The 110,644-nt window shown below is 76.1% G+C and carries 114 protein-coding genes (2 of these 114 cut by a window edge); 57 read left to right on the plus strand and 57 right to left on the minus strand.

The window, feature by feature from the left end:
- Window positions 1-2,067 carry the 5' portion of a cation-translocating P-type ATPase gene (locus PH190_RS12110; RefSeq protein WP_274231764.1) on the minus strand. 696 nt of this gene lie to the left of the window's left edge, so only the first 2,067 of its 2,763 coding nucleotides appear in the window; it begins with the start codon at window positions 2,065-2,067; the stop codon falls past the left edge of the window.
- A gap of 209 nt (window positions 2,068-2,276) precedes the next feature.
- Here PH190_RS12110 and PH190_RS12115 point away from each other — a divergent pair, with 209 nt between their 5' ends.
- Complete coding sequence (locus tag PH190_RS12115; protein WP_274231765.1) at window positions 2,277-2,453, plus strand: hypothetical protein; 177 nt, start codon at window positions 2,277-2,279, stop codon at window positions 2,451-2,453.
- A 22-nt stretch (window positions 2,454-2,475) separates the two neighbouring features.
- On the opposite strand, the gene PH190_RS12120 is transcribed toward PH190_RS12115, so the two are convergent.
- The gene (locus tag PH190_RS12120) at window positions 2,476-3,381 is read right to left on the minus strand and encodes a universal stress protein (protein WP_274231766.1); all 906 of its coding nucleotides are present in this window, start codon (window positions 3,379-3,381) and stop codon (window positions 2,476-2,478) included.
- A gap of 231 nt (window positions 3,382-3,612) precedes the next feature.
- Between PH190_RS12120 and PH190_RS12125 the strand changes: the two genes are divergently transcribed.
- Both PH190_RS12125 and PH190_RS12130 read left to right on the plus strand, forming a co-directional pair.
- Entirely contained in the window at window positions 3,613-3,840 is a 228-nt protein-coding gene (locus PH190_RS12125; protein ID WP_274231767.1) for a hypothetical protein, read from the plus strand.
- An 11-nt stretch (window positions 3,841-3,851) separates the two neighbouring features.
- Entirely contained in the window at window positions 3,852-4,349 is a 498-nt protein-coding gene (locus PH190_RS12130; RefSeq protein ID WP_274231768.1) for a universal stress protein, read from the plus strand.
- 1 nt (window position 4,350) lies between these two features.
- Here the strand turns inward: PH190_RS12130 and PH190_RS12135 are convergent, their stop codons facing one another.
- The 6 genes from PH190_RS12135 to PH190_RS12160 form a co-directional block, all read right to left on the minus strand.
- Entirely contained in the window at window positions 4,351-4,623 is a 273-nt protein-coding gene (locus PH190_RS12135; RefSeq protein WP_274231769.1) for a hypothetical protein, read from the minus strand.
- Between the two features lie 203 nt (window positions 4,624-4,826).
- The gene (gene narI, locus PH190_RS12140; RefSeq protein ID WP_274231770.1) at window positions 4,827-5,573 is read right to left on the minus strand and encodes a respiratory nitrate reductase subunit gamma; all 747 of its coding nucleotides are present in this window, start codon (window positions 5,571-5,573) and stop codon (window positions 4,827-4,829) included.
- Window positions 5,570-6,235 (minus strand): nitrate reductase molybdenum cofactor assembly chaperone, encoded by a 666-nt coding sequence (gene narJ, locus PH190_RS12145; RefSeq protein WP_274231771.1) that lies wholly within the window; start codon window positions 6,233-6,235, stop codon window positions 5,570-5,572. Before narJ ends, narI begins: the two co-directional genes overlap by 4 nt.
- A complete protein-coding gene (gene narH, locus PH190_RS12150) occupies window positions 6,232-7,902 on the minus strand; it encodes a nitrate reductase subunit beta (RefSeq protein WP_274231772.1) in 1,671 nt (556 codons plus the stop codon). Before narH ends, narJ begins: the two co-directional genes overlap by 4 nt.
- Window position 7,903: 1 nt before the next feature.
- The gene (locus PH190_RS12155; protein ID WP_420791635.1) at window positions 7,904-11,617 is read right to left on the minus strand and encodes a nitrate reductase subunit alpha; all 3,714 of its coding nucleotides are present in this window, start codon (window positions 11,615-11,617) and stop codon (window positions 7,904-7,906) included.
- A 146-nt stretch (window positions 11,618-11,763) separates the two neighbouring features.
- Window positions 11,764-12,987 (minus strand): MFS transporter, encoded by a 1,224-nt coding sequence (locus tag PH190_RS12160; protein ID WP_420791636.1) that lies wholly within the window; start codon window positions 12,985-12,987, stop codon window positions 11,764-11,766.
- 270 nt (window positions 12,988-13,257) lie between these two features.
- On the opposite strand from PH190_RS12160, the gene fdxA reads away from it, so the two are divergent.
- Window positions 13,258-13,605, plus strand: coding sequence for a ferredoxin (gene fdxA / locus PH190_RS12165; protein ID WP_274231773.1), 348 nt, complete (start codon window positions 13,258-13,260; stop codon window positions 13,603-13,605).
- Window positions 13,606-13,648: 43 nt separating this feature from the next.
- Window positions 13,649-14,026: a hypothetical protein gene (locus PH190_RS12170; protein WP_274231774.1), complete on the plus strand. Its 378-nt coding sequence runs from the start codon at window positions 13,649-13,651 to the stop codon at window positions 14,024-14,026.
- Window positions 14,027-14,057: 31 nt separating this feature from the next.
- Here PH190_RS12170 and PH190_RS12175 read toward each other — a convergent pair whose 3' ends face one another.
- The gene (locus PH190_RS12175; protein WP_274231775.1) at window positions 14,058-16,514 is read right to left on the minus strand and encodes a glycoside hydrolase family 65 protein; all 2,457 of its coding nucleotides are present in this window, start codon (window positions 16,512-16,514) and stop codon (window positions 14,058-14,060) included.
- Complete coding sequence (locus PH190_RS12180; RefSeq protein ID WP_274231776.1) at window positions 16,511-17,554, minus strand: Acg family FMN-binding oxidoreductase; 1,044 nt, start codon at window positions 17,552-17,554, stop codon at window positions 16,511-16,513. The genes PH190_RS12175 and PH190_RS12180 overlap by 4 nt, the downstream gene beginning before the upstream one ends.
- Before the next feature lie 249 nt (window positions 17,555-17,803).
- On the opposite strand from PH190_RS12180, the gene PH190_RS12185 reads away from it, so the two are divergent.
- Complete coding sequence (locus tag PH190_RS12185; RefSeq protein WP_274231777.1) at window positions 17,804-18,244, plus strand: pyridoxamine 5'-phosphate oxidase family protein; 441 nt, start codon at window positions 17,804-17,806, stop codon at window positions 18,242-18,244.
- A gap of 3 nt (window positions 18,245-18,247) precedes the next feature.
- Here the strand turns inward: PH190_RS12185 and PH190_RS12190 are convergent, their stop codons facing one another.
- Window positions 18,248-19,576: a GAF domain-containing protein gene (locus tag PH190_RS12190; protein WP_274231778.1), complete on the minus strand. Its 1,329-nt coding sequence runs from the start codon at window positions 19,574-19,576 to the stop codon at window positions 18,248-18,250.
- A 96-nt stretch (window positions 19,577-19,672) separates the two neighbouring features.
- A complete protein-coding gene (locus PH190_RS12195; RefSeq protein WP_274231779.1) occupies window positions 19,673-22,351 on the minus strand; it encodes a GNAT family N-acetyltransferase in 2,679 nt (892 codons plus the stop codon).
- A 189-nt stretch (window positions 22,352-22,540) separates the two neighbouring features.
- On the opposite strand from PH190_RS12195, the gene PH190_RS12200 reads away from it, so the two are divergent.
- The gene (locus tag PH190_RS12200) at window positions 22,541-24,250 is read left to right on the plus strand and encodes a GAF domain-containing sensor histidine kinase (RefSeq protein WP_274231780.1); all 1,710 of its coding nucleotides are present in this window, start codon (window positions 22,541-22,543) and stop codon (window positions 24,248-24,250) included.
- Here the strand turns inward: PH190_RS12200 and PH190_RS12205 are convergent, their stop codons facing one another.
- On the minus strand, window positions 24,251-25,252 hold the full coding sequence (locus PH190_RS12205; protein WP_274231781.1) for an Acg family FMN-binding oxidoreductase: 1,002 nt from the start codon (window positions 25,250-25,252) through the stop codon (window positions 24,251-24,253).
- 163 nt (window positions 25,253-25,415) lie between these two features.
- Between PH190_RS12205 and PH190_RS12210 the strand changes: the two genes are divergently transcribed.
- From PH190_RS12210 to PH190_RS12260, 11 genes are all read left to right on the plus strand, one after another.
- On the plus strand, window positions 25,416-25,952 hold the full coding sequence (locus tag PH190_RS12210; protein WP_274231782.1) for a universal stress protein: 537 nt from the start codon (window positions 25,416-25,418) through the stop codon (window positions 25,950-25,952).
- Between the two features lie 61 nt (window positions 25,953-26,013).
- Window positions 26,014-26,901 (plus strand): universal stress protein, encoded by an 888-nt coding sequence (locus PH190_RS12215; protein WP_274231783.1) that lies wholly within the window; start codon window positions 26,014-26,016, stop codon window positions 26,899-26,901.
- Window positions 26,901-27,776: a universal stress protein gene (locus PH190_RS12220; RefSeq protein ID WP_274231784.1), complete on the plus strand. Its 876-nt coding sequence runs from the start codon at window positions 26,901-26,903 to the stop codon at window positions 27,774-27,776. The genes PH190_RS12215 and PH190_RS12220 overlap by 1 nt, the downstream gene beginning before the upstream one ends.
- A complete protein-coding gene (locus tag PH190_RS12225; RefSeq protein WP_274231785.1) occupies window positions 27,773-29,257 on the plus strand; it encodes a bifunctional aminoglycoside phosphotransferase/ATP-binding protein in 1,485 nt (494 codons plus the stop codon). Before PH190_RS12220 ends, PH190_RS12225 begins: the two co-directional genes overlap by 4 nt.
- A gap of 29 nt (window positions 29,258-29,286) precedes the next feature.
- Window positions 29,287-29,814: a flavodoxin family protein gene (locus PH190_RS12230; protein WP_337993810.1), complete on the plus strand. Its 528-nt coding sequence runs from the start codon at window positions 29,287-29,289 to the stop codon at window positions 29,812-29,814.
- A 43-nt stretch (window positions 29,815-29,857) separates the two neighbouring features.
- Window positions 29,858-30,529, plus strand: a complete 672-nt coding sequence (locus tag PH190_RS12235) for a phosphoribosyltransferase family protein (protein WP_274231786.1) — start codon at window positions 29,858-29,860, stop codon at window positions 30,527-30,529.
- 16 nt (window positions 30,530-30,545) lie between these two features.
- On the plus strand, window positions 30,546-30,986 hold the full coding sequence (locus PH190_RS12240) for a universal stress protein (protein WP_274231787.1): 441 nt from the start codon (window positions 30,546-30,548) through the stop codon (window positions 30,984-30,986).
- Between the two features lie 110 nt (window positions 30,987-31,096).
- On the plus strand, window positions 31,097-32,005 hold the full coding sequence (locus tag PH190_RS12245; RefSeq protein ID WP_274231788.1) for a universal stress protein: 909 nt from the start codon (window positions 31,097-31,099) through the stop codon (window positions 32,003-32,005).
- Window positions 32,002-32,391 carry a hypothetical protein gene (locus PH190_RS12250; RefSeq protein WP_274231789.1) on the plus strand — a complete coding sequence of 130 codons (390 nt, stop codon included), beginning with the start codon at window positions 32,002-32,004 and terminating at the stop codon, window positions 32,389-32,391. The genes PH190_RS12245 and PH190_RS12250 overlap by 4 nt, the downstream gene beginning before the upstream one ends.
- A gap of 127 nt (window positions 32,392-32,518) precedes the next feature.
- A complete protein-coding gene (locus PH190_RS12255) occupies window positions 32,519-33,487 on the plus strand; it encodes a universal stress protein (protein WP_274231790.1) in 969 nt (322 codons plus the stop codon).
- Window positions 33,488-33,540: 53 nt separating this feature from the next.
- The gene (locus tag PH190_RS12260; protein WP_274231791.1) at window positions 33,541-34,365 is read left to right on the plus strand and encodes a universal stress protein; all 825 of its coding nucleotides are present in this window, start codon (window positions 33,541-33,543) and stop codon (window positions 34,363-34,365) included.
- Window positions 34,366-34,379: 14 nt separating this feature from the next.
- Here the strand turns inward: PH190_RS12260 and PH190_RS12265 are convergent, their stop codons facing one another.
- The 3 genes from PH190_RS12265 to PH190_RS12275 all read right to left on the minus strand — a co-directional run bounded on the left by PH190_RS12265 (window position 34,380) and on the right by PH190_RS12275 (window position 36,419).
- On the minus strand, window positions 34,380-34,661 hold the full coding sequence (locus tag PH190_RS12265) for a hypothetical protein (RefSeq protein WP_274231792.1): 282 nt from the start codon (window positions 34,659-34,661) through the stop codon (window positions 34,380-34,382).
- Window positions 34,662-34,843: 182 nt separating this feature from the next.
- Window positions 34,844-35,911 carry a TerC family protein gene (locus PH190_RS12270; protein ID WP_274231793.1) on the minus strand — a complete coding sequence of 356 codons (1,068 nt, stop codon included), beginning with the start codon at window positions 35,909-35,911 and terminating at the stop codon, window positions 34,844-34,846.
- A gap of 181 nt (window positions 35,912-36,092) precedes the next feature.
- Window positions 36,093-36,419, minus strand: a complete 327-nt coding sequence (locus PH190_RS12275; RefSeq protein ID WP_274231794.1) for a MarR family transcriptional regulator — start codon at window positions 36,417-36,419, stop codon at window positions 36,093-36,095.
- Between the two features lie 205 nt (window positions 36,420-36,624).
- Between PH190_RS12275 and PH190_RS12280 the strand changes: the two genes are divergently transcribed.
- Genes PH190_RS12280 through PH190_RS12290 form a run of 3 tightly spaced genes read left to right on the plus strand, consistent with a single transcriptional unit; the run spans window position 36,625 to window position 40,524 of the window.
- Window positions 36,625-36,858 (plus strand): hypothetical protein, encoded by a 234-nt coding sequence (locus PH190_RS12280; RefSeq protein WP_274231795.1) that lies wholly within the window; start codon window positions 36,625-36,627, stop codon window positions 36,856-36,858.
- 25 nt (window positions 36,859-36,883) lie between these two features.
- On the plus strand, window positions 36,884-39,397 hold the full coding sequence (locus tag PH190_RS12285; protein WP_274231796.1) for a phosphoketolase family protein: 2,514 nt from the start codon (window positions 36,884-36,886) through the stop codon (window positions 39,395-39,397).
- On the plus strand, window positions 39,397-40,524 hold the full coding sequence (locus PH190_RS12290) for an acetate/propionate family kinase (RefSeq protein ID WP_274231797.1): 1,128 nt from the start codon (window positions 39,397-39,399) through the stop codon (window positions 40,522-40,524). The genes PH190_RS12285 and PH190_RS12290 overlap by 1 nt, the downstream gene beginning before the upstream one ends.
- On the opposite strand, the gene cydD is transcribed toward PH190_RS12290, so the two are convergent.
- Genes cydD through PH190_RS12305 form a run of 3 tightly spaced genes read right to left on the minus strand, consistent with a single transcriptional unit; the run spans window position 40,482 to window position 46,390 of the window.
- The gene (gene cydD / locus PH190_RS12295) at window positions 40,482-43,913 is read right to left on the minus strand and encodes a thiol reductant ABC exporter subunit CydD (protein ID WP_274231798.1); all 3,432 of its coding nucleotides are present in this window, start codon (window positions 43,911-43,913) and stop codon (window positions 40,482-40,484) included. The two genes, PH190_RS12290 and cydD, sit on opposite strands and share 43 nt — an antisense overlap.
- Window positions 43,910-44,959: a cytochrome d ubiquinol oxidase subunit II gene (gene cydB, locus PH190_RS12300; protein ID WP_274231799.1), complete on the minus strand. Its 1,050-nt coding sequence runs from the start codon at window positions 44,957-44,959 to the stop codon at window positions 43,910-43,912. Before cydB ends, cydD begins: the two co-directional genes overlap by 4 nt.
- A gap of 30 nt (window positions 44,960-44,989) precedes the next feature.
- Window positions 44,990-46,390 (minus strand): cytochrome ubiquinol oxidase subunit I, encoded by a 1,401-nt coding sequence (locus tag PH190_RS12305; RefSeq protein WP_274231800.1) that lies wholly within the window; start codon window positions 46,388-46,390, stop codon window positions 44,990-44,992.
- A 217-nt stretch (window positions 46,391-46,607) separates the two neighbouring features.
- Between PH190_RS12305 and PH190_RS12310 the strand changes: the two genes are divergently transcribed.
- Window positions 46,608-47,210, plus strand: a complete 603-nt coding sequence (locus PH190_RS12310; protein ID WP_274231801.1) for an Rv1733c family protein — start codon at window positions 46,608-46,610, stop codon at window positions 47,208-47,210.
- A gap of 50 nt (window positions 47,211-47,260) precedes the next feature.
- Here PH190_RS12310 and PH190_RS12315 read toward each other — a convergent pair whose 3' ends face one another.
- Window positions 47,261-48,130 carry a CBS domain-containing protein gene (locus tag PH190_RS12315; protein WP_274231802.1) on the minus strand — a complete coding sequence of 290 codons (870 nt, stop codon included), beginning with the start codon at window positions 48,128-48,130 and terminating at the stop codon, window positions 47,261-47,263.
- A 128-nt stretch (window positions 48,131-48,258) separates the two neighbouring features.
- On the opposite strand from PH190_RS12315, the gene PH190_RS12320 reads away from it, so the two are divergent.
- The gene (locus PH190_RS12320) at window positions 48,259-49,026 is read left to right on the plus strand and encodes a hypothetical protein (protein ID WP_274231803.1); all 768 of its coding nucleotides are present in this window, start codon (window positions 48,259-48,261) and stop codon (window positions 49,024-49,026) included.
- 13 nt (window positions 49,027-49,039) lie between these two features.
- Here the strand turns inward: PH190_RS12320 and PH190_RS12325 are convergent, their stop codons facing one another.
- Window positions 49,040-49,492 carry a CBS domain-containing protein gene (locus tag PH190_RS12325; protein ID WP_274231804.1) on the minus strand — a complete coding sequence of 151 codons (453 nt, stop codon included), beginning with the start codon at window positions 49,490-49,492 and terminating at the stop codon, window positions 49,040-49,042.
- Window positions 49,493-49,650: 158 nt separating this feature from the next.
- On the opposite strand from PH190_RS12325, the gene PH190_RS12330 reads away from it, so the two are divergent.
- The gene (locus PH190_RS12330) at window positions 49,651-50,451 is read left to right on the plus strand and encodes a DUF6544 family protein (protein ID WP_274231805.1); all 801 of its coding nucleotides are present in this window, start codon (window positions 49,651-49,653) and stop codon (window positions 50,449-50,451) included.
- A gap of 79 nt (window positions 50,452-50,530) precedes the next feature.
- Here the strand turns inward: PH190_RS12330 and PH190_RS12335 are convergent, their stop codons facing one another.
- Together PH190_RS12335 and PH190_RS12340 are read right to left on the minus strand one after the other, a co-directional pair.
- Complete coding sequence (locus PH190_RS12335; protein ID WP_274231806.1) at window positions 50,531-52,003, minus strand: DUF4389 domain-containing protein; 1,473 nt, start codon at window positions 52,001-52,003, stop codon at window positions 50,531-50,533.
- A 93-nt stretch (window positions 52,004-52,096) separates the two neighbouring features.
- Window positions 52,097-52,498, minus strand: a complete 402-nt coding sequence (locus PH190_RS12340) for a CBS domain-containing protein (protein ID WP_274231807.1) — start codon at window positions 52,496-52,498, stop codon at window positions 52,097-52,099.
- 268 nt (window positions 52,499-52,766) lie between these two features.
- On the opposite strand from PH190_RS12340, the gene PH190_RS12345 reads away from it, so the two are divergent.
- The 4 genes from PH190_RS12345 (at window position 52,767) to PH190_RS12360 (ending at window position 54,858) form a co-directional block, all read left to right on the plus strand.
- The gene (locus PH190_RS12345) at window positions 52,767-53,171 is read left to right on the plus strand and encodes a DUF7144 family membrane protein (protein WP_274231808.1); all 405 of its coding nucleotides are present in this window, start codon (window positions 52,767-52,769) and stop codon (window positions 53,169-53,171) included.
- Window positions 53,172-53,257: 86 nt separating this feature from the next.
- Window positions 53,258-53,809 carry a MarR family winged helix-turn-helix transcriptional regulator gene (locus tag PH190_RS12350; RefSeq protein ID WP_274231809.1) on the plus strand — a complete coding sequence of 184 codons (552 nt, stop codon included), beginning with the start codon at window positions 53,258-53,260 and terminating at the stop codon, window positions 53,807-53,809.
- A gap of 129 nt (window positions 53,810-53,938) precedes the next feature.
- Entirely contained in the window at window positions 53,939-54,139 is a 201-nt protein-coding gene (locus PH190_RS12355) for a hypothetical protein (RefSeq protein ID WP_274231810.1), read from the plus strand.
- A 44-nt stretch (window positions 54,140-54,183) separates the two neighbouring features.
- Window positions 54,184-54,858, plus strand: coding sequence for a DUF6544 family protein (locus PH190_RS12360; RefSeq protein WP_274231811.1), 675 nt, complete (start codon window positions 54,184-54,186; stop codon window positions 54,856-54,858).
- Between the two features lie 25 nt (window positions 54,859-54,883).
- Here PH190_RS12360 and PH190_RS12365 read toward each other — a convergent pair whose 3' ends face one another.
- The 9 genes from PH190_RS12365 to PH190_RS12405 all read right to left on the minus strand — a co-directional run bounded on the left by PH190_RS12365 (window position 54,884) and on the right by PH190_RS12405 (window position 59,024).
- Window positions 54,884-55,018, minus strand: a complete 135-nt coding sequence (locus PH190_RS12365; RefSeq protein WP_274231812.1) for a DUF2188 domain-containing protein — start codon at window positions 55,016-55,018, stop codon at window positions 54,884-54,886.
- Between the two features lie 44 nt (window positions 55,019-55,062).
- A complete protein-coding gene (locus PH190_RS12370) occupies window positions 55,063-55,650 on the minus strand; it encodes an alkaline shock response membrane anchor protein AmaP (RefSeq protein ID WP_274231813.1) in 588 nt (195 codons plus the stop codon).
- A 3-nt stretch (window positions 55,651-55,653) separates the two neighbouring features.
- Complete coding sequence (locus PH190_RS12375) at window positions 55,654-56,196, minus strand: DUF6286 domain-containing protein (RefSeq protein WP_274231814.1); 543 nt, start codon at window positions 56,194-56,196, stop codon at window positions 55,654-55,656.
- The gene (locus PH190_RS12380; protein WP_274231815.1) at window positions 56,193-56,327 is read right to left on the minus strand and encodes a hypothetical protein; all 135 of its coding nucleotides are present in this window, start codon (window positions 56,325-56,327) and stop codon (window positions 56,193-56,195) included. The genes PH190_RS12375 and PH190_RS12380 overlap by 4 nt, the downstream gene beginning before the upstream one ends.
- A gap of 234 nt (window positions 56,328-56,561) precedes the next feature.
- Complete coding sequence (locus PH190_RS12385) at window positions 56,562-56,774, minus strand: DUF2273 domain-containing protein (RefSeq protein WP_274231816.1); 213 nt, start codon at window positions 56,772-56,774, stop codon at window positions 56,562-56,564.
- Window positions 56,775-56,806: 32 nt separating this feature from the next.
- Window positions 56,807-57,142, minus strand: a complete 336-nt coding sequence (locus PH190_RS12390; protein ID WP_274231817.1) for a hypothetical protein — start codon at window positions 57,140-57,142, stop codon at window positions 56,807-56,809.
- Window positions 57,139-57,666: an Asp23/Gls24 family envelope stress response protein gene (locus PH190_RS12395; RefSeq protein WP_274231818.1), complete on the minus strand. Its 528-nt coding sequence runs from the start codon at window positions 57,664-57,666 to the stop codon at window positions 57,139-57,141. Before PH190_RS12395 ends, PH190_RS12390 begins: the two co-directional genes overlap by 4 nt.
- Window positions 57,667-57,858: 192 nt before the next feature.
- The gene (locus PH190_RS12400; protein ID WP_274231819.1) at window positions 57,859-58,254 is read right to left on the minus strand and encodes a VOC family protein; all 396 of its coding nucleotides are present in this window, start codon (window positions 58,252-58,254) and stop codon (window positions 57,859-57,861) included.
- Entirely contained in the window at window positions 58,251-59,024 is a 774-nt protein-coding gene (locus tag PH190_RS12405) for an arsenate reductase/protein-tyrosine-phosphatase family protein (RefSeq protein WP_274231820.1), read from the minus strand. Before PH190_RS12405 ends, PH190_RS12400 begins: the two co-directional genes overlap by 4 nt.
- Window positions 59,025-59,160: 136 nt before the next feature.
- On the opposite strand from PH190_RS12405, the gene PH190_RS12410 reads away from it, so the two are divergent.
- On the plus strand, window positions 59,161-60,201 hold the full coding sequence (locus PH190_RS12410) for a class I SAM-dependent methyltransferase (RefSeq protein WP_274231821.1): 1,041 nt from the start codon (window positions 59,161-59,163) through the stop codon (window positions 60,199-60,201).
- Here the strand turns inward: PH190_RS12410 and PH190_RS12415 are convergent.
- Entirely contained in the window at window positions 60,182-61,180 is a 999-nt protein-coding gene (locus PH190_RS12415) for a CPBP family intramembrane glutamic endopeptidase (RefSeq protein ID WP_274231822.1), read from the minus strand. The genes PH190_RS12410 and PH190_RS12415 overlap by 20 nt on opposite strands.
- Before the next feature lie 258 nt (window positions 61,181-61,438).
- On the opposite strand from PH190_RS12415, the gene PH190_RS12420 reads away from it, so the two are divergent.
- The 3 genes from PH190_RS12420 to PH190_RS12430 all read left to right on the plus strand — a co-directional run bounded on the left by PH190_RS12420 (window position 61,439) and on the right by PH190_RS12430 (window position 63,935).
- The gene (locus tag PH190_RS12420; RefSeq protein WP_274231823.1) at window positions 61,439-61,678 is read left to right on the plus strand and encodes a hypothetical protein; all 240 of its coding nucleotides are present in this window, start codon (window positions 61,439-61,441) and stop codon (window positions 61,676-61,678) included.
- Window positions 61,679-61,929: 251 nt separating this feature from the next.
- Window positions 61,930-62,370 carry a hypothetical protein gene (locus PH190_RS12425; RefSeq protein ID WP_274231824.1) on the plus strand — a complete coding sequence of 147 codons (441 nt, stop codon included), beginning with the start codon at window positions 61,930-61,932 and terminating at the stop codon, window positions 62,368-62,370.
- A 143-nt stretch (window positions 62,371-62,513) separates the two neighbouring features.
- The gene (locus PH190_RS12430; protein WP_274231825.1) at window positions 62,514-63,935 is read left to right on the plus strand and encodes an alkaline phosphatase PhoX; all 1,422 of its coding nucleotides are present in this window, start codon (window positions 62,514-62,516) and stop codon (window positions 63,933-63,935) included.
- 9 nt (window positions 63,936-63,944) lie between these two features.
- Here the strand turns inward: PH190_RS12430 and PH190_RS12435 are convergent, their stop codons facing one another.
- Both PH190_RS12435 and PH190_RS12440 read right to left on the minus strand, forming a co-directional pair.
- Window positions 63,945-64,604: an NAD(P)-dependent oxidoreductase gene (locus PH190_RS12435; RefSeq protein WP_274231826.1), complete on the minus strand. Its 660-nt coding sequence runs from the start codon at window positions 64,602-64,604 to the stop codon at window positions 63,945-63,947.
- On the minus strand, window positions 64,601-65,899 hold the full coding sequence (locus PH190_RS12440) for an FAD-dependent oxidoreductase (protein ID WP_274231827.1): 1,299 nt from the start codon (window positions 65,897-65,899) through the stop codon (window positions 64,601-64,603). Before PH190_RS12440 ends, PH190_RS12435 begins: the two co-directional genes overlap by 4 nt.
- A gap of 43 nt (window positions 65,900-65,942) precedes the next feature.
- On the opposite strand from PH190_RS12440, the gene PH190_RS12445 reads away from it, so the two are divergent.
- Window positions 65,943-66,383, plus strand: a complete 441-nt coding sequence (locus PH190_RS12445) for a MarR family winged helix-turn-helix transcriptional regulator (protein ID WP_274231828.1) — start codon at window positions 65,943-65,945, stop codon at window positions 66,381-66,383.
- 59 nt (window positions 66,384-66,442) lie between these two features.
- Here the strand turns inward: PH190_RS12445 and PH190_RS12450 are convergent, their stop codons facing one another.
- Complete coding sequence (locus PH190_RS12450) at window positions 66,443-66,907, minus strand: protein-tyrosine phosphatase family protein (RefSeq protein ID WP_274231829.1); 465 nt, start codon at window positions 66,905-66,907, stop codon at window positions 66,443-66,445.
- Window positions 66,908-67,042: 135 nt separating this feature from the next.
- Between PH190_RS12450 and PH190_RS12455 the strand changes: the two genes are divergently transcribed.
- Window positions 67,043-67,306: a hypothetical protein gene (locus tag PH190_RS12455; RefSeq protein WP_274231830.1), complete on the plus strand. Its 264-nt coding sequence runs from the start codon at window positions 67,043-67,045 to the stop codon at window positions 67,304-67,306.
- 144 nt (window positions 67,307-67,450) lie between these two features.
- Window positions 67,451-67,987: a 2'-5' RNA ligase family protein gene (locus tag PH190_RS12460; RefSeq protein WP_274231831.1), complete on the plus strand. Its 537-nt coding sequence runs from the start codon at window positions 67,451-67,453 to the stop codon at window positions 67,985-67,987.
- Between the two features lie 10 nt (window positions 67,988-67,997).
- Here PH190_RS12460 and PH190_RS12465 read toward each other — a convergent pair whose 3' ends face one another.
- Window positions 67,998-69,107 (minus strand): winged helix DNA-binding domain-containing protein, encoded by a 1,110-nt coding sequence (locus tag PH190_RS12465; RefSeq protein ID WP_274231832.1) that lies wholly within the window; start codon window positions 69,105-69,107, stop codon window positions 67,998-68,000.
- Complete coding sequence (locus PH190_RS12470) at window positions 69,104-69,853, minus strand: molybdopterin-dependent oxidoreductase (protein WP_274231833.1); 750 nt, start codon at window positions 69,851-69,853, stop codon at window positions 69,104-69,106. Before PH190_RS12470 ends, PH190_RS12465 begins: the two co-directional genes overlap by 4 nt.
- Window positions 69,854-69,947: 94 nt before the next feature.
- Between PH190_RS12470 and PH190_RS12475 the strand changes: the two genes are divergently transcribed.
- From PH190_RS12475 to PH190_RS12490, 4 genes are all read left to right on the plus strand, one after another.
- Window positions 69,948-70,544 carry a TetR/AcrR family transcriptional regulator gene (locus PH190_RS12475; protein ID WP_274231834.1) on the plus strand — a complete coding sequence of 199 codons (597 nt, stop codon included), beginning with the start codon at window positions 69,948-69,950 and terminating at the stop codon, window positions 70,542-70,544.
- On the plus strand, window positions 70,541-71,176 hold the full coding sequence (locus PH190_RS12480; RefSeq protein WP_274231835.1) for a pyridoxamine 5'-phosphate oxidase family protein: 636 nt from the start codon (window positions 70,541-70,543) through the stop codon (window positions 71,174-71,176). Before PH190_RS12475 ends, PH190_RS12480 begins: the two co-directional genes overlap by 4 nt.
- 32 nt (window positions 71,177-71,208) lie before the next feature.
- Complete coding sequence (locus PH190_RS12485) at window positions 71,209-71,799, plus strand: TetR family transcriptional regulator (RefSeq protein ID WP_274231836.1); 591 nt, start codon at window positions 71,209-71,211, stop codon at window positions 71,797-71,799.
- Window positions 71,800-71,954: 155 nt separating this feature from the next.
- Entirely contained in the window at window positions 71,955-72,662 is a 708-nt protein-coding gene (locus tag PH190_RS12490) for a hypothetical protein (RefSeq protein ID WP_274231837.1), read from the plus strand.
- On the opposite strand, the gene PH190_RS12495 is transcribed toward PH190_RS12490, so the two are convergent.
- Window positions 72,638-73,249, minus strand: a complete 612-nt coding sequence (locus PH190_RS12495) for a dihydrofolate reductase family protein (protein ID WP_274231838.1) — start codon at window positions 73,247-73,249, stop codon at window positions 72,638-72,640. The genes PH190_RS12490 and PH190_RS12495 overlap by 25 nt on opposite strands.
- A gap of 98 nt (window positions 73,250-73,347) precedes the next feature.
- On the opposite strand from PH190_RS12495, the gene PH190_RS12500 reads away from it, so the two are divergent.
- Together PH190_RS12500 and PH190_RS12505 are read left to right on the plus strand one after the other, a co-directional pair.
- Window positions 73,348-73,911 carry a hypothetical protein gene (locus PH190_RS12500; RefSeq protein WP_274231839.1) on the plus strand — a complete coding sequence of 188 codons (564 nt, stop codon included), beginning with the start codon at window positions 73,348-73,350 and terminating at the stop codon, window positions 73,909-73,911.
- 138 nt (window positions 73,912-74,049) lie between these two features.
- The gene (locus tag PH190_RS12505; protein WP_274231840.1) at window positions 74,050-75,276 is read left to right on the plus strand and encodes a pyridoxal-phosphate-dependent aminotransferase family protein; all 1,227 of its coding nucleotides are present in this window, start codon (window positions 74,050-74,052) and stop codon (window positions 75,274-75,276) included.
- A gap of 195 nt (window positions 75,277-75,471) precedes the next feature.
- Here PH190_RS12505 and PH190_RS12510 read toward each other — a convergent pair whose 3' ends face one another.
- Complete coding sequence (locus tag PH190_RS12510; protein WP_274231841.1) at window positions 75,472-76,875, minus strand: chloride channel protein; 1,404 nt, start codon at window positions 76,873-76,875, stop codon at window positions 75,472-75,474.
- Entirely contained in the window at window positions 76,872-77,372 is a 501-nt protein-coding gene (locus PH190_RS12515; RefSeq protein WP_274231842.1) for a MarR family winged helix-turn-helix transcriptional regulator, read from the minus strand. Before PH190_RS12515 ends, PH190_RS12510 begins: the two co-directional genes overlap by 4 nt.
- A 62-nt stretch (window positions 77,373-77,434) precedes the next feature.
- On the opposite strand from PH190_RS12515, the gene PH190_RS12520 reads away from it, so the two are divergent.
- The 4 genes from PH190_RS12520 (at window position 77,435) to PH190_RS12535 (ending at window position 82,460) form a co-directional block, all read left to right on the plus strand.
- Window positions 77,435-78,784, plus strand: coding sequence for a TrkH family potassium uptake protein (locus PH190_RS12520; protein ID WP_274231843.1), 1,350 nt, complete (start codon window positions 77,435-77,437; stop codon window positions 78,782-78,784).
- Window positions 78,777-79,439 (plus strand): potassium channel family protein, encoded by a 663-nt coding sequence (locus PH190_RS12525; RefSeq protein ID WP_274231844.1) that lies wholly within the window; start codon window positions 78,777-78,779, stop codon window positions 79,437-79,439. The genes PH190_RS12520 and PH190_RS12525 overlap by 8 nt, the downstream gene beginning before the upstream one ends.
- A 5-nt stretch (window positions 79,440-79,444) precedes the next feature.
- Window positions 79,445-80,653, plus strand: a complete 1,209-nt coding sequence (locus PH190_RS12530; protein WP_274231845.1) for an FAD-dependent monooxygenase — start codon at window positions 79,445-79,447, stop codon at window positions 80,651-80,653.
- A 211-nt stretch (window positions 80,654-80,864) separates the two neighbouring features.
- Entirely contained in the window at window positions 80,865-82,460 is a 1,596-nt protein-coding gene (locus PH190_RS12535) for a hypothetical protein (RefSeq protein WP_274231846.1), read from the plus strand.
- Window positions 82,461-82,477: 17 nt separating this feature from the next.
- Here PH190_RS12535 and PH190_RS12540 read toward each other — a convergent pair whose 3' ends face one another.
- The 5 genes from PH190_RS12540 to PH190_RS12560 all read right to left on the minus strand — a co-directional run bounded on the left by PH190_RS12540 (window position 82,478) and on the right by PH190_RS12560 (window position 87,076).
- Window positions 82,478-83,446, minus strand: a complete 969-nt coding sequence (locus tag PH190_RS12540; protein ID WP_274231847.1) for a PDR/VanB family oxidoreductase — start codon at window positions 83,444-83,446, stop codon at window positions 82,478-82,480.
- 9 nt (window positions 83,447-83,455) lie between these two features.
- Window positions 83,456-83,698, minus strand: coding sequence for a hypothetical protein (locus tag PH190_RS12545; RefSeq protein ID WP_274231848.1), 243 nt, complete (start codon window positions 83,696-83,698; stop codon window positions 83,456-83,458).
- Window positions 83,695-84,759, minus strand: coding sequence for an aromatic ring-hydroxylating oxygenase subunit alpha (locus PH190_RS12550; RefSeq protein WP_274231849.1), 1,065 nt, complete (start codon window positions 84,757-84,759; stop codon window positions 83,695-83,697). The genes PH190_RS12545 and PH190_RS12550 overlap by 4 nt, the downstream gene beginning before the upstream one ends.
- Window positions 84,756-86,123 (minus strand): MFS transporter, encoded by a 1,368-nt coding sequence (locus tag PH190_RS12555; RefSeq protein ID WP_274231850.1) that lies wholly within the window; start codon window positions 86,121-86,123, stop codon window positions 84,756-84,758. Before PH190_RS12555 ends, PH190_RS12550 begins: the two co-directional genes overlap by 4 nt.
- Before the next feature lie 188 nt (window positions 86,124-86,311).
- Window positions 86,312-87,076, minus strand: coding sequence for an IclR family transcriptional regulator (locus PH190_RS12560; protein WP_274231851.1), 765 nt, complete (start codon window positions 87,074-87,076; stop codon window positions 86,312-86,314).
- Between the two features lie 144 nt (window positions 87,077-87,220).
- Between PH190_RS12560 and PH190_RS12565 the strand changes: the two genes are divergently transcribed.
- Window positions 87,221-88,108, plus strand: a complete 888-nt coding sequence (locus tag PH190_RS12565; protein ID WP_274231852.1) for a M48 family metallopeptidase — start codon at window positions 87,221-87,223, stop codon at window positions 88,106-88,108.
- 81 nt (window positions 88,109-88,189) lie between these two features.
- Here the strand turns inward: PH190_RS12565 and PH190_RS12570 are convergent, their stop codons facing one another.
- Both PH190_RS12570 and PH190_RS12575 read right to left on the minus strand, forming a co-directional pair.
- Window positions 88,190-88,651 carry a DUF7144 family membrane protein gene (locus PH190_RS12570; protein WP_274231853.1) on the minus strand — a complete coding sequence of 154 codons (462 nt, stop codon included), beginning with the start codon at window positions 88,649-88,651 and terminating at the stop codon, window positions 88,190-88,192.
- A 94-nt stretch (window positions 88,652-88,745) separates the two neighbouring features.
- The gene (locus tag PH190_RS12575; protein WP_274231854.1) at window positions 88,746-89,834 is read right to left on the minus strand and encodes an LLM class flavin-dependent oxidoreductase; all 1,089 of its coding nucleotides are present in this window, start codon (window positions 89,832-89,834) and stop codon (window positions 88,746-88,748) included.
- Window positions 89,835-89,941: 107 nt separating this feature from the next.
- On the opposite strand from PH190_RS12575, the gene PH190_RS12580 reads away from it, so the two are divergent.
- Genes PH190_RS12580 through PH190_RS12590 form a run of 3 tightly spaced genes read left to right on the plus strand, consistent with a single transcriptional unit; the run spans window position 89,942 to window position 93,952 of the window.
- Window positions 89,942-90,715 (plus strand): cyclase family protein, encoded by a 774-nt coding sequence (locus tag PH190_RS12580; RefSeq protein WP_274231855.1) that lies wholly within the window; start codon window positions 89,942-89,944, stop codon window positions 90,713-90,715.
- Window positions 90,712-92,367, plus strand: coding sequence for a thiamine pyrophosphate-binding protein (locus PH190_RS12585; RefSeq protein ID WP_274231856.1), 1,656 nt, complete (start codon window positions 90,712-90,714; stop codon window positions 92,365-92,367). Before PH190_RS12580 ends, PH190_RS12585 begins: the two co-directional genes overlap by 4 nt.
- Before the next feature lies 1 nt (window position 92,368).
- Window positions 92,369-93,952, plus strand: coding sequence for a phytoene desaturase family protein (locus PH190_RS12590; RefSeq protein WP_274231857.1), 1,584 nt, complete (start codon window positions 92,369-92,371; stop codon window positions 93,950-93,952).
- Between the two features lie 2 nt (window positions 93,953-93,954).
- Here PH190_RS12590 and PH190_RS12595 read toward each other — a convergent pair whose 3' ends face one another.
- Genes PH190_RS12595 through PH190_RS12610 form a run of 4 tightly spaced genes read right to left on the minus strand, consistent with a single transcriptional unit; the run spans window position 93,955 to window position 98,590 of the window.
- Window positions 93,955-94,680, minus strand: coding sequence for an alpha/beta fold hydrolase (locus tag PH190_RS12595; RefSeq protein WP_274231858.1), 726 nt, complete (start codon window positions 94,678-94,680; stop codon window positions 93,955-93,957).
- A 31-nt stretch (window positions 94,681-94,711) separates the two neighbouring features.
- On the minus strand, window positions 94,712-97,027 hold the full coding sequence (locus PH190_RS12600; protein WP_274231859.1) for a bifunctional salicylyl-CoA 5-hydroxylase/oxidoreductase: 2,316 nt from the start codon (window positions 97,025-97,027) through the stop codon (window positions 94,712-94,714).
- A gap of 1 nt (window position 97,028) precedes the next feature.
- Window positions 97,029-97,232, minus strand: a complete 204-nt coding sequence (locus PH190_RS12605; RefSeq protein ID WP_274231860.1) for a hypothetical protein — start codon at window positions 97,230-97,232, stop codon at window positions 97,029-97,031.
- On the minus strand, window positions 97,229-98,590 hold the full coding sequence (locus PH190_RS12610) for a phenylacetate--CoA ligase family protein (RefSeq protein WP_274231861.1): 1,362 nt from the start codon (window positions 98,588-98,590) through the stop codon (window positions 97,229-97,231). The genes PH190_RS12605 and PH190_RS12610 overlap by 4 nt, the downstream gene beginning before the upstream one ends.
- A gap of 96 nt (window positions 98,591-98,686) precedes the next feature.
- Here PH190_RS12610 and PH190_RS12615 point away from each other — a divergent pair, with 96 nt between their 5' ends.
- Entirely contained in the window at window positions 98,687-99,076 is a 390-nt protein-coding gene (locus PH190_RS12615; protein WP_420791637.1) for a RidA family protein, read from the plus strand.
- 17 nt (window positions 99,077-99,093) lie between these two features.
- Here PH190_RS12615 and PH190_RS12620 read toward each other — a convergent pair whose 3' ends face one another.
- Both PH190_RS12620 and PH190_RS12625 read right to left on the minus strand, forming a co-directional pair.
- Window positions 99,094-99,930 carry a PaaX family transcriptional regulator gene (locus tag PH190_RS12620; RefSeq protein ID WP_274231862.1) on the minus strand — a complete coding sequence of 279 codons (837 nt, stop codon included), beginning with the start codon at window positions 99,928-99,930 and terminating at the stop codon, window positions 99,094-99,096.
- Between the two features lie 66 nt (window positions 99,931-99,996).
- Window positions 99,997-100,413 carry an acyl-CoA thioesterase gene (locus tag PH190_RS12625; RefSeq protein WP_274231863.1) on the minus strand — a complete coding sequence of 139 codons (417 nt, stop codon included), beginning with the start codon at window positions 100,411-100,413 and terminating at the stop codon, window positions 99,997-99,999.
- 82 nt (window positions 100,414-100,495) lie between these two features.
- Here PH190_RS12625 and PH190_RS12630 point away from each other — a divergent pair, with 82 nt between their 5' ends.
- A complete protein-coding gene (locus PH190_RS12630; RefSeq protein ID WP_274231864.1) occupies window positions 100,496-101,419 on the plus strand; it encodes an AraC-like ligand-binding domain-containing protein in 924 nt (307 codons plus the stop codon).
- 119 nt (window positions 101,420-101,538) lie between these two features.
- Window positions 101,539-102,561, plus strand: coding sequence for a carbon-nitrogen hydrolase family protein (locus PH190_RS12635; RefSeq protein WP_274231865.1), 1,023 nt, complete (start codon window positions 101,539-101,541; stop codon window positions 102,559-102,561).
- Window positions 102,562-102,564: 3 nt separating this feature from the next.
- Here PH190_RS12635 and PH190_RS12640 read toward each other — a convergent pair whose 3' ends face one another.
- Window positions 102,565-102,978: an SRPBCC family protein gene (locus PH190_RS12640; protein WP_274231866.1), complete on the minus strand. Its 414-nt coding sequence runs from the start codon at window positions 102,976-102,978 to the stop codon at window positions 102,565-102,567.
- Between the two features lie 147 nt (window positions 102,979-103,125).
- Between PH190_RS12640 and PH190_RS12645 the strand changes: the two genes are divergently transcribed.
- From PH190_RS12645 to PH190_RS12660, 4 genes are read left to right on the plus strand one after another with little or no spacing between them, the layout of a single operon-like run.
- The gene (locus tag PH190_RS12645; protein WP_274231867.1) at window positions 103,126-103,872 is read left to right on the plus strand and encodes an LLM class flavin-dependent oxidoreductase; all 747 of its coding nucleotides are present in this window, start codon (window positions 103,126-103,128) and stop codon (window positions 103,870-103,872) included.
- A gap of 34 nt (window positions 103,873-103,906) precedes the next feature.
- Entirely contained in the window at window positions 103,907-104,728 is an 822-nt protein-coding gene (locus PH190_RS12650; RefSeq protein ID WP_274231868.1) for an LLM class F420-dependent oxidoreductase, read from the plus strand.
- A 52-nt stretch (window positions 104,729-104,780) separates the two neighbouring features.
- Entirely contained in the window at window positions 104,781-106,742 is a 1,962-nt protein-coding gene (locus PH190_RS12655) for an acetoacetate--CoA ligase (protein WP_274231869.1), read from the plus strand.
- Window positions 106,739-107,398 carry a trimeric intracellular cation channel family protein gene (locus PH190_RS12660; protein WP_274231891.1) on the plus strand — a complete coding sequence of 220 codons (660 nt, stop codon included), beginning with the start codon at window positions 106,739-106,741 and terminating at the stop codon, window positions 107,396-107,398. The genes PH190_RS12655 and PH190_RS12660 overlap by 4 nt, the downstream gene beginning before the upstream one ends.
- A 26-nt stretch (window positions 107,399-107,424) precedes the next feature.
- Here PH190_RS12660 and PH190_RS12665 read toward each other — a convergent pair whose 3' ends face one another.
- A complete protein-coding gene (locus tag PH190_RS12665) occupies window positions 107,425-108,351 on the minus strand; it encodes a LysR family transcriptional regulator (protein WP_274231870.1) in 927 nt (308 codons plus the stop codon).
- Window positions 108,352-108,476: 125 nt separating this feature from the next.
- Between PH190_RS12665 and PH190_RS12670 the strand changes: the two genes are divergently transcribed.
- Window positions 108,477-109,292, plus strand: a complete 816-nt coding sequence (locus tag PH190_RS12670) for a formylglycine-generating enzyme family protein (RefSeq protein ID WP_420791641.1) — start codon at window positions 108,477-108,479, stop codon at window positions 109,290-109,292.
- On the opposite strand, the gene PH190_RS12675 is transcribed toward PH190_RS12670, so the two are convergent.
- Window positions 109,284-110,644: the 3' portion of a sulfatase family protein gene (locus PH190_RS12675; RefSeq protein ID WP_274231872.1), read on the minus strand. Its footprint extends 1,000 nt past the window's final position; only the last 1,361 of its 2,361 coding nucleotides appear in the window; its start codon lies off the right edge, out of view; its stop codon occupies window positions 109,284-109,286. The two genes, PH190_RS12670 and PH190_RS12675, sit on opposite strands and share 9 nt — an antisense overlap.

The raw sequence follows: 110,644 nt of genomic DNA on the forward strand, positions 1-110,644 counted from the left end.
GAACTTGCGCACGTCGTCGTACACGCGCCGCCCGGCCGCCACGGCCCGCTCGATGCTCGCGAAGTCGTCGTCGGTCAGCACCATCGTCGCGGCCTCGCGGGCGACGTCGGTGCCGGACGCGCCCATGGCCACGCCGATGTCGGCACGGCGCAGCGCCGGCGCGTCGTTGACGCCGTCGCCGGTGACGGCCACGACCTCGCCGAGGTGCTCGAGGGCCTCGACGACCCGCAGCTTCTGCTCGGGGGCGACCCGGGCGAAGACGATCTCGTCGCCGGTGGCGAGCAGCGCGTCGAGCTCGCTCTCGCGCAGGCGGGCCAGCTCGTCGCCGCCCACCACCCGCAGCCCGTGCACGCCGATGCCGACCGACCGCGCGACGGCCTCGGCGGTGACCGGGTGGTCGCCGGTCACCACGTGCACCCGGATGCCGGCGGCGTGGCAGCGGGCGACGGCGGGCGGGACCGAGGCCCGCGGCCGGTCCAGGAGGCCGACGAGCCCCTCGAGCACGAGCCCGGTCTCCACCTCCTCGCGCGGCGCCACGAGGTCGGCCGCGGTCGCGGGCCGGCCGGCGAGCGCCAGCACCCGCAGCCCCTCCGCCGCGAGGCCGTCGGTGGCGCGGAGGACCTCCTCGCGGGCGGCCTCGTCCAGCGCCGCGACGTCGCGGCCGCGACGGATCGCCGTGCAGCGGGCCAGCACGGCCTCCACCGCGCCCTTGGTGTGCACGGCGAGCCCGTCGGGGGTGTCGTCCACCGTGGTCATGCGCTGGTGCACGGGGTCGAACGCGTGGTCGGCCCGGCGGTCGCGGGCGCGCCCGGCGGCGCGGGTGTCGAGGCCGGCGGCCGCGGCGACGGCGAGCAGCGCGAGCTCGGTGGGATCGCCGGACCCGGTCCCGCGCGCGGGATCGGGCAGGTCGGCGTCGCTGCACCGCTGGGCGACGCGGGCCAGCACCGGGGCCGCGGCGGCGTCGCGCTCGGGGTCACCGCGCCCGCCCCCCGCGCTCCAGAAGGCGTGGGGCCGCATGCGGTTCTCGGTCAGCGTGCCGGTCTTGTCCGTGCAGATGACCGTGGTGGAGCCCAGGGTCTCGACCGCCGAGAGCCGGCGCACGACCGCGCCGTGGCGCGCGAGCGAGCGCACGCCCGCCGCGAGCGCCAGGGTGATGGTGGGCAGGAGCCCTTCGGGGACGTTCGCGACCAGCAGCCCGATCGCGAACACCAGCGCGGCGGTGAACGACAGCCCGGCGAGCAGCCCGATCGGCAGGAAGGCGGCGCCGGTCCCGACGGCGACCGCGGCGATCAGCCACGCGACCCGCCGGACCTGCTGCTCGAGCGGGCTCTCGCGGTGCTCGACGTGCCCGGTCAGCGCGGCGATGCGGCCGATCTCGGTGTGCGCGCCGGTGCCGGTGACGACCGCCCGTGCCGTGCCGACCGTGCAGGTGGTGCCGCGGAAGACGAGGTCCGGGGCCTCCAGCAGAGGCCCGGGCGGGTGGGCACCGGCCCGCCGGGCCACCGGCACCGACTCCCCGGTCAGCGCGCTCATGTCGACCTCGACGGCGCCCGCCACGAGGCGCCCGTCGGCCGGGACCGCGGCACCCTCGGTGAGCAGGACGACGTCGCCGACGACGACCTCCGCGGCCGGGATCTCCCGGGCCACCCCGCCGCGGAGCACCCGGGTGCGCGCCGGCAGGTACGCCTCGAGCGCGGCGACGGCGTGCTCGGCGTGCTGCTCCTGCCAGAACGCGAGGACGGCGTTGAGCACCACCACGACCACGATCGCGACGGCGAGCACCGGGGTCCCGGCCAGGAACGCGAGCCCGGCCGCCGCCCAGAGGAGCAGCGCCAGGGGGTGGACGACCTGGCGGCCGAGAGCCCGCGGCCACGACGCCGCGCGCCGGGTGGGCAGGGTGTTGGGTCCCTGCACCCGGAGGCGACGGGCGGCGTCGCGCTCGTCGAGCCCCTCGGGCCCGGAGCGCAGCTCGTGCCAGAGCCGCTCGAGGGGGGCGTCGAGGTCGGCCGTCCCGACGTGGTGCCCGTCCGCGACGGCTGGCGGCGGTCCCCCCGCGGTCCTCGGCACGCCCCGAGCCTCCGGTGGCCCGGACCCTCCACCCAGGGCCGAGGGTCGTGGGTGGCGGGACCGACGGACCCGCGACGACGGCGTGCGGCTCGCGCCGGTGGGGGAGCGGTCGAGGGTGTCCGGCTCGGGACCTTCGGCCCTGCACGGCGGGTCCCCGGCCGGTCACCCTGGGCCAGCGCCGAGGTCGACGACGTACCCGAGGAGGTTCCGTGGACGAGGACGCGTCGTCATCGGAGGCCACAGGACCCGCCGCGGGCCTGCCGGGTGCCGCGCCCGACCCGGCGGCCGGGCCCCCCGCGCCCCCGGCCCCGGCGGTCCGCGCGCGCTACCGCCCGTTGCGCCCCATCGAGGAGCTCATCGACGACGTCCTCGGTCGCACGGGCTGACCCGTCGAGCGGGATCCACCTCTCAGCCCTGGGACGCGTGCCTCGGCACCACCAGGACCGGTCGGTGGACGTGGTGGAGCACCGCCATCGCCGTGCTGCCCAGCACCATCTCGCGCAGTGCCGAGCGTCCGCGCGAGCCGATCACGACCACACCCGCGTCGCGCTCCGCGGCGGCCGCGTCCAGCGCGTTCGCCACCGCGCGTGCTCCCCGTCCGTGCGCGTGCAGGTCGACGGCGACCGAGGGGATGTCCCCGTCCCGTTCCGTCGTGCCGCCGTGGTGGACGTGGGCCAGGACCTGGTCGCGGTGGGGGAGCAGGGCGGCGGCCGCGTCGCGCGCGTGCTCGGCGCCCGGGGAGCCGTCGTGGCCGACCAGCACCGGGCCCGTCGCCGCGGCGGCACGCTCGTGGCTGAGCAGCGGGGGAACGACGAGCACCGGAACCGGACTGTGGTGCGCGGCGAGGTCGGAGACGCTGCCCATCACCGCCGCCGTCCCGCCCAGACCGCGCGCCCCGACGACGACGGCGCGGGGGTGGAGGTCCCCGGCGATCCCGGCGAGCACGGCACCCGGGTCGGCGTAGGCACGGTGGGTCACCGGCTCGGCCGACCACCCCGCCGCCCGCGCGAGGGCCGCTCCCTCGGCGGCCGTCTGCTCCGCGTCGGCCGCGGACTCCTGCTCCATCAGGGCGCCCAGACGGTCGAGGGTGCGGGCGAGCCGGGTCACCCGGTGCCTGAGGACCGGGTCCGGGGACGCGGGCGTCCACACGGTCACCACGCGCGCGGCCGCCCGCGGCAGCAGCAGCGCAGCCGTCGCGATCGCGCGGGCCGCGCCCCGCGAGCCGTCGAAGCCCACGAGCACGAGGTCGGCGGCGCGGTCGGTCGTCCCGCCGCTGGTGTCCGTCGCCGGGACACCCGGCATCTCGGTGGTCACGCCGTCGAGCCTGCCGCAACCCCGCCCTCACGGGTACCGGCTCCGGGACGGCACGCACGGGTCGTCCGCCCCGTCCGCCCCGTCCGCAGGTGCGCGGTGATGTCCGCTGAGCGAAGGGACTGGCCGGCCGGTCGGGCGGCGACGTGAGATTCCCCCGGCGGGGACTTGAACCGGTGCCGTCGCGCGAGCCCAATGGTGGAGATCCCATGACGGGCTCGGAGGTGACTGGTCGTGGGCAAGCTGCGGGAGCACCGCATCGACCGCGTGCTCGGGCTGCACCAGGGAGAACCACGGCGCTGCGAGCTCTGCGGGGCGTTCGTGGCCCCGGCCACCGTCCGGCTCACCGACGGCCACGAGGTGCGGGTCCTCTGGGAGCCGGCCGGGGGCCACCACGACGCGGACCGGTGCCGACTCATCCGCGGGGTGGCCGCTCCCCGAGGCCGGGACAGCGGCGTGTGAGGGGGACGGACATGACCGAGGACGCGGTGCACGGGGTGGTCGTCTGTGGCGTCGACGGCTCGACGGGGTCGCGGTACGCCTTGCGCGAGGCGATCCGCTCGGCGGTGCGCCGTGGCGACCGCCTGCACGTGGTTGCGGTCTACGAGCCGCCGGAGATGTGGGCGGCCCTGAGCTGGGGCGCCGCCGGGGACCTCCCGATGCCGGACGGGGAGACGCTGCACCGGCACGGGCACCAGGTCGCCCAGGGCGTGGTCGACGAGGTGACCCCGGCGATGGGTGCCGAGCTCACGCTGCCCGAGATCACGGTCGAGGCCCGGCCGGGGCGGGCGGCGGAGGAACTGGTGGACGTCGCCCGTGACGCCGACGAGCTCGTCGTCGGTCACCGCGGGCGCGGAGCGTTCGGCAGCGTCGTGCTCGGGTCGGTGGGTCTCGCCTGCGTGCTGCACGCGACGTGCCCGGTCACGGTCGTCCCGATCCCGGCCACCGGCGGTGCGGAGGAGTCACCCTGACTCACCGCCGGTCCTCGGCCGACCGCTGCAGGTCACGGGCCGCGACGCGCAGGGCCGCGTCGATGCACGCCGAGGCCTGCTCGTCCTGCTCGACGGCACCGACCACCCAGGTCAGGGTGCGCCGGACGTCGCGGTCGGGCTCGCGGCGCAGTGAGGTCCGCGCCTGGTCGAGGGCGGCGAGCAGGGTCGCGCGCGGCACCCCGCGGCGGCTCAGGGCCACGACCTGGGCGGCGAGGTCGTAGGCCTCGGTACGGCGACGCTCGGGCATGTCCATCGCGGCTCCTCTCGGGGAGTCCAGCGCACTCCCGCCGGCGCTCCGGGTCGAGGTGCTCCCGGTCGCTCCGTCGCCGCCGCAGGTCCCCTGCGGAGCGGGTCCTGGGTCCCTGTCCGCCCTCGTCACCGCTGCTCGTCCGATACAGCAGCCCGAGCAGGGCGAGCCGACCGTCCTCGGCCCCGCCAGGTCGGTGGCGCGAACGGTCATCGCCGCCCCGGCGGCGGGGCGTCCACACCCCACCCACGTCGCGGCGCGCGGGTGGCGGGGCCTCCCGCACGCGACCGGTAGACGACGTAGGGACGGAACAGGTAACCCAGCGGAGCGGTGAACGCGTGCACGAGACGTGTGAAGGGCCAGAGAGCGAACAGCGCGAACGCGATGAGGACGTGGACGTGGTACGCGAGACCGGCCTCGCTCATCGCCGCGACGTCGGGTTGCAGCACGAACAGCGAGCGGAACCAGGGCGAGACGGTGAGCCGGTAGTCGTGCTCCTCGCCGCCCGTCGCTCCGAGCAGGGTGGTGGCCAGGCCGGCGACGATCGCGGCGACCAGCACCAGGTACATCATCTTGTCGTTGCGGGTGGTGGCCGCGAAGACCGGTCCTGTGGTGCGCCGGCGGTAGATCAGGATCGCGATGCCGGCGAGGGTGCACACGCCGGCGAGGGCGCCCAGCACCAGGGCCTGGAGGTGGTAGGCCTCCTGGGAGAGGCCGACGGCGTCGGTCCAGCTCTGGGGGACGAGCAGCCCGATGACGTGCCCGATGACGACGACGAGCAGGCCGAAGTGGAACAGTGGGCTGCCGATGCGCAGGAGCCGGGACTCGTACAGCTCGGAGGAGCGCGTGGTCCAGCCGAAGCGGTCGTAGCGGTAGCGCCAGAGCGTCCCGGTGACCACGACGGCGACGACGACGTAGGGCAGGACACCCCAGAGCAGGATGTCCAGGACGGTCATCGCCGATCTCCGACTCCGAAGGGGGCGAGGTCGAGGCCGACCTGTTCGTGGGGCGGGCCGGAGCGGGCCAGGGCCTTGGCGGCGGCGACGTCGGTGGGGGAGGGGCCGGGGAGCAGGGCGCAGACGGCCTGGAGCACCGCGGCCCACGGGGCGTCGGCGTCGTGCAGCGCGAGCCGGAGCAGCTCGAGACCGGCGCGGTGCTCCTGGAGCAGCGCCAGGCCGTCGGCGAGGTGGCCGAGGGCGGCGTACTCGAGCACCGCGGGCAGGTGGTCGGGCAGCTCGGTGCCGGAGAACTCGACGCCGGCGGCGCGGTAACGCTCCTTGAGCGCGGCGAGCGACGCCCCCCGGCGGCGGGTCTCGCCGTCGGTCCACCACGTGAGGTCGAGGCAGCAGCGTCGTCGTCGGTCGAAGACGGCGACGTAGAGCTCGGCGAGCTCGTCGGGGGTGCGTGGGGCGAGCGCGTCGAGGAAGACCAGCAGGTGAGCTCGGGCCGGGCTCTCGGGTACGGCGCGCACGGAGGTGCGGATCAGGGGCAGGAGGTCCAGCACGTCGCGGTCGGGGTAGCGCAGGCAGACCGAGGCGGCCTGGAGCAGGGTGGCGTGGGCCTGCTCGTCGAGCGCGAGGGTGGGGGCCGTGGGGCGGCCGCGGGTGAGTGCGCTCATCGGTTGCTCTCCTTGCGGGGCGGGAACAGGCCGTCGGGTCGACCGCGGCCGTCCCAGTTGAGGAGGTCGATGCGCGCGCCTGGCCGCTCCGGGTCGGCGATCCCCTCGGTGGTCTGGCGGTCGCGCAGGGCGTGGAAGGTCTCGACCGAGACCGGCGCCGGGCGACCGGACGCCTCGCCGAAGGGGCCGCTGCCGGCGACCATCCCGGGTCCGCCGTCGACGTCGAGGCTGCAGCCGAGCTCCTCGAGCTCGTGGGCCCTGCCTTCGTGGGCGGTGGGGATGACGTAGCGCTCGTCGTACTTGGCGATGGCCAGGAGCCGGTACATCTCCATGATCTGCTCGACGTCCATGCCGACGGCCGCGGGAACGGCGTCGTCGAGCTCGCGGCCGAGGGTGACGTCGCGCATGAAGGACCGCATGGCGGCGAGCTTGCGCAGCACGGCGTCCACCGGTGCGGGGTCGCCGGCGGTGAACAGCTCGGCGAGGTACTCGATCGGGATGCGCAACGCGTCGATGGCGCCGAACAGGTTGCCGGAGTCCTCGCCGTCGTGACCGGTCTCGGACAGCCGGTCGACGACCGGGGAGAGCGGCGGGACGTACCAGACCATCGGCATGGTGCGGAACTCCGGGTGCAGCGGCAGCGCGACGCGGTACTCCTTGGCGAGCTTGTACACCGGCGAGCGCCGGGCGGCGTCGAGCCAGTCCTCGGGGATGCCCTCCCGGCGCGCCGCAGCGAGCACCTCGGGGTCGTGCGGGTCGAGCAGCAGGTCGAGCTGCGCGGCGTAGAGGTCCTTCTCGTCCGCGACGGAGGCCGCGGCCGCGACACGGTCGGCGTCGTAGAGGAACAGTCCGATGTAGCGCAGGCGCCCGACACAGGTCTCCGAGCACACCGTCGGCAGCCCGACCTCGACCCGCGGGTAGCAGAACGTGCACTTCTCGGCCTTGCCGGTGCGGTGGTTGAAGTAGACCTTCTTGTACGGGCAGCCGGTGACGCACATCCGCCACCCGCGGCACTGGTCCTGGTCGACCAGCACGATCCCGTCCTCGGCGCGCTTGTACATCGCCCCCGACGGGCAGGACGCCACGCACGACGGGTTGAGGCAGTGCTCGCAGATGCGCGGCAGGTAGAACATGAAGGCCTGTTCGAAGGAGAACTTGACCTTCTCCTCGGACTCCCGGCGCAGCCGCTCGACGATCGGGTCGCGCGGGCCGTGCTCGGGGGCGCCGCCGAGGTCGTCGTCCCAGTTGGCGCTCCACTCGACGTCCATCGGCTGCCCCGACAGCAGGGACTTGGGCCGGGCGGCCGGGAAGTCGTCGCCGAGCGGGGCGTCGGTGAGGACCTCGTAGTCGTAGGTCCACGGCTCGTAGTAGTCGCGGATGTTCGGCAGCACCGGGTTGGCGAAGATCGTCAGGAGCTTGCGGAACCGGCCGCCGGCCTTGAGCGACAGCCGGCCGCGCCGGTTGCGCACCCAGCCGCCCTTCCAGCGCTCCTGGTCCTGGTACCGACGCGGGTAGCCCTGACCCGGGCGGGTCTCCACGTTGTTGAACCAGACGTACTCGACGCCTCCACGGTTGGTCCACGCCTGCTTGCAGGTGACCGAGCACGTGTGGCAGCCGATGCACTTGTCCAGGTTCATCACCATGCCCATCTGGGCCATGACCTTCATGTCAGAACTCCACCTCCTGGCCGCGACGCCGGATCACGGTGATCTCGTCGCGCTGGTTGCCGGTCGGACCGAGGTAGTTGAAGGCGAACGAGAGCTGGGCGTAGCCGCCGATCACGTGGGTCGGCTTGACCAGGATCCGGGTCGCGGAGTTGTGGATGCCGCCGCGCCGACCCGTGGCCTCCGACTTCGGCACGTTCACCACTCGTTCCTGAGCGTGGTAGACGAAGACGGTGCCGGGCGGCATCCGGTGGCTGACGACCGCGCGGACGACGAGGACGCCGTTGCGGTTCACGGCCTCGACCCAGTCGTTGTCCTCCACCCCGATCGCGTCCGCGTCGGCCTGGCTCATCCAGACGACCGGCCCACCGCGCGAGAGCGAGAGCATGAACAGGTTGTCCTGGTACTCGGAGTGGATCGACCACTTCGAGTGCGGCGTCAGGTAGCGCACCGTCACCGACGTACCGTCCGCGCCGCGATCGCCCGGACGGGTCTCGCCGAACATCCGCTGCATGTCCAGCGGGGCCCGGAAGACCGGGAGGGTCTCGCCGAACTCGTGCATCCAGTCGTGGTCGAGCAGGAAGTGCATCCGGCCGGTGAGCGTGTGCCAGGGCTTGGAGCGCTCGACGTTGACGGTGAACGACGCGTAGCGCCGCCCGCCGGTCTCGCTGCCCGACCACTCCGGGCTGGTGACCACGGGCACCGGACGGGCCTGGGTGTCGGCGAAGGAGATGCGCTTCTCCTCGTTGCCCTCGGCGAGGTCCACGAGGTGCGTACCGGTGCGTCGCTCGAGCTGCCGGAAGCCCTGCACCGCCAGGCGGCCGTTCGTGGTGGCGGACAGGGCGAGGATGGCCTCGGCCATCTTCGCGTCCGTGTCGACGGCCGGACGTCCGTCGCCGGCACCGCCGAGCATCACGCCGTTCTGCGCGGCGAGGGCGGAGACCTCCTGATCGGGGTGGTAGGTGACGGCCTTCGTGGAGACGCCCAGCCGGTCGACCAGCGGCCCGAGGGCGGCCATCTTGTCGGCGACGGCACCGAAGTCCCGCTCGACGACCACGAAGTTCGGCATCGTGCGCCCGGGCACCGGCTCGACCCCGCCTGCCCGCCAGTCGAGCACCCGGCCGCCGGGCTGCGCGGTCTCGCCCGGGGTGTCGTGCTGCAGGGGGACGGCCACCAGGTCCTTGCGGACCCCCAGGTGGGGCCCGGCGAGCTCGGAGAACCGGCGGCCGATCGCGTGGAAGGCGTCGAAGTCGGTGCGCGTCTCGAACGGCGGGTCGATCGCCGGGGTGAAGGCGTGCACGAAGGGGTGCATGTCGGTGGTGTTGAGGTCGTGCTTCTCGTACCAGGTGGCGGCGGGGAGCACGACGTCGGCGAGCAGCGTGGAGCTGGTCATGCGGAAGTCCAGCGCGAGCAGCATGTCCAGCTTGCCCTTGGGCGGCTCCTCGTCCCGCCACGCGACGTCGCGCGGTCGACGGTCCGGCGGGGTCTGCTCGGCGAGCAGGTTGTTGTGGGTGCCGAGCAGGTGCTTGAGGAAGTACTCGTCGCCCTTCGCCGAGGACCCCAGCAGGTTCGCCCGCCAGAGCGTGAGACAACGAGGCCAGTTCTCCGGGGCGTCCGGGTCGTCGATGGCGAACCGCAGCTCGCCGTCGCGCAGCCTGCCCGCGACGTACTCGCCGATGTCGGTGCCCGCGGCCACCGCCTCGTCGGCCACGTCGAGGGGGTTGCGGTCGAACTGCGGGTAGGACGGCATCCAGCCCAGCCGCGCCGAGAGCGCGAGGGTGTCGATGGTGTGCATCCCCGCGAGGTGGCCCTCGGCGAGCGGCGAGGTCAGCGCGTCGGCGCGGTAGCCGTCGTAGCGCCACTGATCGGTGTGGGTGTACCAGTACGCCGTCCCGATCATCTGGCGCGGCGGGCGCTGCCAATCGGTGGCCATCGCCATCGTGGCCCAGCCGGTCACCGGCCGGCACTTCTCCTGGCCGACGTAGTGCGCCCAGCCGCCGCCGTTGCGGCCCATCGCCCCGGTGAGCAGCAGCAGGGAGAGCACCGCGCGGTAGGTGGCGTCGCCGTGGAACCACTGGCAGATGCCGGCGCCCATGAGGATCATGGTCTTGCCGCCGGACTCCTCGGAGTTGGTCGCGAGCTCTCGCGCGATGCGCACGACCTGCTCGGCGGGCACGGAGGTGATGGCCTGCTGCCACGCGGGCGTGCAGGGTTCGGCGGCGTCGTCGTACCCGCTCGGCCACGTGCCCGGCAGTCCGCCGCGGTGCACGCCGTACTGGGCGAGCATCAGGTCGAAGACGGTCGTGACGAGCCGGCCGCCGACGCGGCGGGTGGGGACCCCCCGGCGGAGCACCCCGCCGCTGCCGTCGAGCGCGTCGAAGCGGGGCAGCAGGACCTCGGCCGACTCGCCGTCCATCAGGGTGAGCTGCGGGGCGACGTCGCCGAGCTCCAGGTTCCACCGGCCGGCGCCGGAGTCGGTGTAGCGGAAACCGAGGGATCCGTTGGGCACGACAGGGGTCCCGGTACGCCCGTCGATGAGCACGGTCTTCCACGCCGCGCCCTCCGAGTCGTCGCCGAGGTCGGCGGCGGTGAGGAACTTCCCGGGCACGTACGCGCCGTCGCGCTCGGAGAGGGTCACCAGGAAGGGCAGGTCGGTGTAGCGCTGGACGTAGTCGACGAAGAACGGGACGCGGCGCCGCACGAAGAACTCGGTGAGGATGACGTGGCCCATCGCCATGGCCAGCGCACCGTCGGTACCCGGCTGGGCGGGCAGCCAGGTGTCGGCGAACTTCGTGTTGTCGGCGTAGTCCGGGGAGATCACGACGACCTTCTGGCCCTTGTAGCGGGCCTCGGCCATCCAGTGGGCGTCCGGTGTCCGTGTCACGGGAACGTTCGATCCCCACATGAGCAGGTACGAGGCGTTCCACCAGTCCCCGGACTCGGGGACGTCGGTCTGGTCGCCGAAGACCTGGGGCGAGGCCACCGGGAGGTCGGCGTACCAGTCGTAGAACGAGGTCATCGCGCCGCCGACGAGCTCGATGAACCGCGAGCCCGCGGCGTGGCTGACCATCGACATCGCCGGGATCGGCGAGAAGCCGGCGATGCGGTCGGGCCCGTGGGCGCGGATCGTGTGCACGTGCGCGGCGGCGACCATCTCCACCGCCTCGGCCCACGTGACCCGCACGTGACCGCCCTTGCCGCGCGCGAGCTGGTAGCGGCGGCGCCGCTCCGGGTCGCCGACGACGTCGGCCCAGGCGAGCACGGGGTCGCCCAGGCGCTGCTTGGCCTCCCGGTACATCTCGACGAGGACGCCGCGCGCGTAGGGGTGGCGGATGCGGGTGGGGGAGTACGTGTACCAGGAGAACGCCGCGCCGCGGGGGCACCCGCGGGGCTCGTACTCGGGGGAGTCGGGGCCCACCGACGGGTAGTCGGTCTGCTGGGTCTCCCAGGTGATGATCCCGTCCTTGACGTAGACCTTCCACGAGCACGACCCGGTGCAGTTGACCCCGTGGGTCGAGCGCACGACCTTGTCGTGGCTCCAGCGGTCACGGTAGAAGACGTCGCCCTCGCGGCCCCCGGTGCGGAAGTCCGCCCGCAGGTCGGCCGAGGTCTCGCGGCGGGTGAAGAACCGCCCGGTCCTGACCAGGAGGTCGGCCAGGGGCCCGTCGGTCGCCCCGGCGTCCTCGCGCGCACCTCGTCCAGCGTGCTGATCGGTCACCGACGAACTCCTCTCTCGGGTTCCGCGAGGCCGGGCGCTGTGACTCGGCGGCACGCCGCCGGACAGGCCGGTGCGCGGAGGGACGGCCGGTCCCTCGGCGGGCGCCGTCGGCGCGGATCGATCTGTGCTGGGACGCCACCGACGCCTCAGGCCGGGACCGCGACGCGACGACGCACGACGGTGCCGGCGAGCGCCGCGGCCGCCGCTGCCGTGGCGGCGAGCAGCAGGAAGCCGATGGTGTAGCTGCCGGTCAGGCCGTAGATCGACCCCATCACCAGCGGCGGGAAGAACCCGCCGAGCCCGCCGGCGGCGCCCACGACGCCGGTCACCGCGCCGACCCGTTCCGGCGGCACCAGGCGCGCCACCAGGGCGAAGACCGCGCCGGTGCCCAGCCCGAGCGCGAGGGCCAGGCCGAGGAAGGCCACCGTCCCGACGGGGACGAGCGGAAGGCGCAGCGCCGCGACCACCGCGAGCACGACCGCCAGGCCGTAGGCCGCGAGCAGGACCTTCACCGCGTCGAAGCGGTCGGAGAGCCACCCACCCACCGGGCGCATGGCGACCGCGAGCACGACGAAGCCCGCCGTGCGCATCGCGGCGTCGGCCTTCTCCAGGTCGAAGTCGCTGGTGAGGTAGGTCGGCAGGTAGACGCTGAACGCGACGAACCCGCCGAAGGCGACCGCGTAGAGGAACGAGAGCTGCCACGTCGCGGGCAGACGCAGCACCGCGCCCAGCCGCGTCCAGACGCTGCCCGGTGCGATGGTCCGGTCCGGGCGGTCGCGCAGGACGAGCCACGCGACGACGGCGTAGGCCAGCAGCACGCCGGCGACGAGATCGAAGGGGAACGCGGGTCCGAACGCGGTGGCCAGCTGGACGGTGCTGAACGCGGCGATCGCGGTGCCGCCCATGCCGGCGCCGAACACGCCCAGCGCCGACCCACGCCGCTCCGGCGGGAACCAGGCGTTGACGAAGGGCACGCCGATCGCGAACGTCGTGCCCCCCAGGCCGAGGAAGAAGCCGCCGATGAGGTAGGCGGTCAGGGAATCCGCCAGGTGGCCCAGGAACAGGACCGGGAGGACGGTCAGCGCGGCGGCGGCCGGGAACATCGTGCGGGCGCCGAGCCGGTCGGTGAGGGCCCCCACGGGGATGCGTCCGAGCGAACCGACCAGCACCGGCACGGCCACGAGGAGGGCCTGCTCGAAGGCGGTCAGGTCGAGCCGCTCCCGCAGGGTCGAGCCGAGCGGACCGAGCAGCGCCCACGCCCAGAAGGTGACGGCGAACCCGAGGGTGGCCATGGCCAGCATGAGGCCCGGGCGCCCGGGCACGGTGGCGTTGCCCGGGGATCCCGCACCGGGCTGGCTGGTGGTCGACACGATGCTCCCCCACACCGGCTCGCGCCGGCCCGCCCGTCGGCCCGGTCGTCGTCGACCCTCCGACGTGTGCCGCCCGCCTCGGGAGAGCCGGAGAGCACCGGAGATCCGGACCGAACGTCACGTCGTGTGACCGGCGAGGTCCCGCCCCGTCCGGGACCTTCGGTCACGAGGCGGGGCCGGTGGTGCCCTTGTCCGCTCGAGCAGCGGGACGCATATCGAGGACGGACCATCCGGTCGACCGGTGATCCGGTGGGTCCGGGAGGAGGCCTCGTGACGTACGTGATCGCCGAGCCGTGCATCGACGTCCTGGATCGTTCCTGCGTGGAGGAGTGCCCGGTGGACTGCATCTACGAGGGCGACCGCGCGCTCTACATCCATCCCGACGAGTGCGTCGACTGTGGTGCGTGCGAGCCGGTGTGCCCCGTCGAGGCGATCTACTACGAGGACGACGTGCCCGAGGCGTGGTCGGTGTTCACCGCCGACAACGCCCGGTTCTTCACCGAGACGCTGCCCGGCGCGTCGGCCCCGCTGTCGTCCCCGGGCGGCGCGGCCAAGGTCGGCCGGCTGGGGGCCGACACCTCGTTGGTGGCCGAACATCCTCGGAGGGACGATCGATGATCCGGGTGGGACCATGACCTCGACCGGGCGGCGCAGGGGCGCCGTGACGAGGAACGACGTCGTCGCCGGGTTCCTCGTGCTCGCGGCCGTCGCGGCGTTCGCCATGGCGTCGGTCCCGGACACGACCTGGCCGCTGGCCGACACCCGGCTCACCGCGGTCGTCGTGCTCGTCCTCGGGCTGACGGCGGCGGTGGTGGGAGGGTCCTGGCGGACGGCCGCGAGCGAGCTGGCGGTCATGCGCCCGCTCGCCGCGCTGGGCGGGCTCGCCGCGCTCGCGGCGGTGATCACCCTGATCACCGGCAGCCGGGTGGTGCTCGCGGTCCTCGTCGTGCTCACCGTGGTGCTCTGGTTGCTCGCGACCGTCCACCACCTCACGACGCGGCGAGAGCCCCCGGCCGGCGGTGACGGCGGTCGGGGTTGACGAGAGCCGATCGCCGCGCGCCGCCGCCGGGTCACCCGGTCCCGCGCCCCGCGGGCACCGGGCTCGGGGCGCGGGGGAGCCGCAGCCGCACCGTCTGCCCGGGCCACAGGTCGTGGACCTCGTCCCCGACCGCGACGCGGACGGGCCGTCCGGGACCGTCATCGGCGGCGACGCAGACCTCGCGGTCGGTGACCCGTGCGGTCAGCGGCCGGCCCCGGTACTGCAGGGTCAGCTCGAGCACCCCGGAGCGACCGGGCCAGTGGGGGTTGAACCGGAGCACGTCGCCGCGGGTCTCGACGCCGGCGAAGCAGCGCTGCACGAGGTCCACGGCCCCCGCCATCGCCCCGAGGTGCACGCCCTCGGCGGTGGTGCCGCCCTGCAGGTCGGCGACGTCGCTGCGCACGACCCGGTCGAAGTGGTCGAGGGCCTCCTCCCGGTGCGCCCGGGCCAGCACCCAGGCGTGCACCAGCGCGCTGAGGGTGGAGCCGTGCGCGGTGCGGGCCAGGTAGTGGTCGATCGTGCGGGGGATCGCCTCGGGCGGCAGGGCGTAGCCGAGCCCGCCGAGCAGGTCGCGGAGCTCGTCGGCGGAGAAGAGGTAGAAGAGCATGAGGACGTCGGCCTGCTTGGAGGCCTGGTAGTCGTCCACCGAGCGGCCCTCGGCCTCGAGGATCCGGTCCAGGCGCTGCAGGTCGCCGTAGCGGCGCCGGTAGGCGTCCCAGTCGAGGTCCGGCAGGTCGCGGTAGCCGGCGAACTGGCTGATCACGCCGTCGCCGTGGATCGGGACGGCCATGCGCTCGCCGACCTCCCGCCAGTGCCGCAGCTCGGTCGGTCCCAGGTCGAGGGCCGCGGTGAGCGCCTCGCGCCGGGAGGGCGGCAGGAGGTCGAGCAGCTCCCGCGCCCGGCGGAGGACCCAGACGGTGAGGACGTTGGTGTAGGCGTTGTCGTCGATGCCGGGACGGTCCGACCCGGGATAGCGGGTCGTGTACTCGTCGGGGCCCATCACCCCGCGGATGTGGAAGCGGTCGTCGGCCGGGTCGTGCTCGGCCAGGTCGGCGAAGAACCGGGCGACCTCGAGGAGCACCTCGGCGCCGCCCTCGTCGGTGAGGAAGGCCAGGTCGCCGGTGGCCTGGACGTACTGCCACAGGTCGTAGGCGATCGCGAGGCCGACGTGGCGCTGCCGGTCACTGGTGTCGGGCAGCCACCGGCCCGAGAGCGGGTTGAGGTGCAGCCGCTGGCTCTCCTCGCGGCCGTCGCTGCCCGACTGCCACGGGTACATCGCCCCGCGGTGACCCGCCGCCCGCGCGGCCCGGCGGGCGGCGTCGAGGCGTCGTACCCGGTAGAGCAGTAGGGCGCGGGCCAGGGCGGGGAACCGCAGCACGAGGACGGGGAGGACGAACAGCTCGTCCCAGAACACGTGGCCCCGGTAGGCCTCGCCGTGCAGGCCCCGTGCGGGGAGGCCGGCGTCCAGGTCGAGGGCGTGGCGGGTGACGGTCTGGAGCACGTGGAACCCGGCCAGCCGCAGGTCGCGCACGGTCGTCGGGGACGCCGGCTGCTCGCCGTCGACCAGCTCGATCCGGCACCGGTGCCACAGCCGCGCCCAGCTCCGGGTGTGCTCGGCGAGCAGCTCCTCGAAGCCCGGGGCCTCCGCGAGCAGGCCGGCCGCGGCCAGGGCGGGCTCGGCGATCGCCACGTCCCGGGACGTGACGACCGCGGCGATCTTCTCGATCTCCACCGTCTCCCCGGCGCGGACCCCGACGGTCAGACGGTGACCGATGCGCCCCGGCGCGAGGTCCGGTGCGCGGACGACGGGCGCGTCGGCGGGGGCGGTCACCCGGGTGCGGGCACCGACGGCGACGCGGTGGCGGGACTGCGTGGTGGCGGCGGTCAGGAGCACGGTGTCGTCGGCGGTCTCCTCGGTCGCGAGGACCTCGAGGTGGCGCCCGGAGAGGTGGCGGTAGCGGGCCACCCCGCTGTTGGTGACGGTGCCGTCCACGCCGGAGGCCACGGTCAGCCGGCCGCTCCAGTCCTCGGCGACGACCGAGGTGTGCAGGCCCGCCAGGTGCCGGCGCTCCCGGTGCACGAACCGGCGCTGGTGCAGCCGGGTGTGCCGACCCGCGCCGTCGACGAACCGGGTGGTGCGGTGCAGGACCCCGCGGGCCGTGTCCAGCTGCGTGCGGTGCTCCAGCACCCGCCCGGCCGACACGTCGAGCCACGCCTCGTCCTCCACCGCGACGCGCAGGTCGAGCCAGTTCGGGAGGTTGACCATGCTCTCGTTCTCGACCGCCACCCCGTCGCCCACGTCGGAGAGCCGGTTGAAGACGCCGGCCGCGTAGGTGCCGGGGTAGTGCACGCCGTCCGCGCTGCTCTCCGGCAGCGCCCCGCGGGTGCCGAGGTAGCCGTTGGCGAGGGTGCAGAGCGCCTCCCGGCGCCCCTCGTCGGCGGGGTCCCAGCCGTCGAGCACGAGGGTCCAGGTGTCCGGTCGGGTCACCGGGGGTCCTGCTCGGCGCCGTGGTCGACCAGGACCGCGGCGAGGTCGCGACGCGGGGTGCGCGGGGGCGGCGGCGCCTCGGCGACGGGTCGGCCCACCCGGAGGACGACGACCGGGTGGCTGCCGACCATCCGGCGGACGCGTTCGCGGGTCTCGTCCACCTCGAGGACCTGGGTGATCGGGGTCGCGGCGAGGTCGTGGACCGTCGCCTCGAGGAGGACCGCGCTGAGCGCCTCGCCGGCCCGCACGACCGAGGCCGGGTCGTCGCCGCCGGCGGTCAGGACGAGCAGGGTGGAGGCGTCGGCGTGGTCGGCGCCGCCGTGGGGCTGGTCGAGGCCCCCGCCGGGGAACCACCGCAGCACGAGGTCGTCGTAGAGGTGCGGCTCGGTGAGCCGGGCGCCGTGGGGGATCCCGTCGGCCGCGCCCGCGTAGCGGTGCGTCCAGCGCTGCAGCTCGGCGGGGTAGCCGGGCCGGTCGAGCTGGAGGCGGGCGGCGTCGCGCATCGCGTGGACGAGGCAGCGGCGGGCGTGGCCGGTGACGGCGTGCAGGACGCCGTCGAAGGCCCGGGCGGCGTCGGCGAGCTCGTCGAGGACGCCGGGGTCGACGGGCTCGGGGGCGAAGCGACGGCGGTCGGTCCGGCGACGCCCGATCGCGGCGGCCTGCCGGCGTGCGTCGTCGGGGACCACGTCGGCCGCCGCCCAGCGGACCTCCGCCACCCGGTGCTGCGGCGGTCCCTCCCGGTCGAGCCGCACGAGCGGGGCGAAGCCGCGGACGGCGAGACCGAGGCGCAGGTGGTGCAGCGCGGCACCGCACGCGAGCAGCGCGCCGTGGCCGCGCTCGTCGGTGAACGGCAGCCGCCGGTGCGGGTCGACGGCGAGCTCCAGGCGGTCGGGGTGGAGCGTCCACCGCCAGGGCTGGGTGTTGTGCTCCGAGGGGGCCCGGAGCGAGCCCTCGAGCGCGGCGAGCACCGCCTCCCGGGGGTCGGTCGGCGTCCCGGACCCCGCCGGGGCCGTCACCCCGGTCTCGCGGCGCGTCTCCATGCCGGTCTCCCCGTCTCTCGTCGCCGCCTCGACGGTGGACGCCGGAGGGCCCCCGGCACCAGGCACGAAGTGCCCCGCGGAGCGGGACGATCGACCCGCGTCCAGCCCCGTGGCACGTGACCCGGTCGTCGGCACGACCGGTCGCCGGGAGCCCAACGTCCTCCGCGATCCGGGCCGTGCGTCCCTGATCGGGCGCGGTCGCCGCCCCCACGGTCGGGGCGGGACCGGGCACGAGAGCGGAGACACGGGATGACGACGAGCCGCGAGACCGACGAGATGACGGTGGCCGAGTGCCATCGCCTGCTCGACAGCGTCCCCGTCGGGCGCATGGTCTTCACCGACGCGACGGGGCCCGCCGCGCACCCGGTGAACTTCCTCCGTCACGGCCCCTCGATCATCGTGCGCACCGGGCCGGGGCCGAAGCTGGACGCCGCCCGGCGTGGCGATCTGGTCGCCTTCGAGGTGGACCAGGTCGACGCCGACGCCCACACCGGCTGGAGCGTGCTGGTGGTCGGGCGCGCCGAGGTGGTCACCGACGTCGACGAGCTGATCGCCGTCCTCGACGTGGCGCACCGGCCCTGGGTCCGCCGGCGAGGGGCGCACGTCGTCCGCATCACCGCGCACCGGATCACCGGCCGGCGTCTCGCGCTCGACCCGGCCGAGGGCGGCGCAGCACCCGGGGGCGGCTGACGATCAGCGCGGGAACACCGTGTCGCGGACGGCACGGGTGACGTCGTCGAGCTCGGCCACCTGGGCGAGCAGCTGGTCGCGCAGCGTCGGCTCGGCGCCCGAGGCGGCGGCGGTCAGGGCGAGGCCGACCCGCTGGATGCGGTGGAGCACCTGCTCGGACAGGGACAGGACGAGCTGCTCGCGGTCCTCGAGGGCGCGGACGGCCTCACGGTCGCGGCGACCGCGGCCCAGCTCGATGGCGGTCGTGGCGTGCGCGGCGAAGGCGAGCAGCATCTCCGCCTCGACCGGCCCGAACACCTCGTCGTCCGCGGTCCGGGTCAGGACGAGCACGGACCGGGAGCCGGGCGGTGACGCGTCGAGGGGCACGGCCAGCATCGAGCGCACCTCCGGGGCGCGCGCGACCACGCCGGTGGTGCGGGGATCGGTGGTGGCGTCGGGGACGAGCACCGGCCCGTCGGCGTCGAGGGCGGCCTGGGTGATCGATCCGGCGACCCCGGCGGTGCGTCCGGCCCAGTGCGCGAGGTCGCCGGCCACGACCACGACGCGGGCCGTGGTCGGGTCGGCGTCGGCGACCTCCGTGACCGCCGCTCCGTGGGCGCGGGCGATGTCGACGGCGACGTCGAGCAGGTGCTGGAGCTCCTCCTCCGGCGGCAGCTCCCCGGCGAGCAGGCTGCTGGCCATCTCGGCGGAGGCGGCCTGCCACCGTGCACGGCGGCGCTCCCCGTCGAGGAGCAGGGCGTTCTCGACGGCGATCCCGGCCGCCCCGGCCAGCGCGGTGAGCAGCTGCTCGTCGTCGGCGCCGAAGCCGCCCTCGTGCTCGCTCTCGGTGACGTAGAGGTTCCCGTAGACGGTGCCGCCGGCGAGCAGCGGGACCCCGAGGAACGACCGCATCGGTGGGTGCTCGGCGGGGAAGCCGACGGCGGACGGATGGGCGGAGAGGTCGTCGAGGCGCAGGGCCCGCGGGTGGTCGATGAGCTCGCCGAGGACGCCCTTGCCCTGGGGCAACGCGCCGATCCGGGCCACGGTGCCGGCGTCCATGCCGATGTGCACGAAGCGGATGAGCCGCCCGTCGCGCACGATGCCGAGCGCGGCGTAGCGCGCCTGGACGAGGCTCCGGGCGTTCTCGGCGATGCGCGCCACGAGGTCGTCGAGCTCGAGGCCGGCGGTGATGTGGTGCACGGCGTCGAGCAGGCCCCGCAGCCGGCCCTGGGTCAGCTTGACCTCGGTGGCCCGGTCGATGAGCTGGTCGAGCAGGTCGTCGAGCTCGAGCCGAGCCACCGTCGGGAAGGCGAGGCCCTCGGACGGGCTCGGGGGCTCGGGGCGATCGGACACAGCACCTCTCAGGGCACGCCACGGGCTGGACGCGGGACGAGACCACATCGTCCGACGAACGAGGACACTGTCAAGCGCTGCGGTCAAGCGCTGCGGTCAGGCGCCGCGATCGAGCCCGACGGGCGCGACGCGGACGCGGGCGTCCACGAGCCGGCACGCGTCCGGGGTGCAGACGACGGGGTTGAGGTCCATCTCGGCGATCTGGGGGAGGAGCTCGGCGAGCCGGGCGACGCGCGCGACGACCGTCCCGAGCCGCTCGCGTTCCACCAGCCGCGCGGCGATGCCGCGGCGCAGCGGGAGCTCGTCGAGGAGCTCGGCGAGATCGGTCGTCGTCATCGGGACGAGGCGGTGCCAGCGCCGGTCGGCCACGTCGGTGCCCGTCCCGCCGACGCCGGCGGTGACGAGTGCGCCGAAGTCCGGGTCGCCGGCCACGCCCACGAGCATCTCGACGCCCGGGGGCGCCATGGGCTGCACGACGAACCCGCGCCACGCCTCGCCGAAGGCCGCCACGAAGCCGGTCGCCGCGGCCCGGACGGCGACGTCGCCCCGCAGCGCGAGGGCGACCCCGCCCTGCTCGGACTTGTGCAGTACGCCCTCGGCGACGACCTTGAGCGCGACCGGTCCGTCGATCGCCCGGGCGACGGCGACCGCCTCGTCGACGGTGCGCACGACCCGGGCGGGCACGAGGTCGAGCCCAGCGGCCTGCAGGAGGGCGGCGCACTCGTCGGGCTCCAACCACCGGCCGCCGGGGTGGGCGTCCAGCACGCCCGCCACCACCGTCCGCGCGGTGGCGAGGTCGACGGGGTGCTCGTCGGCCGGCAGTGGGCGGCCGGGGTCGCGGGCGACGTCGGCGCCGCGGCGGACGAGGTGCGCGAGCGCCCGCGCGGCGTCGGCCGGGTCGGCGAACACCGCGGCGCGGGGGGTGCCGTCCGCGTCGAGCAGGGGGGCGACGCGGGCCCGCTGGTCGAGGGCGACGGCGACGACGGGGACGTCGCGCCCGGGCGGGCGGGCCAGGGCGGCGCCGAGCCCGGTGCCCGGGTCGCCGAGGGCCGTCGGGCAGGCGACGGTGAGCACGGCGTCGACCTCCGGGGCCTCGCGCAGCACGTCGAGGCACGCGGCGAAGGTCGCTGCGTCGGCGGTGGCGGTGGTGTCGACGGGCCCGCCGGTGGCCGCGGTGGAGGGAAGCAGGGCGTCGAGCCGGGACCGGGTGGCCGGGGCCAGGGCCGGGACCCGCAGGCCGGCGGCCGCGCACGCGTCGGCGGCGAGCACGTTGGTGCCGCCGGCGTTGCCGAGCACCGCGACGCGGTCGCCGGCGGCGGGCGCGCTCCAGGACAGCACGGCGAGGGCGCCGGCGAGCTCGCCGAGGTCGTCGACGGGCTGGACCCCCGCCTGCCGGTAGAGGGCGTCGCGGCGGACCGCCGGGGTGGCCGACGCCGCGGTGTGCGACGCCGCCGCCCGCGCCCCGACCTCGCTGCTCGCCGCCCGCACCGCGAGCACCGGGATCCGCGCGGAGACCCGTCGCGCCAGGCGGGAGAAGGCGCGCGGGTTGCCGAACGACTCGACGTGCAGGACGGCGACCCGCGTGTCGGCGTCCTCGGACCACCAGGCGAGCAGGTCGTTGCTGCTGACGTCGTAGCGGTCGCCGACCGAGACGAGGGTGGAGACGCCGAGCCCGAGCCCGCGCAGGGCCTCGAGCACCGCGATCGCCACCCCGCCGGACTGGGTGACGACGCCGACCGACCCCGCCGGCGCCGCGCCGGGAGCGAACGTGGCGTCGAGCCGCACGTCCGGCGCGGTGTCGACCAGCCCCAGGCAGTTCGGCCCGACCAGGCGCATCCCGTGCCGGTGCACGGCCTCCAGGACGGCGCCGTCGACCCCGGCGGCCGCGAGCCCCGACGTGATCACCAGCACGGCCCGCACGCCGCGCTCCCCGCACGCCGCCACCAGCGCCGGCAGCGCGGCCGGTGGCGTCGCGAGGATCGCGAGGTCCGGTGCGTCGGGCAGCAGGTCGACCGAGGCGACGGTCGGGACGCCCGCCACGCGGGCCGCGTGCGGGTGGACGACGTGGACGCGACCGGTGAACCCGCCGGCGAGCACGGCGTCGAGGACCGCCCGGCCCACCGAGCCCGGCCGCCGACCCGCCCCGACCACCGCGATCGAGCGTGGGCGCAGGACGGGGCCGAGGCCGGCGCGGGCCGCGTGGGCGGCCCGGGCCAGCGTCGCGCGGGCGAAGGCCGCCGCCGCGGCCGGGTCCTCGGGGTCGGGCAGGGTGATGACGACGTGCAGCGACGGGCCGTCCGCCTCGCGCGCGACGGGCAGCCCGAGGTCGGTGAACACCCGGCGCATGGCGGTGTTCTCGGTCAGCACCTCGGCGGTCCAGCGCCGCACGCCGCGCCGGACGGACTCGTGGACGGCCCGCTCGAGCAGGGCGGTCCCCACGCCGTGGGCCTGGACCCGGTGCCCGACCGTCACGGCGACCTCCGCGTCCTCCGGGCACGCCGCGTCCGGCGCGACCTGCACCGCCCCGACCAGCTCGGCGCCCAGGAACGCGCCCCACACGGTGCCCGAGGCCGCCGCGTCCAGGGCGTAGGTGTCGAGCGCGTGCGGCGAGAGCGTCGCGAACCGCAGCCACCGGTCGTGCTCCGGGAGGTCCCGGTGCAGGCGCAGGAGGGCGGGCCCGTCCCGGCGGTCCAGGGACCGGATGTCCACCGGGCTGCCGTCCGCGAGCAGGACGCGGTGCTCGACGGCGGGATCGGCCGGGTCGAGGACGCTCATGGGCCGATCCCAGCCGGAGCCGCGGGCGCCCGGCAGGGCCGTCGGCCCGGCGATCACGGGACCTCCGGGCCGGGGGCGGGGAACGGCACGGGGTCCGGCGGTGGTGGGACCTCCGGCCCTGGCCGCGCCGCGCCGTCGGGGCCAGGATGGTCGGACGGGGCGGGACTCGCGGAGGGGGAGACGGCCGTCGTGGTGGACACGCAGGGCACGGCACGACGTCCCGTCGAGGGAGCGGGCCCGCCCGGTCCGCGGCTGAGCGGGGCCGGCACGGAGCAGGTGGCGGCCCTCTTCTCCTCGATGGTGGCGGTGGCCGAGGGCCTCGACCTCGACACCACGCTGCGCCGCCTCGTCGAGGTGGCCACCGACCTGGTCGGCGCCCGCTACGGCGCGCTCGGCGTGCTCGACGAGGCCGGGGCCGGCCTCGCCCGCTTCGTCCACACCGGCATCGACGACGCCACGCGGGCGCGGATTGGCGACCTGCCCCGCGGCCGGGGCCTGCTCGGCGAGCTCATCCGGCACCCGACGCCCCTGCGCCTCGACGACCTGCACGACCACCCCGCCTCGGTCGGCTTCCCGCCCCACCACCCGCCCATGGGGTCCTTCCTCGGCGTCCCGGTCCGCGTCCGGGGCGAGGTCTTCGGCAACCTCTACCTCACCGACAAGCGCGGCGGCTTCACCGCCGCCGACGAGGAGCTCATCGTCGCGCTGGCGGCCGCCGCGGCGGTGGCCGTCGAGAACGCGCGCCTGCACCAGGACACCGAGCGGCTCGTCGCCGAGGGGCAGCGTCGTCAGCGGTGGCTCGAGGCGTCCGGGGAGATCACGACCCAGGTCCTGGCCGGCGCGGACCCGACGGAGGCCCTCGTGCTGGCGGCCGAACGCGCCGCCGAGCTCGCCGACGGTGTCGGCGCGATCATCACCACCCCGCCGGCCCTGGCGTGCGAGCGCGACGAGGCGCCGCCGGTGCGCGTGACCGTGAGCGTCGGTCTCGAGGCCCGGCTGCCGATCGACGCGCGGCTCGCGGGCGCCGCGCTGGACGAGGTGGCGCGCCTGCGCCTGCCGCGCCTCGAGGACGACCTGGTCCTCGCCGTCGACGGCCGGGAGGAGCACCTCGGGCCGGCGCTGCTCGTGCCGCTCGACGGCACCGAGGTGATCACCGGTGTCCTCGTGGTGGTGCGGCGTCCCGGGTCGGCCCCGATCGGCACCGAGGGCCTCTCGACCGCGGCCTCGTTCGCCGACCAGGCCGCGCTGGTGCTGCGGCTCGCCGAGTCCCAGCGCGCCCGCCGCCAGCTCGACGTCGCCGCCGACCGGGAGCGCATCGCCGCCGACCTGCACGACCACGTGCTCCAGCGCCTGTTCGCGCTCGGCCTCGGCCTGCAGGCCACCCAGGCCCGGCTGCGCAGCCAGCCGGAGGCCGCGGGGCGGGTCAACGAGGCGGTCGACACGATCGACGGCATCGTCCGCGACATCCGCACGAGCATCTTCGACCTCCACGCCATCGGCACCACCCCGGGCCTCGGGGGGCGTCTGCGGGCCGCCGTCGCCGAGATGAGCGCCCACGTCGAGACCGAGCCCGTGGTGCGGCTGTCCGGGCCGGTCGACACCGTGCCCGAGGAGCTCGCCGTGCAGGTCGAGGCCGTGGTGCGCGAGGGCGTCTCGAACGCCGTGCGCCACGGCGGCGCGGACACGGTGGTGGTGACCGTGTCCGTGGACGACGTCCTCGCGGTGGACGTGACCGACGACGGGTTCGGCATCCCCGACACCGTGGCGCGCAGCGGCCTGGCGAACCTGACCGCCCGCGCCCGGGCGCTCGGCGGCGAGGCCAGCGTCGGACGGCGCACGACCGGGACCCGGAGCGGGACCCGCCTGTCGTGGTGGGTCCCGTTCGACGCCGCGACCTGATCAGGCGCCGGTGTCGCGGCGGCGGGGCGTCGGGTGCACCGGGCGCCCCCAGCCCAGGCGCAGGACGACCTGCGGCCAGAGCACCCCGCCGAGCAGGGCCCGCACCTCGTCGCGCACGGCGGCGACCTCGAGCGGGGGCGCGACGAACGACGACCCCACCCCGTGGGCCGTGGCCGTCAGCAGCACCTGCTGCATCGCCGCGCCGGCCCGCAGGTGGGCGAGGGGACCGTCGTCGTAGGACAGGACGACGGCGACGGTCGGGTCGTCCCCGCTGCCGGTGGGCGGCGCGGTGCGGTCGGTGTCGGCGACCGCGTCACCGAAGTCGCGGGGCCGCCAGGCGGAGTCGGCCCGCGGCGCCCGCTGCGCGTGCTCGCGGGGCAGGCCGTCGTCCTCGCGCGCCGGGTGGCCGATCCATCGCTCCCACTCGGCGACGAACGCGGGGTCCGCGCGCTGCTGACGGTGCGCCCGGGCGGTGAGCTCGCGCAGCTCGCGCCGCTGGCGGGCGTCGGTGAGGAACACCAGACGGCAGCTCTCCCGCCCGGCCGCGCGGGCCAGCTGGTCGCGCAGCGCGGCCGGGAGCGGTCGCCCGTCGAAGGGGTGGCGGTCGGTGTGCCGGCGCGGGATCGCCGTCGCCAGCTCGCTCTCCCACAGCGACGCCGGCAGGACCGAGCCCGGGCGGACCCGTCCGAGGAACCAGCGGTCGGCCGGGTCGGGCAGCAGCTGCGTGTGGGCCCGCCGGCCCTGGGCGCGCACCGCGAGCCGCACGTTGAGCAGGGCAGCGCCACACGCGAGCCGCAGCTCGCGGGCGTCGGGGTCGGCCACCTCGAGCCGCCGGTCCGGGTCGCCGTGGACCTCGACCGCGTCGTGGTGCCACTGCAGTCGCCACGGCTGGCTGTTGTGGCTCGAGGGCGCGCTCGCCCCGGCGCGCAGGAGCTCGATCACCGCCGTCGTCCCGGATGCCCGGTCCTCTCGCATCGTCACGATGCCTCCCGCTGCAGCCACGACGTCCTCCTCGTCCTCGGCGGGAAGCGTCCGTCCCCGGCCGGGCCGCTCACCAGGGACCGACGGCCCGGTGCGGAGGGACCGTCCGGCTCCGGTGTCGGGAGGCCTCGCCGGGCGAGGGTGGACCCCGATCAGCGGCACCGAGGACCGAGGGGTGGACGGGATGGACACGATCGGGGACGACGGCGGGACGGTCGTCGTGGGCTTCGACGGCTCGCGACACGCGGAGGCCGCGGTGCGCTGGGCGATCGCCGAGGGTGGCCGGCGGGGGGCAGCGGTCCGGGTGGTCGTCGCCCACGAGCCCCCGGACGCCTGGATGACCACGTACGGCTACCCCCTGATCGCCGACAGCGGGGAGCTCCGGGCGGCCGTCGAGGAGACGGCCCGCGAGCGCGTCGAGGAGGTGCGCGCCGCCCTGGGCGACGCGGACCGCGCGGTGCCGGTCACGGTCGTCGCGATCACCGGCCCCGCGGCCCACGTCCTGACGCAGGAGGCGCAGGGCGCCGCGGTGCTCGTCGTGGGTCACCGCGGTCGCGGCGGGCTGCGCAGCGCCCTGCTCGGATCGGTCGGGCTGTCGGCGGTGCTGCACGCCCCGTGCCCGGTCACGGTCGTGCCCGCGGCGCCGGTGCCGCACGAGGAGGCCACGGAGGACGACCTGGCGTTCCTCGCCGGACCGCTCCCGGCCGGCCCGCTCGCCTGACGCCCGCTGCGCACCCACACAGGACGACCATGGCGGCGAGGCCGCCGGAGGAGGCTGGACAATGATCGATCGCTCGGTGCCCCCAGCCGGGGTGGTCGTCGGGGTGGACGGCGACCCCGGGACGCTGCGGGCGGTCGGATGGGCGGCCCGCGAGGCCGACCGCCGGCGCCTGCCGCTCGACCTCGTCCAGGTGCTGCCGCCGTCCGACCGGGACCCCGACGAGCTGCGCGCCCCGACCGGGCGGGCGATGTCCCTGCTGGGCCAGGCGCGCCGCATCGCGGAGGCGGCGGCCCCCGGGCTCGCGCCGCGGCTGTCGGTGGTCGACGGCGTGGCCGGGCCGGCGCTGGTCGCGGTGTCCCGCCGGGCGCACCTGCTCGTCGTCGGGACGCGGCACCTCGACGGCGCCCTCGACCTCACGCTCGGCCGCACGCTGGTCCACACCATGGGCCGGTCCGCCTGCCCGGTCGTCGTGGTCGGGCCGCGCTGGGACCCCGACGAGCGCCACGAGGGCCCCGTCCTCGTCGGCGTCGACGGCTCGCCGGAGTCGCACGGGGCCGTCGCGTTCGCCACCGACGTCGCCGACCGCTGGCACGCGCGCCTCACCGCCGTCGGTGTCGCTCCCCGTCACGACGCGGACGCCGACGCCGACGAGCGCCGCCGCGTCCTCGCCGAGGCGCGCGCCGGGTTGGCGACCCGGTACCCGGGTGTCCGCCTCCACGAGGTCCTCGACCGCGGCGACCCGGGCGAGGAGCTCCTGCGCGAGGCGCGTGACGGCGCCGCGCTGGTCGTGCTCGGCTGCCGCGGGCGCGGCGCGCTGGCGGGGACCCTGGTCGGTTCCACCAGCCAGCGGGTCGTCCGCGCGGCGCCGTGCCCGGTCGCCGTGCTGCCCGCCGGGGCGGCCGAGCGCTGGGTGGCGACGGACCGTGTCTGGGCCGAGGAGGGTGTGTGATGCGCGACCCCGCACCCGCCCCGGTGGTGGTCGGGGTCGACGACGGGTTGCTGCGCGTGCGCGTGCTCGACCGGGCCGTCCGTGAGGCCCGGGGCCGCGGCGGACCGCTGGTCCTCGTGCACACCCACGGCCCCGAGACGCCCCTGGCGCCCTGGTACGACGACGCCGGCCGGCGCGCCGAGGCCTACCTCACCCGCACCGCCCCCGACCTCGCGGTGGAGCTCCTCTGCCGGGCCGGCGACATCACCGACACCCTCGTCGGCGCCTGTGCGGCGGGCTCGGTGCTCGTCCTCGGCGACCGCCACCGGCGTCTCGGCACGGAGGCGGGGCACACCACCGAGCGCGTGATCGTCGCGGCACCGTGCCCCGTCCTCGTGATCCCCGAGTACCGCGGACCGACCCCGCGCGGCGCCGTCGAGCGCCGGGCCGTGGTGGTCGGCGTGGACGACGGCGGCTCGGCGCCCGCGGTGCTCGCCTACGCCGTGCGCACCGCGGCCGACCTCGGGGTCCCGCTCGAGGTCGTCCGTGCCGTCCCGCCCCCGGAGGACGCCGAGGGCGCCGGCGAGGTCGCCGACGCCGACCTCGCCGCGGCCCGCCGCGCGCTGGATCGGCTCGTCGCGGCCCTCCGGCCCGGCCCCGTGCCGGTGCGCACCGAGGTGGTCGTCGACCGCCCGGCCCGCGCGCTGCTGGGACGCGCCGCGGGCGCCGACGAGGTCGTCGTCGGCCACCGCCGCGACGGCGCCGCCTCGCTGCGCGGGCCGGGCTCCACGGCGCGCTCGGTGCTCGCGGGGGCCCCGTGCGCGGTCGCCGTCCTCGGACCCCGCGGCCTGGACCAGGCCGCCACCGCGGTGACCGCGACGGAGGGCACCCGGTGACCGGTCCCGGGCCCGCCCCCGCGGTCGTCGAGACCCACACGGCGGTCCTGTGGTTCGCCGGGGACCGGGTGCACAAGATGAAGAAGCCGGTCGACCTGGGGTTCTGCGACTTCACCACCCTCGAGCGGCGGCGGGAGGCGTGCCTGCGGGAGATCGCCCTCAACCGGCGGCTCAGCCCCGAGGCCTACCTCGGGCTCGAGAGCCTGCTCGGGCCGGACGGGATGGCGTGCGAGTACTTCGTGGCGATGCGGCGGATGCCGGCCGACCGGCGCCTGGCCGCGCTCGTGCGGGCCGGCGAGCCGGTGGAGGACGAGGTCCGCACCCTCGCCCGGCGCCTCGCCGCGTTCCACAGCACCGCCGCGCGCGGCCCGGCGGTGGACCGGGAGGGGACGGTCGACGCCGCCCGCGCCCGGTGGACCGGCGTCCTCGACGGGCTGCGCCGCCACGCCGGCACGATCCTGCCCGCCGACGTCGTCGACCACGTCGCGGCCGCCGCCGGCGCGTTCCTCGACGGCCGGCGTGCCCTGTTCGACCGGCGCCGGCGGCAGGGCCGGGTGGTCGACGGGCACGGCGACCTGCTCGCCGACGACGTCTTCTGCCTGCCCGACGGGCCGGTGGTGCTCGACTGCCTGGAGTTCGACGACCACCTGCGCTACGTCGACGGGCTCGACGACGCCGCGTTCCTCGCGATGGACCTCGAGCGCCTCGGTGACGCCGCCCTCGCCGGGCGCTTCCTCGGCTGGTACGCCGAGTTCGCCGACGACCCCGCACCGCCCGCGCTGCGCCACCACCTCACGGCCTACCGCGCGGCCGTGCGCGCCTCGGTGACCTGCGTGCGGGTCGACCAGGGCGGCGGGGACGCGGACCTCGCCCGCGACCTGCTCGAGCTCGCGGCCGCCCACCTCGACGCGGGCCGGGTCCGGCTGGTGCTGGTCGGCGGCCTGCCGGGCACGGGCAAGTCGACGGTCGCCGGCGGGCTGGCCGACCGGCTCGGGGCGACGCTGCTGTCCAGCGACCGCGTCCGCAAGGAGATCGCCGGCATCGACCCGTCGACCGGCGCCGCGGCCGACTACGCCACGGGCCTCTACCGCGCCGAGCACACCGCCGCGACCTACGGCGAGCTCCTGCACCGGGCCGAGGAGCTCCTCGGCCTGGGGGAGTCGGTGGTGCTCGACGCCTCGTGGACCGCGGCAGCGCCGCGCGAGGGCGCGACGGCGCTCGCGGCGCGGGCCTCGGCGGCGCTGACGTCGCTGCGCTGCGAGGCGCCGCGCGCGGTCGCGGACGAGCGCATCCGTCGCCGGCGCGGGTCGGCGTCCGACGCCACCCCGCTGGTGGCCGCGGTCATGGCCGCCGACACCGACCCGTGGCTCGAGGCCACGGTGATCGACACCGCCGGCTCCGTCGACGCCGCCGTGGACGCGGCGCTCGCCGCCGTGCGCGCCCCCCGCCCGCACGCCACCTGGACGGTCGTCGAGGTCTGAGACGGAGCGCCCGAGGAAGGAGGTGGACCGTGCCCCGGTCCCTGGTGGTGTTCGAGTCGATGTACGGCAACACCGAGGCGGTGGCCCGCGCGATCGCGGACGGCGTCGCGGCGCACCTCCCCGTGGAGGTGGTGGAGGTCGGCGCGGCGCCGACGGATCCCGGGGAGGACCTCGCCCTGCTCGTCGTGGGCGGGCCGACGCACGCCTTCGGCATGAGCCGGCCCAAGACGCGACGGGACGCGGCCGCCCGGGCCGGGCGTCCGACCGTGTCCCCGGGCCCCGGGGTGCGCGAGTGGCTCGAGGCGCTGCGCGGGCGGGCCGGTGTCACCGCAGCCGCGTTCGACACCCGCGTCGTGCGTCCCCGCGTCCCCGGCTCCGCGGCGCGCGCGATCGCCCGGCGCCTGCGCCGCCACGGGCTCACCACCCGCGAAGGGCCCCACACCTTCTGGGTCACGGGCTCGGAGGGCCCGCTGCTCGACGGTGAGCTCGAGCGCGCGCGGGCCTGGGGCGCGGCGCTCGCGGAGGACGTGGCCGTCCCGGCCGGGGGCGCGCCGTGAGGCCCACCGCGGCGTCGCACCGGGCGGCGGCGGGGTGACCGCGATGACGTTCATCGATCGCCGCGACGCGGGGATGCGCCTGGCCCGGCGGCTCGGCCACCTCGCGGGCGAGGACGTCGTGGTCCTCGGTGCGCCATGCGGGGGTGTGCTCGTCGCCGCGCCCGTCGCCGCGGCGCTCGCGGCGCCGCTGGACGTGGCCGTGACGCGGGAGGTCCGCGTCCCCGCGCGGTCCCCGCTGGTCCTGGGCGCGGTCGGCGAGGAGGGGGTGCTGGCGCTCGACGACGGTCTCGTCCGCGCGCTGCGCGTCGGCGAGGCCGAGCTGGCCGCGGCGGTGGTCCGCGAGCGGGCCGCCGTGGACCGCTTCGTCCGGCGGTACCGGGGCGGACGACCCGGCGTCCCGATCGGCGGGCGCACCGTCGTGCTGGTCGCCGACGGCGTCGCCGTGGCCACCCCCGTGCGGACCGCCGTCGCCGTGCTCCGGGCCCGTGGTGCCCGACGGGTGGTCCTCGCCGTGCCGGTGGGCGCCCCGGTCGCCGTGGACGTCCTCGCGCAGGACGTGGACGAGCTCGTCGTGCTCGCGCGCCCGGCCGCGTTCCGCGAGGTGGCCGCGAGCTACGTCGAGTTCCACCGGGTCGACGAGACCGAGGTCGTCGCGGCCCTGCGGGAGCAGGCGGCCGGCGGGGCGCACGGTGGCGCGCGTGTTCCCGGTGGGTGAGGACCACCGTCCGACCGTGGTCGTGGGGGTCGACGGCTCGCCCGGCTCCCGGGCCGCCCTCGTCGACGCGATGCGCTCCGCCGCGCTCCGCGGGGCGTGCCTGCGGGTGGTCGCGGTGTACGAGCCGCCCGAGTGGCGCCTGCCGGCGGCACCGACACCGCTGCCCGACCGGGCCGAGATCGAGGAGTCGCTGGCGGGCGCGGTGCGGGCCATGGTCACCGACGTCGCCTACGAGCTGGGCGGCGAGCACCTGGTCCGCCCGCCGGTCACGGTCGAGGTCGCGCGGGGCGACGCCGCCGACGTCCTGGTCCGTGCGGCCGCCGGCGCCGACGAGCTCGTCGTCGGGCACCGCGGGCGCGGGGCGGTCGCGAGCGCCCTGCTCGGCTCGGTCGGGTGGGGCTGCGTCCGGCACGCGCCCTGCCCCGTCCGGGTGGTGCCCGACGGGCACCGGGCCTGATCACCGGTCGCCCCCGTCGTCTCGGCCTCCGGTCCCGGTCGCGCGGGCCCTCCGGCCCTGCCGCCGCGGGGGTCGCGGTGCGCAGGCTGGGGCGACGAGGAGGTGGGCCGATGTCCGAGGCGGGATCGGGGACGAGGAACGACGATCGGGGCGGCGGGCGCGGTGGCGCCGTCGTCGTCGGGGTGTCCATCGAGGGCCACGGGGAGACCGCCGTCCGGTGGGCGGCCGCCGAGGCGCGCGACCGCGGTGTGCCGTTGCGTCTGGTGCTCGGCCTGGTGATCCCGCGCGGCGGGCACGGCGGCCTGGTCGGGGTGGACGTCGCGACCGGGCTGCGGTCGCTGGCGCGCCGCGAGCTCCGGGAGATGCGGGAGGCGGCACAGGCCGTCGCGCCGGGCATCGCGGTGAGCGAGGACGTCGTGGAGAGCGACCCCGTCGGCGTGCTGCGCGCGCAGGCGCGGTCGGCGTCGCTGCTGGTCGTCGGCAACGACGGCCTGCCCCGTCTCCTGGACCTCGCGCTCCGGGGCATCGCTCGCGGCCTCGTCGGCCACGTCGACGTGCCGGTCGTCGTCGTCCCCCAGGGCTGCGACCCCCGGGTGCGCGACCGTGCGGACGGCGCCGCCGCGGTGGTCGTCGGCGACGACGGCTCCCCGGGCTCGCGGGCGGCCGTGCGGTTCGCGGCCGCCCGGGCCTCGACGCGGGGGGCGCCGCTGGTGCTGGTGCGCGCCGGCCGTGACGCCCGGCTGCTGTCCGAGGACGTCCCCGCGCTCGGCCCCGACCGCCCACCCTCGGTGCGCGTGGTGCTGGCCGAGGAGCGCGCGGACCGGGTCCTCGCCGACCAGGCGCGCGACGCCGAGCTCGTCGTCCTCGGGAGCGGCGAGCACGGCTGGCGCCATCACCACCACCCGACGCGCCCGGGTCTCGTCCTGCACGCGTCGTGCCCGGTGGTCGTGGTGCCGCCGCCCCCGCCCGACGCCGCCACGCCGGCCGCGTCCCGCGTGTCGCAGGAGGTGACCTCGTGACCGCGGTGCTGCGGACGCCGCGTGCCCTGCTCGTCGACCTGCTGGTCGCGGTGCTCGTGGTCCAGTACGTCGTGTTCGTCGCCACGGGGTCGGCGTGGCTCGTCGACGACCCGCGGGGCATGGCGGGGTTCGGGCTCGCCGTCGTGGCGGTGGCCGCGATCGCGAGCGTCTCGCTCGTCCCGCTCGGCACGCCGACCCTGGTGATCGCCGGCGCCGCCACCTTCGCGGCGGGTGTCGCCGCGCTGGTGTGGGGCCTGGTGCCGGGTCTCGGGCCGGTGCTGGTGGGGGTCTTCGTCGCGGGCGTCCTCGTCACCTGGGCGCTGACCGTCGTCGCCCTGCGCGCGGCGGCGCGGCGAGGCGCGCGCCGGGGACGGGTCCGGGCCTGACGCCCCGGCGCCCTCCCGGCGACCGACGACCAAGGGCCCGCCCGCGGGGCCCGGACGGCCCGGGCGGCCGCGGGCCACACCGGGCGAGGCTCGCCCGGGGGAACGACGCGCGACGGAGGAGAGCAGCATGGACGAGGAACACGACCGCGGCCCGACGACCCTCCCGAACGGCGAGGGTGCCGGCCCGGGCCGGCCGGTGGTGGTCGGGACCGACGGCTCGGAGTCGTCCCTGGCCGCCGTGCGCTGGGCCGCCGGTGCGGCGGCCTCGACGGGGCGGGGGCTGCACGTCGTGCTCGCCTACGGCGCGGTCGATCCCACCCTGCTGGCCGACGCCTCGCTCTGGCGTCGCTACCAGCACGAGATCGAGGCGCAGGCCCGCCACGAGCTGTCCCGGGCCGCCGAGGCCGCGCGCGCGGAGGCGCCGTCGGTGGCGGTGACCGAGGAGCTGGTCGACGGTCCCGCCGCCGAGGCGCTGATGGAGCGCGCGGGGTCGGGGATGCTCGTGGTCGGGGAGCAGGGCGCCGACGGGCTCGGCGGCGCGCTGCTGGGCTCGGTGGCGTCCACGGTGGCCTCCCACGCGGAGGGCCCGGTCGTCGTCGTCCGCGGGACGGCCGGCCCGGGTCCCGACGCGCCGGTCGTCGTCGGCGTCGACGGGTCGCCCGCCAGCGACGCGGCCATCGACGTCGCGGTGGCGTTCGCCGACGCGGAGGACCGTCCCCTGGTCGCGGTGCACACCTGGTCGGACCCCCTCATCGAGACCGTGCCCGAGGCGTTCACCGACCTCGACGCGATCACCGAGCAGGAGCGACGGGTGCTTGCCGAGCAGCTCGCCGGCCGTTCCGCCGCCCACCCCGACCTGCGGGTCACCACCGTCGTCACGCGCTCACGCCCGGCGCGCGCCCTGCTGGAGACGGCCCGCGGCGCGCGCCTGCTGGTGGTCGGGACGCGGGGCCGCGGGGGCTTCGCCGGCCTGCTGCTCGGCTCCGTGAGCCGCGCCGTGGTGCACCGCGCGCCCTGTCCGGTCGCCGTCGTGCCCCCGCCCGGCGTGCGGCACCGGCCCCGGTCCGCCGAGCGCGTGCGCGCCGCGGCGCCGTGAGGAGCCGCGCCGCGACCGGCGCCGCCGGTCCCCGGCCCGCGGCGGAGCCGGCGGTGGCGGAGGTGCACCCGGGTCGGCGACCGGCCGCGGTCGTGCGTGCCTTCGCACCGGCGGGCCCGGGCCGGCACGCGGTGGTCGCCTGGGCCTGCCGGCAGGCCCGGCGCACCGGCGCCCGCCTCGAGCTCCTCGTCGAGCCCGCGGCCGGCGAGCCCGACGAGCCGCGCGGCGGGCCGGTCGGGGTCCTCGCCCGGCTGGTCCGCCCGGTGCTGGGCCCCGTCCTCGGCGAGTCGTCGCTGGCCGACCGGCTCGCCCGCGCCTCGGCGGGCAGCGGGCTGCTCGTCGTGCCCCAGCGCCTCGCCGGCGTCGACGAGCTCGTCGACACCGCCTACGAACCGGTCGCGGTGGTCCCCGACGAGCCGCCGCACACCCACGGTCCGGTCGTCCTGGCGCTCGCGCCCCGCAGCACCGGCGACGAGGCCGTCGACGCCGCCTTTGCGGCCGCCGCGCGCCGCCGCGCGCCGCTGCTCGCGGTGTGCGTGCGGGCGTCGACCCCGTGGACGCTGGACACCGCGGTCGCCGGGGACGAGACGCTCGACGACGAGGCCGAGGCCTGGGGGGACCGCCTCGCGGCCTGGCGGTTGACCCACCCCGACGTCCCGGTCGAGGTGCGGGTCGCCGAGGGCGACCCCGCCCTCGCGCTGGTCGACCTGTCCGCGCAGGCACGCCTCCTCGTCCTCGGACGGTCCGGGCGGGGCCGGGTGCTGGCGCGCGTGGCCGCCTCGCCCGTCGGGGCGGTGACGCTGCGCGCGCGCTGCCCCGTCCTCGTCGTCCCGCCGCCCGGCCCGCCGCGCCGGTCGTGGTGGCCGCGGTCGTCCTGAGGCCGTCCCGGTCGTCAGGTCACGGTCCCCGCCGACGGACCGCGACGCACGTCGCGGTCCGCGAGCCGCAGGGCGGCGTCCAGGCGGGGACCCTCGTCGAGGCCGCTCTCGAGGGCCCGCAGGATGCCCGTCAGGGTGGTGCGCACGGCCTGGTGGGTCTCGTGGTCCAGGGAGCGCCGGGCCTGGTCCGTCGCCGCGAGCACCGTCACCCGCGGCGCGCCGCGGCGCCGGAGGACGACGACGTGCGACACGAGGTCGACGGCCTCGGAGGGGCGGCGGACGGGCGCGGTGTCCATGGCGGGCTCCTCTCTCGGGCCCAGCTCACCGCGTCGGTGTCGCGGGATCGAGGGCCGGAGGTCACCCGACGCCGGCCGGACGTCCCGCCGGTCCGGGGCGCGGGCTCCCGCCGGTCCGCGGACCGGGCGGTGAGGGTCGGTCGAGGTCGCACCGGACGCGCGGGGCGCCGGGTGACCGGGCCTCAGCGATCGGACGCCGCCCCGCTCCTCGGGGCGCCGGACGACCTCCTCCGCCACGCGACCACCGGCTCGAGCGCCGCCAGCTCGTCCGCCGTCGCGTGCCGGAAGGGACCTGCGGCCGCCGGGGCCGCCGGGTCGTCGACGCCGCCGGGTGCGGGCAGCCCCCGCGTCGTCCACCAGCTCGCGCCCACCGCCACGGCCAGGATCGTGGTGATGACCGCGAGCGAGATCGGGGTGGGGATGTACGTGACGTCCACCTTGAGGGCCATCTTGACGCCCACCCAGACGAGGACCAGGGCGAGCCCCAGCTTGAGGTAGACGAAGCGGTGGATGAGGTCGGCGAGCAGGAAGTACATGGCCCGCAGGCCGAGCAGCGCGAAGGCGTTGGCCGTGAACACCAGGAACGGCTCGTCGGTGACGGCGAAGATGGCCGGGATCGAGTCGACCGCGAAGACGACGTCGGTGGCCTCCACGAGCATCAGGACGGCGAGCAGGGGAGTGGCCAGCAGGACCCCGGCCCGCCGGACGAGGAAGCGCTGGCCGTGGAAGGCGTCGGTCGTCGGCACCACGCGACGGAACCAGCGCAGGGTGCGGGAGCGTGCGGGGTCGATGTGGCTGTCGCGCTGGACCGCCATCCGGATGCCGGTGACGACGAGGAACGCCGCGAACAGGTAGAGCACCCAGGAGAAGTTCGCGATCAGCACCGCCCCCGCGGCGATGAACAGGCCCCGCAGCACGAGGGCGCCGACCACGCCCAGGAACAGCACGCGGTGCTGGTACTCGCGGGGGACGCCGAAGAAGCTGAAGATCACCGCCCAGACGAAGACGTTGTCGACGGCGAGGGACTTCTCGATCAGGTAGCCGGCGAAGTACTGCTGGCCGAGCTCGGCGCCCCAGATCCACCACACGGCCACGCCGAAGCCGACCCCGATGGCCACCCACACCGCCGACCAGGCGGCGGCCTCGCGGACCCCGATCACGTGGGCCCGGCGGTGGGCGACCAGGTCCACCGCGAGCATGGCGACGATGCCCGCGACGACCGCGAGCCAGATCCCGAGCGAGACGTCCATGTGCTCTCCTCCGAGGTGCGCGTTCGACACTCGGAGGTCTCACCCGGCCCGGGACGCGGGCCCGCCCGGCCGGGGCGGCGTCCGTGACCGGACGCGGCCCGTGGTGACGACCAGGGGCGCGGGGGTTACTCCCCTCCTGCACAACGAGTGAAGCAGAATTCGTGTATTCCGGCAACACTTGTCAGGGCGGCGGCTCGCCGTCCTCGTCGGCGGCGCCGGTGAACAGACCGAGCAGCTCGCCGACCTGGTGGTCCCGTTCGGCGGGGTGGCGGAGGGGCCGGGAGGTCTCGACCTCGTAGCGGTTGCGCCGCCCCACCCGCACGCGCCGCAGGTACCCGGCGGCCTCAAGGTCGGCCACGATCGACTGGGCGGAGCGCTCGGTGATGCCGACCTCGAGGGCGACGTCGCGGAGCCGGCGGTGCGGGTCGCGGGCGAGCGCGACGAGGACGTGCCCGTGGTTGGTGAGGAACGTCCACGAGGGCACCTCACCCCGCGACGACGAGGTCATGGTGGTCTTCCGTCCGGCGTCTCCGGCCCGGTGATCATAGGCCGTCGGCGCCGGGCCGGGGCACGGCACGCCCCGGCGGGTCGGGACCTTCGGCGGTCGGGCTGGGCCCTTCCGCCTCCTGATCCGGGACGGCGGACGCGGGTGGACTGGTCGGCAGCCGTCGTCACCACCGCGACCTCGGGGTCGCGACCCCTCGGGAGGACCGTTGACCGTCACCCACCCGCCCCGCCCGCACGTCACGGTCGCCGCGCCGGTGCCCGACCCGGCACCGCCGGAGCTCGCGAGCTGGCGGGACGCGCTGGTGGAGCTCCTGGTCCTGGCCGAGCACGGGGACCTCGCCGCGGCCCGGAGCCTGCAGGGGTGGCTGTCGGTCGACCCGAGCGCGGCGTCCGCGTGCAGCACCATCCGCCGGGCCGTCGCCGCGGTCCGTGGCCGCTGACGCGCGGACCGGGGACACGGTGGCGATGATCGACGACGGGGACGACCTCACCCTGATCGACGCGTGGTGGCGAGCGGCGAACTACCTGGCCGTGGGCCAGATCTACCTGCGCGACAACCCGTTGCTGCGCGAGCCGCTGGCCGCGGACCACGTGAAGCCCCGCCTCCTCGGCCACTGGGGCACCACGCCGGGCCAGACCTTCCTGTGGGCCCACCTCAACCGCGTCGCCCGGCGCGGTGACTTCGCCCCGCTGTTCGTGTCGGGGCCGGGGCACGGCGGTCCGGCGGTGGTCGCCGCCGCCTACCTGGAGGGGACCTACTCCGAGCGCTACTCCCACGTCACCGGCGACGAGGAGGGGATGCGGGCGCTGTTCCGCCAGTTCTCCTACCCCGGCGGCATCCCCAGCCACGTCGCGCCCGAGACCCCCGGCTCGATCCACGAGGGCGGTGAGCTGGGCTACTCGCTGGCGCACGCCTACGGCGCCGTGTTCGACAACCCCGACCTGCTCGTCGCGTGCGTCGTCGGCGACGGCGAGGCCGAGACCGGGCCGCTGGCGACCGCGTGGCACGCGAACAAGTTCTGCCACCCCGTCCACGACGGCACCGTCCTGCCGGTCCTGCACCTCAACGGCTACAAGATCGCCAACCCGACGGTGCTCGCGCGGATCCCCGACGACGAGCTGCTCGCGCTGTTCACCGGCTACGGCCACCGGCCCCACGTCGTCGAGGCGGGCCTGGACGAGGACCACGCCGCGGTGCACCGGCGCATGGCCGACACCATGGACGAGATCGTCGACGAGATCGCCGCGCTGCGCCGCGAGGCCGCCGAGGCCGAGGCCGCGGGACGCGCGGTGCCGCGCCCCCGGTGGCCGATGCTGATCCTGCGCACGCCGAAGGGCTGGACCGGGCCCCGGCAGGTCGACGGGGCGCCCGTCGAGGGCACCTACCGGGCGCACCAGGTGCCGCTCGCCGGGACCCGGGAGAACGCGGAGCACCGCGCCGAGCTCGAGCGCTGGATGCGCTCCTACCGGCCCGAGGAGCTGTTCGACGACGCGGGCCGGCTGCGGCCGGAGCTGGCGGCGCTGCACCCCGGCGGTGACCGACGGATGAGCGCCACCCCGCACGCCAACGGCGGCGAGCTGCTCCGCGACCTGCGGCTGCCCGACTTCCGCGACCACGCGGTGACCGTCGACCGGCCCGGGGCCCCGGTGGCGGAGGCGACCCGCGTGCTGGGCGGCTGGGTGCGGGAGGTGGTGCGGCGGAACCCGGAGAACTTCCGGCTCTTCGGTCCCGACGAGATCGCCTCCAACCGGCTGCAGGACGTCTTCGCGGTCACCGACCGGCAGTTCGACGGGGAGATCCGCGACGGCGACGACCACCTGGCGCCGACCGGCCGGGCGGTGGAGATGCTCTCGGAGCACATGTGCCAGGGCTGGCTCGAGGGCTACCTGCTCACCGGCCGGCACGGGCTGTTCACCTGCTACGAGGCGTTCATCCACATCGTCGACTCGATGCTCAACCAGCACGCCAAGTGGCTGAAGGTCACCCGGGACATCCCGTGGCGGCGCCCGATCGCCTCGCTGACCTACCTGCTGACCTCGCACGTGTGGCGCCAGGACCACAACGGCTTCTCCCACCAGGACCCCGGCTTCATCGACCACGTGGTCAACAAGAAGGCCGAGATCGTGCGGGTGTACCTGCCCCCGGACGCCAACACGCTGCTCTCCACCGCCGACCACTGCCTGCGCAGCCGCGACTACGTCAACGTCGTCGTCGCCGGCAAGCAGCCCGCGCCGCAGTGGCTGGACACGGAGTCCGCGGTGGCGCACTGCACCCGCGGGCTCGGGGTCTGGGAGTGGGCCAGCAACGACGACGACGCCGAGCCCGACGTCGTGCTCGCGTGCGCCGGTGACGTGCCGACGCTGGAGACCCTCGCCGCGGTCGACCTCCTGCGCCGCCACCTGCCCGACCTGAGGGTCCGGGTGGTCAACGTCGTCGACCTCATGCGCCTGCAGACCCCGTCCGAGCACCCGCACGGGCTGCCCGACCGCGAGTACGACGCGCTCTTCACCCCGGACAAGCCGGTGATCTTCGCCTACCACGGCTACCCGTGGCTGATCCACCGGCTGACCTACCGGCGCACCGGCCACGGCAACCTGCACGTGCGCGGCTACAAGGAGGAGGGCACCACCACCACGCCGTTCGACATGGTCATGCTCAACGACCTCGACCGGTTCCACCTGGTCATGGACGTGATCGACCGGGTCCCCGGCCTCGGGGTGCGCCACGCGGCGCTGCGCCAGCGCATGGCCGACGAGCGGCTCGCCTGCCGGGAGTACACGCGGCGGCACGGGGAGGACCGGCCGGACGTGCGGGACTGGGTGTGGACCGGCTCCGGCGACCCGGACGGCGGGGCGGGTCGGCCCGACGTGGGCGCGGACACCGCGTCCGACGTCCCCGACGACGTCCACACCGGTCCCGACCGGCACGACCCGCTGGCCGACGTCCGGCCGGGCGCGGGGGCGGGGCGACCCGGCTGATGCGGGTCCTCGTCGTCAACGCGGGGTCGAGCAGCGTCAAGCTGCGCGTGGTCGAGCCCGAGGGCGCCGTGACGCACCGGATCGACCTCGACGCCCCGCGCGGGCGACCGGCCGGGGGCGCGCTCGAGGACGCCGTCGACCGGCTCGCCCGGGCGGCCGGTGGCGTGGACGCCGTGGGCCACCGCGTGGTGCACGGCGGCGCCGACTTCACCGCGCCGGTGGTCGTCGCCGGGGACGTGCTCGAGCGGATCGCGCGCCTCACCGTGCTCGCCCCGCTGCACCAGCCGCCCGCCGTCGCGGGCCTGCGCGCGGTGGCCGGGGCGCTGCCCGACGTGCCGTCCGTGGCCTGCTTCGACACGGCCTTCCACGCCACGATGCCCGCCGCCGCGAGCACCTACGCGGTGCCCGCCACCTGGCGCGCGCGGCACGGGATGCGGAAGTACGGGTTCCACGGGCTCGCGCACGCGTGGGGCTCGGCGCGGGCGGCGGAGATCGTCGGCCGGCCGCTCGACGAGCTCCGTGTCGTCGTGGCGCACCTCGGCTCCGGCGCCTCGGCCTGCGCGGTCCGCGGCGGCCGCTCGGTGGACACGACGATGGGGTTCACGCCCACGGCCGGGCTGGTGATGGCGACGCGGTGCGGGGACCTCGACCCGTCGGCGGTGGCCTGGCTGACGCTCCACGCCGACGTGCCGACCGCCGAGGTCGACCACGCCCTCGACCACGCGTCGGGCCTGGTGGGCCTCGCCGGGGAGGCCGACATGCGGCGCGTGCTCGCCGCCGCCGACGCGGGGGAGCACGACGCGCGGCTCGCCGTCGAGGTCTGGGTGCACCGGGCCCGCGCCCAGCTCGCCGCGATGGCGGCGGCGTGCGGCGGGGTCGACGTGCTGGTGTTCAGCGGCGGGGTCGGGGAGAACGCCCCGGTGCTGCGACGCCGCGTCGTCGAGGGGCTCGGCTTCCTGGGTCTCGCCGTCGACCCGGGCGCCGACGCGGCCGCGGTCGACGGCGCCGAGGGCGACGTCTCGGCGCCCGGGGCGGCGGCGCGCACGGTGGTGGTGCACGCCCGGGAGGACCTCGTCATCGCCGGTCAGGTCAGCGACGTCCTCGCGGGCACGGCGCCCGCCGGGTGACGCCGGACGCGGGCCGTCCCGACGGTGACCACGGGCAGGCCCGCGAACTCCGCCGGTCGGTGGGAGACCACGATCGCGGTGCGCCCGCGGCTGAGCTCGGTGATCTCCCCGGCCAGCGCCGTGGCCGTGGGCGCGTCGAGGTGGGCGGTCGGTTCGTCCAGGGCGAGGACCGGCCGGTCGGCCAGCAGCACCCGGGCCACCGCGAGCCGCTGGCGCTCCCCGCCGGACACCGGGCCGCCGTGCTCGCCCAGCGGCGTGTCGAGCCCCTCGGGCAGGGACGCGGACCACCCGCCGAGACGCGCTCGCCGCAGGGCGTCGAGGATCTCCTCGTCGGTCGCGGTGGGGCGGGCGAGGCGCAGGTTCTCCCGCAGGGTGCTGTCGAACAGGTGCGCGGCCGGCCCGCACCACGCGATGTGCGCGCGCACGTCCTCGGCGCCCATCGTCGCGGTGTCGCGGCCGTCGAGCGTGACGGCGCCGCGGGCCGCGGCCAGGGTGCGCAGGACCGCGGCGAGCACCGTGCTCTTGCCCGCCCCCGACGGCCCGGCGAGCACCATCCGCTCGCCGGGCGGGAGCGCGAACGACACCCCGCTGACCGCCTCCCGCGTCGCGTCCGGCCAGCGGACGGCCAGCGCCTCGGCGGCGACGAGCGGGTCGGCCGGCACGGGCGCGGGGCGGGCGGGGTCGGTGACCGGGGCGGGCGCCGCCTCGAGCCCGGCCAGCCGGCGGGTGGCCGGCACCGCCTCGGCGAGACGCGCCGCGGCGTCGGGCAGCCCGGCGAAGAGCTCGGCGGCCGCCAGCGGCGTGAGCGCGAGGACCGCCAGGGCCGTCGGCGCCAGCCGTCCGTCAGACAGCGCCAGCACCCCGAGGACCGTCGCGGCCACCGTCGCGAGACCGAGTCCGAGGACCCCGAGGCCCGCGCCGACCCCGGCCCCGCCGGCCTGGGCGACGAGGCGGCGCGCGAGCTCGGCGTCGTGGTCGGCGAGCCGGCGGCGGCGACGCTCCGCGGCACCGAGGACGAGGAGGTCGGCGGCCCCGTCGAGCAGCTCGAGGGTGCCGGTGGCCACCGCGGCCCGGGCCGTGGCGGTCGTCCGCGCGGCCCGCCGGCCGGCGAGGACGCCGAGCAGCGGCGCGACGACGCCGGCGAGGAGCAGGCCCAGCGCGAGGGCGAGGCCCGCCTCGGGGAGCAGGACCGTGAACAGGCCGACCAGCGCGGCGCCGACGAGCAGCGCGGACGCGGCGGGCACGACGGCCCGGACCAGCACGTCCTGCTGGGCGTCGACGTCGCCGGTGAGCCGGGACAGGAGGTCGCCGCGGCGCTGCCGGGCGGTCGCGGCCGGGCCGCGGCGGACGAGGGCCCGCCACACCCGCACGCGCAGGTCGGCGCCGAGGCGCAGGGCGGCGTCGTGGGACGCCAGGCGCTCGAGGTAGCGCAGCACGCCCTTGGCCAGCCCGAACGTCCGCACCGCGACGATCGCGACCATCAGGGTCAGCAGCGGCGGCTGCAGCGCGGCCGCGGAGATGAGCCACGCCGACGTGGCGGTCAGCGCCACCGCGCTGCCCAGCGCCCCGGCGCCGAGCACGACCGCGACGGCGAGCCGGCCCGCGCGGGGCCGGGCGGCCGCGGCGAACCACCGCAGCGCGCCCCCCGCGCGACCCTCGGCCGGCGACGCGTCCTCGGTCCCGTCGGGTGCGGGGACCGGCGCGGGGGCGGTCGCGGTCCGCGGCGCCGGCGGTGCCGCCGGTGCCGGCGGGACAGCGGTGGCGACCGCCGTCCGCGCGGGCAGGTCCACGACCCGGTCGCACGCGGCGAGCACGTCGGGGCGGTGGCTGACGACGATCGCGCTGCCGCCGGCGAGGGCGTGGGGCAGGGACGCCAGCAGGGCGGCCTCGGTCTGCGCGTCGACGCCCTCGGTGGGTTCGTCGAGCAGCACCAGGGGACGGTCGGCGAGCAGCGCGCGGGCCAGGGCGACCCGGCGCTGCTGACCGGTGGAGAGCCCCGCGCCCCGCTCGCCGACCGGGGTGTCGAGCGGCAGGTCGACCCGGGCGACCCGGACGGCGCGGGCGACCGCCGCGTCGGGCGCGTCGGGCGCGCCGAGGCGGACGTTGTCGGCCACCGTGCCCGCGACGAGCACGGGACGTTGCGGCACCCACGCGACCCGGGCGCGCCAGGCCGCCGGGTCGAGCTCGTCGAGCGGGACACCGCCGACGAGCACCCGGCCGCGGTCGGGGCGGCGCAGGCCCGTGACCAGGTCGAGCAGCGTCGACTTGCCGGCGCCGCTCGGGCCGCGCAGCCCGACGACCTCGCCGGGGGCCACGGTCAGGGAGAGGTCGTCGAGCACCGGGCCACCGCGCCCGTCGACACCGACCCGGTCGAGGCGCACCGGCACCCGCGAGGGGTCGGGCGCCGGCCGCCGGGCGCCCGGGCCCGCCGGCGCGGCGGTGTCCAGCACCGCGAACACCTCGTCGGCCGCGGCGAGGCCCTCGGCGCTGTCGTGGAACCGGGCGCCGACCGCGCGCAGCGGCAGGTAGATCTCGGGCGCGAGCATGATCACGAGCAGCCCGGTGGCGAGGTCGAGGCGGCCCTCGGCCAGGCGCAGGCCCACCGACACCGCGACGAGGGCCACCGAGAGCGTCGCGAGCACCTCGAGCACGAGCGCGGACAGGAAGGCCACCCGCAGGGTCCGCATGGTGGCCCGCCGGTACTCGGCGGCGACGGCGCGCAGCCGCCCGGCCTGGGCGCCGGCGCGTCCGAAGGCGACCAGCACGTCGAGGCCGGCGACGAGGTCGAGGAAGTGGTGGCCGAGCACCGCCAGGGCCCGCCAGCGCCGCGCGGTGTCGTCGCGGGTGCGCAGCCCGACCAGGACCATGAACAGGGGGATCAGGGGCACGGTGACTGCCACGATCACCGCGGCGAGCCAGTCGGCGGTCAGCAGCCGCACCCCGACCAGCAGCGGCACCGTCGTGGCCAGCAGCAGGGTCGGCAGGTAGCGGCGCAGGTAGCCGTCGAGGGCGTCGATGCCGCGGGTGGCGAGCGTGCCGAGCTCGCCGGTCGGGGGCAGGCGTGGGTCGCGCGGGCCGAGGCGCAGGACCTGGTCGACGAGGTCGGCCCGCAGCTGCCCGATGACGCGGGCGCTCGCCCGCACGGCGGCGGCCTCGGTGCCCCAGGCCAGCAGGGCCCGCCCGGCGACCACCACCACGAGCCCCGCGAGCAGGGTCGTCAGGGCCGCGAGCGGGGCGCCGTCGAGGAACGCCCGCGCCACCACCCGCGAGAGCAGGTCCGCCTGGGCGACGACCAGCCCGGCCGTGGCCACGCCCGCCGCGGCCGTGAGCAGCACGAAGGTGCGGGCCGGGCGGACGTGGCGCAGCAGGCGGGGATCCAGCGGCTTCACCGCGGCACCCGGGTGCGCCGCTCGCGCGGGGGCAGGCCGGTGGCCGGCGGGATGTCGTCGCGGGTCAGGCGCCGCCGGAACACCCAGTAGGTCCACGCCTGGTAGGCCAGGACGACCGGGGTCACCGCGAGCGCGACCCAGGTCATGATCTGCAGCGTGTACGGCGTCGACGCGGCGTTGGTCGTGGTGAGCGTGCCGGCCGGGTCGGTGGACGACGGCAGGACCGCGGGGTAGAGCGAGCCGAACAGCGTCACGGTGGTGGCGACGATCGTCACCGCGGTCAGCGTGAACGCCCATCCCTCGCGGCCCCGCCCCACGAGCAGGACGGCCCCGACGAGCGCGAGGGCCGCCGCGGCGACGCTGAGGACCGTCCAGCCCTTGCCGTGCGCGAGCTGGGTCCAGACGAGAAAGGCCGCCGCCACCGGCACCGCGCCCAGCCCGAGGCGCAGGGCCGTCCGGTGGGCGCGCCGGCGCAGGTCGCCGTCGGTCTTCAGGGAGACGAACACCGCGCCGTGGAGCAGGAACACCAGCAGCGTGGTCAGGCCGCCGAGCAGCGCGTAGGGGGTGAGCAGCGTGAGCGGCGTGCCGGTGTACTCGTGCCGGGCGTCGAGCGGCACCCCGGCGACGATGTTCGCGAACGCCACGCCCCACAGCAGCGCGGGGATCGCCGACGTCGTGACGATGACCGTGTCCCAGCGCCGGCGCCAGGCGTCGTCGTCGACCTTTCCGCGGTACTCGAAGGCGACCCCGCGTCCGATGAGGGCGACGAGCAGCACCAGCAGCGCCAGGTAGAACCCGGAGAACAGGCTCGCGTACCACTCGGGGAACGCCGCGAAGGTCGCGCCTCCGGCCACGAGCAGCCACACCTCGTTGCCGTCCCAGAGCGGGCCGATGGTGTTGACGACCCGCCGGCGGTCGACCTCGTCGCGGCCCAGCACGGTCAGCAGGGCGCCGACGCCGAAGTCGAAGCCCTCGAGGACGAAGTAGCCCGTCCAGAGCAGGGCGATGAGCAGGAACCAGATGTCGGTCAGGGCGAGGCCGAGCACGGCGTCCTCTTCTCCTCGTGTCGGCGGGGGTCAGTACGCGACGGCGAGCGGACGCGGCGCCGGTGTGCTCGGTGCGTCCTCGTCGGGCGGGGGCAGGGGGTCGGGCCCCTTGCGGGCGTAGCGGACGAGCAGGGTCACCTCGACGACGGCGAGCACGCCGTAGAGCACGGTGAACACGATCAGCGAGGTGGCGACGGTGGCGGGGCCGACCGAGGGGCTCACGCCGTCGGCGGTCCGCAACGTCCCGTACACGACCCAGGGCTGGCGGCCCATCTCGGTGAAGATCCAGCCGACGGAGTTGGCGACGACCGGGAAGCCGATGCCGGCCAGCGCCGCCCAGCTGAACCACCGTGACGTCGGCACCCGGCCCCCGCGCTGCAGCCACAGTCCGGCCAGCGCGAGGAGCACGGCGAGGGCGCCGAAGCCGATCATGACGCGGAAGGTCCAGTAGGCGACGGGCACGTTGGGCCGGTAGTCGCCGGGACCGAACCGTTCCTCGGAGTCCCGCTGGACGTCGTTGATGCCCTCGACGGTGCCGTCCGGGTCGCCGGTGGCCATGAAGGAGAGCACCTTCGGCACCCGGATGCTCCAGACCTCCTGCGAGCCGTCGAGGCTGCCGATGGTGAACAGCGAGAACGAGGCCGGCGTGCTCGTGTCCCACAGGGCCTCGGCGGCGGCCATCTTCATCGGCTGCTGCTCGGTCATGAGGCGGGCCTGGACGTCGCCGGTGACCACCGTGCCGACGCCGGCGACGAGCACCGTGACCAGCGCCAGGCGCAGCGAGGAGCGGAAGACCCGCGTCTCGTTGCGCCGCGCGAGGTGCCAGGCGGAGATGCCCAGCACGAACATGCCGGCGGTCAGGAACGCCGCGGTGATGGTGTGGGTGAAGGCGCCCACCGCGGTGGAGTTGGTCAGCACCGCGCCGAAGTCGGTGAGCTCCGCGCGCCCGGAGACCGGGTTGACCCGGGACCCGACCGGGTGCTGCATCCACGAGTTCGCGGCGAGGATGAAGTAGGCGGACAGCAGGGTCCCGATCGCCGCGGCCCAGATCGTGGCGAGGTGGACCTTCTTCGGGAGCCGGTCCCACCCGAAGATCCACAGGCCGAGGAACGTCGACTCGAGGAAGAAGGCGAGCAGGCCCTCGATCGCGAGCGGCGCCCCGAAGACGTCGCCGACGAAGCGGCTGTAGTCGCTCCAGTTCATGCCGAACTGGAACTCCTGGACGATCCCCGTCACCACGCCCATGGCGAAGTTGATCAGGAAGAGCTTGCCCCAGAACTTGGTCATGCGCAGCCAGCGCTCGTCGCCGGTGCGCACCCAGGCGGTCTGCATGCCCGCCACGAGCAGCGACAGGCCGATCGTCAGCGGGACGAACAGGAAGTGGTAGACGGTGATCACGCCGAACTGCCAGCGCGCCAGGTCCAGCGCCATCTCCGGGGCCTCCCGCCTCGTGCCCCGCCCGGACGCGGGGATCGGCGAGGACGGTGCCGGGGCGGGCCGGTCGATGATCAGGGTCGAAGGTCCCGCCGGTGGTCCTCGCCGGAGGGGCGGACGGCCCGTCGAGGACGGGTCCGCCGCCCGTGCCGGGCCACCTCGGCGCCCGCCCACGCTGGTCGCTGACCCGCAGCGACCGAGGAGGCGGCCCACGATGAGCACGACGGGCACGGGGACGGTGCAGCGCGCGATCGGGCTGTTCGTCCCGCCGCGGTCGACGTTGCGGCGGCCCAGCGACCGCCTCGAGGTGGGGGCCCGGTGGGTGCTGCTGCTCGTCGGTCTGTTCGTCGTCCCCGTGGCGCTGGCCGTGGCGAGCCAGGTGACGGCGGACCTGGCCCCGCAGGTCGCCGCGCAGCGGGCCGAGCGCCACCAGGTCGTCGGCGAGGTCGTGGCGGACCCGCGTCAGGCGCCGCCCCGGGCCGACGTGGCCGTGAGCGAGGAGCGCGCGCCGGTCCGGTGGACCGCCGCGGACGGCACCCCGCGCGAGGCGGTCGTGCGGGTGCCTCCCGACACCCGGCCCGGCGACACCCGGGTGCTGTGGGTGGACGCCGCCGACCGGCCGACGGGGGCGCCGCTGAGCCCGAGCTTCCCCGCCACGCAGGGCGCGCTCACCGCGGCCGTCATCCTGCTCGGCGACCTCCTGGTGTCGGTGGGCCTCCTCGCCGGGCTGCGCTGGGTGCTCGACCGGGCCCGCCTGCGGGCCTGGGACGCGGCCTGGCGCCGCTTCACCGGCCCCGACCACCCGAGCCGACGCTGAGCGGACCGAGGCGGCCCGATCCCCACGACATCCCCACGACACCGGGTGCGTCAGCGGGTGGGCACCGCCCGCGCGTGGTCGTCGACCCGGTAGGCCGGGCCCTCCTCGGGCACCGGCACGACGGCGACGACCGGGCACCAGGCGCGGCTGACCAGCCGCGCCGTCACCGAGCCGCCGGGCGGGTCGCCCAGGCCCTCGACGTGGCGGGTCCCGAGCACGAGCATGCGGGCCTCCTCGCTCGCGCGCAGCAGCACGCGGGCGGGCCGGCCCTCGCGGACCTCCAGGGTCAGCCGGACCCGCTCGGCGGCGTCGTCGCCGAGCGCGCGACGCACCGCGCTCTCGAGCTCGCGGCGGGCGGTCGCGGTGAGGTCGCCGGCGTCGCCGTAGAGGTCGGGCGGGCCGGAGGCGATGAGGGCCACGAGCGGCGCGCCCTCCGCCCGGGCGACGCCGGCCGCCCAGCGCAGGGCCTGCACGGACTCGTCGGACCCGTCCACACCCACGACCACGGGGGCGTCGGCCGCCGCGTGGGTGCCGCGCACGTCCAGCTCGCCGCGGGCCACGCGCCGCAGCACGTCGCGACGGCTGACCACACCGACCGGGATCTCCTCCCGCAGGATCGGCAGCGCCCGGCAGCCGGTGTCGAGGAGGCGGTCGACGAGCTCCTCGACCGGGGTGTCGGGGTCGGCGGTGGGCACGTGGGTCATCAGCTCGGCGGCGGGGGCGTCGTCGTCGGCCCCGACGAGTCGACGCTCGTCCACCACGCCGAGCAGGCGGCCGCGGGCGTCGACGACGGGGGCCGAGGCGATGCCGTGGGACACGAGCAGGGCGGCGACGGCCGCCCGGGGCGCGTCGGGCGGCACCGTGAGCACGGGGCTGGTCATGAGGTCGCGGGCCCTGCGCGGGCCGGGGGCGGTGTCCATGGCGCGATCGTCGGAGCATCCCCGCGCGCGCGGCAGGGCCACCGGACCGGGTGCCGGGGGCACGGAGGGCCCGACGGGGGTGACGTCCGGCCCTGGGACGCGCCCGCCCGCGCGCGCACAGTCCCGACATGAGCGTGACCCGCACCCGGTCGTCCGAGCGGTGGAGCCCCACGGAGGTCGCCGCCCTGCTGCACGCCCTCGAGCCGCTCGCCGAGCCGGGGGCGCCGGCGTGCGCGGTCTCGGTGCGCGACCGCCGCGTCGAGCTCACCCTCGACCCCGCGACAGGCGCCCCGGCGCACCACGTCCTGGTGCACGCGGGCCGCCTCGTCGGGGCCGTCGAGAACGCCCTGCGCTCCTTCGGGTGGGCGCCCCGCACCGTCGTCGCCACCGACGCCGACGCCCGGCCCCTCGCCGCGGTGTCCGCGACGCGGCGACGTCCCGCCACCCCGATGGACCTGGTCCGCCGCCGGGTCGACCGCCGGCCGGGCGGTGCGGCCTCGCCGCGCTACGCCGCCCCCGCCGACGCGTCGCGCGTCGTGGACGTCGCCCACGCCGCGGCCTCCCGCGGTGCGTGGCTGCACCTGCTCAACGGCTCGACCCGCGACGGGGTCCCCGCCTGGCGCACCCCGGCGCCCGTCCCGGCCGACACCCTCACCCTCGAGCTGCCGTGGCGCCGCGATCCCGTGCTGGCGGTGTGCACCCACGACGACGGCGTGCGCGAGGCCGTCCTGGCCGGCGTCGTGCTCGAGCGGGCCGTCGTCGAGGCCGCCCTGCGCGGCCTGCAGGTCGAGGGGCACGTCGACGCCTTCGACGACCCCGCCGTCCGGGCCGCGACGCTCGCCGCCGCGGAGCACGAGACCGGCGTCGGGCACGCGGCGATCCGCCTCTACCCCTGACGGGACGGGTCCGTTACCGACGACGGAAGCGCTCCGCCACGCTGTGCAGCAGCGTCCGGGCGTCGAGGACCCCGCACGGCTCGCCGTCGGCGACGACCAGCAGCAGCCCCTGGCCCTCGGCGAGCATCAGCTCGGCGGCACGGGACCGGCGCACCGAGGGCGCGACCGTCGGCACGCGCGTCGCCAGGACGCCGACCGTGTCGAGCATCCGGGCGGGCCGGGACCCGCCGTCGAGCAGGTGGCGCAGGAGGTCGACCTCGCTCACGGCCCGCACCGGCCCGTGCCCGCGGACCACCAGGTGCTCGGCGCCGAGCTCGCGCAGCCGCTGCAGGGCGGTGCTCACCCGCATGGCGTCCGGCACCGCGACCGGCGCGATCGGACCCATGAGGAAGCGCACGGGCTGGTCGTCGTCGAGGGCCTCCGGCGGGGCGGCACGGGGCGCGGTGGTCACGAGGGGCGTGGTCATGACCCGACGGTCGCCGGGGCCCACCGGCGCGAGCAGGGCCGGAGGGCCCGGAGAGGACGGGCCGCCCGGGGTCGCCCCGCGACGCGGCCGGCCCTGCCGACACGTCGTCCCGCACCCGACGCTGGGCACCGGACAACGCGCGATCTGAGGAGGACACCATGGTGGCGACGGACGAGCGGCGGGTCCAGGGCACGGCGCCCGTGCCCGAGGAGGGCCCTGACACCCACCCCGCGATCGCGGCGCGGTACCGGGACCACTCGATCGCGCCGTCGGCCCGCGACGTCGTCGGGGCGCGCCTGCGCACCCGGGGTCTCGTGCGCGTCGGGCGCACCTGGTGGCCCTACCGCGGGCACGAGGTGACGCTGCCGACCCACGGCTACTTCCGGGAGATGCGGGTGACCGGCGGGCTGCGCGTCGTCGACTCCTGGGTCGCCGGCCGCGCGCGGCGCGCCACGACCGTGCTCGGACGGTGCGTGCACCCGGCGCTCGTGGGCCCCGACCTCGCCCGCGCCGATCTCGCGCACGCCGCGCTGAGCGCGATGTGGGTGCCCCCGGTCCTGCTCCCCGCGGAGCACACCCGCTGGAGCGTCGAGGACCGCGACACGGCCTCCGTGGCCTTCGCGGTCGCGGGCGCCCCGGTCGAGGTGCGCCTGGGCCTGCACCACGGCGGCCTGCCCCGCCGGATCACCACCGCGTGCTGGGGCGACCCGGACCACACCGGCTTCTTCCGCGACGTGCCGTTCGGCGCGGAGATCCTCGAGCACCGCACCTTCCACGGCCTCACCGTCCCGAGCACCGGCATCCTCGGGTGGCGTCCCGACGGTCCGGGGCCCACGCGCGAGGTCCTGCGCTTCCAGATCGTCGGTCTGGAACCCGTCCGCACCGCCGAGCCCGTGCTCGACGAGCTGCGCGACCCGGAGGGCGTGCCGGACGACGCCGCCGAGGGGGAGCTCGGGTAGGCGTTCCGCCAGCAGACGACGCCCGAGCAGACGACGGCCCCGCCCTCCCGGCACGGGGAGGGCGGGGCCGTCGTTCGTCTCAGGCCGCCGGGTCGCTCGTCGGCCGGCCGCGGCGGTGTGCCGTCGCGACGGCCGCGGTCACCGCGGTCGCGCCGAGCGCGACCAGCACCGCGCCCGCCGCCAGCAGCGCCAGCGAGAGGGCCCGCAGCCCGGGCACCGTGGCCCCGGCGTCGGCGGCCACGTCGATCCCGGCCCGGCCGTCGGGCTGGAGCACGACGAGCACCCAGTCGCCCGAGGTGGGGCGCCACGTCAGGGTCTGCGTCCCCGGGCCCGAGGTCTGCGCGATCCAGATGCCGGCGTCGGCGGGCGGCCCGGGGAGGGGTCCGCCGGGCTGCTCCACCACCCGCGGCCGCGTGTCGCCGTCCCGGCTCTCGGCCACGGTGCCCGTGGCGACGCCGGCGAGCCAGCGGTCGGCCGCGTCGCGCGGGGCGATCCCGAGGAACACCGGGCGCCCCGGCTCCAGCGCGGCGGCCCGCACCCGCACGTCGCCCAGCGCCGCGCCGGGCGAGAACAGGGTGGGGTCGCTCGGCTCGAGCAGCAGCTCGGGGGACCGCACCGCGTAGCCCGTCCCCGTCACGACCGTCGGCGGGGTGGTGAGGAAGCCGGTGGCGTCGCGGCCCGCCGCGTCGGTCGCCAGCCCGGTCGCGCCGCCGACCACCGGGGCCACGGCGCCGAGGCACAGGACCGCGCCCAGCGCGAGCCCCAGGACCGGGCCCACCGTCCAGCCCGGACGCGGCGACGGGGCCGGCGACGGGGCCGTCGTCGCGGGCGCGCCCGGCTCGCGCGGACCCGGCTCGAGCACGAACGGGGGGTAGCGGTCCGTCGTCAGCAGCACGTAGGCCGCGACGCGGAGGACCCACCGGTCGAAGCCCACGACCAGGTCGAACAGCGGGCGCGGGTAGGACCCGCGCACGGCGTGCACGACGATCCCGACGAGGGCCAGCAGGCCGACCAGGCCGCCCGCGCCCGCGGACCACTGGTAGCCCTGGTCCTCCCAGATCCACCACGGGCTCGCGGTCAGCAGGCCGACCACCAGGTACTGGGGGAGCGCCAGCAGCCACCACTTCACCAGGACCAGTCCCCGCGAGAGCCGCTCCGGGTACTCGACCTCCAGGTCGGCGGGATAGCTCGGGTCGGGCCGCAGGCTGAAGGGCGGGTAGCGGTCGGTCCCGAACGCCGCGTTGGTGTAGAAGGCCACGCGCCACGTCCACCGCAGCACCCCGACCGTGAACTCGAACAGCACGCGCGGGTAGCGCCCGGTCACGAGGATCGCGACGAAGGCCACCACGGTGACGAGGCCGAGCGCGATCCAGAGGAACGCCAGGACGATCCAGTGCGGGATCGCCAGGACCCACTTGACCAGCCACAGCCACCGGGAGAGCCCGGGGTCCAGGTCGCCACGGACCCTGGCCGGGTAGCGCGGCGGAGGTGGTGGGGGCGGGGACGGCGGTGGTGGTGGGGGCGGCGACTGGGGGACGGGCGTGGTGGTCATGGCGGCTCTCCGGGCGTCGACGGGTTCGTCCGCCGACGCTGGCGGCGACGGCCGGCGTCGAGCAGGGCCGACCGGACCGGACCGGGCGGGCGTTCAGTCCTCGTCGAGGTGGGCCAGGGCGACCAGGGCGTCGGTCGTGGTGACGATGCCGACCACGGCGCCCTCCTCGACGACCACCGCGGCGTCCAGACCGCCGGCGAGCACCGCCCGCGCGACGCGGGACGGGGTGGCGCCGGCCTCCACGGTCGGCACGTGGCCCCGGGCCAGGCGCCCGACCGGCAGGGTGACGCCGTCGACGGCCGCCGCGATGAGGTCGCGGTCGACGAGGAGCCCGGTGCAGCGGTCGCCGGCGATCACCGGCAGGTGCCGCACCCCGTCCACGCGCATGATCCGCAGCGCCTCGGCCACCGACGTCTGCTCGGTGACCACCCGCACGGGCCGTCGGGGGCGCAAGCGCGGTCGGGGGTCCTGGGCGTCGGAGCGCGTGGTCGTCATGGCCCCATCCCGCCCGTGTTCGTCGCCGGCCGCCAGGGCCGTCGGTCCCGCCCGCGCGGACCCGCCGGACGGAGGACGGGACCGCAGTCCGTCCGCAGTCGGGCCGTTGGTCCCTGACCCCGCGACCCGATCGGCGCGACCGTCCACGTCGGGCTCGCCGTCCGGTGGGTCCGAGGCGGTGGCAGTGGGAGGAGGAGCCATGAGCGACCAGACCGCCGGCGCACGTCCGGAGTCCCGAGCGCGAGCGGCCGGGAGGACGGACGCGCCGGTGACGGCTCCGGACGCGCGTGCCTGGACCGGTTGGGTGCGCTTCGGCGCCGTCGTCATGGTGGTCGTCGGGGTCTTCGGCGTGATCGAGGGGTTGGCGGCGATCGTCAGCCCGACGTACTTCGTGAGCGACACCGGCACGGTGCTCGTCCTGTCCTGGGCGGCGTGGGGCTGGGTCCACCTCGTGCTCGGGGCGCTGGTCGCGATCGTCGGGGCCGGCCTGCTCGGTGAGGCGGCGGGCTGGGCGCGGGGGGCGGGGATCGCGGTCGTCGGGCTGAGCGCCATCGTCCACCTGATCATGATCCCGGTGGCGCCCGTGTGGTCGATCGTCGTGATCGCGCTGGACGTGGTGATCCTCTACGCGCTGGTCACGACCTGGAACGAGCCGTTGGGAGCCCGTCACTGAGGACGCTCCGCCCCCGGGACGGCGCCGCGCCGACCCGGGGGCGGACGTCTGTCCGGCGGGGGAGTGGTGGTGCGGAGGTGGTCGACGTGACCGAGGGGTCGGGCCCGGCCGACGTGCCGGACCGGATGCGGGACCTCGTCCTGGCCGTGGACGCCTACCGCCGGGCCTACGCCGACGTGCTGGGCCTGGGCGTCGGCGAGGTGCTGACCATCGCCGATCTGGGACGTGAGGGCGCGCGCCCGGTCGCGATCCTGGCCACGCGCCTGGGCGTCACGGCGCCCGCGGGCACCGCGCTCGTCGACCGGTTGCAGACGAAGGGACTCGTCGTGCGCCGCCCGCACCCGTCCGACCGGCGCAGCGTCCTGGTCGACCTGACGCCCCGCGGTCGGCGCGTCGCGGACCTCATGGGGCGGCTCTTCCGCGAGGACGTGCAGGCGGCGCTCGACGGCGCCCCGGTGGAGCACCTGCGCGAGCTCGCCGACCTGCTCGACGGCCTCGCCGCCGTGCTGCGCCACCGCGCCGGCGACGTGAACCGACTGCGCCGGCGGCTCCTGCGCGCGGACACCGCCATCGACGACGTCCCCGGGGACGCGTCGGGCGTGCCGGACGATGCCGGGCCGGGGGTGGGCACCTCGTGACCGGCACCGGGCCGGCGGAGGACGACCACCGACCCGGCCCGTCGGGCCGGAGTACCCGGGCGCCGACCGGTCCCGCGGACGAACGTTCCCTCGAGCGGGCGAGGGCCCGCACGAGGAGAGGAGACCCCCATGGGCAGCACCACCGACACGCGGCGCCGGGTCGTCGACCACGCCGGGGTGGGCATCGGTCGGGCCGGCGACGACGGCTGGGTCACCGACTTCGCCGGCGTGCGCCTCGGACGGGTGCTCGACGACGGGACCGTCGAGGACTTCTCCCACGTCCACGTCGGGACGCTCGAGACCGCCGCCCCGCACCACCCGGTCGCGTGAGAGCTGGCTCCGCGGTCTTCTGGCCCTGCGACTTACGGGACCGGGTGCCCCCGCCGGTCCTGCGCTACTTCGCGCAGTCCCTGCTCCCTGGGGCGCCCGTGGTCCCCGCCGTGCGCCTGCGGATGCGGGGGTGGTTGCGGCTCGGCCGGGTGTGGCTCCCGTTCCGCGCCGACGAGGTCCTCGCGCCGCGACGCGGTTTCCGGTGGTCGGCGACGGTCGGCGGGGTCATCCGCGGCACCGATCGCGGAGGTGCGGGACCCGGACGGATGCGCTGGACCCTGGCGCGGCTGCTGACCCTGGTGGACGCCGACGGCCCCGACATCAGCCGCAGCGCCGCCGGGCGCGCGGGCGCCGAGGCGATCTGGGCGCCCGCGGCCGTCCTGCCGGGACCCGGCGTCTCGTGGACCGCGCTCGACGACCGCCACCTGCGCGTCCTCGTCGACGTCGGTGACACGCCGGTCGACCTGCACCTCCACGTCGACGACACCGGACGCCTGCGCGCGTTCCGCACGATGCGCTGGGGCGACCCCGACGGGACCGGCCACTGGGACCGGCACCCCTTCGGGGGGCGGGTCACGAGCACCCGGCGGTTCGGCACCTCCGTGGTCCCCGCGACCGGCGCGGTGGGCTGGTACCCCGACGGCCCCGGCGCCCGGCGTCGTGAGTTCTTCCGCTTCCGCCTCACCGCGCTGGTGCCGACCGACCGAACCCCGTGGTGACGTCGGGCCGGTCCGTCGGGCGGGGTCAGCGCGGGGCGACCTCGCGGACGCCGCGGCGGGCGGCCTCGGCCCGGGTCGGGGTCTTCGCGCTCGGACGGCGGGCGTCGGTCTTCGCGACGGCCCAGCCGTCGTCGGTGGGGGTGACGTGACGGTCGGACACGACTCCTCCTCCTGGGTGGGGTGTGGTGTCGGTCGGGGTCCGCGTCAGGCGACGCGGTCGGTGGGGCGGGCGCGGCCGGTGCGGACGAGCAGCCGGGTCGGCACCCGCGGCGCGTCCAGGGCACGGCGCAGTCGCGGCAGCGCGTGCTGCTCGAGGTGCGCGACGGCCGGACCGGGCGCGGCCTCGGCGTCGAGGTCGAGCTCGACGTAGAGCGCCGGCTGCGGGGCGCCGGACGTGAGCCGGACGCGTGCGTCGACCACGCCGGGGTGCGCGGTCAGGTCCGCGCGCACGGCGTCGGCGGTGACCCCGCCCGGGATCGTCGTGCGGCCCGGGGTGGCCCCGGCGGCCTCGAGCGACCAGGTCTCGCCGGCCGGTCGGCGGCGGGCCTGGGCGAGCAGCCAGCGCAGGCCGAGCAGCCCGACGACGACCCCGGCGGCGGCCGCGACCCAGGTCCACCAGGCCGGCGGCGCGGCCGGGGCGGTGAGCAGCGGGGCGCCGGGGGCGACGAGGGGCAGGCGTCCGGTCGCGATGCCGGCGACCACGCCGCCGGCGGCGAGCAGCACGATCCCCGCGAGGGCGAGCAGCCCCCGGTTCAGCCGCGCGGGTGGGTTGGTGGCACGGGACGAGCTCACGGCTCAGCGCTCCTTGCGGGTCGAGGCGACCCCGACACGGAGGCGAGGTCGACGGGCGAGGCCCAGCGCGTCGAGGTCGGCGCCGAGCGCCGCCGCGAGGGACGTGCGCAGCTCGGCCGTGCTGGCCCGGTGGGTGCGCGCGCGGACCCGCACGCGGCGGCGGCGCACGTGGACCGCGGCGCGGTCGACGCCCTCGACGGCGAGGGCGCGGCGGCGCAGCCGGGTGGCGAGGTCGGTGCGGTGCCAGCCACCGACGAGGTCGGTGCCGGCGGGCGGGGTGGCCAGGGGCAGCACGTGGCTGCACCCCGGCCACTGGGCCGCGACGAGCAGGACCACGCCGACGGCGGCGGCCACGCCCGCCCCGACGAGGACGGGCGCGGCCTGCCACGAGGTGCGGCCCAGCGTCCCGACCACCGTGTCGAGGGCGACGAGCGGCGTGCGCTCGAGCAGGGTCTGGATCGCGCTCGTGGCCACCAGCGCGCCGAGGGCCAGCAGCACGAGGGCCGTCAGCGCGGCCGGCAGGGTGCGGCGGGAGCGGCGGGTCACGCGACCACCCGCCCCGTGTCGGACGTGGCGGCGGTGTCGGAGGTGCTGACGAGGGCCGACACCGCGACGTCGACGCGCGCGACGGTGAGGCCGGAGAGCTCGCGGGTCCGGGTGGTGACGTGGTGGCGCACCGCCTCGGCGGCGGCCGCGACCGGGCTCAGGTACGGGACGGCGAGGGTGAGCTCGACGTCGAGCCGGTCGCCGGTGGGCCGGACGCGGGCCCGCGCCGGGCGGGAGCCGGTGAGGCCGGCGGGCGGACGGGACGGCGACGCCGTCGACCTCGCCGGCGGCCGCGGTGACGAGCGTCGTCACCGCGTCGTCGGCGATGGTCAGGGCGCCGCGCTCGTCGGGCGGCACGGGCGGGGTCATCGGCGCACCCGATCTCGGTCGGAGCCGGCGCCGCGCAGCTGCTCGGCCAGCTCCGTCAGGTCCAGCCGGCCGTCGGCCCAGCGGCCGGCGAGCAGGCCGACACCGCCGAGGACGAGCACGACCAGGAAGGCGCCGAGGCCGCCGAAGGCGCCGGCGAACCCGAGGGCCACGCCGGCGGCGAGGCCGAGGATGGTGTTGGTGGTGACCATGGATGACCTCCGGGAGAGGGTGCGGGGAAGGGTCAAGTGACGTCGGTGACGGCGACGTCGACGGGGTGGCCGGGCGCGCGGACCGCGACCGCCTCGCGGACCTGCTCGACGAGGCGTGTCAGCGGGGCGCCGTAGCGGGCGGCGACGGTGACCGCGATGCGGGCGGGCCCGCCGTCGCGGTCGTCGACGCGGACCCCGACCACCCGGCGGCCGGGGAGCAGGGTGGCCGCCGTGCCGTGGTCGCCGGCGACGAGGCCGGCGACCAGCGGGCACGCGACCACCGCCGCGGCGACCCGGTCGACGTCGATCCCGGCCACGACGGCCTGGTCGGCGTCGGTGCGCCGACCGGGCCCGCCGGGGCGGGTCACCGGACCCGGGCCGGGGCGGAGGCCGCCTCGTCGCCGCCCTCGTGGTCGTCGCCGGGCAGGTGCAGGTCGACGACGTCGACGTTGACCTCGACGACCTCGAGGCCCGTCATCTGCGAGACCGAGGTGATGACGTTGCGGCGGATGGCGCGCGCGAGCTCGGCGATGGCGACGCCGTGGTCGACGACGACGGTCAGGTCCACCGCGGCCTGGCGCTCGCCGACCTCGACCGACACGCCCTGGGTCGTGGAGGAGCGCCCGCCGGGGATGCGCTCGGTGATGGCGCCGAAGGCGCGGGCGGCGCTGGTGCCGAAGCCGTGCACGCCGTCGACCTGCCGCGCGGCCAGCCCGGCGATCTTCGCGACGACGCCGTCGGCGATCGTCGTGCGGCCCGCGGTGCTCTCCAACGGCGAGGTGCCGGCGGCGCGGGCCGGGGCCGTGGGGGCCGTGGGGGCCGTGGGGGCCGTGGCGGCCGTGGGGGCCGGCGAGGCGGTGGACGGGCGGGGGGCGGGGCTCGGGGCGGTCATGGTTGTCCTCCTGCTCGACGGGGATCACGGCGCCGCCCGGGGCTGGACGGCGCTGTCCGTCGAACTCATTCGGTTGGACACGAGCGAACGCGGATCCTCACGCGACCACCGACGTGACGGCGGATACAGGTGGGTGGCCCCGGAGCAGGTCCCGGTGCGGGACCCCGCGCGCTCCCGCCCGGCCCCGAGGAGCTACACGGAGCCGGCGCGCGCGGCGGGCTGGAACAGCTCGACCAGGTTGCCGTCCGGGTCGGCCACGAGGACCTGGCGCCCGCCGGGTCCGGCGACGAGGTCGCTGCGGAAGGACAGTCCCGCGCCGTGCAGTCGGGCGATCTCGGCGTCGAGGTCCTCGACGACCAGGTGGATGCGGTTGCGACCCGGCGTCGCGGCGTCCTCCGGCGTCGCCCGCGCGCCGGAGCTGGCCGGGCCGGACAGCAGGAGCCGGAGCGGCCCGCGGACGACGTCGGCGAACGCCGGCGCGAACGTCGTGTTCACGGTGAACCCGAGGTGGGTCGTGTAGAAGGCGATGGCGGCGTCGACGTCCTCGACGAGGTAGCGGACGCTGGCGTGCTCGGGATGCTCGGTCACGGCGGACCCTCCGTTCTTCCGGTCGTGGTGAGGACGGGGAGCAGGTGCCGGACGCGGGTGTCGATCTCCGCGGCGGCGCCGTCGAAGGGGTCGTCGCCGGTCCCGGTGGGGCCGGCCGCGGGGTCGCGGACGCTCCAGTGGATCGTCCGCTGCTGGCCCGGGAACGGCGGGCACACCTCGCGCGCCCTGTCGCACAGGGTGACGACGACGTCGAAGTGCCGGTCGGCGAGCGTGTCCACGCCGCGTGGCCGCTGGCCGGACACGTCGATCCCGAAGCCCCGCCGCAGGGCGCGGACCGCGCCGGGGTGCAGCTCGTCCTTGGGTCGGGTGCCGGCGCTGGTGGCCGACACCCCGGCGAGGGCGTGCCGGTCGAGCAGCGCCGCGGCGATCGGGGAGCGCGCGCTGTTGCCCGTGCACACGAACAGGACCTCGATGCGCCGGTCGGGCGCGAACGGCCGGTCGTCGTGGGGCCGCGCCAGCGCCGGGTGGAGGGCGACGCCGGTGTCGTGCAGGCCGTGCCCGCAGCGGTCGAGGTCGAGGTGGTAGTAGGTGTCGCGCCCGTCGAGGCTGCTGCGGGAGCTCGTCACCAGTCCGCCGTCGCGCAGCAGCCGCAGGTGGTACGAGACCAGGTTCTGGGGTTCCCCGACACGGGCCGCCAGCTCGCGCACGCGGTGGTCACCGGCGGACAGCTCGGTCATCAGCCGCCACCGCAGGGGATGGGCGGCCAGCCGCACGAAGGCCGGGGGCGCGGCGCGACCTGCTGAGGGCATGCCCGGCAGTGTCGCGCGTCCGCCTCCGATCCATCAAGCGTATTTGATGGATCGTGTCCGAGCCGGGACACGGGCGCGCGACCGGCCCCGTCGTGGGGACGCGGCCGGTGGGCCGTCCGCGCTAGCGTCCGGCGCCATGTCCACCGCGATGGAGGGCGGCGGGCGCTACAACGCCAACGCCTCGGCCCAGGCCGCCTCGTCCGCGTTCGGTCTCGACCTCCTCCGGGATGCCGCCGCCCGCGCGCCGCTCGGCCCGGCCGGGATCGTCACCGTCGTCGACTACGGGTCGTCCGAGGGGCAGAACTCCCTGGCGCCGATGGCGGCCGCCGTCGACGCGGTCCGGCAGGTCCGGGGTGAGGACCAGCCGGTGTGGGTGTGCCACACCGACCTGCCGGGCAACGACTTCGGGTCGCTCTTCCGCACCGTCGCGGACAGCCCGGACACCTACCGGCGACCGGGCGTGCACACCGCGGCCGTCGGCCGGTCCTTCTACGAGCAGCTGCTGCCCGCGGGCTGGGTGAGCGTCGGGTGGAGCTCCATCGCCGTGCACTGGCTCGGCGAGGTCCCGGGGCCGCTGGACGGCTTCTGGTTCAGCAGCGCGAGCCCGGAGCAGGACGCGGCCTGGGCGCGGGCCGGCGCCGCCGACTGGTCGGCGTTCCTCGGGGCGAGGGCCGCGGAGATGCTGCCGGGGGCCCGCCTCGTGAACGTCGTCGGCGCCGCCCACGGCGAGGGGCCCACGCGCCGGTCCGGGGCGGAGCGCGCCATGGACGAGGTCGCCCGCGGCCTGCAGGTGCTCGTCGACCGTGGCGTCCTGCGCGAGGCCGAACGGGACGCGATGGTGATCCCGGCCTGGTACCGCACCGCCGCCGAGTGGCGGGCCCCGTTCGGCGACGACGGCGACCTCGAGCTCGAGCAGCTGGAGTTCGTCGACATCGGGGACCCCCTGTGGCGTCAGACCGCGGAGTCCGGGGACCCCGCGGCCTACCCCGCCCGGGTCGCGACGGCCCTGCGGGTGTCCTTCGGCCCCTCGCTGCTCCAGGACCTCGACCCGGACCGGCGGGCAGCCGTCGCCGCCGAGCTCTTCGACCGTCACCTGGCCGACGCCATCGCCGCCCAGCCGGCCGAGCCGTGGTTCGACTGGCGTCTCGCCGTCATGGTCATCGCGAGACGGGGGTGACCCGGCCGGGCTCGCCCGCTCCGTGGCCGCCCGCCGGGAGCACCCCGGGACGCGTGGTCTCGACGCCCCGGCGCCGGGCCAGGGTCAGCACGGCCGCGGCGTAGAGCACCAAGCCGGCCGTCGAGAGGACGAACACCCCGGCCCCGACCTCGGTGTAGTCGGCGATGGCGTCGGTCGCGCCGTAGGCGGCCGAGGCGGTCCAGGCGGCGGTGTTGTGGACCAGGTGCAGGGCCAGGGCGGCCTCGAGGCCACCGGTCCGCAGGGTCACGACCGAGAGCACGACCGCGAACACCACGAGGTCGGCGAAGCCCCACACGCTGGCCGTCGCGCCCTCGTGGACCAGCGCGAACAGGACGGCGCTCACCGCGACACCGGGCCACGGGCTGCGGACGACGGCACCGAAGGTCTGCACGATCCAGCCCCGGAACAGGTACTCCTCGGCCGCGACCTGGAACGGCGTGAGCGCCAGCGCCACGACGGCGACCGCGAGGAACGACGACCACCCCGGGAAGGCGCGCTCGGTCGGCGCGACGAGCTCGCCCACCGCGCCGGTCAGGGCGGACACCCCGAGCGCGGGGACCAGGCAGACGGCGAGCCAGCGACCGCGCAGCCGCCCGGTGACCGACGACAACGTCCCGGGTCGGCGCCGCTCCACGACCCGCACGACCAGGAGCAGCGCGGGCAGGGTGGCGGCGATGATCGCGAGGCCGGTGCCCGCCGACCAGGCGGGATCGGCCGGGAACCCGTCGGCGGCGAGGGGGATGCCCGCGACGAGCGCGACCAGGCCGGCGGCGACCGCGGCCACGATCACGAACAGCAGGCCCGTGACGACGATCGACAGCAGCGCGGCGGGACCGTGGTACCACCGGCGGCCGGGCGTGCGGGCGAGGTGGTCGTAGGTCAGCGGGGCCGGCACGACGGCGTCGCCGGGAGCGAGGGCCTCCGGCGTCGGTGTCCCGGGCGGGTGCAGAGCAGTCATGGTGTTCCTCCGACGAGGGGGGTACGGCGCGGCAGGAGGGGCCGACGGCCCCTGCCAGCAGGGTCGACGACGCGTCGGGCGGGGTCTGTGGCGTCGCCGCGCGGATCCCGTGGCCGTCGGAGAAGTCTTCTGTCACCGGGAGGACAGGGTCCGCGGACGACCGGGACGCGTCGGAATCCGCCGCGGATCGGTGTCGAAGTCGAGCCGGCCCGTTCGTCGTGGAGGTGAGAGCACACCGACCCGCGGAGGGAGCCGACCATGACCACGACGACCCACGAGCCGATCAGTCACCGGGACCGCGCGGTCCTGCGCGCGGTCGCGGGCGGTCGCTGCCGACGCTCCGGCGAGATCGGCACCCCGCTGCTCGTCGACGGGGTGTACTGCGCCGACCAGCTGGTCGGACACCGGCTCGCCGTCGCCGGGCTCATCACCGACGGACCCGGTGCCGGTGTCCCGACGATCACCGACGGCGGCCGCGCCGTCCTCGCGGCCGCGTAGCGCGGCGCCACCCCGGCGCGGCAGGGTCGACGACCACTCGGGGGTAGCGCTGCCTCCCGTCGTCGCCACCGGGCGCCGTCGACGGGACGAACTCGGGCCGGTGTGGCCCCGTCCCGGTAACTCCGGCCCGCCCCGTGGCGACAGGGTGACGTGCTCTGCTCCGACAGGGTGTCGATCGGCTCGCCTCCAGCCACGGGGGCGGCGCCGGAGGGCCGGGTGGTCAGCCCGCCCCGGACGGACGTGAGGTGCCGATGGCGATCGAGCTCGTGGTGACACCGACCGGACTGGAGCTGTGCCTCACGGGGATCGACCGCGCCGCCGCCGGCCGCCGGGGTCTGCACGTGCCCTTCGAGCGCATCGTCGGGTCGCGGACGATGTCGCGCGCCGACGCCGTCGCCTCGAGCCCGCGCCTGCCCTGTCCGGGCCTGTGGTGTCCCGGGCGGATCCGCACCGGGAGCTGGGGGATCGGCGAGCGCCGCCAGCTCTGGGCCGTCCGCGGGGGCGCCGACGTCGTGGTCGTCTACCTCTCGGGTCGCCCGTTCCACCGCCTGGTCGTCGAGACCGGGGACTGCCGGCGGACCCAGCGCTCCGTGGAGGCCGCGCTGCTGCACAGCAAGAGGACCGCGGCCCGCGCCTCGCTGCGCGCCGTGCTCCGGGGCCGGGACGGCGAGCGGGCCCCATCCCGGCGGTGACACCGTCGACCGGTCCGCCTCCGGCGCGCGAGATCCGCGTGGCGTCCCGTCGCACGCCGTTCAGGTGACGGACACTCCGGTGGGGCAACGTCCCCGCTCGTCGCACTGCCGGAGACACCGCCTCGCCGAGAGGAACACCACCTGTGTCCGACGGACTCGCCGGGGGCCTGTCCCGCCGCAGCTTCCTGACCCGCTCCGCCGCCACCGTCGGCGGTGTCGCCCTGCTGGGCAGCGCCGAGGGCCTGTTCTCGGCGCCCAACGCGGGCGCCGCACCCGGTCCGGGGGGTCCGGGCGGCCCGGGCTACGGCCCCGTCGTGCCCGATCCGGCCGGCCGGCTCGCGCTGCCGCAGGGGTTCCGCTACACGGTGGTCGCCGAGGCCGGCGTGACCCGGCTGGACTCGGGGGAGCCCAGCCCGACCAGCAGCGACGGCATGGGCGCCTTCCCGACGCGGGCGAACGGCACCGTGCTCGTGCAGAACCACGAGCTGCGGGGGGCGCGCGCGGCGGCGGGCCCGCTGGTCGTGCCGACGCCGCCGGAGTTCACCTACGACCCGCAGGCCCCGGGCGGCACCACGACGATCACGGTGGACCGCGACGGCCGGCGCCAGGGGGAGTACGTCTCCCTGGCCGGCACGTCGACCAACTGCGCGGGCGGCGTCACGCCCTGGCAGACCTGGCTGTCCTGCGAGGAGACCGAGGACCTGGCCGGGGTCAACGGCTACACGAAGGACCACGGCTACGTCTTCGAGGTCGACCCCGAGGACCGCGCCGCGAACCGGGACCCGCAGCCGATCAAGGCCCTCGGCCGCTTCGCCCACGAGGCCGTCGCCGTCGACCCGGGCAGCAGCACGATGTACCTCACCGAGGACGCCGCCACCCCCAACGGCCTGCTCTACCGCTGGACACCGCCGCGCGGGTTCCGCGGCGGCAAGGGCGCCCTGCGCCGCCTCGGCCCCGCCGACGGCGCGTACGAGGCGATGCTCTGCCTCGACCAGGCCGGCGCGCCGGTCGACGACCTCTCGCGGGCCACCGCGGTGGGCACGACCTACCAGGTGCGCTGGACCCCGGTGCCCGACCGCGACGCCCGCGTCCTGCCCACGCGGCGGCAGCTGAACCCGCCGCAGGTCACCCGCGGCCGCAAGCTCGAGGGCTGCTGGTGGGGCGACGGCGGTGCGTACGTCGTCAGCAGCTTCGCCCGCGCGGAGAGCCCCGTGCCCCACTACGGACAGGTCTGGTTCCACGACCCGCGGCGCGGGACGCTGACCCTCAGGCTGCGCTTCGGGGTCGACCCGGACCCCGACCAGGGCGGGAGCACGTACGACGGGCCGGACAACATCACCGTCTCGCCGTGGGGCGGGGTGATCCTGGCCGAGGACGGCGAGGGCGTGCAGCACCTGGTCGGCGCCACCCCGGGCGGCCAGACCTACCCGATCGCGCGCAACGACCTCAACACCAACGAGATGGCCGGTCCGGTCTACTCGCGGGACAAGCGCGTGCTGTTCGCCAACCTCTACGAGCCCGGGATCTGCTACGCCATCACCGGCCCCTGGCGCAGCCAGCGCTGAGCGCACCCGTCACTGGGCGAGGGTGGGGGACCGTCGCGACCACCGTGGTCGGTCGACCTCCCCGACGACGAAGGCCGCGAGGTCGGCCCGGGTGATGGTCCGGCCCCGGGCCGGGGTGGTGCCGTCGAGGACGCGGTAGGTACCGGTGGGGTCCCGGTCGAGGAGCAGGACGGGCCGCACGAAGGTCCAGTCGAGGCTGCTGGCGCGCACGGTCCGCTCCATGGCGCGCATGTCGGCGTACAGCTCGCGGAGGAGGGGCCGGACGAGCACGCGGTACCAGAGGGCGAGCTCGGGATCGTCGTCGCGCACCCCGGCGGAGGTGATGCCGATGAAGCGCTCGACGCCGCAGCGTTCCATCGCGGCGACGGTGGCCCGCGCCCCGTCGGAGTAGAGGGCCTCCGCGCGCCGACCCGGTGGGCCGGCCGCGAAGACCACGACGTCCTGGCCCTCGACCGCGGGCGCGAGGCTCTCTCCGTCCCGCACGTCGACGCGCGCGACGACCGGGCGGCGATCCTCGTCGAGGTCGGCCCCGAGGCCGAGGGCGCGGAACCGGTCGGGGTCGCGGACGCCGGCGGTGACGCGGTGCCCCGCGCGGAGCGCTGCGGAGACGACCTGGCGGCCGCTGCCCCCGCCGGCCCCGAGGACGAGGACGTGGCGGGGGACGCTCACGCGACGACCCGCACCCGTCGCGACACGGCGGACGTCGTCCGGCCGCGTCCGGTCGCGCCCCGGCGTACCCGGTGCCACGCCGCGAGGGTGGGGAGGCCGGCCCGGGCGGCCGCGCTCGCGAGCGGGTGGGCGAGCCGCTGCATCGATCGCAGGACGCCGAGGGCGTCGCGGACGCGGTCGGGTGCGTAGCCGGCCATGGTGCTCTGGAACCGCAGCGTCGCCAGCGCGATCGTCGACCCGCCGTCGCGCGCGGCGACGAGCTCGGTGGCGAGGTGGCCGGCGTCGCGGATGGCCGTGGCGGCCGACCCGCCGCCCGTGGGGGGCATGGCGTGGACGGCGTCGCCGAGCGCGGTGACCGGTCCGGCGGGCCACGGCGTGAGGTCGGCGTCGGGGTCGCAGGTGTGGTAGCCGAAGAAGGCCGCGGTGGTCGGGTCGGTGCCGGCGAGGAGGGTCCGCAGGTCCTCGGCCCACCCGCCCAGGGCGCCGACGGCGACGTCGACGAGCGCCGGGCCCTCGGGCCGTGTCCCGTCGGGGCGCAGGTCCGCGTCCGGCCCGATGAGCCCCCAGATCAGCGCGGGCGCCTCGGTGATCGGCGAGACGTCGCGACAGGTCGCGGGGTCGACCGCCGCCCCGGACGCCGGGTCGTGCGCGGTGAGGAACATCCCGAGCCCCCGTGGCCCGATCGCCAGGCCCGGGCCGCCCTCGAGGATCGCGGGCAGGCGGCCCCGGGTGTCGGCGTCCAGCGGGATCCGGGCGGCGATGCAGCCGTAGCCGCACGGCACCGAGGTGGGTCGACCGGCCAGGGCCGCCGCGACCCGGGAGCGCGCGCCGTCGGCGCCGACGAGGACGTCGGCGACGTCGGTGCTGCCGTCGGCGAAGCGGGCGACGACGCGTCCGTCGTCACGCACCTCGTGGCCGGTGTAGGTGGCGCCGAACCGGATCCGGTCGCCGAGGCCGTCGGCGAGCAGCGTCCGCAGGGGCACCCGGCCGATGAACAGCGCCTCGTCGGTGGCGTCGAAGGTCTGCTCGGACAGCGCCCGCAACCGGTGGTCCGCGAACGTCAGCCGGCGCGACGCCGCGGGCGGGGCCGAGCTGCCCAGCAGCGCCTGGTAGTGCCCGGGGGTCAGGTGCCGGCGCAGGGTCTCGCACGCCGGGGCGTCGAGGGCCAGCCGGTAGCCGCCCGTCGCCCCGATGTGGGCGTCGCGGTCGTGCACCGCCACCTCGATGTCCGCACGGCGCAGGGCCTGGGCGAGGGCCAGGCCCCCGATGCCGGCCCCGATCACGCTGACTCGCATGTCGTCCTCCTCCTCTGAATCAGACAACTGATAACGTACGCCCATGGCGAAGGACGCGCTGACCGCACAGAACCTGGTGCAGACCGCCCACGTCGTCGGGTTGCGGTTCAGCGAGCTGTTCGCCGGGATGGACCTCACGCCGACCCAGTTCGCCGTCCTCATCGAGCTCGAGCGTCTCGACGACGGGGAGGAAGGGCTGACCCAGGCCGAGCTGGCCCGACGCGTCCTGGTCCGCCCGCAGAGCGTCGGCGTGCTGCTGACCTCGCTCGTCGAGCAGGGACTCGTCACCCGGACCGGCCCCGGTGGGCGCGGACGGCGCGTCGGCATCGCGCTCACCGAGGCGGGACGGGCGGCCCTCGAGCGCGCGTGGCCGCCGGTGCGGGCCTTCAACACACCCGCCGCGCTGGGCCTCACCCCGGCGCAGGCCGGGATGCTCGACGAGCTCCTCGAGCACGTCCGCCGGGCACTGCGAGCAGATGACTGATGGTCGAGCTCCCGTGTGCGCGACCCGGCGAGGACGGGGACGTGCCTCGCCGACCGGGGTCACCGAGCGGGTCGGGCGACCTGCTCGCGCAGCGCGGGGAACCGCCGGACCCACCGGCGCTGCCAGGGCGTCTGGGTGGCGCGGTGGTGGAAGTGCTGCCGGGTCCAGCTCACGGCGTGGTCGGCCGGGAGCCCGTCCAGGATCGCCAGGCAGGCGATGACGGTCCCGGTCCGGCCCTTGCCCGCCCGGCACGCCGCCTCGACCCGCCGGCCGGCGCGGGCGTAGCGGTGGAGCCGCTCGATCGCCCGGGCCGCGTCGAGGGGGTCGTTCGGGATGCCGAAGTCGGGCCAGTCGAGCCACCCGTGCGACCAGGTGGGTGTGTAGTCGACGCCCAGGTAGAGGCCGTAGTCCGGGGTGCTCCCGCCGGGCAGTGGGTTCTCCACGCCCCGCCCCCGGACGACGGTGCCGCCGGGGAGGACGAGGGCCGCTCGCCAGTCGTCGAGGATCACGTCCCGGGCCGCCACCGCTCCACTGTGCCCTACCGTTCGGGCGCCACGGGGACGTGGCGCGCGAGACGGGGCGGGGCCGGTCCGGCCGCCGGAAAATAGTTGCCGATCGCGGCGCCGTGGACCGGCCAAACGGACGGGACAGTCGGTCTGATGGGAGACGACGTCGTCGCGCCACGCACCTCGTTCGGCGGGGCCGACCCCTCGGCGCTCGAGCACCTGGTGTGGCACCAGGACCTCATCTGCCCCGGGGAGCCGTGCCGCGGTCGGGTGCGGAGCTTCCCGCCCGGTGAGCTCGTCGACGACGGTCACCACGAGCAGCGACGGTGCCCGCAGTGCGGGACGACGACGACGGCGCCGGCCTTCTACATCGCCCGACGCGCCGGCCGGCCCCGGAGCGGACCCCATCACGTCTAGCGCGGGCCGTGCTCCGGGCGCCTCAGCGGTGGCCACCGGGACGGCCGGTGGATCCCGCAGCCGGGTGAATCCTGTCGTGCACCACTCGATCGTGCACACTCGTACGGTGCCCCCGAGCGACGTCCGTGCGCGCGTCGTGCCGACGTGAGCGCCGACGAGGCGCGCAGCGCGCTGGTCGCCCTCATCGGCGAGGCCGACACCGCGCTCGCCGGGCACCGCTGGCGGCTCGACCCGCGCGCGGCGGCGGGGCTGACCGCGCACGTCACGGTGCTCGCGCCCTTCCTCCCGCCCACGATGATCGACGACACGGTGATCAAGCGGCTGGACGCGGCCCTGGACGGAGCGCCGCCGTTCGACTGTGCCTTCGACCAGACGCGCTGGTTCGAGCGCGACTGCCTGTGGCTCGCGCCGGTGTCCGAGGCGCCGTTCCGGGCCCTGACCGCGCGGGTGTGCGCGGAGTTCCCCGAGCTCGAGCCCTACGGCGGCCGGCGCCCGGTCGTGCCGCACCTGACCGTGGGCTTCGCCCGCGCGTCGTCGGTGGACGACCTGCGCATCGCCGCCGCCCGCCTCGGTCGGACCCTGCCCATCCGGGCGCGGGTCGGCCGGCTCGACCTGCTCGTCCTCGAGGGCGCGAGGGCGCGCTGGCGTCCCCGGGCGCGGTTCGAGCTCGCCGGATCGTGAGCGTCGCCCGTCACGGCGTGACGGGGGCCAGCACGACCTCACGGTGCTCGACGTCCGCGGCGAGCACGGCCAGCAGGCGGGCGGCCTCGTCGGTGACCGCGTCCGCCTCGTCGTCCGCGAACGGGCGGTGGGGGCGGACGGTCAGGGTCGCGGTGTGCTCGCCGCGCTCGACCGTCCAGAGGCCCGCGGTGACGCCGTCGACGAGCACCGCCGCCGGCACCGGACCCCGGCGTGCCACGAACGCCCGGCGATGGGTCTCGTCGCTGACCCGGTCGCGGTCGGCGTGGGACAGCAGCACGTCGTCGAAGTCGTAGAGCAGGCGCGCCGGGGCGGGGGAGTCGGGGTCGGGACGGGGTGCGTCGGGGAGGTCGACGAGCTCCCGGCCCTGCTCGTCGCGGAAGACCCGCAGCTCGGGGCGCAGGCGGTCGACCACCTCCCGCAGGCGCGTGAGCCCGGACCACGTCTGGACGTCCGCCACGGTGGCGGGGCCGAAGGCGGCGAGGTAGCGCCGGACCAGCGTCGCGAGCGACGTGCCCGCGCCGGTGCCACCGAGCCAGGCCTCGACGGTGGTGTGGGCGATCGGTCCGCTGCGTCCCCACAGTCCGCGCGGCGGCACCTGCACGAGCGGCAGCCGGTTGCGCACCGCGTAGGCCAGGCCGGCGGGCGGTCGATCCGGCCACCGCTGCGCCAGGAGCGCCCCGAGCTCCGCCGACGTGCGCGGCCGCTCGGCGAGCAGCGGGCGCGCCGCGGCCACGACCGCGTCGACGTCCAGACCGCGCACCGCGGGCCCGTGGAGCTGGTTGCCGAACAGGTCGCGGTCGAGGACGGGCTGGACGGCCGGGCGCAGCCCGTGCGCGTCGGCCGCCGTGACGAGGTGCAGCGTCGAGCGCATCAGGGCGATCCGCACCAGCGACCGGTCCGCGAGCCGGTCGGCGGCGTCCTCGGGCCGGAACCCGGCGATGCGGCTCCAGAGCCCGACGTACCAGCTGTGCGGGGTCTGCGCCTGCAGCCCGACCAGGTGCTCGACCACGTCGACGACCGGCCGCGTGGTCCGCTCGAGCAGGAACTGGCGGGCGAGCGTGGCCCGGTTCAGCGCGCGCGGGCCGAGGACCGGGGTCACCGGCCCGCGGACCCCGGCCCCTCGCGTCGCGCGGCGCCCAGCGCGCAGAGGTAGCGGATCGGCGGGATCAGCAGGTGGTAGATCGGCCGGACCAGCCGGCCGGGCAGGCTGCCGTGGCGCTCCTCCTCCCAGACCCGCGCGCGGGGGTGCTCCTCGAGCAGCCGCTGGGCCGGTGACCGGCTGATGTCGGTCGGTGCGGACGTGCGGACCTCGATGTGGCTGAGGTGCTTGGTGCTGATGTAGCCGTACTGGCTCGGGCTGACGAGCCGGACCGGCGCGCCGTGGTCGCCGTCGAGGGGGCGCCCGTCGAGGTGCTCGGCGAGCAGGACGTCGTCGCCCAGCGCGTCCTCGATGGTCGCGACCGACCGGTGGCCGTCGAGCCCGCCGAAGACGAGGTGGGTGACGACGGCGGCCGGGTCGAGCACCGGCTCGACGACCTCGCGCCAGAACGTCGCGAAGGACACCCCCTCCCAGGTCAGGCCCACCGCCGACCAGCCGGCGACGCAGTGGAGGTCGGAGCGCTGCTCGCGGCGGGGGAGGCGCGTGAGCTCGGCCAGCGGCACCCTGACCCGCCGGGTCACCGCCCCGTGCACGTCGATCCCGTGGTCGGCGGGGACCGCCGGGGCGGGGTGGTGGAGGTGGGTGCCGAAGCGCGGGAAGCCGACGACCGGGCGCTGCCCGGGCGGCAGCGTCAGCCCCGGCCGGCCCTCGTCGGTGGCGGATCGGGTCGTGGCGGTCGAGGTCATGTCCGTCCCCCGTCTATACGCTGTCGTATATTCGCGGACGCTACCAGCGTGTATACGGTGCCGTACAGAAGCCGGCGGACGAAGGAGAGCGTGCATGGCGGTCGCCCGGACCCCGCGCCACCACTGGATCGGCGCGGGTCTCGAGGCGCTGGCCGCCGGCGGGCCGGACGCGGTGCAGATCGAGTCGCTCGCGCGGGCGCTGGGGGTCACGAAGGGCGGCTTCTACGGCTACTTCGCCGACCGGCGGGCGCTGCTGACCGAGGTGCTCGACACCTGGGAGACCCGCAGCACCGCCGATGTCGTCGCGCAGGTCGAGGACGAGGGCGGCGACGCGGCGACGAGGGCTCTGCGGGCCGCCGAGCTCACCTTCAGCGCCGAGCTGCGACCGGTCGACCTCGCGGTGCGCGAGTGGGCCCGCCGCGACGCCGACGTCGCCGGACGCCTGCGGCGCGTCGACAACGCCCGGATGTCCTACCTGCGCGCGCTGCTCGGGCCGGTCAGCGCCGACGAGGAGGACCTCGAGGCCCGCTGCTTCGTCGCGTTCTCGGTGGCGGTGGCCGACCACCTCGTCGCGGCCGACCACGGCACCCTCGCGCGGGCCGACGTGCGCGCGGCGATCCGCCGCCGGCTGTTCGCGCCGGCCGCCGACGCTTCCGGGGCGGACCCGGCGTCCGTACGGTCGGGACGATGACGACCCCGGGCGCCCGCGGCGGCACCGAGATCACCGGGCTCGAGCAGCTGCGGGCGATCGTCGGCGAGCCGAACGCCCGCGCGGTGGAGAAGGTGCGCCCGACGTTGGACGACGTCGACCGCGCCTTCGTCGACTGCTCGCCGCTGCACCTGCTCGCCACCTCCGGCGCCGACGGGTCGCTCGACGTCTCCCCGCGCGGCGACCCGGCGGGCGCCGTCCGCGTCGTCGACGAGCGGACCCTGCTGCTGCCGGACCGTCCCGGGAACCGCCGCGTCGACGCGATGACCAACATCCTGGGCAACCCGCACGTCGGTCTGCTCTTCCTCGTCCCGCGCCGCACCGACACCCTGCGGGTCAACGGGCGCGCGCGCCTCCTGCTCGACCCCGACGACGCCGCCGACCTCGAGGTCCGCGGGCACCGGCCCCGGATCGTCGTCGAGGTGACGGTCGACGAGGTCTACTTCCACTGCCCCAAGGCCTTCATGCGGTCCCACCTGTGGGACCCCGAGGCGTGGCCGCCGGTGGACCTCCCGAGCGTCGCCGAGATCGCGCACCGGACCAGTCCGTCCTGCTCGCTGCAGGAGCTGGAGGACCGCTACGAGCCGGAGAACTACCGCACGCTCCTGTACTGACGGGCGCGCCCGCCGCTGGTTCACTGCGCCGCGTGGGCCGAGCGGAACGTCATCCGGCGGGCGGGATCCTCGACGCCGCGCGCGAGCTGGTGCTCGGCGAGGGCCTCCGGGCGGCGACCGTCGACCGGATCGTCGTGGCCAGCGGCGCGCCGAAGGGCTCGGTCTACCACCGGTTCGGGACGCTCGACGACCTGCTGGCCACGATGTGGCTGCGCGCGGTCCGCGCGTCGCAGGCCCGCTTCCTCGCGGCGCTGGAGGAGGGCCGCGACGCCGTCGACGACGGGGTCGCGGCGGCGATGAGCGTCTACGACTTCGCCCGCGAGGAGCGCGACGACGCGGCCCTGCTTGTCGTCGTCCGGGCCCAGGACGTGGGTCGCCACGGGCGCGACGAGGCGCTCGCTCGGGAGCTGGCGACGGTGAACGCCCCGCTCGAGCGCGCGGTGACGGACCTGGCCGCCCGGCTCCACGGCCGGGCGAGCAGCGCGGCGGTCGAGCAGGCGGTGCTCGCGGTCGTCGACCTGCCGCTCGGGGCGGTCCGGCGCCACCTCCTGGCCCGGCGACCGCCGCCGCTCGAGCTCCGCGACCCCCTCGCCCGGGCGGTGCGGGCGGCCCTCACGCCCTGAGTCCCGGGCGTCAGCGCGGGCGGCGAGGACCAGCCGGTAGCCGTGGTCGGCGGCCGGCTCCGTGGCCACGGCCGAGCGACGCGTAGGGATCGGCCATGGTGTCCGCCCTCCGCCGAGTCTTCCTCGATATTAGACGATCTGGTCTACTAAACAGCGTGACAGGCAGGACCGGGGCGGTGCGCTGGGGACCGTGGGCGGGCGTGCTGCTGTGCCTGAGCTGGGCGCCGATGGCACTGGTACTGCCGCGGTTCCCCGACCTGGGGTCGGCGCACGTCGTCGTCATCTACTGGGCCGCCGAGCTGGGCGTCATGCAGGCAGTCGCGCTCTCGGTCGGCGTCGGCTACCTGTTCCTCCTCGTGTTCCTCGGCGCGCTCACCGACCGGCTGTCCGCCGCCGAGCACCTGCGTCCCTGGTCGTGGACCGCCGTGGCGTCGGCGGTCGTGTTCACCACGGCGCTGAACGTCGCGATCGGGCTGGTGCTGTCCGCCGGCCTGGTGGCGCGCACCGACCCGGCCGGCGCCTACGCCCTGCACGTCGGCGGGTTCGTGCTCGCCGCCCCGGCCGCCTTCGCCGGCGTCGCGTTCTTCCTCGCCGTCGCGGTCGTGGCGTTCGGCTCGCCGGTCCTGCCGCGCTGGTCGGCGTGGCTCGCGGTGGCGGGTGCGGTCGCCAACGCGGGACCGGTCGGCGGTGTCACGACGCTCGTGGGCCCCTGGAACGCGGGCAACGGCGTCCTCGCCGGGATCGCCGCGCCGCTCGGCCTGTTCGTGGCGTGGATCCTCGCGGTGAGCGTGTGGTGGCTACGGGAGCCGGCGGTACCGTCGCGGCCCGAGCCGGTGGGTCAGCCGGCGGCGACCCGCCGGTAGCGGATGTGCGTGGCCAGCGGGGAGTGGAGCACCTCGACGGGCTCGAAGTCGAAGGAGCCGACGCCGTCGAACAGGCGCTCGCCGTCGCCGAGCAGGGTGGGGGCGATGTCGAGGGTGAGCTCGTCGACCACGCCGGCGATCAGCGCCTGGCGGACGGTGGAGGCGCCGCCGGCGATGTCGACGCCCCGGTCGCCGGCGGTCTCGAGCGCCTGGGCGTAGGCCGCGTCGAAGCCCTCGGTGACGAAGTGGAAGGTCGTCCCGCCCTCCATCTCGATGGGGTCGTGCGCGTGGTGGGTCAGCACGAACACCGGCGCGTGGTACGGCGGCTCGGGCCCCCACCAGCCCCGCCAGTCCTCGTCCCACTCGCCGCGCACCGGCCCGAACATGTTCCGGCCCATGACGTAGGCCCCGCGGGGACGCATCAGCCACCCGGTCGCGATCTCGTCCGCCTCGGTGGCCCGGGGGTCGCCGATGTGCCACCCGTGCACCTCGATGCCGCGCCGGCCGAGCGGGTCGTCGCGGCTCTGGGACGGCCCGGCGACGAAGCCGTCGACCGACATCGACATGTGGCAGGTGGTGTCCGACATCGGTGCTCCCGAGGAGTTGCGGGTTGCAAGCAGTGGACACGGTAGCGCGCGCCGCGCCGTCGTCCAGTGGCCGACGTGGGAGCACTACCGTCGCCACCGTGACCACCCTCGAGCACGCCTCCGAGGAACGGGCGGAGGCGTGGACCCGGCTCGTCGGCCCGCTGGGCCCGGGTGCCTCCGCCGTCGTGCTCGGCAGTGCCCTGCTCGGCGGCGCCGCCGTCACCGTGAGCACGACACGCCGTGCCGGCGCCTGGCGCGGCCTCGTCCACGGCCTCGTCGCCGTCGACCTCGTGGGCGGGCTCGTGACCTTCCAGCTCCCGCCGACCCGCGGGCAGTACGCCCGCTCCTCGTCCGGCGCCCGCATGTCCTTCGTCCTCGCCCACCTGCAGCCCGTCGTGCTCCCGCTGACCCGGCAGGGCACGTGGCGCCGCGCGGTCGCCCGGTACGTGACGGCCGTGGCCGCGACCGGCGCGCTGGAGGCCCTGGGCACCCGGGTCGGCTCGCGGAGGGCCGTGGCCACCGCGCTCGGCGTGGCGGCCGCGGTCGTCGACGGCGCGACCGCCGGGCCGGGACCGCGCTGGTTCGGCCCGGTGTACCTGCTGAAGCTGATCGCCGGACACGGCGGCATCGCGCACGCCGCCCGGCAGCCCGGCGCGCGCTGAGGCGGCAGACCGTCGCCGGCGGGTGGGGACGACCCGGCGCCTGGCTCCCCCCGGCATCTCCCCGTCACGGGGGAGTCCGGGCGGCGCGACGGGACCTAGCGTCGAGGGGGCTCGAGGCGTCCGTCGGGAGGAGCGGCCGTGAAGATCGGAACGACCCACCTGTTCGTCCCCGGTCCGACCACCGTGCCGGAGGTGGTCCGGCGCGCGATGAACGTCGCGATGGAGGACCACCGGGCGCCGGACTTCCCGGACTTCGTCCTCGATCTCCTCGCCGACACCAAGCGCGTGTTCCGGCTGCGGGAGGGTCGCGTCCTGCTCTACCCCGGCTCCGGGACCGGGGCGTGGGAGGCCGCGATCAGCAACTGCCTCGACCGGGGCGACCGGGTGCTCATGGCCCGGCACGGCCACTTCTCCCACCTGTGGGTGGACATGGCCCACCGGCTCGGTCTCGACGTCGTCTGCCACGACGTCGAGTGGGGCGAGGGCGTCCCGGTCGAGGCCTACGAGCGGGCGCTGCGCGCCGACCCCTCGATCAGGGCCGTCTTCGTCACCCACAACGAGACCGCCACCGGCGTGACCAGCGACGTCGCCGCCGTGCGCCGGGCGATGGACGCCGCGGGCTCCGACGCGCTGCTCCTCGTCGACGGCGTCTCGTCGATCGCCTCGCTGGACTTCCGGCAGGACGACTGGGGCGTCGACGTCGCGGTCGCCGGCAGCCAGAAGGGGTTCATGCTCCCCGCGGGCCTGGCCATCCTCGGGGTCAGCGAGAAGGCCCTGGCCGCCGCCGAGGCCTCGTCCACCGAGCGCTGCTACTTCGCCTTCCGCGACATGATCGCCGCGAACGAGGTCGGCTACTTCCCCTACACCCCGCCCCTGCCGCTCCTGCACGGCCTGCGGGCCTCGCTCGACCGCCTGCTCGACGAGGGGATGGACGACGTCGCCGCGCGCCACCACCGGCTGGGCGAGGGTGTCCGGCAGGGCGTCAAGGCCTGGGGCCTGGAGCTGGGCGCCCTGTCACCGCGCTGGTACTCCGACACCGTGACCGCCGTGCGGCTGCCCGCCGGGATCGACGGGGCCGCGGTGTGCCGGACGGCGTACCACCGCTACCGCACGTCCTTCGGCGGCGGCCTCGGGAAGGTCGCCGGCCGGGTGTTCCGCATCGGGCACCTCGGCGACGTCAATGAGGTCTCGTGCCTGACCGCGCTCGCGGCGGCGGAGATGGCGCTGCTCGACGTGGGCGTCGACGTCGAGCCGGGCGCGGGCGTCGCGGCCGCCCAGGCGTACTACCGGCAGGCGCTCGCCGACGAGGAGGCCACCGCCGCGCCGTGGCCGCGGGCGGGGACGCGGCTGACCGCGGTGCGCTGACTCCCGGGGGTGACGGACAGAACCCGCAGCACATGCCCCCCAGGCGAAGCGTCTCGTTCGACGACCTGGCTCGACGTCGCCGCCCGCGCGATCGTGGTGGGGCGTCACGGGGAGCCCGGGCTCCACCGAGCACGTAGTCCGGGCGGGTTCACCTCCGCGAGCCCGCTCGGGCGCTTCGCTCAGCCGCCCGTCCGCCTACCGGGCACGGGACGGGCGGGGGTCGCGGGGAGCGCCGTCGTCGGCGTCGATGTCGACGCCGCGACGCAGGAGCTTGAGCGTGTAGATCGTGCGCGGCGAGATCAGGTGGCTCAGGCCGGTGGCCAGCGCCACCGCGACCATCAGGGGCAGGATCACCGCGTAGTCGCCGGTCAGCTCGAAGACGATGAGCACGGCCGTGATCGGGGCGTGGGCGGCGCCGGCGAACACCGCGGCCATCCCGACCAGCCCGAACGCCCCGGGCGCGAGGTGCAGTCCGGGGAACAGCGCGGCCGCGAGGGAGCCGAACGCCGTGCCGGCCAGGCCGCCGATGAACAGCGACGGCGCGAACACGCCGCCGGACCCGCCGATGCCGATCGTCAGGCTCGTGGCCAGCACCTTCCCCACCACGAGCAGCAGCAGGAAGCCGGTCGCGTACTGCCCGACCAGCCCGTCCTCGAGGACCGGGTAGCCGACGCCGTAGAGCTGGGGCAGGGCCAGCAGCACCCCGCCGAGCACGACGCCGCCGACGGCGGGACGCAGCCACTCGGGACCCCGCCACACCGCGTCGCACAGGTCCTCGACGCCGTAGAGGACGCGGGCGAACGCCCAGCCGAGCAGCCCGGCGAGCAGGCCGAGCACCCCGTAGAGCGGGAGCTCCGCGGTCGAGCCGAGCGTCCAGTGGGGGAGGCGGAGGATCGTGTCGTCGCCGACCAGCAGCCGGGCGACGACGTTCGCGGTGACCGAGGAGATCACGAGCACCCCGAACGCCTCGGCGGCGAACGCCCGCAGGATGATCTCCAGCCCGAACACGACGCCGGCCATCGGGGCGTTGAACGTCGCCGAGATCCCGCCCGCCGCGCCGCACGCCACCATGAGCACGAGCCGCGCCGCGGGCACCCGCAGCGCCCGCCCGATCGAGGAGCCGAGCGCCGACCCGATCTGCACGATCGGGCCCTCGCGACCCACCGAGCCCCCGGTGCCGATGCAGACGGCCGACGCCAGCGCCTTGACCCCGGCGACCCGCGCCGGGATGCGCCCGCCGTGGCGGGCCACGGCCACCATCACCTCGGGCACCCCGTGCCCCCGGGCCTCCGGCGCGAAGCGGTGGACCAGCGGCCCGTAGACCAGCCCGCCGAGCACCGGCACCAGGAGGAGGAACCACGGGCCGAGCGCCTCGAGGTGGGTGCTCGCCACCCGCCCGGCGTCGGAGAAGTCCTCCCGCCCGGTGACGAGCCACGTGATCCCGACGATGAGCCCGCGGAACGCGACCGCGCCCAGGCCCGCGCCCAGTCCGATGATCAGGGCCAGCCCCACCAGGCCCGGCCGGGTGTCGACCAGCCAGCGGTGCAGGGCCCGCCCGGTGCGCAGCGGCCCGTCCCGCCACCGGCCCCGACGCCTCACCGATCGGCCCCGGTGGCTGTGCGCGAGTGGGCGGTGACCACCCACTCGAGCTCTCCCACCTCGCCCGAGGCCTCGGCGACGGCACGCAGCCCCTCCACGACCGCCGCGCGGCGGGCGTCGGGGACGGCGGCGAGCAGCGTGCGCAGCTCGGCGCGGCGGCGCCGGCTGACGTCGTCGATGAGCTCGCGGCCCGCGGGGGAGAGCGAGACCGCGACGGCACGGCGGTCGCCGGCCGGTCGCTCGCGCACCACGAGCCCCTTGGCCTCGAGCCGTGCGCACATCCGCGTGGACGTCGGCGGCGTCACCGCCAGCGCCGTCGCGACCTCCGCGGGCCGCATCGACCCGCGCTGGCCCAGCACCACCAGCGCCCGGTACTGCGGCAGCGTCACGTCCTCGTCCACCTCGGCCAGCGAGCGCACCACGACACCCAGCAGGGCCCGGCTCGCGGTCATCACCGCGTCGACGAGCTCGTCGTCCGGCTCCGCATATCCTTGCATGAGCTAATCATTGCCCTGGGCAACGCTGCCCGCCACCGGGGCCTGCGGTAGACAGATCACCCATGGGTCGACGCACGCGGGGCCACCGCCCGCGCGCGGGCAACCCGAGCCAGATCATCGTCGCGGCCTTCGCCGCCGGCGTCGCCGCCGGCACGGGGCTGTTGCTGCTGCCCGCGTCGTCGGCCGACGGCGAGGGCGCGAGCCTGCTGGAGAGCGCGTTCACGGCGACGTCGGCGGTGTGCGTCACCGGCCTGGTCGTCGTCGACACGGGCACGACGTGGTCCCCAGTGGGGCAGGTCGTGATCCTCGCGCTCATGCAGGTCGGCGGGCTGGGAATCATGACCGTCGCCTCGCTGCTGGTGGTGCTCGTGTCGCGCCGCCTCGGCCTGCGGGCGCGCCTGGTGGCCCAGGCCCAGTCCGGCAGCCTCGACCTGCGCGACGTGGGCCGGGTGCTGCGCAACGTCGTGCTCTTCAGCCTCGTGGGGGAGGCGGTGACGGCGCTGGCCCTCGGGCTGCGGCTCGCCACCGCCTACGACGTGCACCCCGCGACCGCGGCCTGGGAGGGCGTCTTCCACGCCGTCTCGGCGTTCAACAACGCCGGCTTCGCCCTGTGGCCCGGGAGCATGACGGGGTTCGCGGGAGATCCGTGGATGCTGCTGCCGGTCGCGCTCGCGGTCGTCGTCGGGGGCCTCGGCTTCCCCGTCATCTTCGAGCTGCTCCGGTCGTGGCGGCCGCGGACGTGGTCGGTGACGGTCCGGCTGACCGTCGTCACCTCGGCGGTGCTGCTGGTCGGGGGCACCGTGCTGCTGGTCGTCCTGGAGTACGGCAACCCGGCGACGCTGGGACCGATGAGCGTCGCCGGGAAGGTGCTGACCGGCTTCTTCTCGGCGGTGATGCCGCGCAGCGCCGGGTTCAACGTCGTCGACATCGGCGCGATGACCCCGGAGAGCTGGCTGGCGACCGACGTCCTCATGTTCATCGGCGGGGGCAGCGCGAGCACCGCCGGCGGCATCAAGGTCACGACCTTCGGGCTCCTCGCCGCGGTGCTGTGGGCCGAGGTGAGCGGGGAGCGCGACGTGGACGTCGGGCGCCGCCGCATCCCCGTCGCCAACCAGCGCCAGGCACTGGCGGTGGCGCTGCTCGGGGTCGGGCTGGCGATGGTGTCGACGTTCGTCCTGCTCGGGGTCAGCGACGAGGACTTCGACCGCGTGCTCTTCGAGGTGCTCTCCGCCCTGGGTACGGTCGGGCTCTCGACGGGCATCACCACGGAGCTGCCGGCCGCCGGGCAGGTGGTGCTCATCGTGCTGATGTTCGTGGGCCGGCTCGGCCCGCTGGCGCTGGCCTCGGCGCTGGCCCTGCGCGAGCGTCCTCGGCACTACCAGCGCCCCGAGGAGAGGACGATCATTGGCTGAGATCAGGCACGAGCCGGTGGTGGTCATCGGGCTGGGTCGGTTCGGGTCGGCGCTCGCCCTCGAGCTCGAGCGCCAGGGCACCGAGGTGCTCGCCATCGACAACGTCGACCGCCGGGTGCAGGACCTGTCCTCGCAGCTCACGCACGCCGTCACCGCCGACTGCACCGATGTGGAGGCCCTCCGGCAGCTCGGGGTCGGCGACTTCCACCGGGCCGTCGTCGCGATCGGCGACCACCTCGAGGACAGCATCCTCGTGACCTCGATGCTGGTGGACCTCGAGGTCGCCGACATCTGGGCCAAGGCCACCAGCGCCCACCACGGCCGGATCCTCGAGCGCGTCGGCGCCCACCACGTGGTCTTTCCCGAGCAGGACATGGGCCAGCGGGTGGCCCACCTGGTCTCCGGCAACGTCCTCGACTACCTCAAGATCGACGCCGACTTCGCCCTGGCGAAGCTCCGCCCGCCGCGCGAGATCGTCGACGTGCCGCTCGCCGAGTCGACGATCCGCAGCGAGCACGGCGTCACCGTCGTCGCGGTGAAGAAGGACGGCCGGTCGTTCACCTACGCCACCAACGAGACCGTCGTGTCCCGCGACGACATCGTCCTCGCCGTGGGCCACAACGACGACATCGAGCGCCTCGTCGACGGGGACTGACGGCCGTGGACGTCGTGATCTCGGGGGCGAGCGTGGCGGGACCGGTGACGGCCTACTGGCTGCGCCGGGCGGGCCACGCGGTCACCGTCGTGGAGCGGTCGCCGCAGCTGCGCCGGGCCGGGGGCCACGCCGTCGACCTCTTCACCCCCGCCATGGGGGTCATCGAGCGCATGGGCCTGCGGGACGCGGTCCGCGACCGCGCCACGGGCACCGAGCGGATGATCGTCCGGCGCGAGGGCTCGTCCCGCGAGGTCACGATCGACCTGACCCGCCTCATGGGGGCGCTCTCGGACCGCCACGTCGAGATCATGCGCGACGACCTCGGCGAGATCCTCCACGACGCCACCCGGCACGACGTGGAGTACGTGTTCGACGACCGGATCACCGCGATCGCCGACGACGGCGTCGTCACCTTCGCACGGTCGCCCGCGCGCCGGTTCGACGCGGTGATCGGCGCCGACGGCCTGCACTCCGGGGTGCGCCGGCTCGTGTTCGGCCCGGAGGACGGGTACTCGCGCTGGCTCGGCGGCTACATCGCCGTCGCGACGATCCCCGTCGGTCGGCGGGAGCCGGGGGTCATGACGACGGTGCTGGGGGCCGACCGCATGGTGGGGGTCTACGGCGCGCGCCACACCACCGACGCCCGCGCGTTCTTCCTGTTCCGCCCGCCCGCCGAGCTCGCCGTCGACCACCACGACGTCGAGCGGCAGAAGCAGCTGCTGCGGGAGGCCTTCGGCGATCTCGCCGACCCGGTGCCCGGTCTGCTCGACGAGGTCGACCGGAGCCCGGCGTTCTACTTCGACGCGATCACCCAGCTCGTGCTGGACACCTGGTCACGCGGTCGTGTCGCGCTGGTCGGGGACGCCGGCTACTGCCCCGGACCCGCCGTCGGGGGCAGCACCAGCCTCGCCGTGGTCGGTGCCCACACCCTTGCCGGCGAGCTCGCCGAGGCCGACGGGGACACGGCGGTCGCCTACCCGGCCTACGAGGCCGCGATGGCCGACTACGTCCACCAGAGCCGGGCCTTCGCCACCACGATGGCCCGCCGGCTCGTCCCGGGCTCGCGGGTGGGCGTCTGGGCCCTCACCACGGGCACCGCTCTCGTCGCCCGCCTGCCCCGGGCCGTCGGCCGCCGACTGGTCGCGCTCGGGGGGGACCTCGGGCTGCACGAGTCGGTCGAGGTCCGTCGCTACCCGGCGCTCGGCGACCGGTGACCGTGCGGGCGGCGGCTTCGGTCGGCGCCCGGACCACCGCAGCGACCGCGCGTGTCCACAGCCGAACGCCCCGGACCCGCTCCGACAATTGTCGTCATCGTTCCGTGATCTGTCGAAAATAGTCACGGGATTGGTCGTGAAGGCTTCCCCGCGACGGCGGGCGAGGGGAGGGTTGCCCCGCCGCGCGATCAGGGGGAGGTCCGTCGAGGGCATGACAGGTCACCGGGGTCGACACGAGATGCCGGGCTGGCGCGGCTACCTGCCGGACAGCATCGACCGGGCCGCGCGGCGACGCTCCGGTGGCCGTGACCCCGGACGGAAGCGCTCGGGGCCGGGCCGCGCCGTGGCTGTCGGCGCCCTCGCAGCGGCGGCACTGGCCGGCGGGCTCGTGGTGCAGTCGCGATCGACCGGACCGGAGAACCCTCCCGGGTCGGCGGACACCGACGCGGAGCTCGCCCGCGCCTCGGCCTGGACCCGCGAGGCCACGCCCGTCCTCGCCGCGCTCGACGTCGAGCTACGCCGGGTCGACGACGTCACCCGGCTGTGGGACGCCTCGCCGCTCGCGCGCCGCGCCGGGCCACCGCCCGCCGCCGTGGTGGCCCTCCTCGACCGCCGGGCCGAGCTGGTGCGCCACCGCGACACCCTGCGCGCCGCCGTGGCCGCCCTGCGCTCGGCGCCCGACCCGGACCCCGTGCTGGCGGAGGCCTGGCCACAGCTGCGGGCCGCGCAGGCGATGTTGCGAGCACTCGATGCCGGGCGCGGTCCCTTCGGCGATCCGCTCGAGGCGGCGGTCCTGCGCCTCGCGCTCGGCGGAGACGCCCCGGGTGTCGGCGTCGGCCCGTTGCCGTCGGACCTCGCGGCGCTCGCCTTCGCACCCGGCGGTGTGCCGGGCGTCGCTCTCGCGGCATCGCTCACGGACCTGGTCTCGGACCTCGCCCCGGACGTGCTCACGGTGTTCGCCGCGCCCGCTCCGGTGGTCCCGCTCGCCGGCACGGACGTGGCGCCGGGCGTGGCGCCGGCCATCACCGCGGTCGGCGGGCCGTCGGTCGCGGAGCCGTCCGGCCCGGCGCCGACCACGACCCCGAGCGGCGGTGGCGACGCCGTCTCGGCGGCGCCCGGGACCGCACCGGTGGCCGCGCTCGGGGCCCAGCCGGTGACGGACCCCGAGCCCACGGCCCACCCGGTGACGGACCCCGAGCCGACCGGCTCGTCCGGCCGATCCACCGCGCGGCCGGTGGCTGCGCGCGGGGCCGAGCCCACGGCCCAGCCGGTGACGGACCCCGAGCCGTCCGGCTCGTCCGGCTCGTCCGGCACGTCCGGCCGATCCACCGCGCGGACCACTCCGGCGCGGGACACGGACGGGTCCGCCACCGGCGGCGCGGGCACCGACGGGTCCGACACCGGCGGCGCGGACACCGACACCGACCCCGGACGAGGGCGCGGATCGGAGACCCGCGGCAACGGCAACGGCGACGGCGGCGACGACGGCGACGGCGACGGCGACGGCGACGGCGACTCCGCCGACGCCGGTGCGGCGCCGGAGCGACCGGGCCGGTCGGTCCCCGACGCCGGGCCGACCATGCTCACCTTCGACCGCAGGTCGACCGGTGCGTCGGACACCGGGGACGCCCGGGATACCGGGGACGCCCGCGACGCCGAGGGGCCCGACGGGGCGGACGCCCACCGGGCGGAGCCCGAGAGGGCGGGGTCCGCGGGCGCCGACAGGGCGGGGTCCGCGCACGCCGACACCGCCGGGTCCGACGCCCGCGACGAGAGGTCCGCGACCGACGACGACGCCGCGCGCTGACCCCGCCACCTGACCCGTCAGAGGTCGAGCACCAGCCGTCCGGAGCAGGACCGCGACACGCAGATCATCATCGTGTCGTTCGCGGCGCGCTCCTCGGCGGTGAGCAGCGAGTCGCGGTGGTCGGGGACGCCGTCGAGGACGGTCGTCTCGCAGGTCCCGCAGGTGCCCTCCTGGCAGGAGGACAGCACCGGCACCCCGGACTCCTCGACGACCTCGAGCACCGTGCGGTCGGGCGGCACCGTGAGCACGCTCCCGGACGCGGCGAGCTCGACCTCGAACGCCGCGCGCGGGCCGTCGTCGGCGCCCTCCTTCGGGGCGAAGCGCTCGACGTGCAGTGCCCCCGCCGGCCAGCGCGCGCACTCCTCCTCGACCGCCGCGAGCAGCGGCTCCGGCCCGCAGCAGTAGACCGCGACCTGCTCGGCGGTCTCCCCGGGCTCGCCCAGGGCCTCGGGCAGGTCGAGCAGCCCGACCTCGTCCATCGGCCGGATCGCGACGCGGTCGGGGTGGCGCTCCTCGAGGCGGTCGAGGAACGCCATCGACCCGCGGGTGCGCCCGCCGTAGACGAGGCGCCAGTCGGCACCCGCGGCCGCGACCTGCTCGATCATCGGCAGCAGCGGGGTGATCCCGATACCGCCGGCGACGAACACGTAGCGCTGCGCCGGGGCGAGGGCGAAGTGGTTGCGGGGCCCGCGCGCGGTCACGACGTCGCCCTCGCGCAGGGTGTCGTGCACGTGCGCGGACCCGCCGCGCCCGTCCTGCTCGCGCAGCACGGCGACCTGCAGGACCGAGCGCTCCGCCGGGTCGCCGCACAGCGAGTACTGGCGGACGAGCTCGTCGGTGAGGACGAGGTCGAGGTGCGCGCCCGGCTCCCAGGCCGGCAGCTCGGTGCCGTCAGCGCTGCGCAGCGTCAGCGCGACGACGCCGTCGGCCAGGGTCTCCTTCTTGTCCAGCACGAGCCGCAGTTCGTGCTCGGTCGTCGTGGTCATGATCGCTCCTCAGGCCGGCACGGACGCCGGCTCGCGGGGGGTGCGGGGCGGGGGAGGGGTCGGCTCGGGGGGCTCGGCGGGCCGGTGGTCGTCCGGGTGGCCGAGCAGCCACTCCCACAGCTCGATGGGGTCGTCGAAGAGCCGCTCGGCGCCGCAGTGGCACACGGCGCGCAGCTGGTCGGTGCCCAGCACCCAGTGCACGCGCTGGACCCGCTCGCCGCGCAGCACCGGCGGGGCCTCGGGGATGCTCACCGGACCGGGGCCGCGGGGGCGTTGCGCGGGGTCTCGCCGACCATGCGCGCGAGCATCCGGCGCGCGGCCAGGCCACCGGTGTCGATGTTGATCGACAGCTCCTGGTAGCCCGCGGGCTCGGTCGCGATGACCCGCTCGAGCACGTCCAGCGCCTCGACGTCCTGCAGCACGACGGTGCGGTTGTTCTCGGCGAGGAAGGCCGACACCCCGTCGTCGTCGAGCGCGAAGTCGCGGGCGACCATCCAGAAGTCGTGCGTCGAGTGCTCGGTCTCGGGCGTGATGGCGTAGACGACCTCGACGTGGAACGCGTCCGGGTCGCTGCCGTCCGGGTTCGGCACGGAGCCGACCGGCGCGATCCGGGAGTGCAGCTTGTAGAGGCACGGCGGGGTGTACTCGATGTCCTGCCAGCGCGCGATCCGGCCCTGGAGCCCTGTCGACTCGCGGTAGAACGGCGGGCACTCGGCGTCGTCCATGTGCCGCGAGACGTAGACGGCGCCGGCGTCGTCGTCGACCTCGGTCGTGATCGGCGTCGACGCCACCTCGGGCGTGCCGATGTAGCCGCCGTGCAGGTAGGTCTCGTGGGACAGGTCGAGCAGGTTGTCGACCAGCAGCGAGAACCGGGCCGCCAGCGGCTCCAGGCCGCGCACCGTGGTCCAGCCGGGCGCGTCGAGGTACGACGCCCGCGGGATGCGGCTCTCGTCGGCCAGCGCCGGGTCACCGATCCAGACCCAGACCAGCGAGTCGACCTCGACGACCGGGTACGGCGCGAGCCGGGCCGTGCGCGGCACCTTCGTCTGCCCCGGCACGGCGACGCAGCGGCCGTCCGAGCCGTAGGTGAAGCCGTGGTAGCCGCAGATCACCTTGTCGTCGACGAGCCGCGACGGCGCCTGGGAGAGCGGGAAGCGGCGGTGGACGCACCGGTCGGCGTGGGCGACGACGGTGCCCTCGGCGGTCCGCCAGAAGAGGATCGGCTCGTCGCAGATCCGGCGGGCGAAGAGCTCGTTCGAGATCTCCGACCCGTACGCGGCGACGTACCACTGGTTGCGGGGGATGGTGCTCACGAGGACGCTCCCTCGGCTCGGACGGTGGTGGGCAGCTCCGCGTGCCGGGCCGCGGACGGTCCGGCGGGGCGGAGGCGGAGGACGAAGAGCATCGCGGCGGCGAGGACGAAGACCGCGCCGAAGAGGACGTAGAGGTACTGCGGGGTCCACCCGCCGTCGAGCAGGGTGCCGGCGAGCGTCGGCGCGAGGATGGCGCCGGCGCGGCCGATGGCGAGCCCGGTGCCGACGCCGGTGGTGCGCACCGCCGCCTCGTAGACGGTCGGGGTCAGGGCGTAGAGGCCGGCGACGCACCCGTTGACGAAGACGCCGATCACCGCGGCGACGACGAAGGCGAGCGTGAGGCTCGAGGTCGTGCCGATGAAGACGGCGAGCAGGACGCCGGTGGCCACGAGGTAGGTCGCGAGGACGTTGCGCAGCGCGAACCGGGCGGCCAGCAGCCCGAGCAGGGCGGCGCCGAAGATCCCGCCGACGTTGAGCAGGGTGCCGCCCGCGATACCAGCCGTCGGGGAGAGCCCCGCCTCGGTGAGCAGGGTCGGCGTCCAGCTCGTGACGAAGTAGAAGCCGGCCATGACGCAGAAGAAGACGACCCAGAGCACGAACGTCGTCCGGCGCAGGCGCGGGGTCAGCAGCTCGCGGTACCCGGCGCCGATGCCCGCGGGCGCGGACGGGCGCTCGGGCAGCGCGTCGAGGGCGGGGTGACCCATCCGCCGCACCAGCGCGTTGATCCGCTCGAGCGCGCCCTCGGGGCGGCGGGTGACGAGGAAGTCGATCGACTCGGGCAGTCGCCACCACACCAGCGGCAGGGCGGCCGCGGTGGCGAGACCGCCGACGAGGAACACCGAGCGCCAGCCGAACCCGCCGATGAGCAGCGTGGCGAGCAGGCCGCCGAGGGTCGCGCCGAGGGCGTAGCCGGTCGAGTTGAGGCTCACGGCGAGCCCGCGCCAGCGGTGCGAGGCGTACTCGGCGGCGATGACGTTGCTGGTGGCGAGGATGCCGCCGATGCCCAGGCCGGTCAGGGCGCGCAGCAGGCCCAGCTGCACCGGGCCCTGGCTGACCGACGACAGGATCATCGCGGCGCTCGCGACGGCGAGGCAGCCGAGCACCATCGGGCGCCGGCCGATCCGGTCGGCCCACGGCGCGACGAACATCGACCCGGCGGCCATCCCGACGAGGCCGGCGGAGAGCAGCAGGCCGAGCTGGGCGCCGGACAGGCCCCACTCGGCGGACACGGACTTGCCGGTGAAGGCCATGACCAGCACGTCGAAGCCGTCGAGGACGTTGAGCAGGACGCAGATCACGACCGCGCCCCACTGGAAGCGCGACATCGGTCGGTCGTCGATGAGGTCCTTGATCGGCGCGCTCATCGGCGGGTCCGGTGCTCGGGGTGGGAAGGGACAGGCACGGCAGCACTCCGTTGTCTGCAGGGGTCGTCGGCGGCCCCGAGGAGGTGGTGGTGGGGCCGCTGCCGGGGGAGGACGTCGTCCCGGCGGGGTGGTCCGAGGATGCGGTGCCGGGGTGGGTGTGCTGAACGGGACTTCCGCAATATGGAAGCTCAGCGTCGCCGGGCGAGGGCGTGGCTGATCGCCCGTCCGCTGGTGCGCACCAGCGGCGCGAGGGTGTGCGGCGACGCCGTGCCGTGACGGACGACGAGCGAGACCGCGGCCACGACCTGGCCGAGGTGGTCGTGGATCGGGGCCCCGACGGACAGCGAGTCCGGGGTCACCTGGCGGTCGCTGATGGAGAAGCCGTTGGTGCGGACGTCCGCGAGCATGCGGCGCAGCCGGGCGGGGTCGGTGACGGTGTGGTCGGTGTAGCGCTCGATCCGCCCGCCGAGGACGTCGTCCTGGATCTCGGTCGGCGCGTGGGCGAGCAGCACGAGGCCCACACCGGTCGCGGTCAGCGCGAAGCGCCCGCCGACGCGGGTGAGGACGGGGACCGCGCCGGTGCCGGCGATCCGCTCGACGAACACGAGCTCGGCGCCCTCGCGCACGGCGAGCTGCACGTTCTCCCGGCTGATCTGCGACAGGTCCTCGAGGAACGGCAGGGCGACCTCCCGCAGGCCCTGCCCGCGGGGCGCGAGCGCGCCGAGCTCCCAGAGCCGCAGGCCGATGTGGTAGCTGCCGTCGGCGTCGCGCTCCAGGGCGCCCCACCGCACGAGCTCGGCGACCAGCCGGTGCGCGGTGGACAGCGGGACGCCGCCGTGACGGGCGAGCTGGCTCAGCGTGAGGCGGGGCCGCGCGGCGGTGAACAGGTCGAGCAGGTCGAACGCGCGCCGGATCGCCGGACCCGTCGGGCCCGCCGGGTGCCCCCGTGCCATGCGTCCTCCCCGCGCTCCTCACCTCGGGCGGGCGAGGACACAGCCCTCCTTCCCGCCCACCCTCGTCCCGAGACCCACCCATCGCGCGGAGGCCGTGATGACCGACCAGCAGCCCGCCGTCGCCGTCGACCGGGCCCCTGCCCGGTGACCGCCATCCCGACGGTCCCGCCCCACCGCGTGCCGCGCACGCTGCGGCACCCGGCGGAGGTGCCGTTCTTCGTCGTCATGGTCGCCCTCAATCTCGCCGTCGTGGTGGCGATCGTGCGGGCCGCCATCGCGGTGCCCTTCCTGCCCGACTCGCTGCAGGACTCGGCGGCCGCGAACGCCGTCCGCGCCGCCCTCGTCGCGTTGCTGCTGCTGGTGCCCGGCCTGGTCGTGGTGCGCGAGGTGCAGCGCGCCACCGTGCTGGGCACGGCCGTGCGCCTCTCGGAGCGGCAGTACCCGGAGCTGTACGCGACGGCCCAGGAGTTCGCCGACGCCCTCGGCCTCCGGCGACGTCCCGCGATCTACCTCGCCAACGGCAACGGCGCGCTGAACGCGTTCGCGGCGCAGGCCGCGGGCCAGGACTACGTCGTCCTGTCCAACGAGCTGTTCGCCAACCTGCGCGGGGGCAACCGGGAGGGACTGCGCTTCATCCTCGGGCACGAGATGGGGCACATCCGGCTGCACCACGTGTCGCTCTGGTACCAGATCGCGGTGGCGTACTCGCAGCGCATCCCGATCCTCGGCCCCACGCTGTCACGGCTGCGGGAGTACTCGTGCGACCGCGTCGGCGCCGCGCTGGCGCCGCAGGGCGCGTCCGGTCTCGTGCTGCTCGCGTCCGGGCGCCACACCGAGACCGAGGTCGACCTCGACGCGCTGCTCGCCCAGGGTCACCGCCTGCGCGGCTTCTGGGTGGGGCTCGCGCAGCTCCCGCGATCGCACCCGTTCACCGTGCGGCGGCTCGAGCGCCTCGTGGGTCTCGGGCTCCTCGACCGGCACGCGCGGGGCCCCCGAGGTGTCGACCCTCCGGGGACCCGGATGCCCGCGTAGGTGGTCGCCCCGGACGCGGCTCGTGAGACCGGTCGCGAGCCGGGGCGTCACCGCGGCGTCATCGCGGCGTCATCCGTGGCGTCATCGCGGCGTCGCGGCCGTGTCGTCCCCGAGGCCGAGGAGCGCGGCGAGGACGAGCACGTCCAGGGCGATCACGATCATCGACCAGATCGGCGCCGCGGGCAGCCAGAGCAGCTGCACGAGCATGCCCAGCCCCACCACCGTGACGCCCATGATGCGGGCCCACGGCGCGTCGGCGTCGCGGACCAGCGAGACGCCGGTCGCGAGCACCAGGGCCCCGAGGACGAGGTGCGTCCAGCCCCACACGTCGAGGTCGAGGGCGAGGACCTCCCCGTCGACGGTGACGTAGGTGGCGGGTGCCGCCAGGGCGATCACGCCCTCGACCACGGCGAACGCGCCGAGCACCACCATCATCACGGCGCCGAAGCGCACCCACTCGCGGCCGGGGTCGCGTCGGGTCCCCGTCAGACGCCTGGTCCGCTCCCGCCGCAGCCCCGAGTCGTCGGTCGTCGTGCCCGTCATCTCGATCTCCGTCCACTCCCGGTCTCGCCGGCCACGGTGCACCGCGGGGCCGCAGCCCGCTTCGCCCGCCGGGGGTGAGCCCCGGGCTCCCCCCTCAGCGCACCCCGAGGCGCTCGAGGCGGGGGAGCACCTCGTCGGCGAAGCCGGGCAGCTCGGCGGCGTAGTCGAGGAAGGCGAGGGTCATGCCGGAGAACCCCGCCTCCGCGTAGCGGGCGATCTCGGCGGCGACGTCGTCGGGCGTGCCGATGAGCGGGACGCTGCCGTGACCCGCCGCGAACCGGTGCCGGAAGGTCGCGAGCATCTCCGGCGTGAACGACTGGGCGTGCAGGCCCTGCAGCGCCATGAGGTTGTCGACGGCCTCCCAGTCGGCGCCCTCCTCGGCGTAGTGGTGCAGCGCGTCGCGGGCCTCCTCGCGCGTCGGGCGACAGACCACGTGGCCCAGGGTGAGGACACCCATCGCGCGGTCGTACCGCTCGCGGGCCGCCGTCGTCACCGCCTCCACGACCTCCGCGCCGTCCTCCGGGCCGGCGACGACGGTGAAGGCGAAGTCGGCGTTGCGGGCGGCGAAGTCGCGGCCCTGACCGGACGACCCGGCGTTGAGCACCGGGAGCGTCCCGTGCACCGGCTTGGGCATGCCCTCGATCCCGCGCAGGTGGAAGTACTCGCCGTCGTGGTCGAAGCGGCCCGGCTGCGTCCAGATCCGGTGCACGACGTCCCACCACTCCTGGGCGCGGGCGTACCGGGCGTCGTGGTCGGTCGGCAGGTCCACGCCCATCGCGTCGTACTCCGGCTTGTTCCAGCCCGCGACGATGTTGATGCCGGCCCGCCCACCGCCGATCCGGTCGACGGTGGCGAGCTGCTTGGCGGTCACCACGGGGTGGTTGAAGGCGGTGTGCACCGTCGAGAAGACGTGGATGCGCCGCGTGTGCGCGAGCAGACCGGCGGCCCACGGCACGGGCTCGAGCACGCCCTCGTGGAAGTTGGTCTCGCCGCCGTAGCCGATCCAGCGGGCGATGGGCAGCAGGAAGTCGATCCCGGCCTCGTCGGCGATCCGGGCGAGCGCGAGGTTGTCCTCCCAGCTCCCCGACCAGCGTTCGGGGACCGTGGTGACGGCGAGCCCCGACGAGCAGTTCGGGGAGAACAGACCGAGCAGGAAGTGGCCGGGGTCGCGCGTCAGCGGCATGGTCGTCCCTCTCGTGGGGCGTCGGGTGCGTCGTCGTCACCGGGATGGTGCGCGCACCGCCCCGGACGGGCCATGCTCGTCGGACACTGATCCCGGAGGAGTCGCGCATGTCCGTCCTGACCGCCGTCGCCGACGCGCTGCGCTCCGGCGCCGTCGAGGTCGTCGACCTCACCACGCCGCTGCAGGAGTCCACCCCGATCCTGGAGCTGCCACCGCCGTTCGCGAACACGTCGCGGTTCCGCCTCGAGGAGCTCTCGCGGTACGACGACCGGGGCCCGGCCTGGTACTGGAACGACATCCGCACCGGCGAGCACACCGGCACCCACGTCGACGCCCCCAACCACTGGGTCACCGGGCGCGACGGCGACGACATCTCCCGGCTGCCGACGACGACGATGGTCGCGCCGGCCGCGGTGATCGACATGACCGTCGAGGTCGAGAAGGACCCCGACTTCCTGCTCGAGGTCGCCCACATCGAGGCCTGGCAGGCCGAGCACGGGCCCCTGCCCGAGGGCGGGTGGTTGCTCTACCGCACGGGCTGGGAGGCCCGGGGCGGCACGCAGGAGGAGTTCGTCAACGCCGACGACGCGGGCCCGCACACGCCCGGGGTGTCCTCGGAGTGCGCGCGGTGGATCGCGGAGTCGTCGCCGGTGGCCGGGTTCGGGGTCGAGACGGTCGGGACCGACGCCGGCACGGCGGGCGGGTTCGACCCGCCGTTCTCCTGCCACCACTTCCTCATGGGCGCCCACAAGTGGGGCCTGACCAGCCTCCGGAACCTGGGTCGCCTGCCCGCGACCGGCGCGGTGGTCGTGGTCTGCCCGCTGCCGATCGTCGGCGGGTCCGGGTCGCCGGCGCGGGTGCTGGCACTGGTGGAGAGGTGACCAGGGCGAGCGCAGCGACGGGGGGTGTCACCGGGGCGCTCACCGTCGCCGACCAGGTCGGGACGTTGCTCGCGGAGCTCGGCGTCGGCCACGCCTTCGGCGTCGTCGGCAGCGGCAACTTCCACGTCACCAACGCCCTGCGGGCGGGCGGGGTCGCCTACACGGCGGCCCGGCACGAGGGCGGGGCCGCGACGATGGCCGACGCCTACGCCCGCACGTCCGGGGAGGTGGGCGTGCTGTCGGTGCACCAGGGCTGCGGGCTGACGAACGCGGTGACCGGGATCGGGGAGGCCGCGAAGTCGCGGACGCCGCTGCTGGTGCTCGCCGCCGACACCCCGGGCGCCCAGGTCCGGAACAACTTCCGCATCGACCAGGACGCGCTGGTCCGCGCGGTGGGGGCGGTCCCCGAGCGGGTGCACTCGCCGGCCTCGGCGGCCGCCGACGTCGTCCGGGCGTACGGCCTCTGCCGCGACCAGCGCCGCACCGTGGTGCTGGGCCTGCCGCTCGACGTGCAGGCCGCGCCCGCCGTCGACGGACCCGTGCGGGCGCGGACCACCTGGCGCCCACCCCGCCCCGACGCGGCCTCGGTCGCCGAGCTCGCGGCCCTGCTCGACGGCGCCGCCCGCCCGGTCTTCGTCGCCGGCCGCGGGGCGCGCGGCGCGCGGGCCGAGCTCGAGGCGCTGGCCGACCGGTGCGGCGCCCTGCTCGCGACCAGCGCCGTCGCCCACGGCCTGTTCACCGGCTCGCCCTGGTCGCTGGGCATCTCCGGCGGGTTCTCCACCCCGGTGGCGGCCGAGCTCATCGGCGACGCCGACCTCGTCGTGGCGTGGGGCGCGTCGCTGACGGCGTGGACGACCCGGCACGGGGAGCTCACCGCCGGCGCCACCCTCGTCCAGGTCGACGACACCGCCGAGGCGCTCGGCGCGAACCGGCCGGTCGCGCTCGGGGTGCTCGGCGACGTCGCCGCCACGGCCGCCGACGTCCTCGACGCCTGCGGGAAGACCGCCGGCTACCGCCGCCCCGAGGTCGGGGAGCGGATTCGCACCGACGCCCGGCACGCCCCCGGGCCGGAGACGCCCGGGTCGGAGCGGATCGACCCGGGCGTGCTGTCGGCGGCGCTCGACGAGCTGTTGCCGCTCGAGCGCACCGTCGCCGTCGACTCCGGCAACTTCATGGGCCACCCCGCGGCCTACCTCCGGGTCCCCGACGAGGCCGGGTTCTGCTTCACCCAGGGCTTCCAGTCGGTCGGCCTCGGCCTCGCCACGGGGATCGGCGCGGCGCTCGCCCGGCCCGACCGGCTCCCGGTCGCGGCGTGCGGCGACGGCGGGCTCCTCATGGGCATCAGCGAGCTGGAGACCGCGGCGCGGCTCGGGCTCGGCATGGTGATCGTGGTGTACGACGACGCCGGCTACGGCGCGGAGTTCCACCACTTCGCCGACGGCGACCACACCACCGTCCGGTTCCCCGACACCGACATCGCCGCCATCGCCCGCGGCCACGGGTGCGACGCGGCGGTCGTGCGCTCGACCGCCGACCTCGCGGCCCTGCGCAGCTGGCTCGACGGCCCCCGGGACCGGCCGCTGCTGCTGGACGCGAAGGTCACGGCCGACGGACCGTCCTGGTGGCTGGCCGAGGCGTTCAAGGGACACTGAGGTGGCCACGGACACGGTCGACCACGTCGTCGTCGGCGCCGGGATCAACGGCATGGTGGCGGCCGCCCGGCTGGCCGGGGCAGGCCGCTCGGTGGTGCTGGTCGACGGGGCCGACGCGCTCGGCGGCTTCATCGGCAGCGGCGAGCGCACAGTGCCGGGCTACGTGCACGACACCTGGTCGTCGTGGCACCCGCTGTTCGTCACCGGCCCCGCCTACGCCGGGCTCGGCGCCGACCTGCACCGCCACGGGCTGGAGTACGCGGTGGGCGACGGCCCCCTGACCGCGACCGTCCCCGACGACGGGCCGCCGGTGGTGGCGTACCGCGACGTCGAGGAGACCGTGACGGCGTTCGCCGACCCGGCCGACGCGGAGGCGTACCGCACGATGATCGCGGGCTTCGGCCGGGACGTCGGGTCGCTCGGGGCGCTGCTGTCCTCCGAGCTGCGGTCGCCGGCCGTCGTGAAGCCGCTGGTCACGCTGCTGCGCTCGGCCGGGCGACGCGGGGTGGCGCGCTACGCCCGGGACGCCGTGACGAGCGGCCGCTCGTGGCTGCGCACGCACTTCACCGGCCCCGAGACCGACCGGCTGTGGGCGCCCTGGCTGCTGCACGCCGGGCTCGCGCCGGACGCCGCGTCCGGAGGCGCGATGGTGCCGGTGTTCGCGGCGACGATGCACGGCGCGGGCCTGCCGGTGGTGGTCGGCGGCGCCGGGCGCTTCGTCGACGCGTTCGCCCGCCTGCTGGCCGAGCGCGGGGTCGACGTGCGGCTCGGGCACCGGGTGGAGCGGGTCGTCGTGCGGCGCGGGCGGGCCGCGGGCGTGGCGGGCGACGGGTTCGCGATCCGGGCGTCGTCGGTGCTGGCGGGCGTCACGCCCGGCGCGCTGTACACCGAGCTCCTGCCGGCGGGGGTCGTGCCGCGCGCGGTGCTCGCCGACGCCCGCGCCTACCGTCCCGGCCGCGCGGCGATGCTGGTCCACGTGGCGCTGTCCGGCCGGGTACCGTGGCGCGACCCGGCGCTGCGCGCGGTCCCGCTGGTCCACCTCTCCGACGGCTCGTCGTCCACCGGCATCGCCTGTGCCGAGGCCGAGGCGGGCCTGCTGCCCCGGCGACCGACGGTCGTCGTCGGGCAGCAGCACGTCCTCGACCCGTCGCGGGTCCCGCCGGGCACGGCCGCGCTGTGGCTGCAGCTGCAGGAGGTGCCGTCACGGCCGGTCGGCGACGCCGCGGGCGCGATCGACGTCGGGGCGGGGGCGTGGACCCCGGAGCTCGCGGCCGCCCACGCCGGTCGCGCGCTCGACCGGGTGGCCGCGCACGCCCCCGGGCTGCGGGAGCTCGTCGTCGGCACGGACGTGATCTCCCCGGCCGACCTCGAGGCCCGCAACCCCAACGCGATCGGTGGCGACCCGTACGCCGGCTCGGCGGAGCTGGACCAGAACTTCGCCTGGCGCCCGCTGCCGTCGGCGGGCCGGCACCGCACCGGCGTCCCCGGCCTGTGGCACCTCGGGGCGTCGACCCACCCCGGCCCGGGGCTGGGCGGGGCGTCGGGGTTCCTGGTCGCGGACGCCCTGCTGCGGCGCCGTCGCTGAGGTCAGTCGCGACCGGCCTCGACGATCTTGCGGGCGAGGAGGGCCGGGTTCGTGAACATGACCTCGTGGCTGCCCGGCAGCTGGACGAGGCGGTAGAGCCCGAGGCGCGAGGACATGCGCGGGTGCCACCCCCACTCGCCGGGCGGGAGCGCGATGTCCTCGGTGGCGTTGATGTACGAGCGCGGGATCTCCAGATCGTAGAACCGGGTGAGCGGGAGCTTCGCGAGGAAGGGCTGGTAGGGCTCGGGCGAGAGCAGGTCGTAGGTGGCGCGGGCGAGCTCGAGCGGCGCGTCCTGGATGAACGCCTCGCGCCAGATCGGGAAGGGCAGCATGACGGTGTCGTCGCCGCTGGCGGCGGCGAGCGCGGCGAAGGTCTCCCGGTAGTGCGGCGGGATCTCGTCGTCCAGGCTGTTGCCCGGCGCGGGCACGAAGGCGTTCCAGAAGACCAGCCGCCGCAGGCGCTCCGGGATCTCCTCGGCGACCCGGGCGATGACGGTGCCGCCGAAGCTGTGGCCCAGCAGGACGACGTCGGTGAGGTCGTGGCCGACGACGTGGTCGACGATCGAGGCCACACAGTCGTCGTGGGTGACGGCCTTGTCGGCGCCCTTCCCGTGCCCCGCGACCGTCGGGGTGTGCACGTCGTGGCCCTCGGCGCGCAGCGGCTCGGCGACCTCGCGCCACAGGTCGCCGTCGTGCCAGGAGCCGTGGACCAGGACGTAGGTGCTCATCGGGGGCGTCCTTCCGCTGGGGGTGACGGGATCACGGGGTCTGTTCCCGACGGCGCGCCGAGAGCCCGGAGCGGTACTGCTTGGGCACCGGCGCCCCGCGGAAGTCCTGGTCGAGCGCGGCGTTCCAGGTCCAGTACGGGTCGACCAGGTGCGGGCGGGCGATGGCGCACAGGTCCGCGCGGCCGGCGGCGACGATCGTATTGGCGTCCTCCACCGAGGCGACGGCGCCGACGGTGATGGTCGGGACGCCGGTCTCCTGACGGATCCGGTCGGCGAACGGGGTCTGGTAGAGCCGCCCGTACTGCGGGTCGGCGTCGGTCGAGGTCTGACCGGTGGAGACGTCGACGATGTCGGCGCCGTGCGCGGCGAGCATCGGCGCGAGCGCCACCGCGTCGTCGCCGCAGAAGCCCGGCCCGACTCCCTCCCGGCCGTCGACCCAGTCCGTCGCCGAGATCCGCACGCTGATCGGCCGGTCCTCCGGCCACACCGCGCGGACCGCGTCGAGGATCTCCAGGCCCAGCCGCGCCCGGTTCTCCAGCGACCCGCCGTAGGAGTCGGTCCGCCGGTTCGACAGCGGCGAGAGGAACGACGAGACGAGGTAGCCGTGGGCGTAGTGCAGCTCGAGGAGGTCGAAGCCCGCCTCGGCGGCCCGGCGCGCGCTGTCGACGTGCGCCGCGGTCACGGCCTCGATGTCCGCGCGCGTCATCTCCCGCGGCACCGGCGAGTCCGACCGGTACGGGATCGGCGACGGCCCGAGGACCTCCCACGCCTCGTCGTCGGGCAGCGGGTCGTCCATGCCCTCCCACATGACCTTCGTCGAGCCCTTGCGCCCGGAGTGGCCGATCTGGGCGCCGATGAGGGCCGGGGTCTCGCGGTGGACGAAGTCGACGATCCGCCGCCAGGCCTGCGTCTGCTCGTCGTTCCACAGCCCCGGGCAGCCGTGGGTGATGCGGCCCCGCGGGGTCACGCACGTCATCTCGGTCATGACGAGCCCGGCGCCGCCGACCGCGCGGGAGCCGAGGTGGACGAGGTGCCAGTCGGTGGGGACGCCGTCGACCGCCGAGTACTGGGCCATGGGGGAGACGACGATGCGGTTGCCGAACGTCCGCCCGCGCAGCCGGAACGGGTGGAACATCGGCGGGGTGCCGTCGGCGACCTCGAGGCCCTGCGCGCGGGTCTGCTCGGCGAGCCACCGGTCCAGGCGCCCGACGTACGCGGCGTCGCGCAGCCGCAGGTTGTCGTAGGTGACGCGCTGCGAGCGCGTGAGCAGCTGGAAGACGAACTGCGGGGGGGCGAGGTGGCGGTAGCGCGCGAGGCCCTCGAACCACTCCAGGCTGGTCTGCGCGGAGCGCTGCAGGGAGGCCACCAGCGGCTTGCGCTCCTCGGCGTAGGCCTTGAGGGCGGCGTCCACGTCGTTCTCCCGGTCGAGCGCGCCGGCCAGCGCGATCGCGTCCTCGAGGGCGAGCTTGGTGCCCGAGCCGATGGAGAAGTGGGCGGTGTGCGCGGCGTCGCCGACGAGCACGACCTTCCCGGCCGACCAGTGCTCGTTGCGCATCACCGTGAACGAGAGCCAGCCCGAGTTGTTGCCGATGAGGCCGTACCCCTGCAGGTGCTCGGCGAAGATCTCTTCGCAGAACCGCATGGAGGCCTCGTCGTTCTCCCCGGGCCGGCGCTCGACCGCGGCGTGCACGTCGAGCCCCGCGCGGCGCCAGGTGGCCTCGTCGGTCTCGACGATGAACGTGGAGCGGTGTTCGTCGAAGGGGTAGATGTGCGCCCAGAACAGGCCGAACCCGGTCTCGACGATGAGGAACGTGAAGCAGTCGAACGGCCGCTCGGTGGCGAACCAGGCGTACTTCGCCGTGCGGCCCTCCCGCGAGGGCACGAACGCGTCGGCGAGCGCCTCCCGGGTGCGGCTGTTCAGCCCGTCGGCGGCGAGGACGACGTCGTACTCCCGGCAGAGCTCGTCGAGCGGCGGCGCCTCGGTGGAGTAGCGGACGTCGACGCCGAGCTCGGCGGCGCGCTCGCCGAGGATCTGCAGCAGCCGCTTGCGCTCGAGCGCGGCGAACGCGTGGCCGTCGGAGCGCTCGACGGTGCCGAGGAAGTCGACGTCGATCGCCGACCAGTGCCGGAACTCCGCCTGGATGCGCTCGATCGAGGTCGGGTCGGCGTCGGCGATGTTCTGCAGGGTCTCCTCGGAGAACACGACGCCGAAGCCGAAGGTGTCGTCGGCGGCGTTGCGCTCGTGGACCGTGATCTCGCGCTCGGGGTGCGACGCCTTGGCGAGGATCGCGGTGAACAGCCCGCCCGGCCCGCCCCCGATGCTCGCGATGCGGTGTGCGGTGCTCATCTCAGACCCCGTCGTCGAGGAGGTGCTCGTAGCGCAGGCCGAGGTCGGTGACGACGACGGCCAGCGGGGCGAGCGCGGCGCGCACGCCGGCGGCCGCGCAGGGGGCGAGGTCGTCGTCGGCGGCGAGGGCGCGCAGGGTGTCGTAGGCGGCCAGCAGCTGGGTCTCGGTGGCCGTCAGCTCGCGTCCGAGCAGGTCGGTGTTCATACCGTCTCCTTGACCGAGAGGGCCGCGCGCTGCTGCTCGGCGCGCAGGTCGGTGAGGCGCTTGGCCTTGAGCTCGAAGCGCGGCAGCTCGTCGGTGGCGGCGCGGCGGACGTGGAACCGCAGGCCCTCGTGGGCGTCGGCGAGCGCGCGGACGAGGTCGGCGCACAGGCGCTGCCACCCGTCGTCGGCGAGCGTCGGGGAGCACTCGACGAGCAGGATGACCTCGTCGCGGCCGTCGACGTGCTCGAGCCGGATCTGGAACTCCACGATCCCGTCGAACCCGCGGACGATGGCCTCGATCGCGCCGGGGTAGACGTTCGTGCCGCGGACGAGCTTCATGTCGTCGACCCGGCCGATGATCCCGCCCCGGTACAGGTCGAACGTGCGCCCGTTGCCCGCGGTCGCCGCCGGCACCTTCACGACGAGGTCGGCGGTCCGGTAGCGCAGCAACGGGGTGGTCGACCGGCCGAACGAGGTGCAGACCCGCTCGCCGCGCTCGCCGTAGGGCACCTCGAGCCCGGTGGCCGGGTCGATGACCTCCTCGATGAAGTGGTCCTCGATGACGTGGCAGCCGCCGGGCTGGTTGGCGGGCTCGAACATGACGATCGTCGACACCTCGGTCATGCCGGCGGTGTCGATCGCCGTCGCGCCCCACGCCCGCTCGATGAGCGCCTTGGTCTCCGGGATCGATCCCGCGGGCTCGCCGGAGAGGATCAGCGTGTGGACCGGCCCGGACGGCAGGTCGATCCCGAGCGCCTCGGCCTCCTGGGCCAGGCGCAGCGCGTAGGTCGGGGTCGAGGCGACGACGGTCGCGCCGAAGTCGACGATCTGCTGCACGCGTTGCGGTGTGGTCTGGGCGCCGCCGGGGACGGTCAGGGCGCCGAGCTTCTCGAGGCCGCCGTGGAGGCCCCAGAAGCCGATGAAGCTGCCGTAGCCGAAGGCGACGTAGCCGACGTCGTGCGGCCGGACCCCCGCGCCCCACAGCGCGTAGCACCACATCTCCGCCGCCCACGACCAGTCCTTGCGCGAGTCCAGCGCGCGCAGCGGGGTGCGGCCCGAGGTACCGCTGGTCGTGTGCACGCGGATGGCGTTCTCGGGCCCGGTGACCGGCAGCTGCCCGTAGGGCGGGGTCGCGTCCTGGCTCGCCATCCAGTCCTCACGGGTGAGGAACGGGAGGCGCGCCAGGTCGTCCCAGGTGCGCAGACGCTCGGGGTCGACGCCCGCGAGCGTCCGGGCGTAGTGCGGGCTGCGCGCCTTGGCCCAGGCGACCGTGCGGCGGAGCTTGACCATCTGGAGCTCGCGCAGCTGCTCCCGCGGCAGGGTCTCGGTCTTCGGGTTCCAGAAGGGTCGGTCGCTCACGGCAGGCCTCCGTGCTCGGTCGGCGACCACCTCAGTGTGTTGCGGTCTCGGTACGGTCGTCAACGATCCACACCAGACACCCCGCAGGAGGAAACGGTGAGCATCTCCCTCGTCAACCCGGCGTCCCTCGCGAGGCCCAGCGGGTTCACCCACGCCGTGCGCCACGGCGACCTCGTCTGGCTGTCCGGGCAGACGGCCCTCGACGGCGACGGGCGGATCGTCCCGGGCGGCATCGTCGAGCAGTTCCGCCAGGCGCTGTCCAACGTGGTGACGGCCCTGCGCGAGGCCGGGGGAGACCCGACGCGGTTCCTGTCGGTGACGATCTACCTGACCGACGTCCCCGACTACCAGGCGCACGGCAAGGAGATCGGCGCCGTGTGGAAGGAGCTCGTCGGGCGGGACTACCCGGCGATGACGGGCGTGGGCGTCACGGGGCTGTGGCAGCCGGAGGCGCTGGTGGAGATCCAGGCCGTCGCGGCGCTCTGAGGCTCACGCGGTGCGCGTCAGCCCCGCACGACCGCCCGGACGTGCGCGGCGGCGGGCGCGGCCAGGCGCTCGCGGAACCGCGCGAACAGGGCCTCGGCGCGCACGCCGATCCAGTCCTCGGGCAGCGCCTCGAGCGGCAGGCCGGGGTCGAGGTAGGGCAGGCGGCGCCAGGCGGTGACGGCCGGGACGTAGTCGGCGAAGGCCCGGGGCCCGTCGGGCTCGTCCGGCTCGTGGTCGGCGACGGCGGAGAAGCGGCGCAGGTAGTCGGCGTAGGTCGTCTGCAGCGCCTCGAGGTCCCACCAGGCGGCGATCGTGTCGCGCGGCGGCGCCGGCGAGAGGTGGTCGGCGCGGAAGACGTCGGTGAACTGGCGCAGCCCGCCGCGGTCGAGCGCGCCGAGCACCGCTTCGTCGAGGTGACCGGGCGCCACCCACGTGCCGGGACCGACCGTGCCCAGGCCGAGCCGGGCCAGCGTCGTCCGCAGCCGGTGGCGCTTGTCCCGCTCCGACTCGGGCACCGAGAAGACGACGAGCAGCCAGCCGTCGTCGGCGGTCGCCCGACGCCGGCCGAAGATCCGCTCGTCGCCCTCGGCGAGGATCGCCAGGGCCTCGGGGGAGGCGCGGTAGCCGGCGGTCCGGCCCTCCTTCTCGGCGTCCAGCCAGCCGCGCTTCTTGAGGCGGAAGACCGCGGACCGGGTGGCCTGCTCGTCCACCCCGAGGTCGGCCATGAGGCGCACGATCGTCGCGACCGACAGCCATCCGCCCAGGTCGCGGGCGTAGAGCCCGAACAGGGAGACGATCAGGGCACGCGGGGTGGCGGACGGGCTCTCGACCTCGCGCACCGCCGCCGTGCTCACGCGCCCACCGTAGGCGCCCGATCCCGCGAACCCCGTCGATGGTCGGACCCTGCCAGCAGGTCCTCCTCAGGCCGTGCGCTGCAGGCCCTCCAGCGCCGCCCGCCGGTGACCCTCGATCGGCACCGTCTTCTCCGTCTCGCGGTCGACGAACGCGTGCACGAAGTCGCCGGTGAAGAACAGCTCGCCGTCGCCGCGGTACATGCCGACCTCGAACCGGACGCTGGAGGTGCCGAGCTCGCCGACCCGCAGGCCGACCGACACGACGTCGGGGAACCCGGCCTGCGCCTTGTACTCGCAGCGCACCTCCATGACGAGGCCGGCCGTGTCGCCCCCGTGCGGGTCGAGGCAGTCGTTCTCGATCAGCCAGCGGTTGACGACCGTGTCCATGATCGCGTGGTGCACCACGTTGTTGAGGTGCCCGTACTGGTCGTTGTCGTTCCAGCGGGTGGTGACGTCCTGCCAGTGCCCGTAGTCGTCGGCCATGGGGCGAGGTCGCCCGTGGCGCGGGCCGCGCAAACCCGGTGTGGTGGACACGCCGTGCGGGGCGCGCTTCGATGCCGGAGGTATGGGAGCGACCCCGGCGCCCGCCGCGTGGTCCACGGCCGCCGTCGACCAGGACGACGCGTTCGCCTACTGGCGCGACGTCATCTGCGAGGCGTTCGTCCAGCTCGCCGCCCGCCCGGTGGCGCCGGGCCCGTTCGCGGGGCGGATCGAGCACACGGGGGCCGACGACCTCGCGCTCTCCCTCGTCGCGGCCGGGCCCCAGCAGGTGGACCGCACGCCGGGCCTGATCCGGCAGGGCCACGAGGACTACGTCCTGGCGAGCATCCAGCTCGACGGGCAGGGCGTGGTGACCCAGGGGGACCGCCGTGCCGCGCTGTCGGCCGGGTCGATGGCGTTCTACGACAGCACCCGCCCCTACACGCTGCGCTTCGACGACCCGTTCCGCCAGCTCGTCGTCCAGGTCCCCACGGCCGCGCTGACCCGGCGCCGGACCGACGGCGCGACCGCCGTGGCGCTGCCCGCGGACGGGCCGGGGCGGCTCGTCGCCGACTTCTTCGTCGGGCTCGCGCGCCAGGGGACGGTCGACCCGGGCCTCGTGCCCCACGCCCTCGGGCTGCTCGACTTCGCCCTGGGGCTCGCCGCCGGTGCCGCGACCGAGGAGCCGGGCGCCGCGCTGCGCGAGCGCGTCCACCGGGTCGTGGCCCGCGCGGCGACCGACCAGGACGTCGGCGTCGACGCGATCGCCGCCGCCTGCCGGGTCTCGCGCCGCACGCTCTACCGGGTGCTCGCGACCGAGGGGGAGACGGTCGCGGGCCTGCTGCGCCGTGAGCGCGTCCGGCGGGCCCGGGCGCTCCTGCGCGGCTCGCCGGCGCTGCCCCTGCCCGTCGTCGCGCGGCGCAGCGGGTTCGCCGGCGAGACCCAGCTCCACCGCACGTTCCGCGCCGAGACCGGGACGACGCCCGCGGCCTACCGCGCGGGTCGCTGAGGCACGGATCGTCAGCCCGCCCGGCACGCGACGGCAGCCGGTGACGCGGGCGGCGTCGCACGATGCCTCCGACGACGCCGGGTGGGGCGTCGCCGGGTGGGCCGACGAGAGGGAACGCGATGACGAACGTGGTGCGGGTGGCCGCCGTCCAGGCCGAGCCGCGGTGGCTCGACATCGACGCCGGCGTGGAGCAGGTCGTCGGGTACATCGCCGACGCGGCCGCGCAGGGCGTGGCGCTCGTGAGCTTCGGGGAGACCTTCATCCCCGGCTACCCCTGGTGGATCTGGCTCGACGCGCCCGCGGCGGGCATGCAGTACGTGCACCGCTACCACCAGAACTCGATGACCCGCGACGGCGAGCACATGGCGCGCATCGCCGCGGCCGCCGCCGAGCACCGCGTGTGGGTGGTCCTGGGCTTCAGCGAGCGCGCCGGCGGCAGCGTCTACATGGCGCAGGCGTTCATCAGCGACACCGGCCGGGTCGTCAGCGTGCGCCGCAAGCTCAAGCCCACCCACGTCGAGCGCTCGGTGTTCGGCGAGGGCGACGGCAGCGACATCCAGGTCCACGAGACCCCGCTCGGCCGCCTCGGCGCCCTGAACTGCTGGGAGCACTTCCAGCCGCTGACGAAGTACGCGATGTACAGCCTCGGCGAGCAGATCCACGTCGCCGCGTGGCCGAGCTTCTCGGTCTACCGGGGCGGGGCGCGGGCGCTCGGCCCGGAGGTCAACAACGCCGCCAGCCTCGTCTACGCCGTGGAGGGGCAGACCTTCGTCGTCGCCCCGTGCTCGGTGGTCGGGCAGGCCGCCCACGACCTGTACTGCGACACGGAGACCAAGCGCCAGCTCCTGCTGCAGGGCGGCGGCTTCGCCCGCGTCTTCGGTCCGGAGGGCACGCCGCTGGGCGAGGACCTGGCCGAGACCGAGGAGGGCCTGGTCGTCGCCGACCTCGACTTCTCCCTCATCTCGATCGCCAAGTCGGCCGCCGACCCGGTGGGCCACTACTCGCGGCCCGACGTCATGCGCCTGCTCATCAACCGCACGCCGAACAGCGTCGTCGTCGAGCAGGCGGCCCCGGCCCTGCCGCGCTTCGTCGACGCCGAGGAGCTCGGCCGGCCCGCGTCGGTGCCGGCCGAGACCGGGTGACGATCAGGAGTCGAGTGCGCCGGCCCGCTCGACGAGCTGCTTGATCGCGGCCAGCGTCTCGTCGACGCCGCCCTGGATGCTGCCGTCGGTGTCCTCGGTGACCCGCTCGGTGTGGATGTGCACCTCGACCTCGCTGCGGTCGTCGCCGACCGCCCGGACGTCGAGGTAGCCGTGGTAACCCCCGCCCTCGGAGCCCCAGGCGAGGTGGCGGGTCTCGTCGGTGACCTCGAACCACGCCCGCCCCTCGACCTGCGAGCCGTCGGGCAGCGCGGCGGTGGTGCGGACCTCGTTGCCCTCGCCGGGCTCGGCGGAGGTCATGCGCGCGAAGTACCGCGGGAGGTTGTGCACGTCGGAGAGGTAGGCGAACAGGACGTCGTCGGCGGCGTCGACGGTGGTGGTGCCCGTGAAATCGGCCATGGGTCGCGGGTAGCCGCGCACCACCGCCGTCACCCGACGGTGCGGCGAGCGGTCGGGCCCGGCCGGTCGTGCACCACCGTCTTGCGTCGGGGTGAGCGGATGCGGGAACGTCCGTGTCCGTCGGAGCCGGGCGGGAGGCGGGGGACCATGCGCCTGGGCGCCACGCTCACCCACCTCTCGGCCGCGCCGCCGTACGCGACCGCCCGGTGGGCCCGGCGCCTCGTCGAGGCCGGCTTCGCGAGCCTGTGGACGCCCGAGGTCGTCGCCCGCGGCCCGTTCGTCCCGGACCCGTTCGTGACGCTCGCGGTGGCGGCGACGGCCATCGCCGACGTCGAGCTGGGCACGGCCACCGTCCAGGTGCCGCTGCACCACCCCGTCGAGCTCGCCCACCGCGTCCTGTCGCTCGCCGCTGTCGCCGGCGACCGTCTGGTCCTCGGGGTCAGCCCCGGCTCCACGCGGGCCGACTACGCCGCCCTCGACCGCGACCACGCCGGGCGCTTCGCCGCCTTCGGGCGCGACGTCGCCCGCCTGCGGGTCCTGCTGGCGCACGGGCGCGACGACGACGCCGCGCTCGACCCGGCCGGCGTCCCCGGACTGCGCCTGCTGCTCGGCTCGTGGGGCGCGAACGTCGAGCGGGCCGCGCGGGAGTTCGACGGCTGGCTCGCCGCCGACCACCGGCGCAGCGCCGACGAGATCGTCGCGGCCCTCGGGCGGTTCCGCGCCGCCGGGGGAGGGCGGGCGATCGTCTGCGCCGTGCGGCTCTCCTGCCCCGAGGACCTGGCGCCGGCCCGCGAGCGGCTGGCGAGGTACGCCGAGGCCGGGTTCGACGACGCCGTCGTGGCGATCGAGCCGGGCGGCCCGGAGCCCGAGGACGTGCGGGCGCTGGTCCCGTGACCCCACCACCCGATCGGAGAGGAGCCGCGACGCCGTGGAGTACGGAGTGGTCCTGTTCGCCACCGACGAGACGATCGCCCCGGCCGCGCTGGGGCCCGCGCTCGAGGAGCGCGGTTTCGAGTCCCTGTTCGTGCCCGAGCACTCGCACATCCCGGCGCGTCGCGAGAGTCCGGCGCCCGGCGGCGGCGACCTGCCCCGGCACTTCCACCGGACCATCGACGTCTTCGTGACCCTCGCGGTCGTCGCCGCGACGACCAGCCGCCTGCGCCTCGCCACCGGCGTCGCGCTGCCCGCGGAGCGCGACGTCATCCACACCGCCAAGCAGGTCGCGAGCCTCGACCTCGTCTCCGGCGGGCGGGCGATCTTCGGCGTCGGCGTCGGGTGGAACCGCGAGGAGGCCGCCGACCACGGCATCGACCCGCGCCGGCGCGGGAAGGTGCTCGACGAGAAGCTCGCCGCGATGGTCCGCATCTGGACCGAGGAACAGGCCGAGTTCCACGGCGAGCACGTCGACTTCGGCCCGATGTACTGCTGGCCCAAGCCGGTGCAGCGCCCGCACCCGCCGATCTCCGTCGGCGGCGGGAGCGACGCGGCCCTGCGCCGCCTGCGCGACCACGGCGACGCGTGGTTGCCCGACGGCTTCGACGTGGCGGAGTACCGGCGGGTCCGGTCGTGGCTGGCCGACGAGGGACGTCCCGACGTCCCGTTCACCGCGTTCGGCGCCGACCCCGGCACCCTCGACCCCGACGGCTTCAACGAGGTCGGCGTCGACCGGATCGCGTTCTGGGTCGACCCGGGCCCGGAGCGCGAGGTGCTGACGCAGCTCGACGCGATCGCCGAGAGGTGGCTGCGGTGAGGCGCGCCTCTCTAGGGTCACGACGGGGACCCGGCGCGACGAGGCGGTGGCGATGACACAGACGACCGAGACGCTGTGGCGCCCCACGGCGGACCGCATCGCGAGGTCCCCGCTGCGGGCCTACCTCGACTGGCTCGAGGAGCGCGAGGGCCGGACGTTCGCCGACCACGACGCCCTCTGGCGCTGGTCGGTCGAGGACCTCGACCGGTTCTGGCTCTCGATCGTCGAGTACTACGAGGTGGCGTTCTCCAGCCCGTGGACGCGGGTGCGCACCGACGAGGAGATGCCGCACACCCGCTGGTTCCCCGGCGCGCGGCTGAACTGGGCGGAGCACATGCTCCGCCGCGGCGCCGACGACGACGTCGCGGTCGTGTGCGTGCAGGAGGGCGGGGTGCCCGCCCGCGAGATGACCTGGGGCGAGCTGCGCCGCGCGGTGGCCGCGGCGGCCGGCTGGCTGCGCCGGGCGGGGGTACGGCCCGGCGACCGGGTCGGGGCCTACCTGCCGAACACCGAGCACGCGCTGGTCGCGTGCCTGGCGACGGCCGCGGTCGGCGCGGTGTGGGCCTGCTGCTCCCCGGACTTCGGCGCCGAGGGCACCACCGGGCGCCTCGCGCAGCTCGAGCCGACCGTGCTCGTCGCCGCCGACGGCTACCACTGGAACGGCAAGGTCGTCGACCGCGGCGAGGTCGTCGCCCAGCTGCGCGAGAACCTCCCGACGGTGCAGCACGTCGTCCACGTCCCGTACGTGTTCGACCGGCCGGACCCCGAGGGCACGACGCCGTGGTCCGACCTGCTGGCCCACGACGAGCAGCTGGAGTTCGAGCAGGTCGAGTTCTCCCACCCGCTGTGGGTGCTGTTCACCTCCGGCACCACCGGGCTGCCCAAGGGACTCGTGCACGGCCACGGCGGGATCACCCTGCAGGGCCTGCTGTGGTCGGGGCTCTACGGCGGCTTCCGCGAGGGCGAGCGGATGTTCACCTACACCTCGACGGGCTGGGCGCTCTGGAACATCGAGCTCGGCGCCATGACCCAGGGCGCGAGCATCGTGCTCTACGAGGGCGCGCCCAACCACCCGCCCGGCGCGGTGTGGGAGGTCGCGGCCCGGACCGGCGCCGACGTCGTGCTCATGGGCGCCGGGGTCGTGACGGCGACCGCGAACACCGGGGTCTCGCCGCGCCGGGAGCACGACCTGGGCCGGCTGCGCCACGTCATGCTCAGCGGCTCCGCGCTGCCCCCCGACGGCTACCACTGGCTGATGGAGCACGTCGGCCCCCAGATCCGCATCGACTCGACCAGCGGCGGCACCGACGTCTCCGGCTCGTTCGTCGGCGCCAACGAGTACGCCCCGGTGCAGGTGGGACGCATCGGCGGCCCGATCGCCGGGGTCGACGTCGCGGCGTGGGACGACGAGGGCCACCCCGTCGTCGACGAGGTGGGGGAGCTCGTCATCACCCAGCCCATGCCGTCGATGCCGGTGTACCTGTGGAACGACCCCGACGCGGTCCGCTACACCGAGTCCTACTTCGACACCTGGCCCGGCGTCTGGCGCCACGGCGACTGGGTGACGATGCACGGCGACGGCAGCGTCTCCATCCACGGCCGGTCGGACTCGACCCTCAACCGCGGCGGCGTGCGGCTGGGCAGCAGCGACTTCTACGACGTGCTCGAGACAATGGAGGAGATCGCCGAGACGCTCGTGATCGGTGTCGACCTGCCCGACGGCGGCTACTGGCTGGGGCTGTTCGTCGTGCCCGCGCCGGGCCACGAGGTGGACGAGGCGCTCCGGGAGAAGATCGTGTCGACGCTGCGGTCGCGGCTCACGCCCCGGCACGTGCCCGACGAGATCCTCACCGCGCCGGCCGTGCCGCACACGCTGACCGGCAAGCGGCTCGAGGTGCCGGTCAAGAAGCTCTTGTCGGGGCGGCCGCTGGACAAGGCCGCGAACCTCTCCTCGGTCGACGACCCGGAGGCGCTGCGCTGGTACGCGCGGTTCGCGCAGGAGCGTTCGGGCTGACCGCCGCCGTCCCCGCCTCGACCGCCGCGTCCACCGCCGCCCTCGTCCTCGACCTCGCGGGCACGTTCGCGTTCGCGCTCAACGGGGCGCTGACCGCCGTGCGGGTCGCGCGGCTGGACATCGTCGGCGTCGTCACCCTCGGCATGATCACCGCGCTGGGCGGCGGCATCCTGCGCGACGTCCTGCTCGGCGCGCTGCCGCCGGCGACCTTCAGCGACTGGCGCTACCTCCTCGTGGCCACCGCGGGCGGGCTGCTCGCCTTCGCCCTGAGCCGGCAGCTCGAGCGCGTCTCCCTCTCGATCACCGTGTTCGACGCGCTCGGCCTGGGCCTGTTCGCGGTCACCGGCGCGACGCGCGCGCTCGACCTCGGCGCCGGCGCCGGGCAGGCCGTGCTCCTCGGCGGGATCACGGCGGTCGGGGGCGGCACCCTGCGCGACGTCCTCGTGCGCCGGATCCCCTCGGTGCTCTCCAGCGAGCTCTACGCGGTCCCGGCGCTGCTCGGGGCGCTGGTCGTGGTGGTGGCCGACCGCCTGGGCAGCACCGCGATCACGTGGTCGCTCGCCGGTGCCGCGCTGGCGTTCACGGTGCGGATGCTCGGCGTCGGTTTCCGGCTCAACGCCCCGTCCCCGCCCGGCCGGCGCGGCACGGGCGACTGAGCAGCCCACCATCCCTACCCACCGCCTCAGCCGACCGCCACCAGTCCTTGCGCCGCGGCGGCGCGGGCGAAGGCGTCGACGGTGGCCCGCACGCTCGGCCGCTCGACGGCGTGGGGGAGGTGCGCGAGGACGACCGTGCGCAGCAGCGGGTGCTCGAACGGGACGACCTCGACGCCGGTCGGCGGGCAGAACACGCGGCCGAGGTCGCTGGCGAGCGTGACGCCCAGTCCGTTGGCGACCATCGCCAGCGCCGTCGCCAGCCCGTCGACCCGGTGCCGGACGTGGGGCTCGAACCCCGCCCGGCGGCACGCCGTGCGCACGGCGCGGCCGTAGTAGGTGTGCGGGCCGGAGATGATCCAGGTCTCGTCGGCGAGCTCGGCGAGGTCGGTGCCGGGGCGGTAGGGCGAGCCGGTGGGCGCCGCCAGGTGGATCCGGTCCTGGCCCAGCGGGACGACGGTCAGCCCGGGCGCCCACGGCTCGGGGGCGTCGGGGTAGTCGAGGAGCAGGGCGAGGTCGAGGTGCCCGTGCCGCACGTCGAGGACGGCCTGCTCCTGGTCGGTCTCGGTGCTCTCGAGGGTGATGCCCGCGTGCGTCGCGGCGAGGTCGGTGATGACGGCGGGCAGCAGGCCGGCCGCCGCGGCGGCGAAGATGCCCACCGACAGCCGGGCCGACAGGTGCTGGCGCGCGCCCTCGACCGCGGCGACGGCGCGGTGCTCGGCGGCGAGCAGCAGCTCGGCCTGCTCGACGAGGACCCGGCCGACCTCGGTGAGCCGCACCCCGCGCCCCACGCGCTCCAGCACCGGCGCCCCGACCTCGACGCCCAGCGCCTCGAGCTGCTGACTGACCGCCGACGGCGAGTAGTGCAGGGCGGCCGCGGCCGCGTTGACCCCGCCGCGGCGCGCGACCTCCCGCAGCGTGCGCAGGCGGCGCAGCGAGAGGTCCATGAAGCCCATCCCAACAGTTCCGCCCGCCGTTGTCCGCTGGTGCCGAACGATCGCGGGGGCGAGACTGGACGCTCGTGACAGGCACTCCCCGAGTCCCCCGCGGCCAGGTCCCGATCGCCGGCGGCGCGTTCGCCATGGGGGACCACCACGGCGACGGCGACCCCGCGGACGGCGAGGGCCCGGTGCACCGCGTCGTGCTGAGCCCCTACGCGATCGACGCCACCACCGTCACCAACGCGGCGTTCGGCCGCTTCGTCAAGGACACCGGCTACGTCACCGACGCCGAGCGGTGGGGCTCCTCCGCGGTGTTCCACCTCGCCTTCACCGGCGACCGCGCCGACGTCCTGAGCAGCGTCGACGCCGCCCCCTGGTGGCTCGCCGTGCGGGGAGCGAGCTGGCGGCGGCCGGAGGGCCCGGGGTCGTCGGTCGGCGACCGCGCCCAGCACCCCGTCGTCCACGTCTCCTGGAACGACGCCACGGCCTACGCCGCGTGGGCGGGCCGGCGGCTGCCGACCGAGGCCGAGTGGGAGTACGCCGCCCGCGGCGGGCTCGCGGGCGCCCGCTTCCCCTGGGGTGACGAGCTGGGCCGTCGCTGGAACCTCAACACCTGGCAGGGTCGGTTCCCCACCGAGAACACCCGAGACGACGGCTACCTGACCACCGCGCCCGTGAAGACCTACCGGCCCAACGGCTACGGGCTCTGGCAGACCGTCGGCAACGTCTGGGAGTGGTGCGCCGACCGCTTCGCCGCCGACTGGTACGCCCGCTCCCCGGAGCACGACCCCGTCGGGCCGGACGAGGGGAGCGCCCGCGTCATGCGCGGGGGCTCCTACCTCTGCCACGACTCGTACTGCAACCGCTACCGGGTCGCGGCCCGGACCTCGAACACGCCGGAGTCGAGCTCCGGGAACCTGGGCTTCCGCTGCGCGGGTCGGTGTGGGTCAGTGTGACGCCATGACCCGCCGGTGCCGGCCCTCCGGCTCGGGTCCCGGCTCGGGCTCCGGGGCGGTGAGCTCCACGCGCACGGAGCGGACGGTGCCGGTGAAGGCGTTGTCCCCGGTCGCGTAGTCGTCGGTGACCGGGGTGCCCAGGTCGACGCCGACGTCGAAGGTCTCGTCGAACGAGAAGTAGTACGGGACCGTCGCGTCCACCCGCACCGCGCCCACGACGAGCCCGTCCACCCGCAGCGTCGCCGTCCCGCCCCGGCCGTCGCGCCCGCCGTCGTAGGCGAAGTCCGTGCGCACCTCGTGCCGCCCGGGGGCGAGCGCGTGGTCGGCGCGGACGGTGTGCCGACGCAGGCCGAAGAAGTTGTAGACGTAGCTGGCCCGCCCGCCCGCGACGTAGAGCGCCCAGCCGCCGAAGCGCCCGCCCTGCGCGACGAGGACGCCGTCGCCGCCGCCCGCCGGCGCCTCGACGTCGGCCACCACCGCGTGCGACCGGTTCTTGATGTTGGGCACCGCTTCCTCGATGAGGCGCCGGGTCGAGCCCCGGAAGGTCACTGACGTGCGGTCGCCGACCAGGTCGAGCCGGCCCGCGAGCCGGGGGTTCTCCCGCTCGGTGACCCGGTCGTCGAGGGGGAAGACCTGGTACTTCGCCGCCTCGACGAGGAACAGCTCGCGCAGCCGGGCGAGGAGCTCGGGGTGCTCGGCGGCGACGTCGTGGGCCTGGCTCGGGTCGGTGGTGGTGTCGTAGAGCTCCCAGACGTCGTCACGGAACCCGCCGCTGTCCGTCGGCACCATCTCCCAGGGCGTGCCGTGGCGCGTCACCGCCGTGAACCCCTCGTGGTAGACGCCGCGGTTGCCGCACATCTCGAAGTACTGGGTGCGCCGGCGGTCGGGGGCGTCCGGGTCGGCGAACGTGTAGCGCATGCTCGTGCCGTCGACCGGCTGCTGGGGCGTGCCGTCGACGCTGGTGGGCTGCGGGATGCCGGCGCACTCCAGGACGGTCGGCAGCACGTCGACGACGTGGTGGAACTGGTGGCGCAGCCCGCCGCGGTCGGCGATGCCGGCGGGCCAGTGCACGACGAGCCCGTCGCGGGTGCCGCCGAAGTGCGAGGCCACCTGCTTGGTCCACTGGTAGGGCGTGTTCATCGCCAGCGCCCAGCCGACCGGGGCGATCGGGTAGCTCGCCGGGCCGCCGATCTCGTCGAGGTGGCCGAGCATGTCGGTCGGGTCGTCGACCATGCCGTGGCCGAGGCGGTGCTCGACGTGCGTGCCCTCGATGCCGCCCTCGCCCGACGCGCCGTTGTCCCCGAGCAGGTAGAGGAACAGCGTGTTCTCCATCGCCCCGAGCTCGTCGAGCG

The sequence above is a fragment of the Actinomycetospora straminea genome, assembly GCF_028737255.1.
GTDB classification, from domain to species: Bacteria; Actinomycetota; Actinomycetes; order Mycobacteriales; family Pseudonocardiaceae; genus Actinomycetospora; species Actinomycetospora straminea.

What these genes read in the sequence shown, in the direction of transcription:
- PH190_RS12130 (WP_274231768.1), top strand. Translation starts at nt 3,852, where the DNA reads ATGACCGAGGACGCGGTGCACGGGGTGGTCGTCTGTGGCGTCGACGGC.
- PH190_RS12135 (WP_274231769.1), bottom strand. Translation starts at nt 4,623, where the DNA reads ATGGACATGCCCGAGCGTCGCCGTACCGAGGCCTACGACCTCGCCGCC.
- narI (WP_274231770.1), bottom strand. Translation starts at nt 5,573, where the DNA reads ATGACCGTCCTGGACATCCTGCTCTGGGGTGTCCTGCCCTACGTCGTC.
- narJ (WP_274231771.1), bottom strand. Translation starts at nt 6,235, where the DNA reads ATGAGCGCACTCACCCGCGGCCGCCCCACGGCCCCCACCCTCGCGCTC.
- narH (WP_274231772.1), bottom strand. Translation starts at nt 7,902, where the DNA reads ATGAAGGTCATGGCCCAGATGGGCATGGTGATGAACCTGGACAAGTGC.
- PH190_RS12180 (WP_274231776.1), bottom strand. Translation starts at nt 17,554, where the DNA reads ATGGAGACGCGCCGCGAGACCGGGGTGACGGCCCCGGCGGGGTCCGGG.
- PH190_RS12185 (WP_274231777.1), top strand. Translation starts at nt 17,804, where the DNA reads ATGACGACGAGCCGCGAGACCGACGAGATGACGGTGGCCGAGTGCCAT.
- PH190_RS12195 (WP_274231779.1), bottom strand. Translation starts at nt 22,351, where the DNA reads ATGAGCGTCCTCGACCCGGCCGATCCCGCCGTCGAGCACCGCGTCCTG.
- PH190_RS12210 (WP_274231782.1), top strand. Translation starts at nt 25,416, where the DNA reads ATGGACACGATCGGGGACGACGGCGGGACGGTCGTCGTGGGCTTCGAC.
- PH190_RS12215 (WP_274231783.1), top strand. Translation starts at nt 26,014, where the DNA reads ATGATCGATCGCTCGGTGCCCCCAGCCGGGGTGGTCGTCGGGGTGGAC.
- PH190_RS12220 (WP_274231784.1), top strand. Translation starts at nt 26,901, where the DNA reads ATGCGCGACCCCGCACCCGCCCCGGTGGTGGTCGGGGTCGACGACGGG.
- PH190_RS12235 (WP_274231786.1), top strand. Translation starts at nt 29,858, where the DNA reads ATGACGTTCATCGATCGCCGCGACGCGGGGATGCGCCTGGCCCGGCGG.
- PH190_RS12245 (WP_274231788.1), top strand. Translation starts at nt 31,097, where the DNA reads ATGTCCGAGGCGGGATCGGGGACGAGGAACGACGATCGGGGCGGCGGG.
- PH190_RS12255 (WP_274231790.1), top strand. Translation starts at nt 32,519, where the DNA reads ATGGACGAGGAACACGACCGCGGCCCGACGACCCTCCCGAACGGCGAG.
- PH190_RS12265 (WP_274231792.1), bottom strand. Translation starts at nt 34,661, where the DNA reads ATGGACACCGCGCCCGTCCGCCGCCCCTCCGAGGCCGTCGACCTCGTG.
- PH190_RS12270 (WP_274231793.1), bottom strand. Translation starts at nt 35,911, where the DNA reads ATGGACGTCTCGCTCGGGATCTGGCTCGCGGTCGTCGCGGGCATCGTC.
- PH190_RS12275 (WP_274231794.1), bottom strand. Translation starts at nt 36,419, where the DNA reads ATGACCTCGTCGTCGCGGGGTGAGGTGCCCTCGTGGACGTTCCTCACC.
- PH190_RS12285 (WP_274231796.1), top strand. Translation starts at nt 36,884, where the DNA reads ATGATCGACGACGGGGACGACCTCACCCTGATCGACGCGTGGTGGCGA.
- PH190_RS12290 (WP_274231797.1), top strand. Translation starts at nt 39,397, where the DNA reads ATGCGGGTCCTCGTCGTCAACGCGGGGTCGAGCAGCGTCAAGCTGCGC.
- PH190_RS12305 (WP_274231800.1), bottom strand. Translation starts at nt 46,390, where the DNA reads ATGGCGCTGGACCTGGCGCGCTGGCAGTTCGGCGTGATCACCGTCTAC.
- PH190_RS12310 (WP_274231801.1), top strand. Translation starts at nt 46,608, where the DNA reads ATGAGCACGACGGGCACGGGGACGGTGCAGCGCGCGATCGGGCTGTTC.
- PH190_RS12315 (WP_274231802.1), bottom strand. Translation starts at nt 48,130, where the DNA reads ATGGACACCGCCCCCGGCCCGCGCAGGGCCCGCGACCTCATGACCAGC.
- PH190_RS12320 (WP_274231803.1), top strand. Translation starts at nt 48,259, where the DNA reads ATGAGCGTGACCCGCACCCGGTCGTCCGAGCGGTGGAGCCCCACGGAG.
- PH190_RS12325 (WP_274231804.1), bottom strand. Translation starts at nt 49,492, where the DNA reads ATGACCACGCCCCTCGTGACCACCGCGCCCCGTGCCGCCCCGCCGGAG.
- PH190_RS12330 (WP_274231805.1), top strand. Translation starts at nt 49,651, where the DNA reads ATGGTGGCGACGGACGAGCGGCGGGTCCAGGGCACGGCGCCCGTGCCC.
- PH190_RS12335 (WP_274231806.1), bottom strand. Translation starts at nt 52,003, where the DNA reads ATGACCACCACGCCCGTCCCCCAGTCGCCGCCCCCACCACCACCGCCG.
- PH190_RS12340 (WP_274231807.1), bottom strand. Translation starts at nt 52,498, where the DNA reads ATGACGACCACGCGCTCCGACGCCCAGGACCCCCGACCGCGCTTGCGC.
- PH190_RS12355 (WP_274231810.1), top strand. Translation starts at nt 53,939, where the DNA reads ATGGGCAGCACCACCGACACGCGGCGCCGGGTCGTCGACCACGCCGGG.
- PH190_RS12385 (WP_274231816.1), bottom strand. Translation starts at nt 56,774, where the DNA reads ATGGTCACCACCAACACCATCCTCGGCCTCGCCGCCGGCGTGGCCCTC.
- PH190_RS12395 (WP_274231818.1), bottom strand. Translation starts at nt 57,666, where the DNA reads ATGACCGCCCCGAGCCCCGCCCCCCGCCCGTCCACCGCCTCGCCGGCC.
- PH190_RS12405 (WP_274231820.1), bottom strand. Translation starts at nt 59,024, where the DNA reads ATGCCCTCAGCAGGTCGCGCCGCGCCCCCGGCCTTCGTGCGGCTGGCC.
- PH190_RS12410 (WP_274231821.1), top strand. Translation starts at nt 59,161, where the DNA reads ATGTCCACCGCGATGGAGGGCGGCGGGCGCTACAACGCCAACGCCTCG.
- PH190_RS12415 (WP_274231822.1), bottom strand. Translation starts at nt 61,180, where the DNA reads ATGACTGCTCTGCACCCGCCCGGGACACCGACGCCGGAGGCCCTCGCT.
- PH190_RS12420 (WP_274231823.1), top strand. Translation starts at nt 61,439, where the DNA reads ATGACCACGACGACCCACGAGCCGATCAGTCACCGGGACCGCGCGGTC.
- PH190_RS12425 (WP_274231824.1), top strand. Translation starts at nt 61,930, where the DNA reads ATGGCGATCGAGCTCGTGGTGACACCGACCGGACTGGAGCTGTGCCTC.
- PH190_RS12440 (WP_274231827.1), bottom strand. Translation starts at nt 65,899, where the DNA reads ATGCGAGTCAGCGTGATCGGGGCCGGCATCGGGGGCCTGGCCCTCGCC.
- PH190_RS12445 (WP_274231828.1), top strand. Translation starts at nt 65,943, where the DNA reads ATGGCGAAGGACGCGCTGACCGCACAGAACCTGGTGCAGACCGCCCAC.
- PH190_RS12455 (WP_274231830.1), top strand. Translation starts at nt 67,043, where the DNA reads ATGGGAGACGACGTCGTCGCGCCACGCACCTCGTTCGGCGGGGCCGAC.
- PH190_RS12470 (WP_274231833.1), bottom strand. Translation starts at nt 69,853, where the DNA reads ATGACCTCGACCGCCACGACCCGATCCGCCACCGACGAGGGCCGGCCG.
- PH190_RS12475 (WP_274231834.1), top strand. Translation starts at nt 69,948, where the DNA reads ATGGCGGTCGCCCGGACCCCGCGCCACCACTGGATCGGCGCGGGTCTC.
- PH190_RS12480 (WP_274231835.1), top strand. Translation starts at nt 70,541, where the DNA reads ATGACGACCCCGGGCGCCCGCGGCGGCACCGAGATCACCGGGCTCGAG.
- PH190_RS12495 (WP_274231838.1), bottom strand. Translation starts at nt 73,249, where the DNA reads ATGTCGGACACCACCTGCCACATGTCGATGTCGGTCGACGGCTTCGTC.
- PH190_RS12515 (WP_274231842.1), bottom strand. Translation starts at nt 77,372, where the DNA reads ATGCAAGGATATGCGGAGCCGGACGACGAGCTCGTCGACGCGGTGATG.
- PH190_RS12520 (WP_274231843.1), top strand. Translation starts at nt 77,435, where the DNA reads ATGGGTCGACGCACGCGGGGCCACCGCCCGCGCGCGGGCAACCCGAGC.
- PH190_RS12535 (WP_274231846.1), top strand. Translation starts at nt 80,865, where the DNA reads ATGACAGGTCACCGGGGTCGACACGAGATGCCGGGCTGGCGCGGCTAC.
- PH190_RS12540 (WP_274231847.1), bottom strand. Translation starts at nt 83,446, where the DNA reads ATGACCACGACGACCGAGCACGAACTGCGGCTCGTGCTGGACAAGAAG.
- PH190_RS12555 (WP_274231850.1), bottom strand. Translation starts at nt 86,123, where the DNA reads ATGAGCGCGCCGATCAAGGACCTCATCGACGACCGACCGATGTCGCGC.
- PH190_RS12560 (WP_274231851.1), bottom strand. Translation starts at nt 87,076, where the DNA reads ATGGCACGGGGGCACCCGGCGGGCCCGACGGGTCCGGCGATCCGGCGC.
- PH190_RS12570 (WP_274231853.1), bottom strand. Translation starts at nt 88,651, where the DNA reads ATGACGGGCACGACGACCGACGACTCGGGGCTGCGGCGGGAGCGGACC.
- PH190_RS12575 (WP_274231854.1), bottom strand. Translation starts at nt 89,834, where the DNA reads ATGCCGCTGACGCGCGACCCCGGCCACTTCCTGCTCGGTCTGTTCTCC.
- PH190_RS12580 (WP_274231855.1), top strand. Translation starts at nt 89,942, where the DNA reads ATGTCCGTCCTGACCGCCGTCGCCGACGCGCTGCGCTCCGGCGCCGTC.
- PH190_RS12595 (WP_274231858.1), bottom strand. Translation starts at nt 94,680, where the DNA reads ATGAGCACCTACGTCCTGGTCCACGGCTCCTGGCACGACGGCGACCTG.
- PH190_RS12600 (WP_274231859.1), bottom strand. Translation starts at nt 97,027, where the DNA reads ATGAGCACCGCACACCGCATCGCGAGCATCGGGGGCGGGCCGGGCGGG.
- PH190_RS12605 (WP_274231860.1), bottom strand. Translation starts at nt 97,232, where the DNA reads ATGAACACCGACCTGCTCGGACGCGAGCTGACGGCCACCGAGACCCAG.
- PH190_RS12625 (WP_274231863.1), bottom strand. Translation starts at nt 100,413, where the DNA reads ATGGCCGACGACTACGGGCACTGGCAGGACGTCACCACCCGCTGGAAC.
- PH190_RS12630 (WP_274231864.1), top strand. Translation starts at nt 100,496, where the DNA reads ATGGGAGCGACCCCGGCGCCCGCCGCGTGGTCCACGGCCGCCGTCGAC.
- PH190_RS12635 (WP_274231865.1), top strand. Translation starts at nt 101,539, where the DNA reads ATGACGAACGTGGTGCGGGTGGCCGCCGTCCAGGCCGAGCCGCGGTGG.
- PH190_RS12640 (WP_274231866.1), bottom strand. Translation starts at nt 102,978, where the DNA reads ATGGCCGATTTCACGGGCACCACCACCGTCGACGCCGCCGACGACGTC.
- PH190_RS12645 (WP_274231867.1), top strand. Translation starts at nt 103,126, where the DNA reads ATGCGCCTGGGCGCCACGCTCACCCACCTCTCGGCCGCGCCGCCGTAC.
- PH190_RS12655 (WP_274231869.1), top strand. Translation starts at nt 104,781, where the DNA reads ATGACACAGACGACCGAGACGCTGTGGCGCCCCACGGCGGACCGCATC.
- PH190_RS12665 (WP_274231870.1), bottom strand. Translation starts at nt 108,351, where the DNA reads ATGGGCTTCATGGACCTCTCGCTGCGCCGCCTGCGCACGCTGCGGGAG.
- PH190_RS12670 (WP_420791641.1), top strand. Translation starts at nt 108,477, where the DNA reads ATGGGGGACCACCACGGCGACGGCGACCCCGCGGACGGCGAGGGCCCG.